The following is a 115343-nucleotide window of genomic DNA, read 5'->3' as shown; positions in this document are numbered from 1 at the left end:
TCCGGAACCCCGCTATATTTCAAACTATACCGTGGATGGAAAACCTCTCGATTTGTTTGTCAAAATGATCAATAACTTTCAGGTCAATTATAAATCGATAACGCATGAGTTTAATGCCGGATTTGACTGGCAAATGAGTAAAAACTGGGGCAAAGGACAAGTATTTGACATCTACAGACCTATTGATCCCAAGGCAACATTCAGACCGCGTGCTTACCGTGATGTTCCTGCTTATATGACTTCTGCATTGTTTCTGGAGTCTGTCAATTCATTACAAGCAGGTAAGCACAAACTTACACTGGCATTAGGACTAAGAGGCAATACGATGATGAATCTGCCTTCTCATTTCAAAATGAACGGAAAATTGTATGCAGACCCCAGAGCCAACTTTCAATGGGAACTTCCTTCTTTTGACTGGATGCATAAAAAAGCAACCATAGCTTTAACATTAGGATATGGTAAGCAGAGTCTGTTCCCGGATCTTAATCTCCTGTATCCGGAACTTATTTACAAAGACATCCAGCAGTTGAATTATTTTCATAATAATCCAAACTATAGAAGAGTCAATTATAAAACACTGGTTTACAATCCACAGAATCCGGACATAGAACCCGCTGTGAATGAAAAATTTGAAGCAAGAATAGATTTCAGCCTGGGAGCACATCAGCTATCGGTTACTATTTTTAAAGAAAATATGCGCAATGCATTCCGTTCTATGAATGAATATGCCTTATATCAGTACAAAAAATATGATACTTCAGGAATGAATCATGATGCCATCACTTCCCCGCCGGATGTGAGCACACTTCCCTATCAGACAGTGAATGAGAACTTTCTTTATACAACTCAGAAAAACGGCAGCAAAGTAGACAAAGAAGGGGTGGAATTTCAATATTCCTCCAATAGAATCCCTGTAATCAACACTAGGTTTACTGTAAATGGAGCATGGTTCCGAACGAAATATGGCAACAGCCTTCCGGTATACAGAGGAAGAGATTTGTTGATCGATGGAAGACCTTATCCTTATCTGGGATTATATGACGGAATGGAACCCAACTCTGTAAATGAAGTATTGAATACCAACCTGATGATGGACACTTATATTCCCCGTCTGGATCTTGTTTTTTCTTCATCATTCCAGTTTTCATGGTATTCTATGAGAAAACTTCTTCCCATGAGCGGAATCCCAAGTCATTATGTGGATCAGAATGGCACTGTGCTTCCTTATAATCCGGATTCCGTAAAAGGAACAATTCTGGAAAGCCTGATTATCGCTCAGAATGAAGATCTCTACAACACCTCCAGAAGACCTATGGAAATGAACGTCAATCTGAAAGTAACGAAAAGTTTCAGAAACAAGGCGGTTGTTGTCTCCATGTTTGCCAACCGGTTATTCAGCTATTACACACCTTACAACATCAACGGATTTACCATCAACAGAAAAGGAGCTTATGATCCTTACTTCGGAATGGAAATCAATTTCAATTTATAAACAATTTCAATTCAATAAAGTTATGTTAAAACATGTATTAAGAACACTGCTCGTATTGTGTGCAGCAATCGCTATTACAGCCTGTTCTTCAGACTCCAATGATGCTTCGGAAGCAAAGACCTCATTAAAACTGGAACTCAAGGTAGTTCCTGACAATATTCAGGTTAAAGAATATAAACATCTTACAATAAGTTTCAAAGAACTTAATTCTGGATTTACGATTACTCAGGAGCTTACAAATACCAATACTCTGCAGGTTGTTCTTCCTTCAGGGACCTATAACATCATTGCAGAAGGAAGCATCATGTATGCTGACAGTTCCGGGCCGACAGAAGCTAAAGTTGCCGGCGTACAAAACGGAATAGTCATTAGCGGAAGCGAAACAAGCAAGACGCTGGATTTGTCCTTAAAATCAGGAAGCAGCAATGATCTTATCCTGGAAGAGGTTTTCTTTACCGGAACCAAAACACCACAGGGAGCCATGTATTTCGGTGATCAGTATTTTAAAATCACCAATAATACGGACAAGACATTGTATGCCGATGGTATGTTATTGATACAATCCAGTTTTATGACCAATGAGAAACAGGACTACAGTCCCAACATCATGGGAACTACGCTGTCTGCCGGTGCTATTATCAGAATTCCAGGAAACGGAACAATGTATCCTGTAAAAGCTGGAGAATCCATTATTATTGCAGAAGATGCCATTAATCATAAAGATTTTAATCCTTCGTCCATTAATCTTTCCAATGCTAATTTCCAGATTTTCAAAGAAGATTCAGATGATATCGACAATCCTGCGGTTCCGAAAATGGTAAACGTTTTTGAAAAAATGGTGATTCATACACAGGGATATTATGCCTATGCTTTGGCGCGTATGCCACAAGGGATGACGAATCAGGCTCTGATTGGTCAAAACTCATATACTTATACCTACAACCTTACGATAGGCGGTGATGTATATCCTATGGATGGCACTGCTGTCAAAATTCCAAATGAATGGATCATAGATGCTGTGAATCTAAGTGTACAGGATTCATTCCAATGGCTGGTAACTTCTCCTTCTTTGGATATGGGATGGACTTCTGTAACCACTTTTGATGGAGATAAAAATCGTTTTGGTAAAGCTGTTCGCAGAAAAGTGACAGGAAAAACAATAGACGGCAAAAATATTCTTAAAGATACCAACAACTCTACAGCAGATTTTGAACATGGTGTAAAACCATCTTTATTTAATTAAAAAATGAAACATTTTCTTTCCATATCCATTCTGCTGATCGCCTTTTCAGGTATAAAAATCCAGGCTCAGATCAATGATACCATCATAGAAAAAGTACGTGAAGAGTACAGTTATGAAAGGCTTATTAAAAACAGTATTACCATCAACCCAGCCAGCCATGCGGGTGCGAGAAAATACAGTATTACGACTTTCAATGTATTTACTGAAAACAGCAAGACTCCCAATCAACTTCAACAGAAAGGAAAAGGTAAAAACTTATGGGGTGCAAAAGTTTACAGCTTACAAAAACTAGATGATCAAACATCAGTCTGGGGCAATGCTTCCTACACACAGGGGAAAAACAAGCAGGTGGTATGGAACGAAAATGCAGATTATGAGCGTATCTATCCTTACGTAGCCGCCGATAGTGTAGGTGGTGATATGAAGTTTGAAAATTATAGCTTTTCAGGAGGATATTCCAAAAAGATCAATACCTACACCCTGGGGATTACCGGAAGTTATCAGGCTACGTTAAGCTACAGAGATGTAGATCCACGCCCTAAAAATACGGCAGCCCAGTTTTCCTTAGCCATAGGGGCCAATAAACTGATGTTTCAGAAGTTCAGAATCGGAGCTTATCTGAATGCTGAAAAATATACTCAAAAGCATTATCTGAGCTTTGTGAGCAATCAGGGATATCCTATGATCTATAATATGAGCGGGCTGGGAAATTACAATGAACTGCTTTCCGGAAAACTCCGCCAGGCGTATTATGAAGGCTGGTCTTATGGAGGAGGTTTACAGATCTTTGAAGCAGACAACAGAAGCTGGTACCTGAATATGGGGCTAAAAAAGTTTAATCTTGATAAGCTATTGACAGAATATGCAGATCTCAACGCTTCCAAAATTGATGAACGCCAGTTTACCTTTTCAGCGGGAAAATTCTTTGATTCCGGAAAAATAATCTGGGGAGTTTCTGCCGAAGGAAACAGTACGGAACGCAAAGGTACCGAGAACCTGTTCCTGAATGAAAATTCAAGAAACTACATACAGATAGGAAGTGTGGAAAAATATAACCACATGATTAATAGTCTTGTTTTTAAAGGACTTGTGCAACTGGGGAATGAAAAAGCCACCTCATCTCTGTCTCCTTTCTTTGGATGGGCTCAGGAAAAGGAAAAATACAGCAGCCCGGCATCAAAAATAGAATTGAGCAAGATGATGTATGGGGCAGATTATCAGTGGCTGAAAACTTTCAGTCATCAGCAGGTATTATCTGTAATCGTAGGACTTTCTGCAACCAATGTCTATCAAAAGGATGCTCTTTTCAACAATTCCGGAAAGCCGTCCATCAATACTATGCTTCAGGAAAATTTTGCTTTTCAGTCTTCAGATTTCTGGCAGGCAAAGCTTGATATTAACTTTCATTTCAGCTTCCCTGTTATCAAGACTGCTTTTGTAGGGGGTAAGATGATGTACAGCAATTTTAAAAGTAATAGCAACACGCTATTTTCAGTCAGTATAGGAAGTATTTTTTAAACACATTATGATAAAATTTTCAGATCTTAAATTAGTCGCAGTCCTTGGAGGAGTTTCATTATTCTGTATGCAGCATACCCTTCAAAAATACAGGGTAGATTATGGAGAAGCTGTGGAACAATATAAAAAACCTTCACAATACTGGCCTAAACCGTCAGTGGATGCAGGTGTCAACTGGAAGGAATTTGAGGCTATAGAATGGGATTCCAATTATTATGACACGCAGGAAATTCCTGAAGTAATGTTGGGGAAAAAGCTGTTTTTTGATCCAAAGCTCTCCTCATCCAGTCAGATATCCTGCAGCAGCTGCCACAATCCGGAGCTAGGCTGGGGAGACGGTCAGGAAGTCGGATTGGGAACGGATCACTTACAGGGAAAAAGAAATACACCGTCTCTTTTTAATATTGCAGACCGTCTTTCTTATTTTTGGGACGGAAGAGCCAAAACACTGGAAGAGCAACTTGTAGGTCCTATCTCCGCGCACAATGAGATGAACATGAAACCGGAAAAACTCGCCGGAAAACTGTCTAAATTGAAAGAATACAGACAGCTTTTTAAAGAAGTCTACCAGAGCGACAAGATTACATTTGATAAAATCGCCAGAGCGTTATCAACTTTCCAAAGAACGATCAGAAGCCAGCCAAGCAAACTGGACAAGTTTATGAAAGGAGATTATAAAGCCATGAGTGATAAAGAAATCTACGGCATGCATTTATTCCGGACTAAGGCAAGGTGTATGAACTGTCATTATGGGAAATATCTGACAGACGAATCTTTTCACAATATAGGACTTACCTATTACAAAAGGGAGTATGAGGACCTTGGACTGTATCATATCACTAAAAATTCAGATGATACAGGAAAGTTCAAAACCCCTTCTCTGAGAGATCTCGACTATACGGCTCCATGGATGCATAATGGACTAATGGATGATATGCATGGGATTGTCAGCCTATACAACAGCGGTATGCAGATGATAAATCCTACTCCCGAAGAAAAGAAAGCTGATCCTAATTTTCCTGTTACCGACCATTTGATACAACCTTTACATCTGAATGAGCAGGAAATAGATGCTATAGTTTCATTTTTAAAAAGTATGTCCGGAAGTTATTATAAAATGCCAAGACCGGAAATCCCAAGAAAATAGATTAATTAATTGATACCATTAGCAGTAATCCTTTTATCTAAAGTAATTATTTAGATGAAAGGATTTTTTTATACCTTTTAAATTAATACAAATTATTCCTTAAAACTTAAAGCCCACACTGAAATAGATCCTTGAAAAATCAAGCTGGCTGTTTCTGGAAACATTCAAACTGATAGGTCCGATAAGAGATTCATACCCAAGATTCACTCCATACCCAAACATATCGAAACTATTATTAAAAGGTGAAAGCTCTTCACTCACTTTCCCATAGCTGAAAGAAGGCGTAAGATAGAGTTTTTTCATAATCCTGTACTGAAGGGATATTGCCGCCTTAGCCACCGAAGTCATAGGAAGCTCTTTCTGACGGAGACCATTGAATTCAGGGCTTAGCAGATCATAATTATACTCACTGCCTCCCAGGTTATATTTCTGATTCAGGAATAGATACGGAACCTGATCTTCCCTCATTGATCCAAAACTTGCCCCCAAGAATACGTTTGCTTTTACGGTCAGCCTTCTTGTGATTGGATGATAAAAATTTTCATTTAAAGTAAAAGAAATAAGATTCTTAGGTTCGTAATAATAAGCGTCTTTTGGATTCAATATTTCATACAGAAAGGGTTGTACTGTTTCCAGATCGTAAAGTTGATATCTGTCGCCGTAATAAAATCTTGTACTCACCTGAAGATGATTCCCTCTTGTTGTAAAGTATCTTTTATTGAGATTGTTCTGTTCAAACTTAAGGAATGTATTGAAATTGCTGTGATTATATAGTTTTTTACTGTAATTATCTACTTTTGACTGGTCTACTTTATCCAGTAAACTGTACATTCTTTCTGTACTGAACTCCGTTCCCAGTGACAGATAGGCATTTGGAGTAATATTATAATTCAGGGCAATCTTACCGGTTATATTACGGTACATATGGTTGGGAAAACGGTCGCCGCCATCTTCATTTACGTCATATAGTCTAAAGTTAAGATCATTACTTTTAAGATTAACCATTTTAGCCTCCAGATCCAGCCATAAACGCTCGCCGTTGTCTAAGAACTGCTGATAAGCAACTTTAGCCTTGAAACGTTCTGAAATATCTACCGTTGCCAAAAATCTTGATCTGTTCAAAAGGATATTCCTGTAAGTATAGTTGATGATAATCCCTACAGACTGTTCCGTATCATAGTGCAGAGCCAGTTTAAAAGCTCCTTTTTTCGCTCTTTTTACAAAAACATTCATCACCAGTCCATCGTTTTCATTGGTATACGTATAATACACCTTTACGTACTGGCGCATTCCAAATACTCTGTCTATTGCTTCATTGATGGTTTTAACATCGTAATACTTCCCTTCTGTAAGCCCCATTTGCCTTTTAAGCACTTCAATCTCTGCCGGGTCTTTAATAGGGGTACCATCTTCTTCATTGTACGTAAATTTCGTTGTTGGCAATTTTACTTCTTCAATCATTTCATGCTCATACTTGATGCCTAACTTTCGTTGGGCTTCTGCCAAAGCGACAAACTCAGGAAGGTGCTTTCTCGCTTCCACTTCCCCTATTTTAATGATTCTTCTGAATTGGGCAAAATCCTTCGTTGTAATATCTCCTAACGGGTCTACAAAGTCTACCAGGATATTAGACAGCTCCTTCTGATGTTTGAAATCCTCCACCGAACGAATGGCGTGAGTCTGATAAATCATCTTCATAGGATTCTCAATCTCTTTTTTGGTAAAAAGCCTGAAACCGGTATAGCCTCCGATCACAAAGTCAGCTCCCATTTCACGGACTTCATTGGCGGGATAATTACGATCTAATCCTCCATCTACCAAAAGTTTCCCATCGATATAAACCGGTGCAAAAGCTGCTGGGATTGCCAATGTAGCACGGATAGCCAAGGGCAAAGATCCTTCTTTCTGCATCACAAGACCCCCATTCACAATATCGGAAGATGTAAGCTGTACAGGGATTCTTAATTTGCTGAAATCGTTAATATGTTTTGCATTAAAAGTAAGATTATTAAGCACTTCCCCCATATATTGTCCTTCAATATAAGAACTTGGAAGAGTCGGAATTCCTTTTACTACCGGAAACTCCAGAATATACTTATCATATTCGTCTTTCTCACTGATATTGACTTTATTGTACGGCATTTTATTGCTCAGAATTCTGCCCCAATCCATTTTGTAGACCGTATGTTTCAACTGGTCAGCATTATACCCCATTGCATATAAGCCTCCCAGAATTCCTCCCATACTGGTTCCTGTAATGTAATCTACCTTGATTCCCAATGAGTCGATCATCTTTAGAATTCCGATATGAGCAAACCCTTTTGCTCCGCCACCACTGAGAGCAAGACCGAATTTAGTGTCTTTGGTCACATTCTGAAGGGCAATATTCAGAGAATCATTCTTCTGCTGAGACTTGATAATAAGAGAGAAAGCGATGGCAAAAAATATCAGGATTTTTTTCATTGGTCGTGCTTAATGTATCTGATTTAAACTTTAAAAGTTTTTAATAAGTAGTAAAGATACACAAAAAGTTACCTGCTTTATCAGAGCAATCCGTCAATAAAATAAATGTATTTACAGCATCATAAATAAACAAAACATTGATTTACAGGTAAATACATTCTTTATTTGTAATTAAATATTTTTAATACGTTTTTATAGTTTCCACAAAATTAACATCTGGATTCAGGATTTCAAGAATAAGGTTTTTGACAGATTTCATGGCATCATCAATGTTTCCTTTGTCAAACTGCAGAGAAACCATTCCTTTTTTAGCATCTGCAAAACTCCAGATTCCTGTTTCTATCGGAAAACCCCAAAACTCAGGAAGATGCTGTACTACATAATGATAAATACAAAGCTGAAGTGCCTGTTTTCTATCGCTGTTATGAAAATATTCAGCTACATTATCCTCATCAATTTTCACACTGAGATTTTTGATCTTGGCTGTTTTATAATCGATAATCCTCAGCGTTCCGTTCAGCTTATCAATTCTATCAATATATCCTAAGAAGGAAATTTTATCATTTCCATCAAGAGGAAAATCGATGTTTTCAAACTTTCTTTCGATGTCAATAATCTCCAGTTTATTGCCCTGTTTTATCAGTTCAAGATCATGATTAAGGACATTTTCAATCACCTTTTTAGCAATTGCTTTATGGATATAGTTCATCCCCTTTTCATAGAATTCCGGCTGGTGTTTCAGCTTTTCAATGGCAATATTAATATAGTGATCTATTGCTTTAACTGAATTCCTTAAATCACTTTCTTTTAAAACCTTACCCTTTAATACCTCATATACTTCTTGAAGTGAATAATGGACTAGATTTCCGTAATTTTTCACAGACAATTCCTCTTCAATTTCATCTGTTTCCGAGGTATTCAAAATCTTGGAAAGATAAAAATCGATCGGATTATAAAGGTAACTTGTAAGGTGGGATGCAGATACTTTTTTCTTCCAATTCTCAAGACGGTCCAGCACAATCTGTGTCTTGGAAATTTCTATCGGTTTGGTAGCGATAGGCTCCGAAGAATTTTCAATAATCACGTGTTCGATATCATGTGAGCTTTCCATTTCGATCTGCGTAATGAAACGGCTTTTCTCTCCTGTATTCACTCCGGAACTTAATGCATTGTACAGCAAATGTACATTCTGTGCATCCTGAATCAATCTGTAAAAGTGATAGGCATAAATACTGTCATTTTCCAGGAAAGTATGAAGATCAAAGAACCTTCGGATATCAAATGGAATATAGGTATTCTGAGAATTTCCCAAGGGTAGTTTCCCTTCGTTCACAGAAAGTAAAATGACATTCTCAAAGTTCAGGAGACGGGTTTCCAGCAGTCCCATGATCTGTAATCCTCTCAACGGCTCTCCCTGAAAATCTATACTTTCAGAGTTGATGTGCTGGTTGATCAGAATTTCCAGCGTTTCCATTTTGATCTCGATATTGTAAGGAGTCAGCTGATTTTTGATGATTCTGAATGCATTTTCAAAGTGCGAAACATTCTCGTACTGAATATCATCTATTTCGAGCCATTTTACCTTCTGGCAGAAGTCGATAAGCATATCCAGATATACATTGGTTCCTTCCGCTTTCTGAAGGAGTCCAAAGTAAGACAGCCCGCTGAGCAGCTCGTACAAAAGCTTTTTGGAGATATAAACAATATTCCTCTCTTCTACTTTGATTCTAAAATCATTGATAACCTGTTCATCTTCAACAGATTTAGGAAGTTCCTCCAGGATTGGAAAAACATCTCTGTAATAGTAAGAGGATTTATTTTTTTCCAGCTGTTTCTGCAGATAGAAAAGACGTTTTACAGCATTAGAAAAAGATAAGTTTTTCAATGGGAATCCCATCGTAATATTCAAATTATCAACACCATGCATCACATCAAGGCTTGCAGGAAGAAGGTTTTCATCCAGCAATACTACAGCGGTATTGGAATAGGTTTTATTATTGATCTCTTTAAAGATCTCAGGCAGCACTTTGGTCTGGGTTACATTCCCGGAGACTTCGTATACCTTAATTTTTTTAGGTTGATTAAAATCGTCTTCAATCCATTGGAAAGCCCTGTTATCATCAAATTCTTTCCATGTTTTATGATTTCTCAGAAATTTTCCGGCTTCCTGTCTCTCATCATCAAAATAATAACGGTCTCCCTGAAAGAAGCACTGTGCTTTGTTCCACTGCAAAAGACTTCTTACCAGCTTTTCCTCTACCGGAGTAAAGGCATTGAACCCGCAAAAAACAAACTGTTCTTTGGTACTTTTAGCAAAATCAACAATCTTAGCTTTCGCTGCCTCATGAATCATTCCGGAAGTAGCCCAGTTTTTTTCCTGCAGTCTTTCCTTTAGAGCAGGGAGAAAAACGCTCATATTCTGCCAGAAATTAAGAAACTTCTTCCTTGGGACATCATCGTCCTCACCAAGGTTTTGAGCCCATTCCTTGATCCTTTCCTCATCAAACATATACTGCAGAACCGCCAGATCACTGTCTGAAAACTTTAGAATATCATCCCAGTCTTTCTGCAAGGTAGGAAACCACTTCAGAAAGTCCGAAAAATCATCTCTTGGGATAAGATTCATACTTCTGTATACATCAAATGAAAAAAGCCATAACGGAATTCCCTGAATCGGCTGTTGATCAGCAATCGTATTGATGAGTTCCTCTATAGTAAAAAAGTTGGGCAGGAGTCCTGAATAATTATTTTCCTCCAGAATCTGCCTGATAAATACAATGGGACGCTTTCCGGGCAGAATGATATTAAACGCAGAAAGATCCGTGTTTTGCGTCAGCAGTTCGTGAATGATCTTATTGAGGAATTTCAAGGGCTTGGTAGCTTTTTAAGTTGTCTAGTTCTTTAGAAATCGCAGTATTATATTCTGCCTGTTTTTCTTTATCTATTCCATGGCGGGTATCTCTGTCATAGGCCATCTGGAAGTTTTTATAACCCATTGATATTTCATCATAAAGTGCTTTGAAATATTGGCTGTAATCACCTGATGTCTTTATTTTTTCAGCGACTACCTTTCTGAATTTTCTCACAAATAATTCTGCAATATCAAAATGTTTCTGCTCATGCAGTAGAATGTAATCATCCATTTTTTTGACATCCTTCCAGGATTTATCTTCGTTAAATATTGTCTTGATGGTAATCGTAACCGGCGATTTTGGATTAGAGGATTTTATGGCAGAATACTCCCAGCCACAGTGGGTATATGCTGCTACATCAGGATTATTTTTCTTATTGACCGGGCTTCTAAAATTATCCCACGTCAGTTTTTTACCTTCCTGCCAGGTAATTACCTGTCCGAATAAAGTCTGAGCGGCCAGCAAACACAATACAAAAGTCAATCTCATTATTCCACTACAATTGTTTTCGTAATCCAGTTATTTCCGCCGTTCCAGAATTTAAAAGTATAGGTTCCTTTTCTTTGCGGGCTGAAATTGATCTGGTTGGCCCCTACATAATTTCCCTGCGTACAAGGTCCGTTGGTAATATATTTATAGGAAGTAACCGTTCTCTCAAGATTATTGTTGTAAATATAATCGTATCCGTAAAAACCTTCGCAGTGAGACGGATAAGTGGAATAAGTTTTTATGCTCTGAATCGCAAAAACGTCCATCGTATCATTGACAATTTTTACGCTGTCTATTTTGATCTTATCGATAGATTCAACCGTATGGTAATCGTCATCATTACACGAAACCAGAAGCCCGCCAAACACTAATACCGAAAATCCAATGTTTAAAAGTTTTTTCATAACCTTCAATTTTCTGATTATTAATAAATATTTAGCAAAAATTATTCCCCAATTATGTAAAATCAGGAACTAAAATTACCTTTTGATACATAAACCACTTTTTTAGTATCAAAAAATTCTCCATCAAAATAGTGTTTAAGATCGAAGATTTCACATCGAAGTCCGGCTAGCTCTTCTGCAAGATCACCGCCTTTCAAATATAAAATCCCGTTATGTTTAGGGTTAAACTGTTCTTTTTCAAACTTTCCTTTCAGCCATCTTAAAAATTCAGGCATCTGGGTTACCGCTCTGCTCACTACAAAGTGGAATTTCTCTTTCAGTTTCTCTGCTCTCCCGTGAATAGCCGTAACATTCGTTAATCCTATTCCTTCTGATACCGCCTGTACCACACTGATTTTCTTACCGATAGAATCGATCAAGGTAAACTGTGTTTCAGGAAATAAGATGGCCAGAGGAATTCCTGGGAAACCACCTCCGGTTCCGATATCCAATACTTTGGTTCCTGGTGCAAATTCCATCACTTTTGCAATTCCCAAAGAGTGCAGGATGTGCTTTTCGTATAGCGACTCCATATCTTTTCTGGAAATTACGTTGATCTTTTCATTCCATTCATTATACAGTTTTTCCAATTGTGTAAACTGTTCTACCTGTTTTTCAGTAAGATCCGGGAAATATTTTAATAGTAACGATGCAGACATGTGAATTATTATAAACAGCAAAAATAAGTTTTATTTCTCTTGTATTCAAATCTACTTTTTCAGACCAAACTCTGAGACCCGTTTTCAACAAGGGCATTATTTTGCAACACCCGGAATTACAGGTATGTTCAGGTTCCCGGACTTGCTGACTGTTTGTACGGCAAAAATATAATTGTCTTTCGAAAGCGGGACTTTAATGGAAAGTCCTGTTGTAAATATTTTTTTCTGCCATACCGGACTGTCTGTTTCCCTTGCCAATACGTAATATCCTGCTGGTGTTCCCGATTTTGGCTTTTCCCAATGAAGGGTTGTAGAATTGGTCAATTCTTTAACATCCATTTCTACTTTCTCGGGTTTTGCGGTAGATTTTGCAAGACTTGCCAGCACGGCAACATTAGCGGCGACATTCCTTTTCAAATATTTAAAATCTATGAATTCCGGCAGATCACCATATTGCTTATTGTTCTCTATCCGGATGTCCTGATGCTGATGATCATAGTTTTCATAATATTCGGTAAGTCTTACCGATGGAAATCCATTATTGACAAAACTGGTATGATCTCCTCCTCGCAAGAACCTGTCATTTCTATAGATCAGTTTTACTTCAAGTCTTTTGACATATTGTTCTGCAATCTCTTTGATATATCGCGCTAACTGTCTGGATTCACTGTCATTTTCAAAACCCAGATTCCTGATAGCCATCGCCTTTTTGTCCAGATCTTTGTAAGGCAGCCCTTCACTGAATACACGAAGTATACGGGTATTAATCTCCCCAGTTTCTCCTGCTTTAGGATTCCCGATCATATCATTGTTCAGGACACCTTCAAGCTGTAAATTTTCTTTTTTTATTTTTTCGGCAAGGACTTTCGATCCCAGCAAGGATTGTTCTTCCCCTGAAAATGCGACAAAGATGATGGAAGCGGGAAATGAAGATCTGCTCAGTATCCGCGAGGCTTCTATAACAGCGCTTACTCCACTGCCGTCATCATTGGCTCCGGGCGCCGCGGAAGTTCTGTTCATCACATCTGTCACCCTAGAATCAAGATGTCCTCCAATCAGGAAGACTCTTTTATCATTAGGATCAGTGCCTTTCAGAAAAGCAACCGCATTTCCAAGATTGACGACTTTATCGATTCTTTTTCCATCAGGCTGGATATCTTCCTGCTGAAGGTACACCTCCATTCTGCCACCAGAATTTTTCGCGTAATCCTTGAATTTTTTAATAACCCAGTTTCTTGCTGCTCCTATTCCCCGTTTGGGGTCATCTATGGAGCTTAAAGTATGTCTGGTCTCAAAACTTACCAGGGTATTTATGTATGATTTTAATGAGTCTTCATTGACCTGCAAAACATATTTCTTCACTTCATCATCTTTATCTTTTGATCGTCCCTGAGAAAAAACAGTACAGGAAATCAGCAATAAAAAAACGGAATATTTCATAGGATAATTCTTAAATCGATTAAAGATACAAAACCCCGAGCTTCACAAATAATTTTTATTTTCCATACAATTTCCCGTTTAATCTCTTTATTGATTGTTATTTTACTGAAACAGGAATCAATTTGTTGATATCTATCAAATAATCAGAATGATTCCCTTCCAAAAAATGATAAAAACCTGACAAAAATCTTTAAAGCAATCCCACTTTTATTATCTCTGCAACACGTTTTTATTATATATTTGTTAAAATTCAAAAAAATTCATGGATAAACTTTCAGATAGAGTAAAAAGACTAGGATACTCACAGACATTTGTCATGTCAAACAAAGCCAGAGAAATGAAAGCCAGCGGAATAGATGTGATCAGCTTAACTCTTGGCGAGCCGGATTTCGATGTTCCGGACAACATCAAACAGGCAGCCTTCGATGCCATCAACCAAAACTACAGCCACTACTCTCCTGTTCCGGGATTTCTGGAACTGCGTGAGGCTATTGCATATAAATTAAAAAGAGATAATAACCTGGAATACAAACCTACCCAGATTTGTGTTTCCAATGGTGCCAAACAAGCTATTTTGAATGTATTGGCATCTGTTATCAATGATGGAGATGAAGTTCTTCTTCCTGCACCTTACTGGGTAAGTTATGATGAAATGGTAAAAATGATGGGAGGAAATTCTGTGATGCTTCCTACATCTTATGTTACAGATTTCAAAGTCACTGCAGAACAGCTTGAAGAAGCTATTACAGAAAAAACCAAAGCAGTCCTTTTCAGCTCACCATGTAACCCGTCAGGAGGATATTATACCTATGACGAGCTAAAATCTATCGCTAAAGTTATTGCTAAATATCCTCAGGTGACTATCATTTCTGATGAGATCTATGAATACATCAATTATGAAACAAGTACGACTTCTATTGCCCAGTTTCCTGAAGTATATGAGCAGACAGCCGTAATCAACGGAATGTCAAAAGCATTTGCCATGACAGGATGGAGAATAGGATATTCTGCATGTCCGGAATGGCTGGCAAAAGCTTGTGAAAAAGTACAGGGACAAATGACCAGCGGAGCCAATACTATGGCACAGAGAGCATCCATTACGGCATTGAAAACAGATCCTTCCGAATACAGATACATGATTGATGCCTTCAAAAAGAGAAGAGATCTTGTGTATGAACTGATTCAGGAAATCCCAGGGTTTAAAGTATTGCTTCCAAAAGCAGCATTTTATTTCTTCCCGGACATTTCGCACTATATCGGAAAAACGCTGAACGGAACTGAAATCAAAAACTCAGACGACTTTGCCATGTTCCTTCTGGAAAACGCTCATGTAGGATGTGTGGGAGGCTTTTCTTTCGGAAGCCCGGAATGTATCAGATTCTCTTACGCTGCTTCAGAGGAAGATTTGAGAGAAGCTATGAAACGAATCAAAACCTTATTGGAACCATTCAATTAATCAACTAACCATCAAAAATAAAACACAACAGCAATGAATCTGTTAAAAAAACTAACTATTGCAACAAGTATTGCCGCTGCAAGTTTCGCAGGGTATGCTTTTGGCCAGGATTTTCAATGGAAAGAAGGGACTTCCAGTGGATACAAGTATAAGTACGTAACCAACGACCCAACGTCAGCAAGGTACTACACCTTAAAAAACGGGTTAACAGTAATTTTGAGTCCAACAAATAAGGATCCGAGAATACAAACTTATATTGCAACAAAAGCAGGTAGTAAAACCGACCCTGCAGACCACACAGGTCTTGCACATTATCTTGAGCACATGCTTTTCAAAGGGACCAATCAGTTTGGTTCTAAGGACTGGACAAAAGAGAAACCTCTTTTAGACCAGATTGACGCTCTTTACGAGAAGTACAACCAGACGAAAGACGAAGCTAAGAGAAAAGAGATCTACAAAGAGATTGACAGGGTTTCCGGAGAAGCTGCCAAGTATGCAATTGCCAACGAATACGACAAAATGATGGCTGGTATGGGAGCTGACGGAACCAATGCCTTTACTTCATTTGAGCAAACAGTATACACAGAAGATGTACCTTCCAATGTTCTTGACAAATTCCTCGCTGTACAGGCTGAAAGATTCAGAGAGCCAGTTCTGAGATTGTTCCATACAGAGCTTGAAGCTGTATATGAAGAAAAAAACAGATCCCTGGATGATGATGGAGATAAAGTTTTCGACACCATGTTTGCCAACCTTTTCCCTAACAACAATTATGGAAAACAAACAACCATCGGAACGATTGAGCACTTGAAAAACCCATCTCTGCATGCTATCAGAGAATATTTCAATAACTATTACGTTCCCAACAATATGGGTATCATCATGTCCGGAGACTTTAATCCGGATGAAGTCATTGCAAAGATTGACAAGGCTTTCTCTTACATGAAACCTAAAGCAATTCCTGAATATAAAGTAGGACAGGAAAAAGCGATTACCGCTCCTGTTGTAAAAGAAGTCGTGGGACCCAATCCTGAGAATGTAATGCTTGGGTTCAGGTTTCCGGGAGCTTCTACGAAAGATGCAAGAATGCTGAACCTTGTTGGAAATATGCTTACCAACGGACAGGCAGGATTGATTGACCTTGATCTGGTAAAAAAACAAAAATTACTGGGGGCTTACGCCGGTTCTTATGCTTTAAAGGATTATTCAGTGTTACTTTTACAAGGGAAGCCTACTGAAGGACAATCTCTGGATGAAGTAAAAAATCTTCTTCTTCAGGAAATTGATAAGTTAAGAAAAGGAGAATTTTCTGATGATTTGATTCAGTCTATCGTGAACAACGAAAAGAAAAGCATTATTCAGAAGGATGAAAAATATTCGTCAAGAGCAAGCATCCTGATGGATGAATTCACTTCGGATATTGACCACAAAGCATCGTTAGAATATGTTGACGAAATTTCAAAGCTTACAAAGAAAGATATCATGGATTTCGTATCCAAATATCTTCAGAATAACAACTACGTTGCAGTTTATAAAAGAAAAGGAGAAGACAAGAGTATCGTAAAGGTTGACAAACCAACCATTACTCCGGTTTCCGTTAACAGAGAAGATCAGTCTCCTTTCCTTAAGAAGATTGATGAAATGCCTGAAAACCCTATCGCTCCGGTATGGTTAAACTACGATAAAGACATTGCTAAAAACAAATTAGCTGATGTAGATGTACTTTCTGTAAAAAATACCGACAATGCGCTGTTCAGAATGTATTATCATTTTGATTCAGGAAAATGGAACAACAAAGTTCTTCCATTGGCAGCAGAATACCTTCAATATTTAGGAACTAAAGATAAATCTTCTGAAGTGATCAGTAAGGAATTCTACAAACTTGCTTCAAGCTTCAATGTGAGTGCAGGAAATGAAGAAACTTATGTATCATTGGAAGGTTTGAATGAAAACTTCGATAAAACAATCGCTTTATTTGAAGATTTGATTAAAAACAGCCAGGCGGACCAGGGAGCTCTTGATGCTTACAAAACAAGATTGAAGAAAGCCAGAGCAAATGCAAAACAGAATAAAGGGACCATCATGGCCGGATTGAGAAGTTATGCACAATATGGCGCACAGAACCCATTCAACAATGTATTGAGTGATGCTGAACTTGACGCCTTAAAAGCAGAAGATCTGATTAATGTTCTTCATGACCTGTTTAATTTCAAACATAAGGTATTGTATTACGGTCCGAAATCAGGAAATGAAGTAGTGGCATCTTTAAAACCAATTCACAAACTTCCTGCAACCCTGAAAGACCTTCCTAAGTCTAAAACCTTCGCTCAGATCCCGACTGATAAAAACAAAGTATTATTCGCTCATTATGATATGGTACAGGCTGAGGTCTTCTGGGTAAGAAATTCTGACCAGTACAATGCTACCATCACTCCTACCGTAAATTTATTCAACAACTATTTCGGAGGCGGAATGGGATCTATCGTTTTCCAGACGATCAGAGAATCTAAGGCACTGGCCTACTCTACTTATTCATATTTTGCTCTTCCTAGCAAGAAAACAGACAAAGATATGATTATGGCGTATGTAGGAACGCAGGCAGATAAATTCAATGAGTCTACAACGGCAATGAATGAGCTTTTGACCACCCTTCCAAAATCTGAACAGTTATTCGAAACAGCGAAAAGCGGATTGAAAAAATCAATTGCTTCTGAAAGAATTACTCAGGACGGAATCATCTTCTCTTATCTGAAATCCCAAAAGCTTGGAAACAATTTCGATATGAGAAAGAACGTCTACGAACAGGCACCAAAACTGTCTTTTGCAGACATCAATGCATTCCATGATAAGGAAATGAAAAACAAAAACTACACCTACTGTCTTGTTGCTTCTCAAGACAAAGTAAATGAGGCCGATATGAAGAAATTAGGCGAGGTAAAAAAACTTAATTTAACTGAAATATTTGGTTATTAAAATCAACAAAAAGCCCTGAGAACAGGGCTTTTTTATTTAACAGCACCCTAAAACAATTATAGATTTTATTTATCGATATTTGTTTGTTCGATAGATAGATCTTTTATATATTTGCATTAGAAATTTAAATATAAAACAAAAAAATTATGTCTTTAGTAGGAAAAAAATTCCCAAATTTAACAATCGACGCAATGTCTGAGATGGGTGACGATCTTAAAATCAACATCCTTGATGAAGCAGTAAACAACCAGCAAAAAGTTCTTTTATTCTGGTACCCTAAAGATTTCACTTTTGTATGTCCTACAGAGCTTCACGCTTTTCAGGAGGCTTTAGGTGAATTCGAAAAAAGAAACACTAAAGTAATTGGTGCATCTTGTGATACTAACGAAGTACACTTCGCATGGTTGAACACACCTAAAGATAACGGAGGAATCGAAGGAGTAACTTACCCACTTTTAGCTGATACTCACAGACAATTGGCAAACACGTTGGGAATCGTTGATCAGGATTTCGAATATGATGAAGATGGAAACGAAGTTTTCACAGGTTCTAACGTAACTTACAGAGCAACTTACCTTATCGACGAAACTGGAAAAATCTTCCACGAAGCGGTAAACGATATGCCTCTAGGAAGAAATGTAAAAGAATTCTTAAGATTAATCGATGCTTACACGCACGTTCAAAAACATGGTGAAGTATGTCCTGCAAACTGGGAAGAAGGAAAAGATGCAATGAAAGCTGACAGAACTTCTACTGCAGAATACTTAGCTAAGAACTAATATAATGTGTTAATTTGAAAATGAGATAATTGGAGAATTATCAAAAATTATCTCATTTTCTTCTTTACAAAGCATTAGCGCATTTTCAATTAATAAATTTTCAAATTACGATCATGTATACAGAATTAACCGAAGATACATTACAAAATATAGTTAGCGACAACGAAAAAGTAGTTGTTCAATATGGCGCAACATGGTGCGGAAACTGCAGAATCATGAAGCCAAAATTCAAAAAATTAGCGTCTGAGAATGATTCTATTCCATTTTTATACGTAGATGCTGAAAAGCTTCCTGAAAGCAGAAAACTAGCAAAAGTAGACAACTTACCTACCTTCGCTATCTTTAAAAACGGAGAACTGGTGAACCAGGTTCAGTCTAACCAGGCAGAAAGTTTAATTAACCTTTTTAACGAATTAGCATAATGAAATTACCCGTAATCAGACAGTTTTATCAGAATCAGACTCCTGAAAACCTTGAAAAAACATTAGAAGTACTGGAAAGTTTCTGCGAATTCAGAGGAACAAGTGAAGAGGATTTAAATGTTGCAGGAGAATTGATCACGAATATCTGTGGAGCTTTAGAAGTTCACTCCAATGTACAGAACGGAATGAGCGAAAAAGATGCTTTAAACTCTTTTGCTCAGAAGGTTTTAGGATCAATTGACAAATAACATTTTTCGATTATTTTAATCAAAAGATTGTAAAAACACAAAATGCCTGAGGTTTTTCCTCATTCCTATATTTTTTTTCTTATTCTTTAAGAACACTTTTATTTTAACTGTAAAATTCACTTCAAAGCACTTTAACCGGTGATATGAAGCTGGCAGTTGTATGAAAATTTTTAAAGAATATCCAATAAAAATCCCGGTGATATTTTCATCAGGATTTTTTGGGCTTACGGTTTATAACACGAGTAGCACAAATATTTTTCACAAATTCCACAAATAAATACACCCAATCATCCGTGTCAATCCGTGAAATCCGTGGTTAAAAAATACTGCTTTAAAATCCTATTATAAGTTTCAGCTAAAGCCATTGGAAGATATCCGTAATGATAAAACAAGCTCCTTCGACCAGGCTCAGGATAATAACGCTCCTATTGATATTATTGAATTCGTGTTATTTGTGAAATCATTAGTGACGTTTGTGTTTAAGCATTATTTGTGTTAAAAAAAGAAATCCCGATGAAAATATCACCGGGACTATTATTTTAAAAGATAAAATCAACTTATCAATTAGTTTCTTCTGCTCATTAAAATACTCAAAATGTACCAGAACAAAAGCATGATAGAAGCAAAAAGCTGCAACGCCGCTCCTACATACTGGTTCGTTCCATATGAATCCTTTAGCTTACTTGTCTGATATAAAATAGTAGCTGAAGCTAAAATTACCATTCCAACTGAAAACCACAATCCAAGATTAAAACCAAAGATCATTCCCGCTACAATCAGTCCGATTGCAATAAACCCACCGATTACAATAATATTTCTTAAAAAAGAAAAATCTCTCTTAGAAGTAAATGCAACGGCAGAAATACCTGCAAACATCGCAATAGTCAAAGTAGCAGCCTGGAAGATTACATTCGCCCCCCCTGTCATATTGGTTGCAATGAAAAGCAACGGCATAAAGATAATCGCTTCCAACAGGATATAAAATCCTAATCCTAAATACTGGGTAGATTTACTTTGTGAAAGTGACCATTTGGAGGCTAAAAAAGAAGCCAACCAGAAAACTCCGATAATCAGCAACCAGATATATCTCTGACCAAACATCATGGCGATAAGTTCTGCCGGAACAGTTTTCAATAATATCGTTTCAACTCCAATAAATGCAAGAATAGATAATGCAACATGCAAATAGGTCTTCTTGTAAAAACTCGCTTTCTCCACGTCCGAAGAATGAGCGACTAAAACATCTGTCATCATAGTTAATATTTTTTTAATTAATCGAAAATAAATTTTTATCTATTTCGCAGGTAATACTCCCAATATTTTACCATCATCCTCAAATACAGCTGTAATGGCTTCTTTAGAAGATGATTCTCCTGCATATTTGTATTTAATACTCGGATGATTGGTACCATCCATTGTTTTATAATATCCTGCTTTTAAGATTTCAAGCTTTTTATTGGGTATAATACCATCCTTAACATTTTTAAGAACAGCATCTGTTACAATTTCTTTTACCTTCTCAGAAAGCAGTCCATCAATAGTGGCACGGTCAGAAGCCTGTAAAGCATCTACAAACTTAAGGAAGTTATCATTATACAAACTGACTTTCTCCTTACTTATAGCAGCCGGCTGTTCTTTTTTCTGGCCATTCTCAACCTTTACACCTGCCACCTTCTGCGCAAACACTAACTGTCCACCCACAAGTGCAAGTCCCAGCAATAATTTTTTCATAGTATTCATTTTTATCTGGTGAAATAAGTGATGGAAGATACGAAAATCAGACCAGTTCTAAAAATTTCATTGTATCTACATTATCGGCATAGGTATCAAGCCCCGGATTCTGTGCTTCCCCAAACGGAATTGCATTCAAACCTAGCTCCTCTCTACCCACTACACACTGTATATTTTCCTCATTTTCAGCAATAAAGCTTTTTACATCCTCCAAAGATTCATATCTGCTGAAGTTGATCACAGAAAGCGGACTGAACAGTTTATCATCTTCCTTCAGCATCACAAAATTATTATCCCAGAATTTGTCCTGGTTTAAAAGATAAACGGCTCTGTTATAATCATAATTGTTAGCATATTTATTATGGTTGATAATATCCTGATATGCCAGGAAGTTTTCAAACAACCTGTCAATAAGAAAATCCTGCGGAATAAAAACTCTCGTCACATTTCTGCATCCCAGCCCAAAATATTGGAAAATATCTTTTGCCAGCAATTGCAGCTCTTCTTCCGTTTCATCACCTTTCAGCAAAGCAACAGAAGTTCTGTTCTTACGGATAATACTTGAATGATTCTTGAAATAATATTCCAGATATCTTGCTGTATTGTTACTTCCTGTAGCGATAACCGCATCAAAATTCTCTAATTTCTCTACAAATTCAAAAGCTACGTTTCCATCAGAAAACTCATTCCATTTCTTTAATAAAAACGGAATCATGCGTTTATCTTTTGAAGACAGCTTAATAACAGGTATATGATTGCTCAAAACGACGGACATTACATCATGAAATCCTACCAAAGGAATATTTCCTGCCAAAATAAGCCCTACTCTTTTTGAAATTTTAGAGATGGAATAATTTCCAAGCCAGTTTTTGATATTCTCTTCAGTAAGAAGATCTGCCCATTGCTGTAAAGCAAATTTCTGATTATCAATGGTAAACCACGGATTCTCTATTTCAGACCTTTTTAATAATAATTCAATATCAGCATCATCTTCATTATGATGTTCTGGTTTCTTCGCTAGAAACGCTTTTATATAATCACTTAATTTAATAAGTCCTAAAACTTGATTTTCGGTATTCATAATTACTTTAAAATTGGGGAATATTTTGTAATTTTGTGCAAATTTAAAAAAAATTAGCGATGGCTATCAAAATAACTGATGAATGCATTAATTGTGGGGCTTGCGAACCGGAATGCCCAAACAATGCAATATATGAAGGAGCTGTAGATTGGAAAGCTTCTGAAGGTACGGCTCTTCAAGGTACCATTACAATGCCGTCGGGACTTACTGTAGATGCAGAAGCACCACAAGAGCCTGTAAGTGATGATGTCTATTTTATTGTAACAGATAAATGTACAGAATGTAAAGGATTCCACGAAGAACCTCAGTGTGCAGCGGTATGCCCTGTAGACTGCTGTGTTCCAGATGAGGATCACGTAGAATCTGAAGAAGCACTGCTTAATAAAAAAGCATTCTTACACGGTGAATAAAAATAATTCCGTCTCATCATGTATGGGGCGGCTTTTTTTGATCAAAAATCCAACTTAACCAAAAAATAAGCGACAGGAGTTTAAATTCCGGAAGCAACCAAAAAATAAAAATATGAACAAAAAGCACAACTTCAGCGCAGGGCCATGTATTTTACCACAAGAAGTATTTGAAAAATCAGCACAGGCTATCCTGGACTTTAACGGTATCGGATTGTCTCTTCTTGAAATTTCCCACAGAAGCAAGGATTTCGTTGCGGTAATGGACGAAGCGCGTGCAATTGTAAAAAGATTGATGAATCTTGGTGATGATTATGAAGTTCTTTATTTAGGAGGAGGCGCCAGCATGCAGTTTGCAATGGTACCTTACAACCTGATGAAAGTAGGTGGAAAAGCAGCTTACCTGGACACAGGAACATGGGCAGCCGGAGCCATCAAAGAAGCTAAAAAAGTAGGAACAGTAGACGTATTAGGTTCTTCAAAAGAAGAAAACTACACTTTTATTCCTAAAGATTATACGGTTGGTTCAGAATACGATTATTTCCACTGTACTTCCAACAACACTATTTATGGAACTCAAATGAAATCTTTTCCTGAAGTGGACACGCTGATGGTTTGTGATATGAGTTCTGATATTTTCTCAAGACAACTGGATTTTTCTAAATTTGATCTGATCTATGCCGGTGCTCAGAAAAACATGGGACCTGCAGGAGTTACTTTAGTGGTAATAAAAAAAGAAATCCTGGGTAAAACAGGAAGAGAAAACATGTTTTCTATATTGGATTACTCTCAACATATTGCTAAAGAATCCATGTACAATACCCCGCCGGTATTCCCTGTATATGCATCTTTACTTACCCTTCAGTATCTTGAAAGAAACGGAGGAATTGCTGCTGCAGAAAAAAGAAATGAAGCTAAAGCCAAGCTTTTATATGATGAAATCGACAGCAATCCGTTATTTGAAGCATTCTGCGTAAAAGAAGACCGTTCACTGATGAATGTTTCGTTCAACATCACAGACGAAAGTAAGAAAGAAGAATTTGACAATGCATGGAAAGCAGCAGGAATCAGCGGACTGAACGGACACAGAAGCTTAGGCGGATACAGAGCAAGTTTATACAACGCATTACCTATCGAAAGTGTACAGGTTTTGGTGGATGTAATGAAATCGATCAAATAATTTAATCATTAAAAAAATTCAAAGATTGAAAGACTGAAGAGCAGTTAATTTAAATTCATTAATTTGCACCCTAGTTTTAAAATTTTGAAATATGTATATCTTTCAATCTTTAAATCAAATAACTCATGAAAGTTTTAGCAAACGACGGAATTTCAAAAGCAGGAGAAAACGCTCTAAAAGAAGCCGGAATTGAAATTCTGGACAATAGAGTGGCTCAGGATCACGTTATTAATTTTATCAACGATAATAATGTGGACGTTCTTCTGGTAAGAAGTGCAACGAAAGTGAGGCAAGACCTTATCGATGCCTGTCCCGGCCTTAAAATAATTGGAAGAGGCGGTATCGGAATGGATAACATTGATGTTGAATATGCCAAAAGCAAAGGCATTAAAGTAATCAACACGCCTACAGCATCTTCAAAATCAGTGGCAGAATTGGTTTTCGGACATTTCATTTCTCTGGCAAGATTCCTTCACGAATCTAACAGACTAATGCCTCTGGAAGGAGATACTCATTTCAATGCTATGAAAAAGTCATTCGGTAATGCGTATGAACTTTCAGGAAAAACATTAGGAGTAATCGGCTTTGGAAGTATTGGACAGGAAGTCGTAAAAATAGGAATTGCTTTAGGAATGAAAGTAACCGTTCTGACGAAAAGCCCTAAAACAGAAGTTCTTACCCTGAATTTCTTTGACGGACAATCGGTAGACTTTGAAATCACTTCCACCAATGATATGGACGCATTTCTTAAAGATGCAGATTTCATCAGTATCAATACGCCGAAAACAAATGAGTATATTATAGATACCCCTCAGTTTGAAAAAATGAAAGACGGAGTCTATATTGTAAATACTGCAAGAGGCGGTGTCATCAATGAAGTGACACTGATTGATTTTATTGAGTCAGGAAAAATAGCCGGAGCGGCATTGGATGTTTTTGAAAATGAACCGAGCCCCGAACTGCCTTTACTGATGAACCCCGCATTGTCACTTTCTCCTCACGTAGGAGGAAATACAGTAGACGCGCAAGAGAAAATCGGTATCGAACTTGCAGAACAAATTATTAAGCTACAAAAAGAAACTATAAGATAAATATGCCTGTTTTTAAACCTTTCCGTGGAATTAGACCTCATAGAGACTTTGAGAGTACTTTCCCTACACATCCACTGGATAATTTCACCCAGGAAGAGATTGCAGAGAAAGCTCAAGTTGAAAATACTTACATCAATATGATTAAACCCTATGTTGTAAGTAAATCTAAAGATATTGACCGGAATCTTCGAAAGATCCGATCTACATTTGAAGAACTTCTGGACGAGAAGAAATTGGTCCAGGACAATTCAGCCTATTATCTTTATGAGCAGATCTACCCCAACAAGCAAGTGTTCAGGGGACTTCTCGGATTGGCTAGTATTGAAGATTTCTGGAGTGGAAAAATCAAAAGACACGAAAGCACCATTCCTCAGAAAAAGGAAAAACTGGCTCACTATCTTGAGAAAGTAAGTCTGCAGGCAGAACCTGTACTTCTTACCTACCCTGCCAACTCAAAAATTGAGCTGCTGATGAATCATGAGGAAAAAAATGTCCCTATCTTCAATCACATAGACTCTATTGGCATCAGACATAAAATCTGGAGAATAGACAACCGTCTGAAACTGCAGCAATTTAAAGAAGTAATTGATCAGATCGATTCATTTTACATTGCTGACGGACACCACAGAATCGGTTCTACAGCATTGAATGCAAAGTATCATAAAGAGAAAAACAAAAGACATAACGGCACAGAACTTTACAACTTTGTGTTCAGTTTTATTGTTTCCAATCAATCTATTAAAATTCATGACTACAACAGAATTTTACATGATCTGAACGGCATTTCTCCTGAGGATTTCCTAAAAGAGCTTGAGCATTATTTCCTTATTCATGAAAAAGGAGAAACATCATACTACCCTTCTCAGAAATTCCATATTTCAATGTATCTGGACGGGAAATTTTATTCTCTTCACGTAAAGCATGACCTTCGTTCTAAAGAAATGTCTCTGGACAATCTGGACCACCATCTTTTAGACAAATATATTTTCAAAAATATCCTGAAAATTGAAGATCCGGACAGCTCTGAGCTGATCTCTTATGTAAAAGGAACCTCTAACATCAACGGAATCAATATTTTAAAAGAAAAGATAGACAGTGGTGAAGGTAAGGTCGGTTTTGGAATCTATCCTGTAAGTTTTAATGATATGATTAAAATTTCAGATCTAAAACTAAGCATGCCTCCGAAATGTACATTTATTGAACCAAAACTGATTACAGCCCTGTTAATGTATGACATGAAACCTTAATAAATTCCTATTTTTTTCCTACTTTTATCAATGGAAAAAGAAAGGTAAATAAAAAATGAAAAAAATATTCATTATACTTCCACTCTTTTTGAGTGGATTTTTATTTTCTCAAAAAAAGCCACAAAAAAGTCCGGCAAAAAAAGGTACCGTTGCCAAATTCAATTATCATGATGAATTTAGAAAGATTTCAGATGAAATTATGACCAATGGTACTGCCTATAATAATCTCGGAGAACTCACCAAAGGTATCGGTCCTCGTTTCAGTGCCACTCCCGGCTATGCAAAAGCAGTAGAATGGGCAGAAAAAAAATTCAAGGAAATGGGTATTGAAATGATCTGGAGACAAGAGGCCAAAGCTCCTGTCTGGATCAGAGGAAAAGAATCTTTACAGATAAAAGCCGGAAACGGAGATTGGAAAAATATCAGAATGCTTTCTTTTGGAAACTCTGAAGGAACAGGCGGAAAAGATCTGGTAGGTGAAATTGTTTTAATCAATTCCACTTCAGAGCTCAATGCAATGTCGATAGGCCAGTTAAAAGATAAAATAGTTTTCGTGAATCTTCCAATGGATCCGAAAATTATTAATACAAGTGATTCCTATTTGCAGACTGCAAAGTCAAAATTAGTTTCCGCTTCCATCATTGCTAAAACAGGTGCAAAAGCATTAATTATAAGATCATTAACAACAGCTAATGATGATACTCCTCATGCCAAAATGATTTATTATGAGCCAGAGGATAAAATAAAAATTCCGGCTTTATCCATTGGAGTAAGATCCGCGGATGAGTTGGAAAAAATAGTAAAAAAACAAAAAGTTACTGCCAAAATCAACATGACTGCTGAATCAAAAGGGGACACGACGAATCCAAATATCATTGCTGAAATTCAGGGCAAAAAAGATTCTAAAGTGATTGTTTTAGGCGCTCAGCTTGATTCGTGGGATTTTGGTGAAGGTGCTATTGATGATGGAACAGGAGTTGTGCAGTGTATCGAAGTTTTAAGAACACTGAAGGCGCTTGGATATGAAAACAACCACACCATCCGGGTAGTCTTGTACGCAAATAGCGAAAACGGAGGACAAGGCCGGGAGATGTACGCTGCTTATGTAAAAAAGAGAGATGAAAAGCACATATTTGCCTTAGGAACAGACGCTGGAGGGTATTCTCCACGAGGATTTTCTTTGGATATGTCACCTCAAAGAAGAAGGCTGGTTTATCCATGGAAAGAATATTTTCTTCCTTATGGAGTGTATGATTTTGACCAAACAGAAGCAATTCAGGATATTTCTCCTTTAAAAAAACTGGATATTCCTTTAGCAGAGCTTGTTGTAGACACACAAAGATATTTTGATTATCACCATTCCGAACAAGATACTTTCGACAAAGTGAATAAAAGAGAACTTCTTCTCGGAGCAGTTGCGATAACACAGATGATTTTTATGGTTGATAAAAACTGGTAACAATGAAAAAGATAGTAGGAACTTCATTATTGCTTTTTGGAATGGCGGTTTTTGGCCAGACTAAAGAAGATTCCATCCAGTTCAAAAGGATTTCCACCGAAATCCTGAACAATGGCAAAGGATATACTGAGCTGAGAGAGCTTACCAAAAATATAGGACACCGTTTAAGCGGATCTGAAGCGTATGAAAAATCGGTACAATGGGCTGCACAGAAACTCCGTGATGCCGGAGCTGATAAAGTATGGCTTCAGGAAGTGATGATCCCGGTATGGGTAAGAGGAAAAGAATCCCTGCACATCCAAGCTTCCAACGGAAAATGGAAAAGTATTACAATGCTTTCTCTTGGAAACTCTGAAGGTACGAATGGAAAAGATGTTTCCGGAGAAATCATCATGGTAAAATCTATGGAAGAATATGACAAGCTTCCTGCTGAAAAGGTGAAGGATAAAATTGTTTTCTTCAACTACCCTTTTAATCAGGGAAATATACAGACTTTTATTTCTTACCGTGAAGCAGGAGCCTATAGACGCACTGCAGCTTCTTTAACGGCTAAAAAAGGAGGGAAATTTGCCATTATCCGGTCACTTTCTTCAGCTTTTGATGACGTTCCTCATACAGGAAACATGCGCTATGAAGAAAATATTCCCAAAGTACCAGCCGTAACGATCGGAAATACATCAGCTGATGACCTGGAAGCATTATTGAAAAATCAAAAAGTTACCGCTAAACTCAATTCCAACTGTGGCATGAAAGGTGAAAAGCTCTCCCACTCTGTGATTGGTGAAATTACAGGCAAGAAAGACCAAAGCGTAATTGTCGTAGGAGGTCATCTGGATTCCTGGGATGTGGGTGAAGGGGCACATGATGACGGAGCAGGAATTGTACAGAGTATTGAGGTACTGAGAACTTTTAAGAAATTAGGAATACAAAATAGCCATACCATCCGTGCCGTTTGTTTTGCCAACGAAGAAAACGGAACAAAAGGCGGAAAACAATATGGTAAAATTGCCAAAGAAAACAACGAAAAACATCTTTTCGCCATAGAAACAGATGCCGGAGGTTTTTCACCCAGAGGAATTTCTCTGGAGATGGATGAGCCTCAAAGAAACCAGATCAAAAGCTGGGTCAATCTGTTTTTACCATATGGCGTTTACAATTTTGACGGAAAATATTCAGGATCAGATATTGCTCCCCTTCACGAAATGGGAGTTCCCACCGCTGAGCTGGTTCCTGATCCGCAGCGTTATTTTGATATTCACCATACAGCAGAAGACACTTTTGAAAAAGTCAACCGTAGAGAACTGTTACTCGGTTCTGCGGTGATGACACAACTTATTTATATGATCGATAAAAATTGGTAACCATGAAAAAGATACTAGGAACTTCATTATTACTTTTTGGAATGGCTGCTTTTGGCCAGTCTAAAGATGATTCTATTCAGTTTAAAAAAATCTCTACGGAAATACTGAACAATGGAAAAGGATATACTGAGCTGAGAGAGCTTACAAAAAATATAGGACACCGTTTAAGCGGTTCGGAAGCCTATGAGAAATCAGTACAATGGGCTGCACAGAAACTCCGTGATGCCGGAGCTGATAAAGTATGGCTTCAGGAAGTGATGATCCCTGTCTGGGTAAGAGGAAAAGAATCCCTCTACATCCAAGCTTCCAACGGAAAATGGAAAAGCCTTAAAATGCTTTCCCTTGGAAATTCTGAGGGAACCGGAGGAAAAGATATTTCCGGAGAAATCATCATGGTAAAATCTATGGAAGAATATGACAAGCTTCCTGCTGAAAAAGTAAAAGATAAAATTGTTTTTTTCAACTACCCTTTCAGCCAGTCATTCATAGAGACATTCAAAGGATATGGAGATGCTGCAAAATACAGAACTACAGCCGCTTCTTTAACCGCTAAAAAAGGAGGTAAATTTGCAATCATCCGGTCTTTATCTTCAGCTTTTGATGATGTTCCCCATACCGGAGCAATGCGTTATGAAGATAAAGTAATCAAAATACCAGCTGTAGCCATCGGAAGCACTACAGCAGATGAACTGGAAGCCTTGTTGAAAAGCCAGAAAATCACTGCTAAACTTAACTCCAACTGTGGGATGAAAGGAGAAAAACTCTCCCATTCTGTTATTGGAGAAATTACAGGCAAGAAAGACCAAAGCGTAATCGTTGTAGGCGGACACCTTGATTCCTGGGATGTGGGCGAAGGCGCACATGATGACGGAGCCGGAATTGTTCAGAGCATTGAGGTCTTGAGAACCTTTAAAAAACTAGGAATGCAAAACAATCACACCATCAGAGTAGTCTGCTTTGCGAATGAAGAAAACGGAGTAAAAGGCGGAATTCAATATGGTAAAACGGTAAAAGAGAAGAATGAAAAACATCTTTTCGCGATAGAAACAGATGCCGGAGGTTTTGCACCAAGAGGTATTGCCCTGGATATGGATGATGCGAAAAGAAATCAGATCAAAAGCTGGTCAAACCTATTTCTTCCTTATGGAGTTTACAATTTCGAAGAGAGATTTTCAGGAACAGACCTTTATCCACTCCACGACCTGGGAATTCCAGCGGCTGAATTGATGCCGGATTCTCAGCGCTATTTCGATATCCACCATACGGAAGAAGATACCTTTGAAAAGGTGAACCGTAGAGAGCTCTTATTGGGCGCTACCACTTTGACACAGATTATTTATATGATAGATAAAAACTGGTAATACATATGAAACCGTCTTTAGAGACGGTTTTCTTTTTTTTAAACATTGATACTACGATTTAGTTCAATAGGAACTTTAGCCCGTTTATCTTTATGGATGTTTTCCAATGGCTTCAGCCGAAATTTATAATCATTTTAAAACCCTATTTGTAACTACAGATTGTTACAAATAATTGCGTCCTTTTAAGTATGAATTCCCCCTCCTTTATTGGTGAAATTCGTGCAACAACATTTGTGTTATCTGTGTTTTTTTCCTTTAATTTTACGCTTATACAAAAAGTTCCGCCACCAAAAAATTTTCCATGCATGATCCATCCCTCCACCTGATTCCCAATTGACATCAAACTTTCCTCCCTCCCATGCATATACCGGCATTGCAATTTTTGAATGAAACATTGGCGGATTATATTTTACTAAAGCAAAGTAATCAGCATCAAAATTGGATTTCCTGTAATATTGAATTTCTACAATAGTTTCATATTTATTTCCTTGAAAAATATACAGAGTGACATCGTAAAGGTCATAAAACTCTTTATGCAAAATTTCCAGTGCCCAATCTAAAGTCAATAGTGTTTTTGAATTATTTATTCTGGTCCTGGATTTCATCTTCTCAGATAAATTGGATCCTTCAAATTCATCAAAATCAGATAGAATAAAAAACAACTGAGGGGAAATTGTATTCCAGCAGTGAACCTTTGCCAAATTCAAGAGGTTAGCTATACAGAACTCAATATTATTTTTTAAACTTTCCTGATTCATTTTTAAAACTTTTCTACAAATATTTTAAATGGTATAAAAATATGATCAAACTGTAATATTTTCTTTGTTTCAAATTATTAAACCTTAAAAATAGAAAATTTTTCTTTGTTTAAGGAAATAACAGATGAAAATACGTTCTAACACGAGCCTTATCAACCTCTTAAAACAAAGTGTTAATCGAGAAAGTAATATTTTGGCATGATATTGGCATTTAGAATAATGAGAAAAAATTAAAAAAGCACTAAGGATGAGAAAAAAGGTTTTCTGTGGATTTTCAGTTTTTCCACTGATTCAAGTTCATATCTAGCATATGAATCCTTTTTTTTCTACGATGCCGTAAAAGATACGGGCTCGTGATTAACTAACCCCCGTTAGTTAATCACAGCAGTTTTGCACCCCGTATCTAACTGGTATCATCAATAACCAAGAATCTTTATTGATTCAAAAAAACAAAAATATCCCGGACTTTTAGCCCGGTATTACGATATAAATAAATGGCAAAGTCATCGTGAATCTTAGCCCAGTAAAGGAATTTATTCTTTTTACCGTGATGAGTGCGCCTTTATTCTTTAATTAATGTATAACCCTTAAAATGTTAGTAATGATGAGAGCCTTTTTTGAAATGATTTTTAAGAGAAATGAAGATGCTGCAAAATTGAATATATGGAGCCTATTGCTGGTGATGAGTTTTGCTGCGTTTTCTGTTTTGGTATACGCCTTAAAACCAAGCTTAAACAGCTTAATAATATATCTGACGGCATTTGCCGCTTATATCGGCTTTGGCCTTGTATTCATTAGTTCCCTGGCTGGAACGGGTATGAAGAAAAGATAACAGAACATATAACTTTCAATTAATTTTTACTGAAAAAACCGTCCTTTTGGGGGCGGTTTTTTTGTTTTACAATTTACTGTTCATTACTTATATTGATAGTAAGGTTAAAAATGGACAACAAAAAAAGCCACCCCATCAGGAGCAGCTCTGCGATAACAACAAAGTTATCTTAACATTGTAAAAACTTATTCTTTAAAAAGATCCTTCATCATTTTATCGAGAATCGTTTTTGTCTCTTCCTCGATCATTCTGCCGGATTTTTCGACCATTTTCTCCCTGAAAGGTTCACAACAGGCTTTTATTCCAAAACCTTCATCTGTTTTAACGAGTTCCGGATGCAGACCGTGTTCTTCACACATTTCTGACTCAATTTCTTTTTTTATCAGGTCGTAATTCAGATCAAACATATTTTCTATTTTGTTTCTTATAAGTGATGGATAAAGATAGAAGTATTAATCCCTTACTGAAATCCGTATTTCTACGGTATTTTACAGGAAACAAAAAAACCGCCCCTTTTGGGACGGCTTTATATCTTAAAAAGATTCAATTATTTTACTTTTACAAGCTCAACATCGAACACTAACCAAGAGTTTGGCGGGATCACTCCTCCTGCACCTCTTTCTCCGTAAGCCATTGCCGGCGGGATCAATAATGTAGCAGTTTCACCTTCTTTCAACAATAGGATACCTTCATCCCATCCTTTGATTACTCTTCCCATTCCAATTGGAATATCGATAGGCTCATTTCTTTTGAATGAAGAATCAAACTCAGTTCCGTCTACCAATTTACCTGCATAGTGTACAGATACATTATCACCAACTTTTGGAGCTTTACCATCAGCTGTTTTTGTGATTTTATAATAAAGACCTGATTCAGTTTTTTGCATACCAGCTTTTAGGTTTTCAACCAATTTTTCCTGATTAGCTTTGAATTCTTCTTCTTTTTTCTTTTTTTCAGCTTCTTCCTTAGCAGCAAAAGCTTTATTATTTTCTGCGATTTTAGCTTTTCCTTCGTTGAAAGTTTTAGCTGCATCGTAGTGCTTGTATTCGTCACCTTTACTGAAAACAGAAACTTTTTCTAAAACGATATCTGTTTTAGGCTTATCCTGAGCTCCTTTTTCAACGTTAGCAATTACATCAATTACATCAGTACCTTTTACTACTTTTCCGAAGATTGTGTGTCTTCCGTCTAGCCAAGGAGTTGCCACTTCAGTGATGAAGAACTGAGAACCGTTTGTATTTGGTCCAGAATTCGCCATAGAAAGAATACCTTTTCCTGTGTGTTTAAGGTCGTTTCTTTCGTCCTCGAATTTATATCCCGGATCACCTGCTCCAGTTCCTTTAGGGTCTCCCCCTTGGATCATGAAATCTTTGATCACTCTGTGGAAAATAGTTCCGTCATAATAAGGAACTCCCTTAGCCTTAGCTTTGTTGTCGATTTTCCCTTCTGCAAGACCGATAAAGTTGGCTACAGTTACTGGTGCTTTCTTGTCTTCAAGCTTCACAATCAAATTACCTTTTGTGGTTTGAAGATTGGCATAAAGCCCGTCATTAAGACCTTCGTAAGTTTCTTTGTCTACGTTCATTTTTTTATAAATTGGGGTACAACTCATCAGCGAAATACTTGCCGCTGCCAGAATTATATTCTTGTTAAACAATTTCATGTATTATTGGGCTTTTAATTTTATGATTAATGGAATGTCGTTATCTATTTTCTTTTCGTCTCCGAAAGTTCCGTAAGCCAAAGAAGACGGCACCAAAAGCGTTACTTCCTCTCCATCATGTATAAAACGCAAAGCGTTTTCCACTGCTCTCAGTTCATCAAAGTGCCCGAATCTGGCATCTCTTCTTTCAAAAGACTTCTCATAGATTTTAGTCTGGTCAAAATCGTACAGATCATAAGAGTAAGAAATCAAAGATTCATCTTTTCTTCTTTCTCTCTGATCATAGCCTTCTGCCGTCACCCAGTAATTAAGCTGCGTAGGATAATACTTCACAGACTGGCCATTGATCCAATCCTGAATCTGGCCTCTTTCTATGGTATTGAGATTTTTCATCCTGTTTTTAGAAACATCCAGATCTTTTTGGCTCAAAACACCACCTACAGGTGGATGGGCCGTCTGTGCATTTCTGTTGCAGCTCAACAGGCTTATGGCTGATATGAAGAGTAATTTTCTCATAAACTTTTGCGAAAATACACATTTCGCGAATCAATTACAAAACTTGATGAAGAAATATGTGAATGTAATAATGTATCTATCTGCTAATAGAACCAGACTGTTAAATTTAATCCTATAGTTAAAGGACGTTCATCCACGTTATATTTATATGAATGCATACATACAAAAAAACCGGGAAATTCCCGGTTTCTGTATATTATTTTGTTCAGTTAAGATTAAACTGTTTCCAGAGCATGATCTACGATAACTCTCCATCCGAATGGATCTTCAGTCAAGTTATTTTGTAGGTCTACCAAGTCTTTCTTAAGGAGAGCTGCATAGCTTTCATCATCAGATAATCTTGGAAGTTCCAATTTCTCACCCTGGTATCCTAAAGCCTGGAACTGAGTGGTAACCACTGCCGTACCTACTCCCCATACTTCTTTAAGAGCACCTTCCTTCAAAGCTTCAATAACTGTTTTCACAGGGATTGGCTCTACTTTCACTTCAATTCCTCTTTTCTTAGCCAATTGGATGAAGCTGTCTCTTGTTACCCCATCAAGAATTTTTTCAGAAGTCGGAGGTGTATAGATTGTATCGTTGATTCTTACAAATACATTCATCGTACCACTTTCTTCGAAATATTCATGAGTAGCATCATCGGTCCAGATAATCTGCTCATATCCTTCTTCGATAGCCAATTGTGTAGGATAGAAAGAAGCAGCATAGTTACCTGCAGCTTTTGCAGAACCTACTCCTCCGTTTGCAGCTCTTGAATAGTGATCAGAGATTTTTACTGATACCGGTTCTGAATAATAGCTCTTCGCTGGTGTTGCAACGATAGCAAACATATATTTATTAGATACTCTAGCTTTCAAAGCTTCTTCTGTAGCAAAAATCAACGGTCTGATATATAGTGACATTCCTTCCCCCTGTGGAATCCACTCTCTGTCGATATCTACTAATGCTTTTAATCCGTCTAAAAACATTTCTTCAGTCACCTCTGGCATAGCAAGACGTTTTGCTGACTTATTGATACGTTCAAAATTCTTTTCCGGCCTGAAAAGTAAAACCTGCCCGTCTTTGTCTTTATAGGCTTTCATACCTTCAAAACAAGCTTGTCCATAGTTTACTCCCATCATAGCAGGTGTAAAAGGTATCGGACCGTAAGGAACTAATTTCACATCACCCCATTTTCCATCTTCATACTCACAAATAATCATATGATCAATGAAAGTACCACCAAATGAAAAATTGTTAGGGTCAAATGTAGAAATTCTGGAGTTTTCAGTTTTTTGAATTATCATTTTTTAAAATTTTTACGATGTTCTACAAATTTAACATAATTTTCTAAATATAAAAATTTTAGAGTAAATTTGACAAAAAAATAGCTTGAAAAGAGAGATTAAGACCACAAACGACGGTAGTAAAACATTGTTTATCAATGAATTAAATGAAAACTACCATTCTCATCATGGAGCACTTCAAGAAGCAGAACATGTGTTTATCAAAAACGGATTAAATCTGATAAATGATTGCGAAATTAATATTCTAGAACTCGGTTTTGGAACAGGTTTGAATGTTTTAGTAACAATTAATGAATATTTAAAAACTGACAAAAATCATGTCATTAATTATTTTTCGCTCGAAAAATATCCAATAAATGAATCTGAAGTTAAGGATTTGGCTTACTTCGAGCTTTTTGACAACCCTGAGTTTAAAAATATTTATCAGAAAATTCATCTGGCAGATTGGGGAAAGTCAGTAGAAATCATTAATGGATTCAACTTAAACAAGATAGAATGTGATTTTTTTGACCTAAAGGACATTGATCTGCCCAAAATCAATCTTGTTTACTTCGATTGCTTTGGAGCCAGAGTACAGCCTGATCTATGGGAAAAACCATTATTTGAACTGGTTTCTGACAAAATGGCCATTAACGGATTATTAACGACCTACTCTTCCAAAGGCAGCGTAAGAAGAATCCTTCAGGAACTGAATTTTCAAGTAGAGAAAAAACAGGGTCCTCCAGGAAAGAGAGAGATGATTAATGCTGTGAAGCTGTAAAATAGTAAAAGGACGAAATTATTAACAAGGAAATTTGCTAGTATTTTGCCCTTTTACCTTTATATGACTCATAAAAATTCCTTACATTAGCTATACAAATATTATACATTATATATATATGATAGATAAGATCAACATTAGAGTGTATGGATGTGCAGTAAAAGATAAACAAGTTCTGACCTTATTTGAGGAATATGCCGGTGAAGCTTTAATGAAATTTCCAGGTGGCGGATTAGAATATGGTGAAGGTGTATTGGAGTGTCTGCATCGTGAGTTTGATGAAGAGCTTAATGTAAAGGTAAATGTTCTGGAACATTTTTATACTCAGGAAAACTTTCTGGTTTCCCGTTTCAAAGAAAATGAGCAGCTTCTTACCATATATTATATAGTAGACATTGCCAATGAAGAGGATTTCCTTATTATGGATCCCTGCATTGAAAAAACAGAATGGATTGATATCGACAGACCAGACAATCCTTTTCCTCTCCCAATAGATAAAATAGTCTTCGATAAACTAAAAGAAAAATTCCTGTAAGTGTTCTTACAGGAATTTATATTATTTTTTGACTTTAAAATCACTTGCCCCCGGATAAGGCTGCAGATAACCAGAATTCCAATTGGACTGAAGCAATGATTCTACAAATTCATCCGTTCTGTTGTTATGGGGATCATAGCGGTCTTTCAGATCAATATCAGCCATTTTTCCTTTTACATTCCACCAGAAAGCGCTCCATCCTCCTCTCAGCTCTTTGATAATCTCAAATACATTTTTTCCGGTAGCCCTGTTCATCAGTTTTGCAAAAACCTGCCCTTCGGTAGTGGTAAGATCTCTCAGTTGTTTTTCATACTGATCGGCAAGCATATTCTGTCTTTCTCTTACAAACTTTCTTTTGGCCTTGCTATCCATATCGTTCATATCCTTCTGAATATCTCTGTACTGCTGAAGTGCCGTTACAAATAAAGGATATACTCTGTACAGTTTTTTATTCAGAAAATAATAGTAATTTCTGTCAAGCTGATTATTAAATCTTGGTTTATTAACCAAAATCAATTCATCTAATACGACTACAGGCTCGCCATTGATTTCATAAATCTTGACCTTTTGCTGTTCATCATAATAATATTTATTTCCAAATTCATCTGTTTTCAATGATTCAGCCGGATATTGATTGAGTGGTTTTGCCACTACACCATCCTTTTGGCCAAAAACACTGACTCCAAAAAAGAAAATAAAAAGGCAGATAATCTTACTAAAATTCATTATTTTTACACTTATAAGAACAAAAATTAAACGCAAAAATCATTCCTTTTTATGAAATTTGAAAAGAAATCTTTGAAATTTTTAGAAAAATATTTAAACACATCATCACCAACAGGTTATGAACACAAAGGACAAGAAGTCTGGATGGACTATATCCGACCTTATGTAGACAAAATAGAAGTAGATCATTATGGAACCTGTTATGGGATCATCAATCCGGAAGCTGAATTTAAAGTAGTGATTGAAGCACATGCAGATGAGATTTCCTGGTATGTGAATTATATTACGGATGACGGATTGATCTATGTGATCAGAAATGGAGGCTCAGATCAAACAATTGCTCCATCAAAGGTTGTCCATATTCACGGAGAAAATGGAATCATAAAAGGCGTATTCGGGTGGCCAGCCATTCATACGAGAACAAATCAGAATGAGCCTACTCCTAAAATCGAAAACATTTTTATAGACTGTGGGGCTACTTCCAAAAAAGAAGTGGAAGAAATGGGAATTTTTGTGGGATGCATGATTACTTACCCTGACGAGTTCTTTGAAATGAACGACAGATATTTTGTCTGCAGAGCACTCGATAACAGAATCGGTGGTTTTATGATTGCTGAAGTAGCCAGACTTTTAAAAGAAAATAAAAAATCTATTCCATTCGGGCTGTATATTACGAATTCTGTACAGGAAGAAGTAGGTTTATATGGAGCAGATATGATTGCTGACACTATTAAGCCCAATATCGCTATCGTTACCGATGTTACCCATGATACCACCACTCCGATGATTGAAAAGAAAAAAGAAGGAGATCAGAAATGTGGTGAAGGACCTGTAGTGTTTTTTGCTCCGAGTGTTCATCATATAATCAGAGAATTAATCATTGACACGGCGAAAACTAAAAAAATTCCTTTCCAAAGAGCAGCAGCAAGCAGAGCTACAGGAACTGACACAGACGCCTTTGCCCATTCTAATGGCGGAGTACCAAGTGCATTAATTTCCTTACCTTTGCGTTATATGCATACTACAGTAGAAATGGTATCTAAAGAAGATGTAGGCAATGTGATTAAACTTATCTACGAAACCATTCTTAAGATCAAGCCGGAAATGAAACTGAAGTATCATTAATAAAAATGAAAAACGTCTTTTATCATCTATTTAAAAACCCGACTTTCATCTCTATTATAACCATTATAATAGTCACACTTGGAATTCCTTTGATTATTTATCAATCATTTACATTCCACCCAAGTGAGAGTTTGGGAATCACAGTAGAGGTAATTTTCCTTGTCATTTTATTTGTACTGCTTATAATTGACAGGTTTTTACTCTTAAGCATAAACAATAAAAAGTTATCTGTCATAGAAGTGATTTTAATAACAGGGTATCTAACCAATTATTATTTTACCCATGACCGCTCATTTTCAATAGGATAATAAAAGTATAAAAAGTAAAAATGAAAACGAAGCTTATTGCTCCATCCCTTTTATCTGCAGACTTTGGGAATCTGCAAAGAGACATTGAAATGTTGAATAACTCTCAGGCCGACTGGTTCCACATTGATGTAATGGACGGCAGATTTGTTCCTAATATTTCATTTGGTTTTCCGGTGATGAAAACCGTTCAGCAGCATGCTAAAAAATTTGTAGATGTTCACTTGATGATCGTAGAGCCGGATAAGTATGTTGACGAATTCATCAATCATGGTGCAGACCTTATTTCTGTACATTATGAAGCTTGTACACATCTTCACAGAACGATTCACCACATTCAGAGCAAAGGGGTAAAAGCAGGGGTTGTTTTAAATCCTTCCACGCCGGTATTAATGCTTGAGGATATTATTGCAGATGTAGATCTTGTATTATTAATGAGTGTAAATCCAGGTTTTGGAGGTCAGAAGTTCATTGAAAATACTTATAAAAAGATTGCAGAAACCAAAGACCTTATCTTAAGCAATAATTCTACCGCACTTATCGAGATAGACGGCGGTGTGAATCTTGACAATGCTTCTAAATTATTTGAAGCCGGAGCTGATGTTCTTGTTGCAGGAAATGCTGTTTTCTCAGCTGAAAGCCCTGAAAAAATGATCGAGCTATTGAAGATCTAACAGATCATATTTTATCATAAGCAAAAGGCAGCCGATGGCTGCCTTTTCCCTTGTTTGGAATTTAAGTCGTCTTGGTTATAAACTTTTTTTCAACATTTTGAAAATGTTAAATTATGTCTTGCTAACAACACAAAGATCTGAATAAAACCATACGTATGCATCCGTAGAAATACCGAATCTTTGGGCTCCGTATTTTCACTTAATTTCTCTTATCTTTTTCACACTTCCTTGTTCCAGATACAGGCACAGACAACAAAAGTTATGGAAACCACAGAAAATACAGTTCTTATATTATTCAGGAAATTCCATCTGTTTTCAAAATTTTCACGCATCTGTTTGATGGCATCTGCTGTAGAATTGGAAATATCAAACTTATCCAAAGCATCATTCATTGGAACATTCCCGGCAACCGTTACTCCAAAAACACCGATCAAATAAGCCAGTGTCGCCAGGAGAAGAAAGATAAAAACAGGCTGCTGCCCCCGGAACAAAAAGGCTGATACCGGAAGTAGAGCCGCAGTTCCCATAAAGCTCATAAAGAAAACAGGGTTCAGGATTTCCCGGTTGATGCTTTTCATAGCCTTTACATATTCCGTATCAGAGAGTTTTCCCAACCCCAGAACAACTGAACATGAATAGGCATAGAAAAGTCCTCCTATCAAAGCAGTGAGGACAGCTGAAATGATCAATACTAATGTTGTCATTTTCATATAATTTGATTTGGTTATCAGGATTGAGTTTTAATAAGGATTCCATTTTTTAATGATATTCTGGGCGGTCAAAATCATTTCGGGATCCCAGTTTTCTGTTTTAAAATAATGAAAGTCCTGATCTTTAATGACTGCCACTCCCACATTATCAAAAAGAAGCCTGGTAAGCCTCGATTGCTCTTCATACAAAACCAGATCTTCAACAGGTTTTTCTGTAGTAAGCTGTATCTCCTTTTTAGTCCAGCTATTCTCTCTTCTATTCTTCCAGTCTGAAGCTTCAATAATTGTTTTAACCTTATTAAAATCATATAAGAAATTACTTCTTTCCTCTTCCGTTTTGAGGGTATGCCCAAGCCTTTCAATAATAACATATTCGAGGTTCTGACATTGCGTCAGTACAGCAGGTAAAACAGAAAAAATATCTTCCGGAATAACATCATCATGAGTATCTCTCCTCACCGGCATTTTCCCATACACACTCTCCTGCCAGCTCCCTCCTGAAAGGTGAATTTCCTTTACTTTGTCCAAAGGATACAAATTGATTATTTCCTGCATTTCTACTCCGAAATTACAGGATTGGCAATATATATTATGAAGATCCAGAATCAAGAAACCATTGCTGTCTTCTGTCAGTTTATCAAGAAATACCCCCTGTTCTTTAACATCATCCACAGAGAATGAAAAGGCTAGATTTTCTATACCGACAGGAATATCAACAGCTTCCTGAAGTCTATACAATCGGTCTTTTCCTATCTGCAAGGTTTTAGGATGTAAAGATACCGGCAATGGGACTCCCTGATGAAAATTGTCAGTATTCATGAAACCAAAATGTTCCGTGATATGATTATACTTCCGCTGTTGGACTTCTTCTTTTAATTTTTCCAGCCATTTCTCCTGTCTTGCTGTCCATCTTGCGTCTAACAGAGAATAGTAAACACCATGTCCTATCAAACGGTCATTTTCGGCATAAAAGTTCAGCAGATTACAAAGCCAGTCCGGCTCATGAGTATAATAAAGGGTATCAAAAGACCATTCCAATATCTCAATGGAGTTATTCTGCAACAACGGCAAAATAGCAGAAACAAAGTCTGCTTCTGCCATCATGGATACTCCCAACAGTGGCTTTCTCATCTTTTATCCCATTCCACAAGCCGGGCATCCATGACCACGAGGAATTACACTGTCTTTTTTTACAATCACTGCAGATTTGCCTGGTTTAGGCTTTCCTGGTGTTTCAGTAATGGCTGTTTTCTTAATCTTTTTTGCAGGCTTTTTCTCTTTATTGGCGGGTTTTGTAGTTTGTGCAGAAACCCCTACAGCCAGTAAGCTTGCCATTAATAATGTTGGAATTTTCATAATTGTTTATTTTTTCAGATAGAATTTACAATAAACGTTCCAATATTATACATATTATATGTATTGAAACCCTTTATTCAGATCTAATATTTATTTCCCCTTTTCTTCGTATTGTTTACAGCCTTTTCTTTCAAAAATAGCTTGAAAGAAATATACAATAATAAAAGAAACGATCTCATAACATTTATTGGTAAATAATAAGAAAGTATTATATGCTGTAATATATTCTTTATTTATATTTAGTGTTAAAATAAATCTACCTATGAAAAGCAGTCTGATTAAAGCTATTTTCCTTGGATTGACACTGTCAGCATACAGTATCGATGCCCAGGTTCAAACAGCTGACAACAGCAAAAAAATGGAATGGTTTAAAAATGCCAAGCTGGGTATTTTTATTCACTGGGGAATCTATTCCGTCAACGGAATCTCCGAATCCTGGTCATTCTTCAACAATTATATCAATCACGAGAATTATTTGAAGCAGCTGAACGGTTTTTCAGCTTCAAAATATCAGCCTGAACAATGGGTAAATCTTATTAAAGAATCCGGAGCAAAATATGCTGTCATTACGACTAAACATCACGATGGGGTTTCATTATGGAACTCTAAAGCTGAAAAGGCGATCACCATTCCTCAAAATTCTCTGGCAAAAAAGGATGTTCTGAGTCCTTTTGTTGCCGCGCTGAAAAAATCAGGATTAAAAACCGGACTTTATTTTTCATTGCCGGATTGGAGCCATCCGTACTATGATATCAATACCCGGACAAAAAAGCGTTACGAAATAAAAAATGATCCTAAACGCTGGCAGGGTTTTATCAGCTATTACCAAAGCCAGCTTAATGAGCTGTCTTCTCAATATTCACCGGATCTTCTTTGGTTCGATGGGGATTGGGAACATACTTCTGAGGAATGGAAAGCTGCTCAGACCCTTGATCTTCTGAAGAAACACAATTCAGACATCATTATCAATTCCAGGCTTAATCATCATGGCGATTATGATACTCCTGAGCAGGGAGTTCCTGTCATTCCGCCACAAAATCCATACTGGGAACTTTGTTACACCATGAATGATTCGTGGGGATATCAGCCCTATGATAAAGCATACAAAACACCCAATATGATTGTCAGAACCCTGGCAGATGTGATCAGCATGGGAGGAAATCTGCTGCTTGACATCGGTCCGAAATCAGATGGCACGATTCCGGAAGAGCAAATTGAAATTCTAAAAAATCTCGGCCGCTGGACTTCTAAGAACCAACATGCCATTTATGAAACAACCCGTGGAATTCCCTTTGAAAACTATAAAGGAAAATCTGCCTTATCCACATCACAAAAGACTTTATTCCTCTATCTGGAAGAAGCCAAAAAGCTTACAAAGATCTATGGATTGGCAGCCCAACCTCTTTCAGCAAAAATTATAGGAGATCCTTCAGCCGTTATCAAAATGGATTACAGCGCTGAAAAAACGCTGACATTGAACTTCTCTAATGTAAAATTTGATCAGGATGTCACTGTGGCAGAACTCACTTTTGATACTCCCCCTGTTTTTCTTAAAGATTTTAAGAAAGAAGAGCTTTCCCTCACTGCAGTACTCCAAAATAAAAATACATTATTAGCGGCTTATGACCTGGCCAATTCATTGCATGATGGTATCAATCTATTGAATAACTCTGGATTGACCAGTGACGGACTTGATATGAAGCTCGGAAAAACACCCCCTGCCAACCCTGAAACCATCAATTGGATCGGTAAACATGCAGAAGCTTTTTTTGAAACTGAAAAAGGATTACCGGATGGACATTACTCCGGGATGAGTGCTTTATCAAAAGACAAACAGACTCTTTATCTTTTTGTGGAAGGAACACCTACAGGTCCTATTGCCCTAAAAGGAATAAAAAATGACATTTCCAGAATAAGGATTGTGGGTGAAGGCACTATGCTTCCCCATACGATTTACAATAAACTTTACTGGAGTGACAGACCGGGAATTATTTATATTGACATTCCCAAAGAAAGACTTGATAAGCAGATGACCGTTATTGCTGTTTTGCTGAATAAGCCTCTTGAACTTTACAGAGAAAATGTGGGAGCTATCGAAAACAATCTTTAATATCGTTTGACACCTACCCTTATTAAAAAACAAAATCCGGAGAAGTTTCTCCGGACTTTTTATTTTGTAAGATGATTTTCTTAGAAAATCTCTCTTCCTGAAAAATGGAATTGAGCTTCGATCAATGCATTCTCGTCAGAATCTGAACCGTGAACAGCATTTTCTCCGATGCTTCTTGCAAACATTTTTCTGATTGTACCTTCTGCTGCTTCTGCAGGATTAGTAGCACCAATTAATGTTCTGAAATCTTCAACTGCATTGTCTTTTTCTAAAACTGCAGCTACGATAGGTCCAGAACTCATGAATTCTACCAATTCACCATAAAATGGTCTTTCAGCGTGTACTTCATAGAATTTTTTCGCATCAGCAACTGTAAGCTGAGTTAATTTTAAAGCTTTGATCTTAAAACCTCCTTCAGCAATCTTACCCAATATAGCACCGATATGTCCGTCAGCAACTGCATCAGGCTTAATCATAGTGAATGTAATGTTAGACATAAATGTATATTTTTTTAATGGCGCAAAATTACAAAAAATATCTTTGATTTTTATTTTAATTTTTTTTTAACATAAAAATAACTTTTATTAAGAAATTGTGAACCAAACTTTGGCACAGTAATTGTTCATTCTATTCCGATTCTCATGTTTAATTTGAGTTTTCATGGTTATTAGTTTTTACCCAGCTTCGGCTGGGTTTTTTATTTCTCAAAAAACACCATTCTTTTTTATTAATTCCATAATTTTAAAAGCGAAATGGGGTTGTTTTTAACAACATTATTGTTTCTATAGCAATTAATCAAATAATTGAAATTTCCCAAATATCATTGTAAAGAAAATTTAAAATGTGACAAAAGTGGAGTTATCTGCCAAAATAGCTATGCCAAAAAGTAGAGTTATTTTAAAAAAGAATTTTTTTTCATTAAAAAATTAAAAAAATAAGCCATAAAAACAGATAACCAAACAGAAAAGTTAATATGATTCTTATAAAAATATATTATTGAAAATATTATTCTGGCATAAAAGCACTGAAATATGTACAGATTATCCGAATTAATCTGCATTAGGTATGATAAAATGCTGTTTCTGATTATTTTTGGGAAGCTTCTTCTGCTTCGTCCATCAATTTAATATAGGTAGAATATCGCGTATCTTGAATTTCGCCTGTTTCCAGCGCGTCAAGAACGGCACATTTGGGTTCGTTAATGTGAAGACAGTTGTGGAATTTGCACTCTTCTCTCTTTTTAAAAATTTCAGGAAAGTAATGCTGTACTTCTTCTTTTTCAATATCGATCATGGCAAATTCACGAACGCCGGGTGTATCAATAACATTCCCGCCAAAATCCCAGAAATGCATCTGAGCAAAAGTAGTGGTATGTTTTCCTTTCAGATGGGTGTCTGAAATTTCAGATGTTTTTAAATTTAATCCTGGCTGTAAAGCATTCACCAAAGTAGATTTTCCGCAACCGGAATGCCCGAAGAATACTGAAGTTTTATCTTTAAGGATGTCCTGAAGCTGATCCAGATTCAATCTGGAATATGATGAGATCTCCAATGTGTCATAGCCAATTTCCTGGTACACAAATTCGATGTCTTTTACGATTTCAATTTCTTCTTCGTGTAAAACGTCAATCTTATTAAAAAGAATCAGCGGTGTAATATTATAAGCTTCACAGCATGCCAGAAACCTGTCCAGGAAACCTAATGATGTTTCAGGATGCTTAAGGGTAAAGATAAAGCATGCCGTATCAATATTAGAAGCAATGATATGGGCTTCTTTCGAAAGGTTTACGGATTTTCTGATCAGATAATTGAAACGGGGTTCAATTTTTGTGATCCAGGCGATATCATCCTGTTCCAGTTGAAACTCAACAAAATCTCCTACAGCAAGTGGATTGGTAAGTCTGGTTTTTATTAATTTGAATTTTCCCCTGATTCTGGCCTCGAAAATTTTATTTGTTTCCAATTCCAAAACCTGGTACCAACTCCCTGTAGATTTAATGATTTTTCCTTTCATAGATAATGCTGGTGCAAATATAAGGAATTAGGGCTTAGAATTCAGGAAATAGGTTAAAAACACATGTTTCAATTCCCTAAGTCCTGATGTCTAAGCCCTAATCAATATTTTTTGCCGGAAATCTGGTAAAAGTTTTCAGTCTCTCTTACCTGTTATCTGCAATTTATCTCTTATCGATCATAATATTATTCTGAACTTCAATAGACTCCTCGTGAATCGCTTTGAAGACTTTTTCAATAAATTCCTGAGACATTCCGGTTTCTTTCGCTTTTTGTGTAGCGTATTCTGTAATTACTTTCCAACGTTCCGGCTGGAAGATCGCAATATCGTTTTCCTTTTTAAGCTTACCGATCTTTTCAGAAATTTTCATCCTTTGAGAAAGAAGTTCAATTAACTGGAAGTCAAGATCTGAAATCAAAGTTCTGTGTCTTCCCATTTCACCTTCAAAACCTGCAAGATTAGTACTTCTTACTTTCAGGTTACCAATAAGATCTGCAAGAACCTCCGGAGTAATCTGCTGTGAAGCATCACTCCAAGCTTCATCAGGATTGCAGTGCGACTCAATAATAGCACCCTGGTATCCTACGTTAAGCGCTTCCTGCGTAATGTCAGCAAGACCTGTTCTGTTTCCGCAGATGTGCGACGGGTCGATCAGCATTGGAATATTTGGAAACTGGCTCTTGAAGTCAAGGGCAATCTGCCAGTTTGGATTGTTTCTGTATTTTGTTTTCTGGTAAGTTGAAAATCCTCTGTGGATTACACCCAGGTTTTTAATATCCTGTCCTAAAAGTCTTTCCAGTGCTCCGATCCATAAAGCAAGATCCGGATTAACAGGGTTTTTCACGAATACCGGCTTATTAGTTCCTCTTAAAGCCATTGCGATTTCCTGTACTGTAAACGGATTCACTGTAGAACGCGCTCCGATCCAAAGAACATCCACATCTGCTTCTAAAGCTGCAAAAACGTGGTGTGCATTCGCAACTTCAGTTGCTGTTTTAAAACCGTACTCTTCTTTTACTTTTTTTAGCCAGTTCAAACCGATCACTCCTACTCCTTCGAAGCCATTTGGTTTGGTACGTGGTTTCCAGATTCCTGCACGGAAAACCGATACATTTGCATTGGATTCTTTAATTCTCCTCGCAGTTTCAAGCATTTGAGTTTCACTTTCCGCGCTACATGGTCCTGCAATCATTAAAGGCTGTGTAAGCCCATCGATCCACTCGTTTTTTAAATCATTTAAATTCATATTCTAAATTTTATTGTTTTTGTATAATTTTTTTAGTTGACAGCAATAGCCCTTTGGATTATAAAATTAATTTATAATTCTTTTCAAAAAATGCCGTTCAAAAATTGTTTAAAGGAATCAGGAAAATAATAGGGCTCTACTTCTCCTGTATTTTTTGGAAAGAAATTCAGTTAACAATACCAATAAAATCGGTAATAGGTTCTGAAATTTCTATAATAAGAAGCAGAAAAACTAAAATAACCGCTAAAAAAGTAATTAGCGGGTGCAAAAAAAGACTGATATGTGTTAGTCAATTTTTCCATTTTATTCTGGAAATGTCTTTGTTTTAGCGTTTCTGGTTGCAATTTGTTCTTGTTGAAAACGTATTTTCAACAGAAATATTCTACAAATATATAAAAATTATGTCAAATCAAACTTCATTAAATCATCAAGATCTTTCAAAAGTGGATTTTTTTCTATAAATTTTTCAAACATTTTTCTCTTGGTAACCACCTCAATCTTCAGGTTTTCAACGTCTCTGACGTATTCTACCTCGATAGCATGGTTCTGAATTTTTCTTTTAAAATGATTAAAAAATTCTCCGCTTATTTTATCAAATTCTACTTTAGCAGAATCTGAGGGGAATAAAACTCTGATTTTATTTTCTTCAGATTTTACCAGTTTGAAGGTTTTTACAGCATTGAATACAATGTTATTTTTTACCTGGAGATGTTTAAGCATAATTTTCCATTCCATCTGCAGATCTGTATCTGTAAAATGGTGCTGAGGAAGATTTTCAGTTTTCACAACAACATTTTCTGCTGTTTCCACTTTATCTTCTTTATTCAAAAAGGAATTGATGCTGAATCCGGAAGAGATTCCCGGTCTTGATAATGGCTTGGTTGTTTTCGTTACAGAAGTTTCCTCTATTTTTTCAGGAGCTGCAGACTGTTGTTCTGCTTTAACTTCTTTTTTCTCCGGAGCTTTTTCCGGCATCTTCACCTCCTGCTTCTCACTAAGAAACGGAGCTAGAATCAGGAACTTTTTTTTTTAGTATCACCTAAATTAGCTGTCAGTGAAGCCAGCTGCATTAATGCAATTTCAACCGTAAGTCTTGGGTTTTTGGAGTTCTTATAATTAATATCCGCATGATTGCAGATCTCAATACCATCAATCAGCTGCTGGGCGGCCCACTTCTGTCCCTGTTCTATAAATTTGGATTTTGTCTTCTCTCCTACTTCGATGAGATCAATAGTAGAAGTATTCTGTGCCATCATCAGGTCTCTGAAATGATTTCCTAGTCCGGCAATGAAAATATGAGAATCAAATCCTTTTTTTACAATCTCATTGAACGCAGAAAGCACTTCAGGAATTTTGTTTTCCTTGGCGAGGTCTACAATATTCAGATATTGGTCATAATCCAGAATATTTAAGACTTCGGCAGCTTTAGCCAGCGTAATATTTTTTTGGGAGAATGTAGAGAGCCTGTCGAAGATAGAAAGTGCATCTCTTAATGCGCCATCAGCTTTTTGAGCAATCAGGTACAATGCATCGTCTTCATACTGGATACTTTCTTTTTGGGCAATCGTTCTCAGATGGTTCTGGATATCTTCAATGACAATTCTCTTGAAGTCATAGATCTGACAGCGGGATAAAATTGTTGGAATAATTTTATGTTTCTCCGTGGTTGCCAAAATGAAAATAGCATGAGCAGGCGGCTCTTCAAGCGTTTTAAGGAAAGCGTTGAAAGCGGCAGAAGACAGCATATGAACCTCATCAATGATATATACTTTGTATTTACCAACCTGAGGGGCAAATCTTACCTGATCTATCAGTTCCCTGATATCATCTACAGAGTTATTGGATGCAGCATCCAGCTCATAGATATTATAGGCAAAGCCGTCTTCTGAAACCGAGCCATCTTTCTCATTGATCTTTCTTGCAAGAATTCTGGCACAAGTAGTTTTACCCACACCACGAGGACCACAAAAAAGTAATGCCTGAGCGAGCTGACTTTCTTCAATTGCATGTTCTAAAGTATCCGTAATATGGGATTGTCCCACAACAGTATCAAACTCCTGAGGACGATATTTTCTTGCAGATACTATAAAATTTTCCATTGGTCAAAAATAAGAAATATAGTTTTAATTTGAAAATTAAAAGTTTTCAAATATCAACAAAAATGTATTTCTGCTCAAATCGGAAAACTTTTAATGATTATTTCTTATCGTATGCAAATCCAATCAATTCAACAATAGCTTTTTCTATTTCTTTTCTTCCGTCCTCTGTTTTCAGATCTATACCGCAGAATTTACTTGCGTTATAAGCTGTATAAAGGTTGAGATAGTAAGCTCCTGAAACAATTAGGGCCATAATTGCTCTGTGTCTTGTTGCTCCTTCTCCGAAGAAAGGGTCTGATATATTTCCAAACAGCACTTCTCCTACTTCATCACGTTGGTCTACTAGTTTTCTAAGGATAGGTTTGCTTTCTGAAAGTTCCCAAAGAATAATCTTCTGAAGTTCTTTATTTTTCTTCAGATTCTCAAATTGGTTCAGAACAACCATTTTGGTAAGCTCTTGTCCTCCGTCAGAAAAATCAATATTTACATCCTGATTTACCTGACTCCAGTAATCCTGAGATTTGATATATTCGTCAATCAGCTTATCAGTACTTCCAAAGTACTCATAGATCAATTTTTTATCAAATCCTGCCACTGCGGCAATCTTACTTACTTTTAATCCGGAGTATCCTTTTACTCTTAAAATTTTACCAACTGCAGCAAGCAGTTTTTGTTTTGTTTTTTCTTTGTCCCTAATGGGGCCCTGCACTACTTTTCTAGGCATAATTTATTATTTTTTTGCAATATGCAATTTTTTATTAATATCGTCAAACGCGTTAAGCGTTTTGTCCAGATGTTCTTTTTCGTGTCTTGCCGTTACACTCATCCTTATACGCGCATCTTTTCTTGGTACAGCCGGGTAAAGAATCGGATTCGTATAGATTCCTTTTTCTATTAGTAGTTTTCCGGCTTCTCCTGTTACATAGGGATCTCCAATTTTTACGGGTATAATTGCGGAACAGGTAACTCCGGTATCCAATCCTAAATCATCAAGTCCTTTTTTGAAATAGTTGATATTGTTCCAGAGCTTTTCTCTCCAGATGGGTTCTTCATCTATTAAATCAATGGCTTTAACGATTCCTGCGGATGATGGTGGGGCTGTAGCTGAGAAGATCTGCTGGCGGGAATGGAATCTCATGAATGCTGCCAGTTTTTTGTCGGCTATAACATATCCCCCAAGGTTACCAAACGTTTTACTGAATGTTCCGGTGATGATATCCACTTTATCCAATAATCCAGCTTGTTCCAAAGTACCTCTTCCGGTTTCTCCAAGGATGCCGACACCGTGTACGTCGTCTACCATCAGAAAAGCATTGTACTTTTTCACAAGATTATAGATCTCATTAATATGAGAGGTATCACCATCCTGGGAATACACTCCATCCACAATAACGAGTTTCGTACGGTACAGATTTTCAGATACCTTCAAAATGTGTTCCAAAGATTCCAAATTATTGTGCGGAAATGTTTTTTTATTGGTAAAAGCACATCCTTCGTGTACACTGGCATGCACCGCCATGTCTAAAATAGCGAGATCTTCTTTCTGCATTAAGCATTGTAAGCTCGCACTATTAGCTGTATAACCGGTAGTAAATACTACGGCTTCGTCTTCTGTTCGTTTAAAAAAACTTGAAATTTTCTTTTCTAAAGCATTGTGATAATCAAAATAACCACCGATAAGAGGAGTAGCTCCTGTACCGGTACCATATTTCTCTATCCCTTCAATTGCAGCTTGTTTTACTTTTGGGTGCTGTGTAAATCCCAAATAATCACTTGATACAAAACTAACAAATTCTCTGTTTTGGTTTGCAATATTTACATTCAGTATTGCATTAGTTCCTGAAGTATTCTTCAGTCTGTAGTTCATATGACCATTAGACTTTACATAGTCTAAATATTCATAAAATATTTCAGCCCTTTGAGCCATATTATTATCTGGTATATTCTCAAAGTCTTTAATAGTTGCTGTTGTGAAATTGATGCTCATCCTTAATCTTGTTTGTTGTGGTTTAAAAAAACAAATATATAACTATTTAAAGGGCTTAAGCTCCCCAATTAAGATTAAATATTATTAAAGACACAATAATTTATTCTTACTCTCTGGAAACCAAACTAATTTTATACATCTGGATCTTTTAACATTTTCTTCTATTGAATTAATTAGTTTTTTCTTACCTAAATTTAATAAAAAAAGTAAACAATAAAGAAATATTAATAGATAAATAATAAAAAAAGACGGTTATTTTTTTACAACCACCTCATTTATAAAAGATTATTTTCCGGCAATTTTAACATTATAATTCACTAAACCCACTTCTGATGCTGAAATTCCAGTATAATTAAATCCCTACCCCGAGACAGAAATCATCATAAATACCCTGCTACAGCAATTTTAAAGAAATAAAACAGTCAGTTTAGAATGTATTGGATTTTCTGAATTCTCCAGGAGTAAGACCGGTCATTTTTCTGAAAAATTTTGAAAAGTTGGATGGATCGTAAGTGAAAATACGGGCAATTTCGGCTATGGATTTATCGGAAATAATAAGCATCTGTTTTGCGTGTTCAATAATTTTTTCGTCATAAAAAAAACAGGGATGCTTTCCTGCTTCTTTTTTAATTGTATCCGTAAGATGTGTGTGAGAAACAGCAAGTTCTCTGGCAATTTTATTCAGTTCCATAAATTCGGAAACCGACCCTGAAATAACATCCTGAATGTGTTTCTCCAAAAAGGCAAAATACTGACGGGTAATCTCTTCGCTTCTTTTCATCTTGTGTTGTTCTTGCTAATTTGTATTCAAGGTATAAATTTAATTATAAGATACAAAAAAAGATGGTGAACTTTTCGGATATTCAAGCTGAATGTCTAATAGAAACTATCTTTGAAGGCCTGGGTAGAGTTTTTCACTTTCAGTTTTTCCAGGATATTCTGACGGTGTCTGCTCACTGTATTGATACTTATGGAAAGCCGGTCTGCAATTTCTTTACTGGCATATCCCTCTCCTACAAATTTTAAAACTTCCAGCTCCCTTGGGCTCAGAATATTTTTATAATCAAGCTTATCTTTTACTACAACTTCTCCCTTTACTGTATTAATAATCATAAAATCAGGGACTGTGGACGTGGCCAGGGAAATATTATAAAGGCAGAGAGCCAGTCTCAGCCTGCTATTATAGGGTGAATACACATAAAACATTCGGTGTTTTACCCATCGGTACTCCTCATTTTTATCTTTCATCCTGATCTTTGACACCACACTATACTCTGCACGCTGTTCCATTTCCATAGCATCCAGTAATTTGAAAAAACGGAGTTCATGGATATATTTCTTCAGCTGGTCGTCGGGATGGATCTTTTTCAGCATTTCTTCTTCCCAGATTGTATCTATTTCTGTGGGATTTTCACCCATGCTTAAGCCAAGCTCTAATGCTGCTGCAGATTTATAGATATAACTTTTATTTGCCTGCACATCACTTAATACACATACAGCACCTTCCATTTCGGAATATGCATGAGCTCTCTGCTTATAGACGTCAATATCAAGCATGCATTTTTTGGAAGTGTTGTTCAATAATTTATGACTGAGTTGTTCCCGGATTTCCATAATGGTTATTTATCAGTATTGACACAATGTGGGTTTAATAATACTTTTGCTAAAATAATAATTTACCCTTAGAACTTATCCAAAAGAGAATGAAGAAATTGATTTTAGGCTTTTGTGCCTTGTTCCTGATTCAAAAGTTTTCTGCCCAGACTCTGGAGAAAATGACCTGGTTTAATGAACCTGAAAAATGGGAAATCAAAAACAATAGCCTGTCGATGTTTGTAACTCCACAGAGTGATTACTGGAGGATTTCACATTATGGATTTACCGTGGATGACGCCCCATTCTATTACACTACTTACGGAGGTGAATTTGAAGCAAAAGTAAAAATAACCGGCAGCTACAAAGCAAGATTTGATCAGATGGGTCTTATGCTGAGAACAGACAAAGAGCATTATATCAAAGCCGGAGTGGAGTTTGTAGACGGTAAATATAACCTCAGCACTGTTGTCACTCACAACAAAAGTGACTGGAGTGTCATTACATTAGAAAAAACGCCACCTGCAGTATGGATAAAAGCCGTAAGAAGACTGGATGCTGTGGAAATATTTTATTCTTTTGATGACAAGAGCTATATCCTAATGCGAAATGCACCTTTGCAGGACAACACCCCTGTAATGGTTGGATTAATGGCAGCCTGCCCCGACGGAAACGGATTTAATGCTGTTTTTGAGAACTTTACAGTAAAACATTTACCGGATCAACGCAGACTAGAGTGGCTCAAAACTCATCAATAACGATTGAATTACACTTCAATATACAATCAGTTTAATTTAACCTCCCATCATTTCCGGGAGGTTTTTTTATAGCTTAAAATGAAATTTTGAGAATAAAAAAACAAAAAAGAGACTGCTTTAGATGGAGACAGTCTCTTTTATTTTTTGAGATAAAACCGTTTGTGTTCTTAGAATCATTATTTAAACGATGAGTTTCTTTAATTGTTCCGAGAATATTTTTGCAAAAATATGAATATCCATAAGCTTTAGCAAAGATATCATGTAGAATTAACCTCAGATTTTTGTCAAACTTTTACTACAAAAAGCAATTAAATAAAACTTAAACCGTTAATCAATAAATTTTAAAAAAAATATAGAAGCATCAATATTTTCCATTTATAAAATCCTAAAAGAAATCACAATCACAGTACAGCATTGAGATTAATAGAAAATGTTTCAAAAGGAATCTCACATGAATTTATCACTTATTTTTGAAATATGTAAAATCTCATATGCTATACTATCGGTAAACCCGGATAAAACTTATATAAAACAGATCGTGGCATACTGATTTATCTCCATAATTTCACTATTTTTACACGATCAAAAAAAATAAAACACAAAAGACCAGAAAACTTCAATGATAAAAATTTATTTTCAATCGTTCCTACCCATTAAAAAAACTTCGACTTGTACAAATACTAATATTAACCGTCTCTTGCATTAGCAGCAGACATAGATCAGTTTTGCACATATATGAGAATTTGGGCATTTGTTTTTGCTTGCATATATTTAAACATTTATGGTCAGCACCATACTTCCACCTGGTACAATATAGACAATGGGCTTCCTCAAAGTAGTGCAAAGGCCATTGTTAAAGATAAGTATGGTTTTATCTGGATCTCTACAGAAAACGGACTTGTGCGGTATGACGGGAGCTCCTTTATTACTTTTAATAATTTCAGGGTAAATAATCTGCGTTTCGGAGAGTTTATTGGTGACCCGCTTCTGGACAGCATTACGGTTCTCAATAATTCTCAGGAAAATAAGATCATCATAAAAAAAAGGTTTCCGAAGCTTTCTAATCTTACCAGCAGTGATAAAATGGCATTTTCCAACGGTACCGGATTTGTACATAGAATTGCCAATAATATCATATCCTCAAACTTCTATAACGATGTCCAGTATTTTATTCAACTTAAAAATTCGGTTTATCATTTTACAGAAAAGAACACCATCATCTATAAGGAAGGGAAAAAGAAAATCAAAATAGTCATTCCTTTTACCAATAAGGATCTGAACTATGCTTTCGTATTGAATGATACTCTTTTTATCAATGATCTGAAAAGAAGAAAAACCTATTCCCTCTATAAAGGGCACCTTTCTGTTTCTGAAAAGCCTACTCTTTTTAATCATCCGGACACTAAAATCTATTGGCAGCAGATTACCAATCAGACTTTTATTATCAATCATGATAACATTTATATTGTAGAAGGCAGCGAAAATGAACTTCGTTTGAAATTTCTTGTAAAATTTGAAGAAATAGGAAATCATTCCTACTATTCTATGTTTTATGGTAAAGAATTCCACAAACTTTATTTGGGAACGCTCAATAACGGACTGAATGTGCTAAACCTTTCTCATTTTTATGTTTCGAAGAAAGAAGCCGATTTTTCCAATAACGTGTATTACGCTTCTCTTCCATTCAGCAAAAGCACAATCATCGCTGAAGACGGAACAGAGTTCGGAAAAAACGGCATTGTCAAAAAACACCTGTTTGGCAGTAATGAAAACTACCTTATGATGTATGACAATTCCGGAAATATTCTGATCAGAAAGAGGAACAGCATTATCAGGGTTTATAAAAATTCAGGGTATAAAAAGAAGGATTCTACTTTTATCAATAAAGGGCTTGAAAGTTTTATGAAAAGCGGGAATCTTTATGGGACCACATGTACTGGCCCTTCCGGTACCCAGCTTAATCTTTACAAAAAAGACCAGTTTACAAAATCGGACTTCACTTATCATTTTAAAAGTTCTGTCAATGTTTTTCATCAGTATAATGAAAATGAAATTCTGACAGGTAACAGTGATGGGCTGTATTCGGTACTGCTGGAAAGCAATACAATAACCCCTTTACTTAAAAATATCTATGTAAAAAGCATCATCAGGACAAAAGATAATCTAATCTGGATCACTACGAATAAAAACGGGTTCTATCTTTTCAAAAACCGCAAACTTACCAAGATGCCGAACGACAGGAACGATTACCTCCAGTCGGCACATTATATTCTTGAAGATCGAAAAGGATATTATTGGATTTCTTCGAACAACGGATTATTTAAAGTTCTTAAAAAACAGTTGCTTCAATATGCGGAAGACAGAAAAACTCCGGTTTTCTATTACCGCTTCACCAAGAAAGATGGTTTTCTGACCAATGAATTCAATGGCAGTTCGGAGCCCAATGCCCATGCTCTTGAGAGTGGAGATTTTGTATTCCCATCAATGGACGGTTTTGTATTTTTCAATCCGGACAGCATTCGGACGTATTATCCGGACAGGAAAAAAATCTATATTGAAAGAGTGAAAATCGGAAATTCTGAACCTCAGTATTTTCATCAAATTCTTGATTTAAAGAATGATTATAAAACCGCTGAAGTTTTTATTGACATTCCTTATTTTTCCAATCTGGAAAATCTTTATATCGAAGCCAGGATATCAGGAAAGGAAAACTCTGCCTGGGAAAAGATCGCAACCGGAAAGGAATTAAAATACACCATCAGTAATCTTTCTCCGGGTGAATATACGCTTAGTGTAAGAATATTGGTATCTCCTGATGGGAAGTATGAAGAAAGGTCAATCCATTTCAAAATTCAGCCTCTTTTTTATCAGACATTACTGTTCAGAGTGTCAGCTTCTATCATCATCCTGATCATTATCATCATCATTGTTCAGCTGACAACCAATTTTTTAAGAATAAAAAACAAAGCCTTAAAACAGATTGTTCATAATAAAAACTCTGAACTGAAAGAGACTTCTCTTCACCTTGAAGTAGTAAAAAGCAACCTGCAAAAAGAAACAGAATATCAGAAAAAGCTGGTGGAGACTATCAGCCACGACATTACCACTCCTATCAGGTTCATTGCGATGCTTTCCCAAAAGCTTCATGAGTCTGATGATGTGGAACTTCAGAAGAAGTATTTTGACAGTATCTATAAGTCTTCAGAGCAGCTGTATCAGTTTACGCTCAACTTAAAAGAATATACTGAGCTGTATAAGGCTGAAAATATTTTTGAAGAAAAGGAATATCCTATGAACAGAATCCTGGAGATCAAAAGCAGATTATTCTGTGAAATTGCAAAGGAAAAAGGAACTACCATCACCCATCTTGCTGATCATCAGATTTATTCTAAAGTGAATGAAAGTATTTTAACCGCCATTATACACAATATCCTTGATAATGCCGTGAAAAATACATTTGAGGGAACGATCACCCTGAATATGACAGAAAAACAACAACAATCCACAATAACCATTGCTGATACCGGAACAGGAATGTCTGAAGAGCAGATTGCTACTTATATGAACCTGTTCAGAAACCCTAAGCTGGAAACCCCAAGTTTCAAAGGAAAAGGGCTTGGTCTGCACATGGTTATCCATCTGGTGAAAAAGATCAATGCTGAGATCAATTTCGGGAAAAACCAACCCACAGGAACTATTGTGGAGATAACGCTCAATAAAAACTAATCTCTATGAATGAAAGTATTTTAATCGCTGATGATCACTATGTAGTAAGGGCAGGGACTTCTCTGGTTCTTGAAACTGCTTATCCGAGACTAAAAATAGATTTTGCAGAAAACTATGAACAGGTTAAAAAAAAGCTGGGCGACCAACGTTATGATCTTCTTATTTTAGATATTGATATGCCTGGAACACAGTATAAAAAAATGGTTCCTGAGCTTAAAAACATACAAAATGACCTCAAGATTCTCATATTTTCAGGGTATGACAAAGATGTTGCCATTCAATATATCAGAGAAGGGGCTGAAGGCTACCTGAACAAACAAAGCAGTGAAGAAGAAATTAAGAATGCCGTGAAAGCGGTCATCGAAAAAGGATATTTCTACCCTGCTGAACTCATCGGCCTTATTATTCAAAACAAAAGAAACAATCCTGTAGAAAAGTTATCTTCGAGAGAATATGAAATTTTTAAACTCCTTGCTGACGGAAACGGAAACCTGGAAATTGCCAACAGGCTGAATATCCAGATGTCTACAGTAAGCACTTACAAAAAAAGAATCTTTCAAAAGCTTGATGTCAACAATATTGCAGAACTGATCAAGGTATACGAAATGATGCATTAAAAAAACGGGGCAGGAATTTCATACTGTTCCTGCCCCAGAAAAAACACAAATCTCATTAGATTTTGAATAACCCATCTATTGATTTCGTTGATTTTTTTTATGTAGTCATTGTATTTTTAGAATCATCAAACAGCTTTACGAAAAAGCAACCCTTTAGTATAACCTTTGTACAGAAAGAAACAGCTCTCTTGTGTTATCAGAAGTATTGGAATCTGTTGTCGTGGCATCGCTGCTCCCTGCTGTAGATTTATTGTCTACACGGAATGCATAATACACTCTGTACCATCTTGGCTCCGGCTCCTGTATTGTAATATCAAATGTTACCGTCTCATTATTCGTTTGGGTAAGGTAAACACCATCATCAAACTGTCTGTAGGCTCCTGGTGATAACTTGATATTCCCGTTATCGGAATCACCGGTATGGGTAGACATTTCTGAAACCCAGATTTTCACATCTGAATTCCCCGCATTATAAAGCCTTGGATTAAAAGTTGTAGCAGCCCCTGTTCCTGCCGAGCTGTTGCTAAATTGCGCATCAAGCCTTAAGAACCCTCCCAAAACAGGAAGATCAGAAAGATAGGTACTGGCCAACGTATTAGCTCCTGAAGTACCCGCAGGTATGCTTCCATGATAGTAAATTAGATCTCCAATAGTAATGTCATCATCTTTTCCTCCAAATGCAAATTTCCAGGTCGTTCCATTGAACATATAATATCCGGATTTATCTACTTTTGCCGTTTTCACAGAAGGTGCAGTCACCGCCTGAGTTACATAGACCAATGCTCCGGTCTGTGCAGCTAAATAAACGTCATCTTTAGATTTCAGCTGATCTCCTGTCATTCTGGGAGCCATCACACCATCCGGCACGGTAGCCACATCCGGTTTTCCTTCTACATGTAATGTTACTTTAGGGGAATCCGTATTGATACCTACCTGGGAATATGCAGCTATTGAAAAACACATCATTATGCTGGCGAGAGTTAATTTTATTTTCTTCATTTTAGTATATTTGTTTAAAAAATTATTTGATTTATTTAAAAGGAGAATAAATCATGTGGGTCAATTGACAAATCATCAATCAGCCTTTATTGAGCTAGCTGGTGCAAAGTTATCCGCATTGATCAATCAACTTTATGAATAACCAATGAAAAACCGAAAACGGCTCAAAAAGACACAACCACCTAACAATCAATAATATAAAACAGTCATTTTCTGATATCTGACTGTTATTAAATAGATTGGAATGATTTAAAATTACCGATTACCACAAATGACTACCACCCAAGACAAACAAATTGAACAATATAAAAGACAGCTGGTCTATTATTACAACATTCTGATGTCTGTTATTCTTGCCATATTTGGTTTGATATTTACTTTTATCATCCCGGATAAAATAATGGCCTGGTATCTTTTTGGCGGACTTTTTTTACTGGTCTATACTTACATGATTGTGCGTAAAACGTATTCAGTCAATGTCATGGTACATTCCTACATTATTACGGCAACACTTTATAATTTTTACATCATGCTTGCTTTCTGGAATAATTCTATTGCAAGCTTTGTGTGGCTTATTCCGATTCCGCTGGCAGCCTATGTTTTCTTTCAGAGGAAATACGTTTTTATCTACAGTATGTTTGTATTACTGAATATTATTGCGGGATATTTTATTTCAAAAACATTCAGTTTTAAATTCCCAATACACAGACCTGAAGATGTGAGGGTTACCGATACCATCCTTATGATTTCCAATGTAGCTGTGATAGCCCTTCTGCTCTATTTTAAGGATAAAATAAAAAGAGTTGAAATCTACCGCGAAATTGAAAAGAAGACCCTGAGTATAGAACCCCAGCCAGCGCCTGTGATAGAAAAAGCACCTTTTGCAGACGAACTATTTGAGAAAATTGAACTTGTAATGAGGCAAAAACAACTGTATAAAGACGTTAATTTTAATATTTCAAAGCTTTCTACAGAAATGAATATCAACAGCAGCTATATTTCAAAATCAATCCGGGTAAAGGGATACCCCAATTTCAATAATTACCTGAATATGTACAGAATTGAGTGTGTAAAAAAACTGCTTAATGAAAATGATCTTGAGAAGGTAACCCTTATGTATATTTATACGGAAGCCGGATTTTCAAACCAGTCTACCTTCAACAGGGTATTCAAGCAGATGGAAAACATCACTCCTTCCGAATATATCAGCAGTTTACACATACACTGATTTGTTTCACCAATCAATATCATTGAGATAATGATTTTTTAATTCGGAAAATAATCAGGAAATTTACAGCACTTAATTTTCTGTTAAACTTCTGCATTTTAATTGCAAAAAATCATGAATTCATCTGAAAAAACCAATCAGGGAAGCCAACGTTTCCAATACATTAAACTTTGTATTTTCTTTTCAGGACTTTCTGTTTTTGCCCAGCTTTATCTTTTCCAGCCGATGCTGCCAATGGCTGCAGAACAATTTGGGGTGTCTGTAGGTGATACTTCCCTACTCGTGTCATCATCTACAATAGGAATGGCTTTAGGATTACTGTTTTTTGCTTTTAAAGCCGACAGTTATTCCAGAAAAAGCCTGATGGTCTTTTCGTTGATTTCGTCTGCCCTGCTTACCATTATTTCTACCTGGATCCCAAGCTTAAGCCTGTTAATTGCCATCGGAGTGTTGAAAGGCTTTGTTGTTTCTGGTGTTTCTGCAGTTGCTCTTGCCTATCTTACGGAAGAAGTGAATGCATTGGCGGTACCTGCGGCAATCAGCATGTATCTCAGCGGCAATACAATTGGTGGAATGAGCGGAAGAATACTCGCAACTCTTATAGCAGGAGAATTCGGATGGCGAAATGCTGTGCTTCTTATCGGGATAGAAAGCTTTATTCTGGGTATTGTATTCTGGAAACTATTTCCGGAATCGAGGTTTTTCAATCCACAGAAAACAGATTATCATCTTAAGGTAAAGCAGATGAAGTTTTTCCTGACAAATCCTTATATGCTTCGTCTATACTGCACAGCAGCTTTGCTGATGGGAGCTTTTGTGAGTGTATACAATTATCTTACATTCAGGCTGGAGGCAAAGCCTTTTTCATTAAGTCATTTTATCATTGCCTTTATCTTCCTGATGTATATTTTTGGAGTTTTCGGAACTATGATTGCAGGCCGCCTTTCCAAAAGATTTGCTATGAATGATATTCTGAAAGGTTCTATTTTGTTTATGCTTACCGGAGCTTCGTTATTATTATCAGAAAACATCTATATTCTTATTTTCGGACTTGGGCTTTTTACCCTTTCATTTTTTGCGGCTCACACAATGGCCAGTCAGATGACTGCATTATATGCCAAACGTGGAAAATCTTCAGCCACTTCTATTTACTGGCTGTTCTATTATTTTGGTTCAAGCATTCTGGGAAGTGGCACCGGGTATCTTCTTCATGCTTATTCCTGGAACATCTTCATAGGTATACTTATTATATCGGTGATTGCAGCACTTCTATTGACCACTGCGAACGCAGTTCCCAAAGAAAGAACAAAAAACTAGTACCACACACGTACCACATCTGTTTTTTCTCAAAATGCTATTATTCCCTTATGGGTGTGCTATTTTAACATATTATTAATTTTTTATAGCAAAAATTTAACCTAATCTTCACTAAAACAAGGCTTAACAATATGATGCAGGGCATACTATTTGATGTTTATCTGAGACTTTATCATCACCCTAAAAACTCAAAATATTATGAATGTAGCAGATTTAAAAATCAAGAACTTAGTTGAGTACAAAAACGAAATTTATACAATCACTGAGATCTTCCACAATGTTGAACAGGCTTATTTTGTTAAAATTGAAAATGACATTCAAAGTATTTCAGTCCCGGCAGCATCTATAAAGCCTATTAAAATAACCGAAGAATGGCTTGAAAAGTTAGGATTTTCAAGAACTTACAGTTCGGATCAGAGTATACGGTATGAAAGACCGGAAGCTTTTATAAAATATGATATAGACCTGAGTTCCAGAAAAATACTGGAAGGTCTGAAAATATACGGCAACGCCATAAAATGCAGATACATCCATGAGTTTCAGAATATTTTCTCAAGCTTATTCGGAAAAGAAACAGCTTTGCATTATGGCTATTTGAAAACAGAGTCGTAGTTAAATAATTCTTAGTGAAAGAAGACCACAATTTATTCCATAGATTGTGGTCTTCTTTTCGAATACAACAAACAGAATGTATGATTTTGTCCTCATTCAACATTAATTTCCGAAAAATTCACCATTGATACCTCATTAATTTCGTTGATATTTGTATTAATAATATAAAAAACACATCAATGATTCTAAAGATTATCAATTCTGCCCTGATTCTATTTGCAGTCTTTATGGGCTTCAAACAAGGAATCGCTATGATTTCAGGTAAACCCGAGATGACAGAAATGTTCGGAAAATGGGGGTTTGACAAAACTGGGCTTATCATCAATGGAGCATTCACTGTGCTAGCTTCTGTCATGATTTTATTTCCGAAAACATTTGTCTGGGGAAACTTTCTGATGGCAGCCGGTATCCTATTGATCATCTGCTTCCAGCTTTTGAACAAAGATCTGAAAGGCGCCATGATAGAGCTTCCTTTTCTTTGTTTGAATCTTCTGATCGTCTATCTTCAACATCCTCTTAAAAGCTAAAACGGATGAGAGCCTATAAGCTGATAACCCTATTTCTAATAAGCTTCTCCTCCATAGCCTTTGGACAAAATACGAGCAAAGAGAAATACCAATCTTCAAAAAAAACAACCCATAATGGACTTATCAAAAATAACAGATCCTTCGGTAAAACAAGCGATCGAAGCATTACAGAATGGTGATAAAAGCTGGTACAGCTTCTTCACAGAAAACCCAACGATGACCGATGACAGCCAGCAGGTAGACTTTAAATCATTTTTCTCTAACGCTCTGGGCAATGAGAAATTTCTCAGCATAGACCGTGTAGAAAATGATGGAAAAGATATTTATGGCAACTTTCAGGCTGGAAAATGGGGAACCTTTCCTGTATTTTTCAGATTCCATAAAAACGCTGAAGGAAAATTTGAAAGGCTGGATATCGGACAGAACAAATAAATTTTATTGATACCGAAAAAGTGTCATTCTGGTTTTTCATGTAAGAACATCCGGATGACACTTTTAAGAAGACTATTTTATTCTTTTGAACTCAATATTAGAGAGATTTCCTCCGGATAATAGAAATCCGGATACTATTTTATTTTTGTCATATTTAATATCAAGCCGTCCGAAGAATGACTGAGAAGAATACAGCTCTGAATTGCTTAGAAAATACAACGGAATATCAGGATTCAAAGGATGTCTGGCAATCAGCTTATTATTTTCTATAACCAACTGATATATCGTGTTGAATTCTTCATTCCTGTAAAACCCTACAAACTTGGTAAGATCTATTTTATCTTCTTTCAAAGGCTTTAAGATTACTTTTTTACAGATAAATGTAAAATCTCCGATCCTGAAAGTTACCGATCCCGGATGAAATGTAAGGCTTCCTGTCGGAATAGAAGGTATATTAAACTGGTTATCTCCCACTGTTTCCAAAGGAGTTTTACTGCCTTTAGGATACATATTTCTGCCATCTGTTGTGATATCCAGATAATTTCCAGGATTGATTTCATAAGTCCCTTCAAATGATTTCAGCTCGGCAGCGGTATAGGTTACTTTTTGGGGAGGTGGCGGAAGAATCTGCTGATCTTTAAGAAATACATCTACTACTCTGTAGGCAATCAGCAGCCCATCAAACACACTTTTATTGCCTGTCAGTACAATAGACAGATGATAAGCAGGAACATGCAGGATATAAGACCTGTAGCTGGCTGTACCTCCGCCATGAAAAACAATATCCAGACCTTTATATTTTCCGGTTTGTAATCCCAAGCCGTACTCTATCTTTTCACCATTATTTAAAAAGGTATTTTGCTGCATTTTATTATAAATCTCGCGGCTTCCAATGGAGGGTTCCTGAAAATTAATTGCCCATGTACACAAATCGTTCAGCGTAGTGAAAATATTGGAAGAACCATTTTCCATCTGTCCGAGAGGAGTTTTGATAAAACCGGAACTGCTGCCCTGATAAGATTCTGCTTTGTTAGGAGTAATTTTTGCCGGATCATCCACTACCATCGTATGATTCATGTGCAGAGGTTTGAAAATATATTCTTTAAGTATTTGCGCAAATTCTTTTTTGTAAACCCTATGAAGAATTTCTGCCAACAGCATAAATCCGGTATTGTTGTATTTATATTCGTCGCCAGGTTTGAAGTTGATGCTTTTAATGGCCAAAACGGTCTTCACAGCTTCTGCATTTGTCACCCGAACTTCATTTCCAATTCCCTGTAAGCTTTTGATGCTTGTAAAATCCGGTAATCCATGGGTGTGATTTGCCAGCTGTCTGATGGTGATTTTATAGGGTAAATGTTTCAGCTCCGGCAGATAAGTTCTGATATCATCTTCAAAAGACAATCGGCCTTCTTTTTCGGCCATAAATGCAACAAATGCGGTAAACTGCTTGGAAATGGAAGCGATATCAAAAGCGGTAGAATCTGTCACAGGAATTCTGTTTTCAAGATTCGCGAGTCCGTATGTTTTTTTATAGATTACTTTTCCGTCTTTAATAATTCCTACAGCCATTCCGGGTGAATTTAATTGGGAATAACTGCTCACTACGGAATCTGCTTTGTGGATTTTATCCTGCTGGGTCAATTGACCGAAATAAAATCCGGTGTTCAGAATTATAAAAAGGACCCATGCCAATCTGATTTGTGGTTTCATCTGTTTTAAATTTTAATGATGAAGCAAATCTGAGATTTTGCAATGATTTAAATATCCGACTACCGGAAATCGGACTATTTTTATCTGAAAAATCAGTCCGATTTAAAGTCGGACACCATTTAAACAATTGATTTTCTGTAGTCTGTAGGAGTAACCCCTGTTTCTTTTTTGAATGCTGTATAAAATGAAGATTTGGAATTGAACCCCACTTCATACAGAACTTCAAGTACGGTAAGCTGAGGCTGATCCTTAAGAATCGCTTTCGCTTTATTAATTCTGAACTCATTAATAAAGTCAAAAAAATGTTTACCCGTATGCTGGTTGATTAATCCCGACAGTTGCTTTTCCGGAATATCGATCTGTTTCGCCAGTTTCTGCAAAGTAAGCTTATCGTCCAGATATGGTTTTTCAGTTTCCATAAATTTCAGGAGATTTTTCAACTGTTCCGGTTCCTCTTTTTGAGGCTCATCAACTTTTTGTATAGGAGTCAGATCCTTATTGATCCCAGCCAAAAGATTGGGACGGTATAAAGCATTTAATACAAACCAGCTGATGATAAATAAAACAAACAGTGATGAAAATGCGTATAAATACATAAAAGTAGAAGAATCCGTCTTGATAAAACCTCTCAGCAATACAAAAAAATTCCCGATCAAAAAGAGAATAGTGGTCTGCATCAGCCATTTATATGTAAGATGATGATTGCTTGAGTAATTTTCCTGATACAGCTTCCGGAATGTCCTGAGTACAAGAAATACAGCAACGATATAAAAGTAATACTGAACTGTAGAAACGATATCAAATATCTGATTATTTTTCTCAGAAATTCCTGTTATGCTAAACCACAACAAAAAGAACAAAAATGGCAATGCATGCAAAAGATGTTTTGTACGAAGGGTAAAATTATAATAACAGGCAGCATTGACGTACAGAAAATAGAGAGGCATCTGGAGCAGAACACTACCCAGTTTGAACCCTTTAATCATTGTATTATCAGACGGCGCCAGAAAGAACCCCGAAAGATCAATCACAGAAATCAACAGAAAGGCCGCAAATAGATAATTGGGTAATTTTCTTTCTGATTTTGCTGTAATAAGGAAGGCGCTTAACAGCAGAAACAGGAAAAAAATAATTTTACCTAAATCGTTGATGAATGACATATTCTCTATTTTCATGATATTCACAAAACTACAAATAATCAGGATTCTAAAAATCATATACAGAAATTCATCATCAGAATAATTCATTCTATCCTTTGTTTTCTTTAATTCGTCATTTAACATACTGACAAACAATTAATTAAGCAAATATTAAAGTTTCTTTGTGCTTTCAAAAAAGAAATATATGAGAAAGAAATGGATTATAATAGCTGCTCTCACACAGGCAGTTTATGCTTTTGCTCAGATAGAAATCAGATCAGAATATCTGCCACAGCAAAAATACATTGATGATAATCGGGAAAAAACCGACGGAAAAAGCTCTGCTTTTACCACCTCCTTTACAGTAACCGCTCCGGTAAGTGTAAAGCCGACTGCTTACCAACAACCTAAAATATGGGCAGCAACGCTGAATGCTTCATACACTTCGTTCAGCAATGAGGGCGCTGCCACAGAGGCATTGCCTAAAGAAATAGCATCCACAGACCTTGGAGTGCTTTATATGACTCCGATACATGAGAAACTGATGTTTGTAGGAGGAGTTTCAGCAGGGGTATATTCTACCCATACCGATCTTCAGAAACTGGAAATAGATCAGGTTGTAATAAATGCCTATTCTTCATTGATATGGCAGATCCGTCCTAAGATAAAACTTGGTGTTGCCCTCATCGCAAATAATGCTTTTGATAAGCCGATGCTTATTCCCATGCCTTATTTCCAATACCATAGCGAAAAAAAACGGGGAATGGAATACCATGCTGAGTTTAGTTATACTCCCAAATTCTCTGTGGGCTACAGATTTAATGAAGCCCTGGCTTTGCGCATTGTAAACCGTCCGAAATTTTTCTTTTCTCTTGCCAAAATTGACGGACAGAAGAAATATTTTGATCATCATTTTGTAAGTCTGGGCATAGAACCTGAGTATAAAATCAACAACTGGACGTTCAGTGGCATATTTGGAGCCAACTTCGGACGTACAGACCGATACAGAGACCGGGAACCTTCCCAATTTTTGAAATGGGGAAATGCTACTTTTGATCCTTCATTTTATATTTCTGCAGGGATTAAATATAACTTTGCAGGAAAACGAAAATAACTTATTCTTGTATCACAAAAATGAACAGAACGGTTTATTATACCTTTTATCACCAACACAATATTAAATATGGATTTTGCTGAAATTTTCAAAGATCAGGAGACAAAGAACAGGAAATATGTGATTGCTCTTTATTATTTCATTGTCACTTCCATCTACACCGTATACCAGATCTTTTTCTTCAATACCATTATGCAGAGCAGTATTCTGTCTAAAATCAGCCTGTGGGATAATTTTCCGCTGCAGTTTGTGCTTATATACCCTATTGTATTGGTAATGACTTTTCTGGATTATCTGTTGATCAAATTAATCAATGGAATTACTCCCATGCATACCAGTATGTATAGACATGCTTCTTCATTATTTGTAAGTAATATTCTGCTGTGTATTTTGCTGTATTTTGCATTCAATTTTATTGTTACAGAGATCTTTGATGTAGGAATAAAGCAGTCTCTTTCTTATAAAACAGGTCTTATTCTTAATATAACTGCCAATCTGCCCATTCTGCTGGTACTCGATTTATTATTTTACTTTCAGGCAGAGCGCAAAGCCATTAAAGCTTCTGAAAAAGCAAAACACAATATGCTGATGTATCAGTATAATGCATTGCGGGCACAGGTAAATCCACATTTTCTGTTCAATTCTCTGAATGTACTGTCTTCTCTGATATATGAAAATCAGGAACAGGCCAACAAATACACCAAAGCTCTGTCACAGGTGTACAGACAGGTACTTTCTGTAAGTAAAAAACCACTGAATACTCTACAGGAAGAGATGCATTTCTTCCGCCAATACCAGTTTTTAATGGAAATAAGATTTGAGAAAGGCTTTATCATTGATATCGAAACAATGGATCAATGGCAACACCAGAAAATTGTGGCTTTCAGCTTTCAGCTCCTGTTGGAAAATGCCTTCAAGCACAATATAAGTTCAGCTGCAACTCCATTGATGATCCATATTTCTGCTGATAAGAACGCCATATCTTTCCGAAACAAAATATCTTTGCGAAATGATGCCATCAAAGGAGAAGGAATAGGTCTGTCTTTTCTGATTGCACAATACGACCGCTATCACAAAAAACTGGAAATAATAGAAGAAAAGGATGAGTTCATTGTTAAAATACCTTTCGTAGAATGAAAAAATACCTGATCATTGAAGATGAGCGTCTGGCTTTTTCTGAACTGAAAAGAATGATGGATAAACTCCGTCCGAATGATATATTGTTGGAAAGAACTCAAAGTGTGCTGGAGTCTGTAGAATTTCTCCAGGAAAATAACCCTGATTTTATTCTGATGGATATTAGCCTTTCGGACGGAAGCTGCTTCGAAATCTTCAATCATATCAAGGTGGAAGTTCCTATTATTTTTACGACAGCTTATGATGAATATGCAATTCAGGCTTTTAAAGTCAATAGTATAGATTATTTACTGAAACCTATCTCTGAAGAGGATCTGGAACGGGCACTTATAAAGCTGGAAGACCTGCATTTTGACAGAGAACAGAAAGAAACAGGCATTCGTATGGTGGAATCATCATTGATGAAAAAAGTAAAAAACAGATATTTGGTACATTCCCGTGAAGGATATCTGTATGTGGAATCTAAAAACATCGCCTATTTCTATAGTGAAGAAAAAGTAGTGATGCTGCATACTTTTGACAATAAGAGGTATATTATCAATTATACTCTGGACCAATTGGAGGATCAGCTCACTGAAGATCTTTTTTTCAGGGTTTCCCGCAACTGCATTGCTAATATTAAAGCGATCAAAGGAATTAAAAAGGTGGAAAATAGCAGACTGAATATCGAATTTGAACCAGAATGCCCCCACGAAATTATTGTAAGCAGAGTACGGGTTCAGAATTTCCTGGAATGGCTGAATGATGATTAAATAATATGCTTAATCTCCGTGTTCATTTCTTATTTTTACAGTAAACTTAATCATCCGTCATGAAAGAAGTAATCGTCTATCAAATAGATTCTTTTACCAAAGAAAAATTCAAAGGAAATCCCGCAGGAGTTGTATTAAATGCTGAAAATCTTACCTCTGAAGAAATGCAGCTGATTGCCCGGGAACTTAACAATTCTGAAACAGCATTTGTTTTCAAACCTGATGCCCGGGAAGAAAATTTTGACTATCATGTTCGTTACTTCACTCCTACCACAGAAGTTCCTTCCTGCGGTCATGCTACTATTGCCGCACTCTATGCAAAAGCTCAGGAAGACCAGCTGGATTCCTGCACCATTAAAATAAATACCCAAATCGGGGTATTACCGATTTATATTGACAGAAAAAGCAATGATTATCTTATCACAATGACACAGGGAAACTTTGAGCTGAGCCCTGTTTTTGATGCTTCAACCATTCAGAAAGTTGTGCTGGCTCTGGGACTAACAATGGATGATCTTGATGAAAAATGTCCGGTACAGATTGCTTCAACAGGGCATTCAAAAGTCATGATCGGCATTAAAAGCAGTACGACTTTAAATCAACTTACTCCTGACCTTACCGCTTTGGAAAAGCTTAGTAAAGAAATCGGCTGTAATGGATATTTCGTATTTACTTTTGATACGGATGAAAAAGATATTTTAACCAATGGAAGAATGTTTGCTCCAGCCATCGGCATTTCTGAAGATCCGGTTACCGGAAACGCTAACGGACCTTTGGGAGGTTATCTTATTCAGAACAAAATCAGAGAGGCTGCTGATGGGATTTTTGAATTCACAGGAAAACAGGGTGAAGCCCTCAACAGAATTGGTAAAGTAAAGGTACGGGTAACCGTCAAAGACAATCAACCCGACATCATAAGTATTACCGGAAATGCAGTAGGTGTTTTCAGAACAACTATGGTTCTGAAATAATTCCACCCATTATATTTACAAAAGTTGTCCCCGTTAGAGAGAGCCAATCGTCATTGACATGAATCAAAAAAATTGGGAAGTGAAGGAGATCCCATTTTCATTGCGCTTCTGCGTATCCAAAGCAAATATAATTACATTTGATAGAGCCTTTTTGATAAACCATGGTCAATCCGAATGAAATAACACCGCACTTATTCAGAACCGAATACAGCAAAATCGTTGCGGTACTTTGTAAAAGTTTTGATATTAAACATATCGAAATTGCAGAAGATATTGCCAGTGAAACCTTTCTGAAAGCTTCAGAATACTGGGCAATGAATGGGCTCCCGGATAATCCAGCAGCTTGGCTTTACACCGTGGCTAAGAATAAAGCAAAAGATTATTTCAAGCATCTTTCCGTTATTGAAAAAAACAAACAGGAAGAGGTGAAAATATTTGAAAATGAAAATCATACAATAGATTTTGACACCAAAAATATATCCGACAGCCAGCTGGAAATGATTTTTATGATCTGCAATCCTGTCAATTCCCAGGAAACCCAAATAGGTCTGGCTCTTCAGATTCTCTGTGGTTTTAGTGTTGAAGAAATTGCCAATGCCTTTCTTTCCAGAACGGAAACCATCAAAAAACGTCTGCAACGGGGGCGGGAAAAGCTCAGAACCCATCATTTTACAATAGAATCTTTAAGTGAACAGGATATTCACCAACGTTTGGAAATGGTATTGACTGCTTTATATTTACTGTTTAATGAAGGCTATTTCTCCAGAACAAATAATCTTTTCATCCGTAAAGATCTCTGCCTGGAAGCAATAAGACTCACCCTGATTCTTACTGATCATCCATTTACGAATACTCCTAAAACTAATGCATTACTGGCATTGATGTGTTTTCAGAGTTCAAGGCTGGATGCCAGAACGAATGATAAAGGGGAAGCGGTTCTCTTTGACGAGCAGGACGAAACTTTATGGGATAAAGCTTTGATTGAAAAAGGCAATTACTACCTGATAGAAGCCTGTCAGACCGACAGCACTTCCATTTCTAAATATCATCTGGAAGCAGGTATCGCTTATTGGCATACTTCTCCGGCTGGTCAAGATAAATGGCCGCATATTTTAAACCTGTACAATCAGCTTATCATTTTTGAATATTCTCCCATTACTGCTTTAAACAGAGCTTTTGCTTTTTCCAAAGTCTATGGAAATAAGAAAGCAATCACTGAGGCAGAAAAACTTAGTCTCACAGACAATGAATATTATCATGGATTATTGGGATATTTATATACTGAGCTCGATACAGATGAAGCCATTCATCATTTTGAAGAAGCCATCCGTCTGACCCAATCAAAATCAGAAAAACAGACTTTGCAGAAACAGATCAATGTTTTAAAGCAATCAAGGTAAGATGTAAATAAAAAGCCCCCAGAGCATTGATTTGGAGGCTTTATTTTAATTATTTGTCATTGATAGTATTGACAATTTATTTCCCAATAAGATAAATATTGATCAGTTTTTGTCTGTTGATCTTAACAATGTCACCGTTTTTAATCTTATATTTCTTTTGTAAAGGTTTTTCATTACAATACACCGCACCCATGTCAAGCAGCAGATTCAATGTAGATGATGAAAGACCTAAGCATGTTCGGATAACTGTTGAAGCTCTTATGTTAAAATCAAAAGGACATTGTATTTGAAACGAAATCATTTCATTGTCCATATTGATAACACCCTCTACTTTAAGGGTTTGATACAAAATTTCATATTCTACACTTTCCAAATCTGCTTCCACACTATTTTTCCGTCTTATTTCCTGTGAGAAGGCATATTTCCAGGCGATTTCCGTATTGTTTTCTGAAAATTTGTTGAATATCTCTTTACTGATGGATTCTGTTCTGATTCTTGAAAATACCGTCATGTTATAGGTGTTGCTGCATTTTACACATCTGTAAATTAACCATATATCAATATTCTTTTTTTGAGCATTCAATCTGAATTTATCGCTGCAATAAAACCTTTCGCTGTTACAATGACTGCATTTCTTTTTGAGTAAGGGAGTGTTTTTCGCTTGTACCTCCCATATATAGTGTGTACTCATTACTTATAATTGTGCTTAGTATTCTTTGTTGGATTTTTTCCATACTATTCAGGCATTACAAGAAAGTGGGTACGCATCTGGCACTTACCCCAAAGAGTATTTCTTAAGGTATAGTTTGCCATCTATTTCAGTCTTTGATCAATAGCAATTGTGAAAACCGAAATAGCAGATACGGCTGCCCTTTACAGGCAATGCAATACATAATATGATGAAATGAAAACCTGTTCGGGTAGAATTACCCAAACGAAAGAACGATCAGCCTGTGGTTACTGAGACTGATACTAAGCGATAATAAGTTTAAGAGTTGTTCTCAAAACGAGTTATTTACTTGGTTATGATAAAAATAGTCAATTTTATCGAAGAATAGGGTGTTTTTAAATTTTTATTAAAAAAACGAAATTATCAGACTGTATTTTTCAAATAAATTAATACTCTAAAATGAACCATACAACAAATAAAATTTGAGCCATACAGCAAACCTGTCTTTTCTGTTTCTGACGAACTTTGTGGTATTAAAATCATCAAAATGAAACAGATTAATACAATGTACATCAACGGTGAATTTGTTACACCGAATGGAACAGAAACATTTGACCTTATAAATCCTACAACCAATCAAAAAACCGGAGAAGTAGTTCTGGGAAATGAAGAAGATACCCGAATGGCCATCGCCGCAGCGAAGAAAGCGTTCAAAACATTTTCAAAAACAACAAAAGAAGAACGCATTAATATTCTTAAAAAGCTTCATGAAGCTGTGAGCAAACGGGAGGATGAACTGGTTTCTGCGATGGTGAATGAATATGGAGGAACATTGCAATTCTGCAGAATGAGTGTTCAAAATGCGATTTCAGCCTTCACAACAACCATTACTACACTGGAATCTTATGACTTTGAAAAAACAGTCGGACATTCTAAAGTCCGTTTTGAATCTCTGGGAGTAGTGGGAATCATTACTCCATGGAATGCCAGCAACAGTTTCATCTGCAGCAAGCTTGCCACTGCTATTGCTGCAGGATGTACCACCGTTATCAAACCAAGTGAAATGAGTGCGGCACAAACCCAGCTGATTACAGAATGTTTTCATGAAGCAGATTTACCGGAAGGCGTATTCAATATTATAAACGGATTAGGAAATGTAGTAGGAGCTGAAATTACCCAGCATCCGGACATTGCTAAAATCTCTTTCACCGGATCTACATTAACAGGAAAAGCGATTGCTAAAGGTGCTGTAGATACAATGAAAAGAGTAACATTAGAACTTGGTGGAAAATCTCCTAACATCATCCTGGAAGATGCCGATCTTGATAAAGCTATTCCTATGGCTGTTTTCGGAGCTTATATGAACAACGGGCAGGCATGTATCGCCCCTACCCGTCTGCTCGTTCCTCAAAACAGACTGAATGAAGTGAATGAACTGGCTAAAAAAGCTGCAGGACAGGTAAAAGTAGGAAATCCTAATGAAGAAGACACTCTTGTCGGGCCTATGGTAAGTACCAAGCAATTTGAAAGAGTACAAAGTTATATCCGTCTGGGACAGGAAGAAGGGGCTACGCTGCTTGCGGGAGGAGAAGGCAAACCGGAAGGCCTTGAAAGTGGAAATTTTGTAAAGGCTACCATTTTTACTAATGTCCGTAATGATATGCGTATTGCACAGGAGGAGATTTTCGGACCTGTATTGTCTATTATTCCTTATGCCAATGAAGAGGAAGCGATTGCAATTGCCAATGATACCACTTATGGTCTGGCAGCTTACATCAGCTCTGCGGATAAGGAACACGCGGAACGTGTTGCCGCACAGATTGATGCCGGAAGAATCTGTATAAATGGTTTTTCACATGATCCTTTTGCCCCTTTTGGTGGTTTTAAACAAAGCGGTATTGGCCGCGAGTTTGGGGTGTTCGGACTGGAAGCCTATCTGGAACCAAAAGCTATTCTGGTGTAATATGAAATTCTTCACAGCACAATGTTCTCAGGATCATTCTGCTGTGAAGATTCTATGATCCTAAAAAAGTTTTGTAAGTTTGAAAAAGAATCGATCAAAAAACAACCCTCTGAGCCATGAGCGAAAATAACATTCCCTTTCCTATCAATTACTCCTGCCACTTTTCAGAATTCAGAGAAGGAGAACAGTTTGCACAGATTCACAGTCTTGGGCTGGTTATTTCCGGAGAAATGGAGTTGAATGACGGTATTAACAAAACCATATTCAAGGAAGGTGAACTCTATTCTGCAAGGAAAAACAGCTTATTGAAATTTGCAAAATATCCGCCTAAAAATGGTGAAATCAAAACCGTTTCGATCTATTTTGATGATGCTATGCTGCATGACTTCAGCCGTGAATATGGATATCAGGCAGAGAAGAAAGACAATATTCCCGCCTTTATAAAACCGGATCAAAAGGCATTAACTTCTTTTATGTATTCATTACTGGCATACGAAGATCTTACTGCTTCCGAAGAAATTCTGCGTCTCAAACAGAAAGAAGCTTTACTGCTTCTGCTGAACTATGATTCAGGTCTTAAGGATATTTTATTTGATTTTTCGAAACCTTATAAAATTGACATTGAAGCGTTTATGAACAAGAATTTTCATTTCAATGTTAATGTAGAACGTTTTGCTTACTTAACAGGGAGAAGTTTGTCTTCCTTTAAAAGAGATTTTCAAAAAATATTTGGGATCCCTCCAAGGCAGTGGCTGCAGCTCAGAAGATTACGGGAGGCCCATTTTCTGCTTACCCAAAAAGGAAAATCGGTTTCTGATATCTATCTTGATCTTGGATTTGAAAATTTATCTCACTTTTCTTTTGCCTTTAAAAAACAGTTTGGATTTTCGCCAAGCTCATTACAGGCAAAATAACTTAGACTTCATCTAGAAAAATATACCTGAAAGCGAGGATGACCAGGATCATAACTGCTATTGTAATGATTTTCAATTTCATATCGCTTTTAAGATTTTCAGGAGCATAACGCAATGTTTTTTTGTCAAGATAAAAATCCGTGTAAATCTCTGCATCAATTTTCAGATCAGGGCGGAAAGTCTGTATGCCTTTCAGAAAATGCCCGATAAGATCATATCGGTTTTTAAGGGTAACTACATCCAGATTGATAAGCTTCTTTCTGGATTTTCTGTTTTCATCTTTTTCATGAACATACAGATTCTTTCTGAAGCTGCCGTATTTTCCATTGGAAGCAGCTTCAGAATAGATATCTTTTGTATAAGGATTCTGGCTTTTGACCAAATCCTGATATCTAATTTCTGAAAGAACTTTGTCATTCCTGTTAAGAAACAGAATTCCCTGATGGTTGATCAGCATACCACTGATTTTCTTGTCTTTATTTCTGGTGATTTCATAAGCCAGCCAACCTGATAGCGCCCCTGTAATAAGAAAGAGAAAAAGAAAAATCATTGTAGCAGAAGTGTCTGAAGAAGATGCTGAAACGGCCTCAATAAAAAATATGAGTAAAATAACAGCGATTACTGCAAAAAGAATGACGATGCTCCACCTCAGTCTGGCCATATATTCAGGGCTGTAGGTTTCCGATCTCATTTCAGGAAATGATTCTTTCATGGGTTTATTTATAGTTAACTGGTTATCAATTGTCAACAATTTTTAAATAAAAAATATTATTTTAAAAATGTCGAAGTGCAAAAATATACTATATAAATGAATAACCAATACCAGAGTTCATCAATGTTTTAAGGGGGGTAAAAAGACAAATCGTGCTATGAAAATCATAACACGATCTGAATTGTTGAATCTAATTATTTGAAAGTTTTTTAAAGTGCATATTCCACTGATGCTTCTTTAGCGGCTGCTACCATTGCTATTAAAGCTTTTTCTGTTTCTTCCCAATGTCTGGTCTTCAGTCCGCAGTCCGGATTTACCCAAAGCTGATTGGCAGGAATTACATTCTGGGCTTTTCTCAATAGCTCAATCATTTCTTCTTTTGAAGGAACTCTTGGTGAGTGAATATCATAAACACCAGGACCAATTTCGTTTGGATATTTGAAATCTGCAAAGGCATTCAACAGTTCCATCTGAGAACGGGAACATTCTATGGTAATCACATCAGCATCCATATCGGCAATGTTTTCAATAATATCATTGAATTCAGAATAACACATATGGGTATGGATCTGTGTGGCATCTTCTACTCCGCTTGCTGAAATTCTGAAAGCTTCCACTGCCCATTTCAGATAGTTTTGCCAGTCGGTTTTTCTTAATGGCAGCCCTTCTCTTATCGCAGGTTCATCAATCTGGATAATTCTGATTCCTGCTTTTTCAAGATCTACCACCTCATCACGGATCGCCAAGGCAATCTGCTTACATGTTTCCGAACGAGGCTGATCATCCCGTACAAATGACCATTGTAAAATCGTAACAGGACCGGTAAGCATTCCTTTCACCCATTTTTCAGTCTGAGATTGCGCATATTGAGACCAATATACCGTCATAGGAGTCGGGCGGGAAACATCTCCAAAAATTACAGGAGGCTTTACACAACGGCTTCCGTAGCTCTGTGCCCATCCGTTTTTAGTAAATACAAATCCTTCCAGCTGTTCTCCGAAATATTCAACCATGTCATTGCGCTCAAATTCTCCGTGTACCAGCACATCAATTCCGATTTCTTCCTGCCAGCGAATCGTTCTTTGGGTTTCTTCTTTCAGTAGAGCATCATATTGTTCTGCTGTCAGCTCTCCTTTCTTGAACTTTGCTCTCCAGCTTCTTACTTCTGTTGTCTGAGGAAATGATCCGATTGTTGTCGTTGGGAATAAAGGAAGCTGTAATTCTTTTTGCTGTTCTTCTTTACGGATTTTGAATGTATTTATTCTTTGAGCATCCTTTTCAGTGACAGCATGGGCCCTTTGCTTCACTTTATCATTATGAATAAGAGACGACGTTCTTCTGCTTGCAATTGCTTTTTTATTGTCTTCAAATGTTGCAAGAATCTGTTCATTTTCTGTTCCGGAAGCCAGCTCTTTAAGCGTTACTACTTCTTCTACTTTCTGTTTGGCGAAAGCCAGCCAGTTTTTAATCTCAGCATTCAGATGGGTTTCAAAATCCAGATCACAAGGTGAGTGAAGCAATGAACAAGATGGAGCAATTAAAATCCTTTCAGATCCTAATTTTTCAACAGCTTTTTTGATGAAGGACAATGACTTTTCATAATCATTTTTCCAGATATTTCTTCCATCCACCACTCCTAATGAAAGACTTAAGCTTTCCGGAATACCATTCAGAATATCATCCAACTGCTCAGGATTTCTTACAAGATCGATATGCAGTACATCCACAGGAAGTGAAGCAGCAAGCGATACATTATCTTTCAATCCGTCAAAATATGCAGCAACAATAAATTTCAGTTTCGGGAAACGTTTTCTTATTTCAGAATAAACAAAATGATAAGTTTCTTTCGCTTTCTCCGTTAAATCCAACGCCAGAAAAGGTTCGTCAAACTGAATCCATTCTGCGCCCTGCTCCTGAAGCTTGGTTAAGATCTCTGTGTATACGGGAAGAAGATTTCCAGCCAGATCCAGTTTATCAAATCCTTCTTCTTTTTCTTTTCCTAAAAGAAGATAAGAAACAAGTCCGATAATAACTGGTTTTGCGTTGATTCCCGCCTGTTTTGCTCCTGCAAATTCATTGAAAATTTTATCCGAGCTTAGCTTAAACTGTTGGTTTTTATAAAATTCGGGAACGATATAGTGATAATTGGTGTCAAACCACTTGGTCATTTCCATTGCTGTGATATCCAATCCTTCTTTCTGATATCCTCTTGCCATGGCAAAATAAAGATCCAGTTCAGAATTATTCTTTTTCAGCACCACTTCATGATAACGTGCCGGGATTGCTCCTACTACAAGGCTCATGTCCAATACCTGATCATAATATGAGAAATCATTACACGGAATAAGATCAATTCCTGCTTCTTTCTGAATATTCCAGTTTTGGTTACAGATAGTTCTGCCTGTATTCAGAAGTTCTTCCAGAAGAATTTTACCTGACCAATATTGCTCGCAGGCTTTTTTGAGTTCTCTTTTGCTACCAATACGCGGATAGCCCAGAATGTGAGTTTGCATTTTTTAAACTTTTTAATTAAACTTAATGATAAAGCCCTTTAAAATGTTTCATAATGCTTTGGGTAAAGAGTTTTTGGAAAATAGTAATATAGCGAACGGTACAATTTCTCTCACACGAAAAAATGCATTATCCGATATATCATCTGTATGACCCAAAAGCTTCAGACCGCGAAAGCATTGTCAATTCAGTAAAGGCAGGTCTCCTGACTTGTAACAGCTTCTGTCATCCTTCCCGCTTTGGCAGTGGATATGCAAGGACAGAAACCTTTGGTGTGTTACTTACAGTTGCGCGACAGCTCGTGATTCTCACACGATTCCCTATTAATTTACCTTACGTAAAACCTTTCCTGTTTGATGAAGTATCTTTAAAGAACTGTACTTTTATTGATAACAATCGCCATCAGTAAAAGTTTTTAATTTTGTGTAAAATTAATAATACAGAATAAAAACACAATCAAAGTAAATTAATTAAGCAAATTAATCTTTTGAAAAATAAAATTAAAGCATATAATTCTGTAAATTTGACTGTTTTAATACTATAAAAGAATAATATTCTGTGGAACAACTCGATGATAAGGATGTACAGCTGCTCAGGCTGCTCCAGAAAAATGCAAAACTGACCGTAAAAGAACTGGCAAAAGAAGTAAACCTTTCTACTTCGCCGGTTTTTGAAAGGGTAAAAAGACTGGAACAGGACGGATTTGTAAAAAGATATGCTGCTGTTCTTGATGCTGAAAAGCTCAACCGTGGGTTTACCGTTTTCTGTCAGATCAAACTAAAAATTCACGACAGGTCTGTAGGCTATGATTTTGTAAAAGAAATTTTAGAAATTGAGGAAGTTGCTGAGTGCTATAATATTTCCGGAGATTTTGACTTTCTTCTGAAAGTACAGGTCAGAGATATGAAGCATTATCAGGATTTTGTATTTAACAAGTTAGGCTCTGTAGATTCCATCGGAAGTACTCACAGCACTTTTGTCATGGCTGAGGTGAAAAACAATCACGGACTGACCATATGATTTGATGGGGAGTTAAAAATTATTGATTCTAAAAAGATTCCATCCCTTATTCTTCTATCCACTTTCTGAAGGAAGAGGTATTGCTTTGGCTGGTAATAAGATGGTCTTTGTATCCTTTTATTTTGATGGAGAGGGTGTTTTTGTTATAACGTTCTATTCTTTCAATATGCTTTTTTTGAACAAGTTCACTTCTGTTGATCCTGAAAAAGGCTAAAGGATCCAGCTGTTTTTCAATTTCTTTTAATGTTGATTCATTCAGCAGGTTTTTCTTTCCAGCAGTGTCAACGGCAAAAACAATTCCTTCTTCTGCTTCAAAGAAAGCAATATCTTCAGTATTTATAAAATAAATTCCCTGATGTGAGCTGATTGTAAATCTCTTTTTATAGTTTTTCCCGGGATGGTTATTATTAAGCATTTGCTGAAGTTTTACGAACACATCCTGCTGCTCAGATGCAGTACTTTTCAGTAACAGAAATTTATTCCAGGCTTTTTGGAAACGATCCTGTGAAAATGGTTTTAAAAGATATTCTATTCCATTACTCTCAAAGGCATTCATCAAGAACTGATCATAGGCCGTAGTAAAGATAATCGGGCTGGAAATATCCACCTGATTATAGATTTCAAAGGCATTTCCATCCAATAATTCAATATCAGAAAAGATCAGATCAACATTTGAATTTTTAAAAAAAGCGATGGCTTCTTCTACTTTGTCAATTTCTGCAACAATTTCAACGGATTCATCGAGCTCACTGATGAAACGTTTCAATTTGTTTCTGGCCGGGATTTCGTCTTCGATGATTACAACTTTTATCATACTTGTTATACTGGAATTATAGGAATGATTACTGAAAATTCATTTTCTGTTTTTAAAATCTCTACCTGCTGATCTGTTAGCAGCGCATATTGTTCGATAAGATTATTCAATGCTCTTCCGGAAGTTTTCTTACTGTTTCGCTTGGGAAGCCTGTTATTAGAAACTGTTATTTTATGATTCAGATCTATTACAATCAAAACAGGATTGGCAAAGGTCCCAATATTATGCTGAACTGCATTTTCCAGCAGCAACTGCAGTGAAAGCGGAATAATATTTCCTGACGCTCCACTATGATTCACTTTCAAAGAATAAACATTTCCATATTTGTACTGTATCAGTTTAAAATATTTTTCTGCAAAAGCCAGTTCTTCTTCCACTGAAATTATTTTTTTATCAGAAACATCCAGAACATAGCGGTATATTTCAGCAAATTCGTTCAAAAAATCAGAAGCTTTTTGTTTATCTTCTTCAATGAGCTGGTCCAGAATATTAAGATTATTAAACAAAAAATGGGGATTAAGCTGTGCTTTCAGCTGATTAATTTTACTGTCAGACAATGCCTGATGATAAAGAGCCAGCTGTTTCTGATAGGCTGTATTCTTTTTGTAATAGCGGTAAGCCAGGAAAAAACTCCCGTATATAAAACCACCAATGAGGTCCGAAAAAGTAGAGAGGGTGACTACTTCCTTGTTGAAATTTTTCTCAATGGTCCCAAAGGCCAATGAAATCATAAAACCTATTATTTTTATAACCAACAGATAGGTCAAAAGTGAAGAGCTGAATATTTTAAGAATATCCTCAATACTGAATGTTGATGATTTTTTCCAATTCTTAATGAAAAAATCCATTACAAAAAAAAGAATACATGCACTGATAAAAGTGGCAACAGCAGCTTCCGGAGTAAAGACATATGCATCTAATGTCCTTCTTATAATTATACGGATATGAATAGATTGCAGATAGGCAAACAAAAGTACAAACAGAAGGAAATATCTGTTCTGATTAACCTGTTTTAAAATAGTTTTCATCAGCTTTATGAGTGGTCATTTTTTCACAAAAATAGCCCTATATTTTTACAGAGCTATTTCTTTGTATTATTATTTTTTCTTTTCGGGAAATGAGGCAGTAACATTCCCTTTATCATCTAAGAAATCCAGCTTGGCTTCATTATTTTTATCCACACAAAATCTGGCTCTTGGCTGTCCTTTGCTGTCAAATAAAAACAGTCCGTTATTTTCATCTTTAGTTTTCCCAAGCAGCATGCGCGGGGCCCCTCCAATCAGTCCCTGCTGTTCATACTCTTTATATTTTTTCTGTATCGCTTCCTGGTCTTTCAGCAGATCCAGCTCTGCCATGATCTCTCCGGTTTTGGTTTGTGATTCTTTTGAGGGACGATCATTGAAATAAAGCCCGCTGGATACTATTCTTTTATCTCCTTTTCTGTAATCCTGAGTCAGCAGCTGCATCACCTGATCTCCATCATACTGATCATAGGTAAGCGATAGTCCGGAACTGTGCCCGTTCTTATTTTTCTGCCCGTCATAGATAAAACCACCACATTCAATTCCATCTTCATTGAAGAAAAGCATCCCTGACCGTTTCTTTCTTGTTTTATTGGTAGGACTTCCATTGATCCTGTCTTCTCCGTTAGGGAATTTCCCGACATTGGTAATAATCATTTTTACAGTACCGTCTTTTTCAACAATATTGATTCTTTCGACATCTATTTCAGTAAATTTCTGATGCCCGTCTGTTTTGAATGCAGAAGCTGTTAAAAAGACAATTCCAATGACTGCTGCAAAAGCAAATGTTCTTAAAAAAATTAATTCCCTGTTCATCTATTATAGTATTAACTGTTTCTATTTTGATAGGTCAAAACTATTAGAACCATGGCTCTTATTCAAACCGAAAACAATGGACTAAGGAAATAAAGAAATAAACGGAAGATTTTTACAGATGAATATACTGTGACTTTCTTTCTGTCACCAGGATCAGTTCACCCAATAAAAAAATCCGCCACTTTATATGACGGATTTTCTATTATTTTTTAAGCTTTTTTAGACTCATTAATTCGCAGCCGGATCAATAAGCTCTGTTGTAAGCCCTAATGATTTTAAGAGATTTTTACTGTCGAACAGTAAAGTCGCATAATGTTTTCCTTTCTTAAAAATCAGTTTTGAACCGCCGGGAAATTCACTGCCGGCATCAAGCTTCTGAGTCTTTGGATTGTATTTACTCAATTTAACTTTACTATCCTGCAATGTACTTTTGTTCATGGTAAGACCAAAAGGCAGTCCTTCTACGATCAAATGCTTATTGTCTGAAATCGTGAAAAACATTTCATTCACCGTATTATCTTTTCCAAGACTGCAATAAAGCTCCAATCCTGTTTTTGTGGGCCATTTCGCATACTTTTCTTCATTGGCATCTTCATAAAACACCGTTTTTACATTCAATGCTTTTGAAATTTTATCGGTGGTCTGCGGGAAAATAAATTCAGAATTTTTGTCTAATAATGAGTTTAGAGCCGCTGATTTCTGTGAAAAAGCAGTTATACTTATTAGTTGAAAAAAGATTGCCAGAATTAAAGTGAATGGTTTGGTCTGCATAGGACTATTTTAATAATTGTAATGATTGGATGGCTAAAGGTATTAAAATTACATTATTTGCCTCTATAAAATTTTTATTAATCTTTTTCATTTTTGCAGAACCAGAATAAAATCTCAGCTTCCTACTATGCTTTTTGTTGTTTCAAAAAATATAATTCAATGCATAAATTCCTTCAATTGAAGATCTGATTCTTATTCCCTTTCCTGTACATTGAATACCGTACCTGCCGGATCTGTAATCCAATGCATATTTTCAGGAAGTTTTTCAATTTCATCACAGGTTTCTATGCCATTTGACTGCAAATATTGTGTTGCTTCTTCTATATCAGGAACTGTAAGCTGTAACCAGGTTTCGGAATGGGTGTAATTGTCGACGCAATCTAACCAAAGGATATTATTCCCGAATTTCACTTCATGTGTTCTGGAAATCGTGGGATTATTAATCGGTTTTTCCTCAACTTCAAACTTTAAAATATCTCTGTAAAAAGCAACTGTTTTTTCATATTTATTTTTAGGAATTTTTATAGCGATATTCATTCCCGCTTCAAATTTTGCATTCATAATACTATTTATTTATGAGGCTATTTTAAAAATCCATTCAGATAATTCAGAATCGTTGTGGTCTGCATCATCAGGCTGACATGGCTTTGACCAGGAACAACGGCCAACTGAGATTTAGGCATAGCGCCCATATCAGCAGCAATGCCTCCGCCTAATAATTTATAGGTTTTTGTAAGCTCTATTTTATCCAGTCCGTCATTGTCTCCGGATATAATTAAAACAGGGGCTGAAATTTTAGAAATATTAGAATCTCCCAGATCAAAAGGCTGTCCGGCAGCAGCGATCATCTGCTCTAAGAATTTTGTCCATTTTGTCTTATCAGGGGCTACTGCCTCATATCCGGTTTGCAGAGGGCTGTTCATAAAAAAGGCAGGTTTCATTGCTTTAAAAGCATTGCTTACTTCAGGTATCCAGCCACTGCTTTTATAGGTTGCTGAAATAATCACCAGCTTATTTAGCCTTTTGGCATTCTGTATAGCAAACTGGTAGGCAATGGCTCCACCAAAACTATATCCTACGACATCTGCTTTGTCAACTTTCAGATAATCCATCACCCCTGCTACATCACTTGCTAACGTGGCGTGTGATAATTTTCGTTCTGAAAATGGGGTGTGTCCATGTCCCTGCAGTTCAATAGCGATTACTTTCCGGTTTTTTGAGAGCTCAGGAATCAATTCTCCCCAATTCATATCGATTGTCATAAAAGCACCATGCAACAATACAATGGGTGCTCCTTGTCCATACACTTCATAATACACTTTAATACCATTAACAGGGGCATAGCCACTCTCAGAAGGTTTTATTTTCTGCCCATACAACTGTGATGTTGTACACATAATGATTGCAATGATCAGTATTGTTTTCAACAGATTGTAAAATTTGAATACATTTTTCATACTATTATTGAGATTTGAGGTTAGTTAAAAACTTTTCATCAAAATTACCAAGTCATGATAAAAATTCACTTGTCACAGGACAAGATTTTATCTGGATGAGATCAATTCTTTGTGGATTCTGTTTGGACAAGTATTCCGTGCTTTACACAGATTATATTTTTACCTGATTTCAGAAGAATTACAATAAAATATCACACAAATAATTTAATTAAAGATAAATATTTTCAATATATTTTTATTTTGGTTGCTAAAAATTGATTAATTTCGAACATCACTAAACCTAAATATTATGAAAAATTTAAAAAAAATCGAAAGACAGGAATTGAAAACAATTAAGGGTGGTATTGATTGCAGAGGTGGTCAGCTATGTTTAATCAGCGGAAAATGGCAATGCATGCCATATGACGGATGCGGCGGTGGAAATCAACCTTAAATCTTAAGTCTAACCTAATTACTTCAGTATGAAAAATTCTAAAAAAATTTCAAGAGATCAGTTAAAAAGTATCAACGGCGGAGCGGTAAGCTGCTCGGAAGCCTGCTGTCCTCCTCCGGGAATAAAAAGATGTCCGTGGGTGATTTGTATAGCACCCTGTGAGATATTAAGCTAGAACGTTGTATTTTACAAAAACACAAACCTGTAATTCGTATGAGTTGCGGGTTTCTTTGTTTTTAAATTCCTCCATTTATTCTTGAGTCAGCTTTTTTATCCCTAAAAATTCACTAAATGGGGTTCAATCACCATTTCTGCTTTATAAAAAATAAGGGGAAAAATGTGGGAAAGAAAACTTCAATAAAAAACAAAACCTACTGATGATCAGTAGGTTTATATTTTATACTCGCGGAGAGAGAGGGATTTTGTACCCATTTCTCATCGCTTTATGGATAAGATTTTCGCTGTAGCATCTCTGTGAATGGCCTCAAATAGGACATTTGCAAAAAAGTGGTAAAATCCTAATTTAAATTTTACGAAGTAAAACTATAAATTTCTGCTCAAATCTGCAAGTAAAAAGATTAAAAAATTGAACAGATTTTTTGAATTCAAATCAAGAATTAATCCTTCTCTTTTCCGCTTAAATTTTCAGTTGAAATATTTCTAAAAGAAAACGAAGAAAAAACCGGAAAAAAAGAAAAAAAGAAAGCCTTTTGAAAATGAGCGTGGCTTTCTGTCAAGGTTTTTTGGAAAAAGTTTTTGCGTAGATTTTTTATACGGAAAAAGTTTTTCTGAAAATCCTGGGACTTGACCTTGAGAGAATTTAGCAGATAGACTAGGGAGCGAAGTATCTTTGGCTTGCTTATTAATTTTTTGTTTAGTTATAACCAATGTCAATAAATATATTAATATAAAATACTTTTTATAAATCAAAATTTTTTTCATTCTCAATAGTCTTAAAAATACTATCAGCAGTAAGACACTCTTTATTTGTAAGTTGTTTATTCGTTTCAATCTTTCGAATGATTTTCCATATAGCGTTTGATTCCAGTAAATTAAATCGTCCGGTTGCCTTTCCCCACTGATCAATTTTAATCCATCTATCCACACCCATTTCTTTTACCTTATTTTCAATAAGATTCTTTTGTATTGAATCCATAGAAGATCCCTCATATCTATCCTTTATTTCTGAATCGTTATATAATTCCGTATTTATGGAAGTAACATCTAAATCAATATCGTAATCCTTAAGTATTTTCCAGCAATCTTCTTTTTTTGCCCACTCTCCAATCAAGCCTCCCGGAGCAGTATCTCTCATGAATTTATCTATTTTAAAAAGTACATCAGAAATCAAACTTTCCAGTTCTGATGATAGACCCTGATTTTTCCAAATTTTGTAAAGATTGATTTTATTATCAGTTATAAGCCTTAGGAATGATATTGTATATGGAACAACTATATATCTTAAATCTCCTATTGCTTTTGCACCTGTCCCATACAAACGCTCTGCACTTCTGAAAATAATAGACTTCGCAATGAGATCTTCATAAAAAATCTGATTGGTATCAATAGAGTCTACATTCTCCATAAATTCACTGAAATTTTTCTGTCTGCCACGTACTACCCACCAAGGTGTCATTTCCCAACTTACAAAAAATCTTGAAAGATCTTCTTTTGCAAATTTCTGGTCTTTAGGATTTCTATCAACCCATTTCTTTTGCTGAGCAGCAGAATCAATCTGGGACAATTCATCGTTATATTGTCCTCTGGCTCTTTCATAAAACCACCTCGTCTGATTCTTTCCTGTACTTGCAGGAGTCCATATTTTTCTGGATAAATGCTCTACTTCAATGTGAAAAGAATGATTAGAAGAAAGATCTGCATCGGATACTTTGTTTTGAGTATTAGCATACTTCGATATCAGAGATACTATTTCTCCTTTTTTAAGGGGATCGTTAATTACTGTAAGCTTTATTTGTACACATACTGCACTGATATCTGCTGTTTTATATTTTCTCCTTGTCTGGAATATAGAAGCTGTGGTCTGTCCTCCGTTAACTATCTGAAAATCTTTTACAGTAATAATTTTTTTGCCATCAGGAGTAAGTGTTATGGACTCGGCTGTTGCAGAAATACCATTATTATATGCCAGAAACATATGTGGCTCTTTAAGAATAGTATCTCTTATTTTTTTATTAATATTACCTCTGAACTGTAAAAATGTACGAACATTTTGCTCTAACAATCTGGCTCCATGGTCTTTGTATATGTCGGCCAACATACAGGCAGGCATTATGGAAAGATAAGATTCATAATCAGCATTTTTTTCAGGCATTGCCAAACAAGGAAGTGATGTGCCAAACGACTTGTCAAAATCAATCAGTATAGATTGTTTTCCTGAGCCAGAGGTATGTATACGATACAGATACTCAATATCTCTTATATGGTAAAGCAGGGGTATTTCTCCAATTTCTGTCTGATCCGGTGGTTCAATCGGGACAAGCATATCTGTCAGGATATACACATTTATCCTGACGATTTCATTAATGATATTATGGATTGTATTTACAAAATCAAAAACCGGTGCTGTTTCTTCTATTCCTTCTATTTTTCCGGTCAGGAGATTCTGTAAAAAACGTGTAGAAAGACTTACTGCTGTTTTGACATCATCTGCATAAAGACGACCAATATCAGTACTCCCTTTGAATACAGTGATAAAAATATCTATAGTCTCATAACCTTCACTAATAGCATAAGCATTGATTTTGTGTATGCGATTGCCTATACTGTTTTCTCTGATTTCTCGACAGGGTACAGCTCCTTCAGTATCTCCAGCTTCTTCCAGATATTCTAAAACAAATTCTGTAAATTTCTCCTCTCTTATACCACCTGTATTATCTTTGTCTATAACATCTGTAATATCCTGCAGTAATTGTGTCCGGAAATGAAATAGTTCATTTTGTTCCATAATTAAGTGAATAATTGATTCATTGGAGTTCCGTTTTTTAATTCAAAATCGCTAAATGGATTTTCAGATTTTTCGATAGCTAAAGAATAACATAATCTTTCATAAACTTCTTCAAATCTTCCTCCAAAGCTTATTTTTTCTTTTTTCTGATCACCTTCTTTTTGGGTTATGGGTAAAATATTGAACTTCGTAAATCGTATCTCATGACCATGCTCAATCCTACGGACCGGTGTGGTTAATTGACAGACATATTCTCTTATCAATCCAGTCTTAGGGTTTACTTTTTTCATTATTATTTCTTTTCCTGAATCCAGAAGTATTGTATTCTTTAACTTTCTAAGTTCATCAATGATTTCAAAAACCAACAGAAGCTCTCTTCTATAAACCGGACTATCAAAATCATCGTGGGACAAAGGGTTCATAACAACTTTTAAGCAGTTTTTCAACTTAATAAAAGGAGTAAAGCTTAAATCATTTTCCTTTAGATAAACCCGTAATTTTGTTATGAATGTATCTAACTTATTTATAGGAACAATATCTCCATTAGGTAAAGCATCATACTTTTTATTATCTGGTAAGAATTGTTTTATAAGGGTTTCACAAATTTTTCTCTGATAATTGGCACAGGCAGGATATTGTTTCATCCTAAAATAATACAGAGCTTTTTCAAAATCATCTTCTCCCGGCAATATGGCAGGGTGATCAAACCCTTTTGAATGCCGGTCTATATACATCTCCTGAAAACTCCATTTACTATTACCCAGATGATTTTTTGCCAGTTCATACCATTGTCTGTCATAAGTAGTAAGAAATATCTGATGATCAGTAAATGTTTTTGATTTTGTTCCATGAATAATGTGATCCGTTAATATATCCAGTAAAGGAATTCTGTTGGAATTATCAAGTCCTGTAAAGATATCATCCAGAAAAAGAACCTTGTATTCGGGTGAGGGTACGGAAAGGTGTGCAGCCAGAAATATACATACCGCCAAAGCAGACAGACGTGCTTCATTCAGAAAATGGTGGTATTGTTCTCTTTGCTGATTTAGGTCTATCCCAAAATATAATACATTTATTTTTATCTCTGGCTGTCCTCCAGTCAAAGACTCTTCTGTAAGTTGAGAAAAAGAGACCGTCATCGAATGATCAAAGTAGCGAAGCAGGTGATTCAATGTTTCATTCAGATCGCTTAGTATCTGATTGGCACCTTGCGTAAAATCCCTGAGATTGATTTCATCTGGATTTGTCCGGACGATTTCAAGCAGGGTATTCATTTTCAGATTCGTTTCAGGTCTGGAATAAACTGGAGTAGTAAGATCTGCCAAAATCCCATCCGGTCCAAATAAAAAATCGAATAGATTTACTTGAGGATCCTGAATAAAATGAACACGTAATAATTCCCGGTAAGTCATAAAGCTTCTGCCCCGGGCTACAGACCGAAGTAGTTCATCATTTACACTTGTACGATGTAAATCCTTAGAAAAGGAAAACGTTTTTTCTTCTTTATTTCTCTTAAAATCAACTTCTATAAATGGTTGTTCATCCAATTCAAGTTCTCTTGAAAATACATTTTCAGTGAAATGATAACCTACTTCAACTGAAGATCTGAACAGATCATTTAATGCTTTGTAAAAGGAACTTTTCCCACTTCCGTTTTCACCATAAATCAGTAGATTCTTTCCCTCTTTAAGGTTGATGGCGTATTTAGAACGGGATTCTTCCCTTTCATTGTAGAAAGCTCTGTAATTATTAATAGTGATTCTGCTAATTTTCATAATGGTACTACTGAATAAAGATGGCCTTTATCTTTTTCACTTTTTCGTGACTATCAAGGTAATATACAGTTTTACGTACAGGGTGATCTCTGTCATAAAGCACTTTAAACAATTCTTCAGCCAGAGCTGCTCTCTTTTCTTTTACTGGTAAGTCTTTCGGAATAACAGATTCAAGCGAATCATATAACAGTTTCTTTTCCTGTTGCATGGATTCAGGAAAATATGTACAGAAAATCAAAGCATCAAGTATAGAAGCAAAATAAGATCGGATTGTGCCCGTACCAAGAGCCTGTTCATCACGTCCTGCTGAAACCAGTAATTCATACAGGTTATCATATACCCATAACTGATTTTCTTCAGGATAAACAAGTGGAAACTTATAAAGAACTTCATTTTTAATGAAATAAATATCTTTCTTCTGCTCTCCATTCACTCTTACCCAAGCTCCGAAAAGAGTTGAATTGAACAGTGTTGACAGAAATCGTGCTTTTACCGGTTCTGAGCGTATTACCCAGCAACTATCAGGAAAAGCAGCAGGTTGCTCATGGTAGCAGAATGTAACATATTTTGAACGCTTCAGACCGACAATATAGTGCTCATTTTCTGTAAATTCCTGCTCTGTTTTAACAGCAACCATAGTAGGTTGATTCAAATAAAACTGCTGAATTTCTTTCTCTGCATAAAATGGTACAGAAGTTAATCCTGATGCTTTTTCAGCAGTTAATATCACATTTGTATGCGACTTAAGCACCTCACTCAATTCATCTGTTCCAGGATAGTATGGAACTAAACCGCTTTGAAAATCAGTTTCTTTCAAAACATTCTGATAACTATTTTCAATTAAACTTCTGAATGTTTTTTCATTCAGTAAACTTTTCCTGTTTGAGTTATTCTTTTCCGAATCGTCTTCATCAGGATCAATATCGTCCATATCCAGCTCTTCAGGATAGCCGTATAATTGTTCCTGAAAAACTTCATTTACGGCATAAAGAACCTTTTCTTCGTTTTCCATATATGGAAAGCTGATCGCAAGACCAATAATCGGAACATTGCTGTATGCAGGCTCTTCTGTGCGAGGTTTAGGGTTTAAAGGATAAATCAATAACAAAGCATTAGTTTCGTTCCTGTTTTTCCGGATACGTAAAGGACTAGGATGTTCGGTGGGCGTTTCTTTTCCACTTTCAACTTTATCACTTATAGTTTCCTCCAATGCCTTACTAAGCTGGTCGTCATTGAGATCAATGTATTCGTGAAAGTTACCAATGATATGCGCCTTCGTCAGTTCATAGTAAGAAGATGTTTCTTCAGCATCATCTTTCCGGAAAGAAAAACCGACCTTTAGGTCACCATATAAGACCTCATTCTCGTCATTGGCACTGCTATTTGTAATCAAAGCAATTGTCCAGTTAATAAGTTTATTGTTCTTAGTCTGTTTTTCTATATATTCCCGGAGTAATCCGGTATGGAAAGACGGTTGTGATGATTGATATACAGTAAGATACTCGATCACGTCTTTGAAATTATTTTGACCCTTCCAGACAAAAGATTGCTTTCTGAGATGTTTACTTTCATTCGCAGCACCATCCGGAGTTCCAAGTTTTTCTATAAATTGTTGAGTGATCAGATGATTCTTTTCGAAAAAGTCCTTTCGGGTTTTATCAAACTGCCAGGTTTCTTCCAGATCGCCGGAGAAACCAAAGTACATCATCTTCTTATAACGGAATTTGTTAGATGCAGTGATCGTTAAGATCCCTGTATGAGCCCTTACTTTCAAACCATAATCGCGAGGCTTCTTTTTTAAGAGCCACATACGATCAAATTCTGCACGCATTTCTTCTGTCGCTGCTGTAATGTGCTTATAGTGACTTACCAGATCGCCTGTTGTGAATAAGCGACATAAGTCCAGGTAGCCTGGTCGATATCCAAACCAACGGCCCATCTGCATCAGCGTATCATACATTTTGGAAGCCCGCAGGTAGTAACTTACAGTCAATCCTTCTAATGTGAGTCCACGTGATAGTTTGTTTCCTCCCACAGCAATTACCGAAAGCCCCTTTTTCTGATTTTCATAATAATCAAGTGGTTGTATATTCTCCTGCTCCAAACCTCCAAGCAATTTCGATCCGTGGACAGCCCTTACTCTGATCTTTGTTACGGCAGGAAGTAACTCCTGTTCCAGTTCATCCCAATTGATTAATGTCATTCCTAAATCAGTAAACCCAGAAAGTGATTTCATTATTGTTTCTGTTTTATCAATAAATTCATCCTCCCACAATGCTTTTAGTTCAGCAAGAAAGCCAGGGTTTCTGAACTCAATTCTGTTCTTAAAACGAAAAAGTTCTTCTTCAACTTTTAAAGCAATGTGATTCTGCCAATCGACAAAACGCGTAACGTGTACCAGCATGGAATTATGCACATTAACTTGTCCTCTTACACGGCGGGCTGCACACGCCAGGATAAAATACTGAATAGCTTTTTTTAAAGATTCAGGCAATTCCTTTGGTTTGGCATCGTCTTTTTTATGTCCGTCCGGAATATAATTGAAATTGGTTTTCCGGATACTTTCTCTGGTTATTTCACTATCGTAGTAATCTTTTGGCTGATGATCGTTAATTGGTTCGTATAGATGAACCGGGAGTGGATTTTGAATAATTTCATCTTCTTCATCTGTTGCATTTTCATATTTCTGATCTTCGCTAACGATACCGAAAAATTTCTCCGGACCTATATAGTTGGAAGGTGGAGGAATATTAACAATAAAATCCCGTGGGAACAAATCTTCTCCGACCGGATAATCTTTATTTTTGACAACAATTTTCAATCCTTTTCCAGGTTCTTTATCATCCTCAGGAAGTGGAATAAATACATTGGCATAAGGTGTTGCCGTATATCCCACATAAGCACTTTTCCGGAATAAACACAACAATGCACGGATAGAACCATTAATTGAAGAAACACTACTTTTACTGATATTGATTGAGGCATTGTCCGCCTCATCATCAATGAGTAACATCGGAAGATCATTGATTATTTTCTGATCCGTTCCATGAATATTTTCTCCAACCTTAGCAGATAACCACTCGATAAGATTCTTTAATACAGAATTATTTTTCTTGATTACCACAATAACCGGATCAGTTCCTTTAAGATACAAATTAGTTGTATCAGCCACATTTTTCCGGAAGTCTCCATTTAATGCGCTACTTGTGAGTGAATGAGCAGGAACCCCAGGATCCAACCGACCTACACCTATGCGGTTATTGGATTGTATAAAGCTTCTGCTTGTTTCAGTGTCATAACCCAGAAATCCTTCGTCGATCCGCAATTGTGTCTGGCTTCTCAGTGAACTGTGAATACCAGCAAGTACTATAATCAACTTATAACCAGCATCTGCTGCTTTTGTAATCAATCCGACATAATTGGATGTTTTTCCGGATTGAACGTGCCCCACTACCAATCCTCGTTTATCAAATTCATCATGGGCATCCGGATCCGCCAGACGATCCAGAATATTATCTGTTAATTCATCTAAACGCGAGATAACTTTAGGAGCAATCTTTTTCTCATCTTCCAGATAAGTCTGGTAGCGTCTCCAGAATCTTCTTGACGAAACATTTTGTGACCATTTTTCTTTAACCCATGGTTCAATCCTTTCATTATCAAGAATTCGGGGAGCATCCTGAGATATTCCTGTAACTTCGACCAATCTCAAAAAAAGTAATTCTTTGTCACTATCACCTAATAAAAGTAACTGACTGACTTTTTCTATAGCTTCATTAATTTTTTCAATGGTTTCTGGTGGATCAAGATCCAGAAGATTTCTACAGATTTTCTGTGCCTGTTCCAATAATTTCTGATCACTCATAGTGCAATGTTTCTATTAGTTGCTGATAGTCACTAAATGGTTCTGTCATAAGTAGTCTGTGTTTAATTAGTTTCTCACTCATTCCCTGTTGTTTCCATCCGGACCGAAGGTCTTTCATCATCGAAAGGATTTCTGTTTCTGCTGTTTTTTCAAATGGCTTAAGCATATTATCTGGCAATTCATTTTCTTTAGCAATGATGACAGGACCAGGAACTGTTTCTTCAATAATCCTGAGTAGTTTCAAAATTTCTTTTTTCTTATCAGGGAACTTTGCTATCTGTGCTGAGATAAAAGGGTGCTCCTGGTTGATTCTGAAAAAATACCGACCATCTTTTACCATTTCTTTCCAGACAAATGAGAAATCACCAGTCAAGGATCGTTGAACTTGTCTGCCCCTATGTCTAAATATCTGTTCTGCCTGGGATATTGCAGCCACAGCAATTGATTTCAGATTCTGTCTCAATGATAATGGAGGGCGAGCTCTCGATTTTTTTATATCAATCTGCCAGTCCTGATCAAGATGATTAGGAAGATCAATCATTATCCTGGCTAATTTATAGTTTGATTTTTTACGGGTTATACCAAACCAATCAGCAGCAAGAAGCAACCTCTCATTTCTGTAAATATAAAAACCCTGTAATGCATCCCAGCCACCTCTTTTTTCATTCTCAATCCAGATATCTTCTTCAAGCTTTGACCTGTGAGGAAGTATATAAGCTTTTACTTTTACAGCGCCGTTTTCCAACAATTCTTCAGGAAATGGTTGGGTAGCAATTTCACCTTTTAAAAATGGATCCCATCCTTGAACCTGTATTCCATTAAATTGTATTTTTAATTTTCCTGTTTCTAGATATCTATGAAAAATCATTTCTATGTGTCTCTTGACTTTTTCGGCAATAATATAAAACTCATCTTCACCTATTTCCAGTTTATGAGTTTCAATAATTCTGTCTAGATTCTGCCATATAACAATTGATCCCTGTTCCATATTTTGGGAAAGCTGAATATCCTCTTCATCTGCAATATTAAGAATAGTCCATCCTTCAGTGTCAGGAGCTGTAGCATAATCAAGATCCCATCGCCAATAGGTAACCGGAGTATTTTTCTTCCTGGAAAGTACCGTAAACACTCTGCACTGTGAAAATGAGGCAGTTTTAAGACCCAAACCGAAACGCCCCAGATCATTAACTTCCCTCTGAACGGAGGGACTTTGACTCCCCGGACGCATTGCCTGAATTAGTTCATCTTCATTCATACCTGTACCATCATCACGGAAACTTATTTTTGAAAGTTTTCCATTCCATATAAAATCAATCCAGATGTTTCTGGCTTTTGCAAAGATAGCATTGTCAATTATGTCCGCTACAGCTGTTTCCGGTGAATAACCAAGATCCCGCAAACTCTCCATCATAGAACCTGCAGGGGGAATTGCTTCATGCGTTTTTATATTTTCATACTTATGTGGGATCATACTGTGATACAGTTTTTATTTTTAGCTTCAGTTCTTCAACTGTAAGAGTAATTCCTTTTTTTCTGTGTACCATTCTGTGACAATTTGCACAAAGGACAACAAGATCTTTTTCAGGATTTGTAATCCTTTCATTAATTATATTGCCTGCTAACGGAATCAAGTGATGTACCTCGATGAATCCCTCTCCCCAGATTCCGTAACTTTTACCAAAGTTAAAACCACATGCCATACATGTTGTTCCATGTAGTTTAATTGCCCTTTTGCGTAGGCTTAAATTTCGTTCTGCCTTACGTGATATATATACTTTTTGTCCTCCTTCAGTCTCACTTTCTTCATCTTTATCTGTCAGATTCTCATCTGATAAATAATCTGGCTGAACAAAGCTTAAATAACTCTGATAAACATTTCTTAAATCTTGCTTTCTCTTACTATCCCCTTCTCGATGCAATAGTTTTTCTATTCTTAATAATTCGTCATGATTATTAATTTCAAATAAACCCAAACCATTCAGATCAATGGAAAATTCTTTAAGAATACTTTTTTCAATATGTGTAGCGTAAGCGATAGTTGTACTTGGACTATTATATGATGAATTATCGGGCTTTCCCCTTCTTTCGAGCCAATCAATAAAAGAATTTTTCCTGTCATTGATAATGTTTTTTTTTAGTTTAGCAGCAGTTTTCTGTAAAAGACTTTTATTGTTGTAAAATTCTTTCCAAATTACTTCTTCAAGTTGCCCGCCACCAGTCATTCCTTTTCCTTCAAAATCCGGATCTATTCTTTTGAAATTTGCCAGTTTCAAAGATACGCTTCCCTCGCTTCTCTGAAATCCCTTATCCTCATTAAACATAGATAATAGATTACTAAGCTCTCTAACTCTAGGATTTGTACCATGCATTTGTCCGTATTCAATTTTAAAATACAGGTCAAGTGCCAGTATCAGCTCTTCTCTGGTCCAATGAGGATTTTTCATTTAAAAGTTCTGAATTTTACACTTTACAAAAAGATAATGCAGTAATGCATATCCCGTGTTAACACTCAGTGCATTTCCGGCCTGTTTATAAAGCTGGTGTTCACTTACTTTAAAATTTATTGCGTTGTCATAAAACTCTTTATCAAAGCCTTGTAATTTCAATGCCTCCCACGGAGTAAGTTTTCTGACGGGTTTTTTATAAAGAATTTCTTTTGAAGTATCTTTATGCGAAAGATTCTTTAAGATGAAATCATCAGAATAATAGTTATCCTGACAGGCTCTATGCATTTTTACCATTGTAGCTGTGAGTGTTCTGGCAATAGTCAAGTCTATCTGAGAATTGCTTTTAAAGTTTTTAGAACCATCTGCCAGAATTGTATGCTTAATCTTTTCCGACAGGTAATACTTTTTGTCTACCTTTTTGTCAAGTATTTCCAGGACATCTTTATATGTATTTAAAGAGTGTTTTTTAATCGAATTAAAATTTTTGATAATGGCCTCTTCACTCAAATTAATATCCAGATGCTTTTTACTACACACAAAAAATACTCTTGTTCTTTTTTGTGGTAATCCAAAATTCTGCGTATCAAGAAGAACATGGTTAACATATTTATACCCATGGCTTTTGAAGAAGTCAAGTATTTTATTCAGTGTTTCTCCCTTGTCATGTGTAAGAATGTTTCTTACATTTTCCAATACGATGAAATCAGGATTTTTACCTGCAAGTAGTTCATGGATACTAAATAATATTTTCCCTCTTTCATCCTCCAGACCTAGCTGTTTTCCCAACAGACTGAATGCCTGACAAGGGAATCCTCCCAGAAGCAATCTGAAATCATCCAGTTGTTCAATCTTATCCTTTTCAGAAGCAAATTCAACAATATTATTCATACGTGTCTCTCCGTTCAAATGATAGTTACTTTCATAAGTTTTCAAAGCATAATTGTCTATTTCAGAAAAAGCAATACAGTCAAGGCTAACATCTGTATCTTCTGATATTAATTCTGCAGCTCTTCTAAAACCTCCGATTCCGGAAAACAATTCTATATATTTCATTCTATGTAATATTTTATTTCACTGGCTATAATCTCAGCCAACTTTACAGGTACTGCATTACCAATCTGTTTATACCAGCTATTTAAACTTCCTCTAAAAACATAATCATCCGGAAATGTCTGTATTCTCGCTGCTTCTCTAGGGCTTAATCCACGTGGCTGATCAGGATGAATATACATATGACAATCATACTTCATGTGTGAGGTAATCGTCTTTGACACCTCGCTTTTTTTTAATTTATAATATTTATCTTTAAATATATGCTTTCTATTTTTATATACAAGAATATCCTGAATACTTTCATGTAGGGAATTTTCGCCTTCTGGAAGGCGACTAAAAATCTCCAGATCATTTTCATTGTTATAACGAGATCTGTGATTCCATAAATAATTTATTGTGCGGCGGTTATTTATCGTATGTAAAAAATCATTCTGCTGAAGCAACTTTTTGCTTAAATTATATCCATTCTGTTCACTTTCGTAGCTTGTATTTAGTTTTATCGGATTGGTACCTATAGGAGGAAGTCCAAATAGTGCATCTTCAAGCTTATACCTATTCTCTTTATCCTGCTTTGCTATAAGTCTGACCCGGATCTGTTCAATATTTAAAAAATTTTTTCCTCCTATAAGAATATACCTTATACGACTCTGAGGAATGCCAAAATACTGCGCATCTAAAATCAAAGGATTAAAAAAATATTCTTCGGCTGTTACATTATTAATATCTTCTTCAATCTGGCGCTCAACCTTTTTCATTCCTCTGACATTTTCCATTATGAAGAAATCAGGCTTAATTATTCCCAGCAGACTAACGAAATGCTTATATAATATATTTCTATCATCTTCAATAAATCGTTTTTCTTTACTTTCTTTATCAATTTCAAAGTTTTGCCGGTTAGCGGTTGAGAAACCCTGGCACGGTGGCCCCCCGGCTATAAGCTTTATGCCTTTAAAAAAATGTCTATAATCATCAATATTATTAATCAGATCAGCTATATCTCCATGATAAAATCTATTTAATGTGAGATCATGATTAAAATAATATGTTTCAAGAGCGTCTATATAATTATCATTAACAAAAGCCGGTGTAAAACCTGCATTAATTAAACCCTGGCTTAGCCCCCCTGCGCCACTGAAAAAATCTGCAAAAAGCATCCCTGCAGCAGGTTCCTTTTTTAATTCAGGGAGATACTTCTTGAGTAACGGATGATTTTGTGCCTTATTTTTACGAAGAGTATAGTATACATTGTTAAGATTTTCAAATAAATCCGGTTCTAAAAGTTCCTTGTATTCTTCCGATATTGAAACATTTTCAGACTCTGTTATGGGAATTTTTTCTTCTTTAAGTATTTTATGAAGTTCATCAAAAAGATTCTGAGATTTCTTCCTGAAATTTTTCTGATGATATTTATAGTAGAACTCTAACATTATAGTTTAATTTGTTTAATAATATTGTCAAGATGAATGTCTCTAACAGAAGCTTTCAATTCGCACTCCCAGATCTCTATGACTTTCCAACCTGTATTTGTTAATATTATTTTATTTTCTTTATCTTTTTCGATATTTCGGTTAATCTTATCAAGCCACCATTCTGTTCTTGTTTTAGGAACAACAAAATATTTACATCCCTCATGTCCGTGCCAGAAGCATCCATTTACAAATATTACTGTTTTATATTTTGGTAAAATGATGTCTGGTTTGCCTGGTAACTTTTTATCATGAAGACGATAACGAAATCCTTGTGAAAAAAGAAATTTTCTAACGAGCAGTTCAGGTTTTGTGTTTTTACCTTTAATCTTACTCATATTAAAACTTCTAATTTCTTTAGAATGCACATCTGCCATTTTCTAAATTTTTTCAAAAGTTAGTTTATATATTTGCAATATATTCAAATAGTTAAAGATTAAATAACCAAAGTATAGTTCGCTTATTTTTTTTGGATATTTTATTAAATTACAATATATATAGGTTTTATTTAAACCAATAAAAGTACATTTTTTTATGACAAAGAAAAAATGTCTGGAGTAGATATTTTCTTGTAATCTATATTATTCATAGTATAAACTAAACCAAATAGAATAATATGATAAAGAAACTATGGGGTGTCATTTATTTATTGGCAATGTAGTGATAAAATTCTCAAGAATATATATCTTAAACTTCAGCCCTTTTAGTCAAGATTTCTTTAAAACTGGTTTTTGAAAATTTGATTATTTTACTTGCACCTTTTTAACACCAATCTTCAACTCCCCACCAAAATCCACCATCACCACCTGGCTTCCCTGAAACGGATTATATGACGGCTGATAATCAATATAGCCCGAAGAATGCAGATTCTTCAAGCATTTATGATAGGTGGCTTTTGAGCGGATTTTACTGATGCGCATCACCTCATCACGAGAAATACTAACTGGATTTCGGAAACGGCTGAAATTCCAGAACTGGAATAAGGCTAAATAGAGGCTGATGTGTGATGGATTAAGTGTTTTATCCTGAGCCACCTTTTCATAGAAAACTGTAAGATGTTTGATATAATTCATTGGTTTCGGTATTGTGAAATATCATTACTTCTTCTTCAACATTTCTTCGATGTCTCTGTAATTGTAATATAATGTCCCACCGACACGGGTGTAAGATAAAGTTCCATTGATGCGTAGCTTCTGCAATGTTCCAGAGGAGATTTTCAGAAGTGCTTTGACCTCTGACGAACGCAGCCATAATTTCTGCTGGGAAATCTTGATCTGAAATAGGTTTTGTAGGTCTTCCAGCAATTCGGTTCTAAATTCCTGAAGGTCTTCTTTGGTGATTAGGTTTACGATCATAGCTTATCGTTTTTGACTAAATTTTCTTCTGCAAATTTGAAACATTAAAACCTTGAAAACAATAGTGTTAATGGTAGCTGGGCTAAATAAGACAAATTTAGATGATTCTGGAATCTTGGAAGATTAAAAAAGAATAAATTGGATAAGTTTGGAATCTTAAACCTGATTTCAAGGAAAACAAAAAACAAGTTCCGCAGTTTTTTCCCCTTTTTGCAAAAAAGGCAAGAGAGTTTTTGGATGTACAACTTGAAAAGTTTGTATATACAAAGACACATCTTGCCGTTAAAAATGGATGTTATTTTTCAGAGTTCTAAAAATCGGAAAAAGAAATTACAGTAAAAGCGTAATTGATTGAAAATCAATATTTATTTTTTGTAAGCTTATTTTTCAGAGCTCTAAAATGAGAAAAAGTAAAGCTGTCATTTTTACCCGGTTGTCAATATGTATCTTTTTTACGCAGGTTTTGGATTTACCTGTATCCTTTTTACGCAGGTCGGCGTATAACCTGTATCTATTTTACGCATCTACCCGTGAAATGTGCGTAAAACAAGCACAGGTCAGAAGAAAACGTGTGTTATTTTACTCAACGTTGTTGGATGTTTTACATATTTTGAATTAAGGCTTGAATCAGAATGCTTATTTTTTGAACATACATTTAAATATCCGGCTCAATTTTTACGCAGGATTGGTGTTGAGTTGCTTGATTTTTGAGCCGGTTTTAAGCTGACCTGTGCACATTTTACGCAGGTTTCCAGTTAACCTATATTTAATGATTATATTTGAATTACTTTGAAGTTTTTAAATGAATAATTTTTGTAAAGAAGCCCGATGAATTACCAAACATTTGAACCGAGTCACGACTTGACAGCATTTATCAAATGTTATTGGACATTGGAAAGCCCCAAAGAAGAAACGCCTAAAAAACAAACCATCGTCCCTGACGGATGTATGGAGATGATCTTTCATTATGGCGATCTGTACAAACAATACCTGGATAATGGGAACAGCATTATCCAGCCCAGATGTTTTGTCATAGGACAACTGACACGGCCGCTGGAAATCGAGCCAACCGGCAAGACAGGAATTTTCTCCGTTCGCTTTCAGCCGGAAGGATTCTTGCCTTTTATCACTACTCCAATAAAAGAGATGGAAAATACCGCCGTTTCATTGGAAAGGCTGTTCGGAAATAACGGACAGGAAATTGGGCAACAGGTTTTAAATGCCAATTCTACTTCTGAGAGGATAAAACTTATTGAAATATTTTTACTTAATCGGCTGACCGACATCGAAACCATTGACCGCATTGTAAAATCAATTGTCGAAACTATTATAACAGCCAATGGGCAACTGTCAATTGATGAACTGTCCAGACAAACTAATCTTAACCGAAGACAATTGTTACGCAAATTTTCTTCAGCCATTGGCCTAAGTCCCAAACAACTATCCAGAATCATTCGATTGCAGGCTGCGCTTAAAATGTTGCTGAACAATCAGTTTTCCAACCTCGCAGATCTAGCTTATGAAAACGAGTATTACGATCAGGCGCACTTTATCAAAGAGTTTAAAGAATTTACCGGATCTACGCCCAAAGAATTTTACGGTGGTCACCTTACGATGTCCTCTCTTTTTTACGGCACGGATTAGACTTGTCCCATTTTTACAATTTTAGGTTTAAAAAACATTGCAACTTTGCCGTCTAAATTTTCGACAAAGAAGCCATTACGTCTTTGGAAATTAAATAAAATGACAATTATTCAATCAGCTAAAATTATGAAAACAGGAGCAAAATTTTTTATCACAGTCGTTGGTTTGGTCATTCTCTATGCCTGGACAATAAAACAGGCAAACTACATTCAAAAAGCGGAATGGCTGATCGGTACCTGGGAAAACAAAACCCAGAAAGGCAGCATCTATGAAACTTGGACAAAATTAGGAGACAACGAATTTTCAGGGAAAAGTTATAGTGTCAAAGACAAAGACACGATCGTTTTTGGAAATATCCGGCTCGTGCAGGAAAATAAAAAGTTGTTTTACATTCCGACTGTTAACAACCAAAATGATGGTCAGCCTGTTCGTTTTGCCGCCAAAACCATTTCAGAGAATCAATTGGTCTTTGAAAATCCACAACACGACTTTCCGCAGATCATCGCTTACACAAAAATCACTTCCGATTCATTGATAGCCGAAATTTCAGGAACAAAAAACGGACAGAAACGCAAACAGACCTTTCCAATGAAAAGAGTGAAAAGGTAATAATGTAGATAAACTTTGGTTAATTCAATAAATTCAAGTATATAATTGCAAAAATCCTACAGATCACCCCCTCCCTGACTGTCAGGGATATCAAGATCCTCTAAAGAACTTTTGCCGCCTATAGTATCCGATTTTTTGATGACACTGATCTCTCCATTAAGCTCGATGACAACTGCCAAAACATCATCTAACCTTTCAATTCCTTCCTGACGAACTACAGCGTTGATCTCATCAACCGTTATGGCCTCGGTGCTCATATTGTCTTTGAGGTATTTGCCTTTATAGAACAGTAAGCGTGGAGAGGAATTGATTAGGTGTTCCATCTTATCGGATGTACTGGCCAATTTCGCGAACAGATATTGTAAAGCTATTATCAGAAATAACACCATTACACCTTCTGCTAATGGAACCATCGCAAGCATCATATAGGCCAATGTGGAACCCAGAGCGACCGTCACCACAAAATCAAAGGCGTTGAACTTAGCCAAGGTTCTTTTTCCCGAGATCCTGATGAAAAGGAATAGAATGACAAAAGAGGCAATGGTCATCAATGCGACCTGTCCAAGTTTTTCCCAATTTTCAAACAACAAATCTTTCATTTACTATTTTTACCATTAGTGTTGATAAAATAATGCCAGAAATGACCTGGAATGAAAATGATCTTTACACAATTTTTACGGTGCAATCTCTTCCGTCAAAGTTGTTTTTCCGGCTCTATATGAAACCTGTAAAAGCTATTCGCATAATTATATTGTAGAACTTTTATTTAATGTTTTTCCAAAAGTTATTAAATTATTATCGGGGTTATTTGTCATTTGCAGCAAACTTCTCTCTGCACTGATGTTGATACTCTTGCAGCGACATTCCATAGATTTCTGAAAACAGTTTTAGAAAGTTGGAGCGCGAGGCAATTCCGCATAACTTGGCAAGAACTTCTGTTTTCTGATGAGCTGATATAGGATCTTCTGCAATCAATTCGGCAATATACTGGATGCGCAACTCACTTAGGTAACGGTTAAAATGCATTCCTTTCTCTGTGTTAATGTAGGCAGATAGATAATTAGGGTTCGTCCCTACTCTTATGGCAATTTTTTTCAAACTCAGGTTCGGTTTCAAAAACTCTTTTTCATCTTCAAATTTCTGTAGATTCTTCCTAATTCTGTTGCGAATCTCTGCACTCAATGTCCATTTTGATGGTGAGACATCGGGTTCCAGTTCATTAATATCCACACCTGCTAAGACCATACCGTACTTTTTCTCAGGCTTCTTTTCCAGATAAGTGTTGACCGTGAACACAAATAAGAGCATAGAGACAGCTACAACGCCAGCGAGGATGTTCCTGTAACGTTGTGCGATACTGGAATATTCAATAGTTATCTCTTCCAATTCAAACCTCGTAGAAAGGTAATGTCTGTCTTCTATGTTTATTTTTTCAATTTCGTGGAGGGTATCAGCAAAAGATAAAGTCTCATCTATATTTGATTTTTTACGGGCATTCTCCAGTAAAATCTTATAGTTTTCCGTAAGCTCAGGAAAGAAAAAATGGTGTTTCTGATAAATAGAATCTACTTTTTTAAAAAAACTAAAGGATTCTTGTTGCTGGTGCTGAGCCAATTTATTCTTTCCTATATAAAAGTAGATCATCGATATCCAGGCAAAGTCATTTACACTGACCAGTTCCGGAAGTGCACGATTGAGATCAGCAATACTTTGCTCGTAATTTCCTTTACGGAATTCAGAAATGCCTTTAGATTTAAAAAAATAGCTCCTTAACTGGACGAAATCTAAATCTTTGGGTATTTCCCTCATTCCTACGTCAATTAAGCGGTCGGCACTATCATCATCTCCCATTTGTTGGTAGCAATAGATAAGCTGATGTAAACTTTCATAATAGCCTTTGCGCATATTGTACAGGATATCTGGGGAATTATTTTTCAAAATCTCCTGTCTAAAGAAAGCAGAACAATCCTCAAATTGACTGACCGCCTCATCATAATATCCCAGATAACTCTGCATTACACCCAGATGATATAATATATTATACTTTACATATTGGCTAGTGCTATATCTGGCGTAGGATAACGCTTTTATATAATCATCCAATGCAGGTTGGTAGTCTTTAAAATTAAAGTAAGACACAATTCCCCTTCCTAGATAAGCAGAGGCAATAAGATCGTTATTACAACTATGCTGAGCGGAAGTTATTGCACTGTCTGCATACATCATTTTGCAGTATCCTGATGGCTCAAAATTCAGGGCATCTTGGTATGCATATGTTAATTCAGAATAATTTTTTTCTTTTTTCGTGAGGGCGATTAAAAGGTCAACGTAAGAAAGTGCTGTACTATCATTAACCTTGTGGTGATCATACTTTTTTCTGATCTGATGATAGGCCACATTGTCTTTGCTCTGCGCAACCCATAATTCCGCAGTGGAAACCAAAAGCAATATAAATAACCTGAACATCTGCACGTTACCTTCATTTTATTAAAACGTTTTATAAAATTACGTTATTTTTTATGGAATATCCAAGTGTTTTGTAAACTACATAACCAAAATGCTATCGATCACGGTTCTTATTCACACAAAATAACATTTGATGTGATGAATAAGCATCATTTGTCTTTTTGAACACAATATCTAAATCCAACTTATAATCACTTTTATGAAAAAAACTACAGTCTACATCTTTGCCGCTCTGGGATTTTGATACAGAGAATCAGTTTATAAACTGGCATCAGACATAGTAAACAAGGCATTGTAAATCATTTTATTTGTTGAATTTCTGTTTTACATTTGATCAGTAATTGTTTGAAAAACAGATATATACTTTACACGGAAATACTATCAACAATAAACTAATGTCATGAAATATTTAAAAAAAATAATACCATTTGCGGTAAGCATTTACTTTGTTATTCTCTTCTGCTATGCAGCTATCAGTAAGGTATTTGATTTTGAAAATTTTCAGCATCAGATTTCAGCATCACCTTTGTTAAATGGCTTCTCGCAATTCCTGCCTTACACGATAATCATTGTTGAATTTTTTATTGCAGGATTATTATGTTACCGCAAAACCAGAACTACAGGACTGATAGGAAGCTTGGTTTTGATGCTCATCTTCACCGGATATATTGCTTTACTATTAATTACTAGCGATAATTTACCTTGTTCCTGTGGCGGAATTTTGGAGAAGATGAGCTGGCATCAGCATCTCTATTTCAATATGGGCTGTGTCATTCTTTCCATAATGGCTTTAGGTTTAAATCTAAGATACAGCAGGCCTGCTGAATGAGTATGTTACCGTAATATTTACGGACAATTATGACTGAATTTGCTATTAATGTTCAACCTTAAAATTAGGCAGCCGAAAGCTGTTTAACAACCCGAAACTCTAAAATGATTTATTAACAACAATTTGTCAGGAAATACGAAAATGCAGTGTGTGGTACGGCAAGTTTTTAAAACTATGGGTACAATGAGTAATTTTTACCGGTTCATTCGTAATTCCCAGACAGGTTTCTAAAGTTTTTATGGTAATCTTTTTTGATATACAAAAAGACCGTAATTATGAAAATTAATCAAATTTTAAAAGTCAATGCAGTAGCCATTGCTGCTGTGATATTCTCAGGGGCTGTGATGTCCTTCAAAGTAATGGAGAAAAAAGCGGTCGACCAAACATTTTACTACATTAGTGAAGATATGAACGAAGGCGCTTTCCATAACACCGCCAACTGGACCAATTCGGCAAGTGGAAGCGTAGGATGCGTGACATCAGGTGACAGACCTTGTAAGGTAATTGTACCTGAAGGAAGTTCACTGAGTTCGGTATTGGGATCCAAGACCAATTCGCAGGTTTTAGGAATTGCCGTTCAAAGAAAACTGGCGCCTTAAATCTTTTGATTTTATAAGTGAGGGCTGTCCGTTTGGACAGCCCTTATTTTATCTTGGATTTTGTGGCATTCCGGTCTGTTTTATAATATCCTCGGGTATAGCTATGGCATACCGCAGGTCATTGGGAGCTAGAGTGTAAGTCTGTCCTGCAATCGTTCTGCTAAGACTGATATTGGCACCGTCGCGATTATAGCGTTTCAGGTCTGCCCATCGTAGCCCTCGTAAAAGCAATTCCTTTCTTCTTTCTTTTCGTATCAGCTCAAGAGCTGTTGATTTATCATACACTGTAAAATTAGTAAATGTTCCGCTTTCCCACCTTTTCACCAATAGTCCGTTGAGTCTTTCCATCGCTTTGTCAAGCTCATTCAGCTGTGCGGCACTTTCCGCAGCAATCAGATATAATTCATCCTTCGCCAATACCGATGAACGCTGGGAAGTTCCGGAATAATTGCCTTTAAAAAGAATGAAGCCATCTGAATTAGTTCTGAAGAAAATAGTCTTTCTTAAATCATTATTATCATAGGAATCATAAAAGGCTTGTTCGATTTTGGCATTATTTCCGGACAATATGGGCGAGTAGGCAATTGTTGTGGGAAGAAGAACTTCCACGTTCATTTCTTTGATCGGATAAGAGTCGCTGCTATTCAGAGAATTAAAATCCAACAGCTCACCGTCAATTGCCAACGCCTGATCGGTATATTGTAATGCATTGGCGTAGTCGCCCATATACAGATAGGTCCTGGCAAGCAGGCCTAAAGCCGTAGCCTTTGAAGCCCTGGTAACCGATACCTGCTTATCGGGAAGAAGGGAGACCGCCATATGAAGGTCTGTCAATATCTGGTCATAGGTCTGCAATAATGAAGACCGTACCGAAGGCTGGTTGACATCGGGGTCCAGCCGAAGAGGCAGTCCAAGGTTGTTGCTGGCACTACTCTTACTGTATGCCAAACACCAGATCTGTGAAGCTTCCAGATAGATGGACGCACGAATCGCCAAGGCTTGTCCTTCTACATTTCCTGAATTACCTATGTGATACTGTTGAAGATTATTCAGAACTGTATTGCAGATGTTGATTCTGTAAAAGCAGCTTTCCCAATCGTTACCGCTTGACCTTGATACCAAATTAGGCTGCCAGGTGTATAACCGTTTATCAGGCTCGTAGCTGATGCCACTATAATCACTGTCTGTAATATATAGGTCATCAGACGAGATTTCTGCACTGATACTGTTACCGCCCAGCAGATTTGAGATACGGTCTAAAAGTGCCTGATTGTCCTCCAGGGTTTCAGGCGTAACCAGTCTACTGTCCGATTTCTCTTCCAGAAAATCTGAGCATCCGATGGCGGATGATAAGCATAAGATCGAAAGAACGATTATAATTGTCTTGTTTTTCATAATATTTAATTTGTTTTTGCTAATGCTTGCTTAATGCTGTTTTAAAATTGGACCCGCAATCCCAGTGAATATGTTGTGACAGGCTTCAATGAATAGGTTCCCCAGTTATAGTCGGGGTCAATTCCTGCCTTATTCGCCTTCCAGAGAATCCCAAGATTGCTCACCGAACAATAAAGGTTCAGGCTTTTTAAAGGAAATCCCCTCAGCTCGGATGCATTGAACTGATATCCGAAATTGACATATTGCAAGCGTATGTGGTCTCCTTTCTCTACCAAAACGGATGAGCCGCTGTAAAAGGTATCTCTGGCAGAATTAGCGGTATAGGTATTGGAAGGGATATCAGTGAAAAGTTCATCACCGGGTTTTTGCCATCTTTGGGAATAATCACTATGCCCGTCCCGGCTGCTCATCAGACTGGTATAGTTGATGGAACTCCGTCTGAACCAATACCCGAGCTTATAGGTGATCCCAACATCTAGGCTGAATTGTTTATAACCGAATGAATTAATGAATGAACCGAAGCTTGTCGGAATGGCGGAACCAAAATACTGAAGATCCTCGATGCCTTTGTCCGAAGCGATGATCTCGGCATAGTCTTTACTGACCTCACCGTTCAGATAACCTCTGGGGTCTCCTGTCTGCGGGTCGAGTCCTGCCCATTTGTAAGCAAAGACCGAATAGACCGGCAGACCAAAGACTCCTGAAACCGGAGCTGTAGAACCCGCTTGGGTCACAAAGTCACCGGCAAAAGTTGTCGGAAGGTAATAGTCGGTCACTTTATTCTTGTAAGTGCTGAAATTGATGGTGTTGTTCCATTTAAATTGCCTGTCCACAATTTTTGTATGGAGCACCACATCCATTCCGTTTCCTTTCATTCCCGCCACATTCCAAAGCATAGTCGTGATGCCGGTGGTATAATCGATAGGTGCCTGTCCGAACAGATTACTTCCTTTTTTGGTATAAAACTCTACCGAGCCGGAGATCTGGTCATTCTTTGTGGAAAAATCCAGACCTAGATTGATCATCCTCATCATTTCCCATCGTAGCTTAGGATTGAAGTACTGGTCGATTCTTGCTGTCGGTTCTCCTGTATATACGGAAACTTCGGGATCGTAGGCGATCGTGGTCACTGCTACCATAGCAGAATCGATATTGCCGTTGAATCCGTAAGAACCTCTTAGTTTGATGTTGGGAAGCCAGTTCACCCTGTAAAATTTTTCGTTTGATACATTCCAGGCTAAGCCTGCTGACCAGAACGGATTCCATTGTTCATTGGTCTTGAGACCAAACAGGTTGCTAGCATCCCTGCGGATACTCCCGGAGACCACATAGCGTTTATCAAAAGTATAGGCAGCGTTGGCATAAAGGGACAGAAAATTGAGCGTGGTTCTCCTCAAAGACCTGTTATTTTCAATGAAGTTATTTTCTCCCGTGATAAAATGCGGATATTGGTGGGTAAGGTCGACCACCCCGAAAGACATATCATTTGGGTTGTAGCCATAATAACGGTTCGTTTCATAATTGGTAATGGTCTCCCGTACCTCGCCGCCGGCTATCGCTGAGATATTATGCCTGCCGAATGTCCTGTCATAATTGAGCTGTCCACGGAGATTATTGATCGCCGCCTGGGTGTTACCCTTGTTCAGGATACCGCCTTTGGGAATAATGAACTTGATGCTCCCGTCAGGATCTTTCTGCGCAAAGCTGTTGATCAGGTATCTTGCTTCGTAGCTGTCTTTATCCCAAAGGTTTGAGCTTTGCCCGTTCACGCGCTGGTATTGATATTTGACATCCGCATCAAGCCCCTTGATGATCTTGTAGTTGATCCCGGCGTTGATGATGATCTCATTGGTGTCATTTCGTGTGACATTATGCTGCCAGTCGGTGAGCGGATAGTAATTCCAGTCCAGTAGACCTCTCCCTTGAAGGCTATTCTTATAGTTCTGGTCAAAGATGGAATTGACCACCAAAGGATTCCCCTGGGCATCTGCGAATTCCATATAAGGAATCTTCCAGTTTCCTTTCATCGTAATGGTATTATAGGCACTTCGCCCGCTTGTAAATCGGGTGTCGGTATAATATACGCCCGTGGTCAGCGTCAGTTTGTCTGTGGGTTTCCATACATTCTGAAATTTTGTGTTAAGCCTTTGATACTTCTCACCCAGATTTCCGGAATTGTCATCATAGCCTATAAAAGATGTCCAGGATAATCTTTGGGCACTTCCTGAAAGATTCAGGGCATATTGCCTGTTTTCCATCGGCTGATACATATATTTACGGTATTGGTCACGCACATCGATATTACGCAGCCTGTCTATCTGTTTCATTGCCTCATCGTGGAGGAGCAATCCCTGCTGTTCCTTATTGAGGATATCCACAACAGGGGTAAGCACCGGGTGACCGGGTGAACTGATATAGTTGTTATAATAACCATTTTTGAAAAGCTGCATTTCGACATCAATAAAATCTGAGCTTGACATCTGCCTGCTATAGCTAAGATCCGGTTTGGAACTTAGGGTGGTATTGGTTGTAAATTCAACAGAGAGGGGCTGATTGAATTTTGATCCCTTCGTGGTGATCACGATAACACCGTTGGCGGCCCTTGCTCCCCAGATGCTTGATGCAGCAGCATCTTTCAGTACAGTAATGCTTTCGACCATATTCGGGTTGATGCGGCCAAGGTCTCCCTCGTAGGGAAAATTGTCGAGAATGATTAAAGGATTTTTTGGTCCCTGAAAGGTGCTAAGCCCACGAACCATCAACTGACCACTTTCAGATAAGCCTGTGCTAACACTCAGACCACTCAGTATGGCTGGCAAACGGTCTATGATATTGGTGGTGATCTGCTGTTGTAGGAGTTTGTTATCCGCTGAGGAGAAGGAGCCTGTACTTCTCTCTTTAGGGATCTTCTGATAGCCGGTTGAAATGACCACCTGCTGTATGTCGGTCACTTTGGTTGAAAGCTCGATGGTCAGCGATTTCTGCAAAGGGAGGGCGAGTTTCAGTTCCCGGCTCTGGAAACCTTTTCCGGAAAATGTTATGGTCACCGTATGTGAAGCCCCATTTTCCACCATCAGCTTGAATTGTCCTTCTTTATCTGTGACCGTTGTTGTTTTTGCATCAGCAATACTTACCTTGATACCTGGAATCGGTTTTAAGGTTGTAGTGTCGGTCACGACGCCCTGAATCTGCTGCTGCGCCATCGCACAAATACTGAAGCACAACAGGGGAAAGATTAAAGTTTTCTTCATAACATTTTATATTTAAGGTTGTTTGTCTTTGATGATAAACATCAGGAGGGAACGTTCCGATTCTTCCAGTGTCAGACCATATCCGGCCAGTTCTTTTTGAAAGCCTGGGAAGTCACTTTTCTTGGAAAACCGCAGGTCCACTTTTCCCTTGTAGCCGGTCTCATCGATTACGGGAAGCAGAGTTAAATCGCTATTGGCATTAAGTGCGGAGATCAGATATTCCAAAGGGGAATTGTTCAGCTCTGAAGGCTGTCCGAAAAAGTTATCCCGGAAAACTCCGCCTTTACTGCCCATCTTGTCGGTGTCGGAAATACGTTTGAGTACAAGGCATCTGGTCATTCTCGTTTCAAGGGATGCGCTGTAAGCGGTATTATCATTGATGAAACTGAGCATTCTGTCATACAGGGAATCGGCCTGTGTCTTAGGGACTATAAAATCGATACTATATAATTTGGAATCGCTTTCTGCTCCGGGAACTGTGGTCTTGAAATCGATCTCTTCAGGTTTTCGAATCCTGTTGACGATCCTTTTGGTACTGAAATGTTCTCCCCGAAGTTCAAACAGTTCATCGCCTAATGCACTGTAAATTTCCATCAGAGAAAGATTGGTAAACTGCCTGCCGAAGGTTTTACCTTTGTTCCTGTGAAAGTAGGTACCATAATCCAGAGACCGAATTCTGCCTTTTGATAAAAAAGAATAGGCTGATAATTCCGTGTTCTTTTCTGCATCATAGCTTTCAGAAAGCATCAGTGGACGGGTCTTATCGATCTGGACGACCGTCTGAAGAGATGATTGTTGATTTCCTAAAATTTCGCTGATCGTCTTTTCCGTCACCTGCTCGGCATCGGTGGTGTTGAGTACCTTGCCATCTTTGATCCATACAATATAAGGCACACCTTTGTGTGGGAAAAGCTGGTGGAGGAATTGATCACCTGTTACAGAAGGCATCCCGGCGTACCGCTTTCCATTGGTGGAGGAAAAGAACTTTTCCAGCACAGCACGGTTCTGGTCGGTAACGGCCACAATGGAGATCCGGTCGGCGAACTGCTGTTGCAGGGCTTCCATTTTCGGGAAATTGGCCAGGCAGCTGCTGCACCAGGTCGCCCAGAAGTCGATGAGGATGAGTTTATTTCTTTCTTTTGAAAAGCTGAGGGAGTTCTGTGGTATGTTAACAGCCTCGAATGGTTTTGTATAGAAACTTTCCGGAACGACGCTGCCTTTTTTCAGGGGTTTATTCTGTGCAAAGGTATATCCATATACCACTATAACAAGGCATAAGATTCCCCTGCAAAAGATATTTTTCATACTTTTGAATAGGTTTTTAATAATTATTAATAACTGATATGCTCTTTCCTGTGGTCTGCAAACTGAGGGAAAGGGCTTTCTTATTTTAGTGGGGTAATTCTAGGTACTGTTTTCCATTCTCTGAATTTTACTTTTAATGATTATTGATTCTTTTGGATTCTTCTTTCGAGGATAAGGTGTGCTGCATCCAGCATTTTAATAAGATGGATGTAGGGTGCAAAAATTTTGCTCTCGGCTGCATGAGCATAAATGCCCATTGAAAAATAGACCGCAACTGCAATGTAGTAGTCGAAATCCTTGATGTTGTATTCTGCAAAAGCATTTTGAAATACCAGGGTTGGAGTAAGATATTCCTCATCTGAAAGAGAGGCTTGTATCAATGGAGAATGATTTTCAGGACTACCATTCATTTCCCAAGTCGTTTTCTTCAACCTGATTGCATAGCACGCCCGCACGAAGGATCGCAAGGCCTGATGAAAATGGAAAATCGCCGAAGAATCCTTATTGATCGCAGCTTTCTTTTTCCCGGCATAGATCATAATGTTGTTGAGCATCTGTTTGGCGGTAACCAAGTCATTGAACTGGAAAAAGGTCTCAATAAGCCTTAATTTGGAATGTTTCCTGTTGCCGGACCAAAATCGGGCGTCAAAGTCTATCCTTTTATTTTTCAATCGTTTTGTTTTGTTTAATGACCGCATAGGAGGAAGCCTTGGAGTCTTTCTTACAAAGCTCCCCGCCCCATACAAGCCAAAAATTAATATGAATGAAATTGTGTCCCATGAAAGCTATAAAGCCGCAATGGTTGCGCTGCCATTGTATCTGTCCTAATACTGTATTTTGTAAAAGCAGCTTAGAGAATTGTAGAGATAGCGGACTGCATAGGAAATAAAACGGCGTGGAACTCTACAATATCCGTACTAGAGGTACTGGTATACCTTACACACAGATAAGAGAGAAACACACGCCTAGGTCGTGGGCTTCCTGCTTATCGTCTTGTGTGTTTAAAAATTACCAGTTTTCTAGTACAAGATTCTAAGCAATAGCTTCTAATATTCGTTGAAGTATCGCAAAATTACATCTTAGGTGTAATTTTCACAAATATATCGATTATTATTATTCGATACAAATTTGTATCGAATAATTTATTGATTTTTTCCAAATTTTACTAAATGCAAAGTTATGATGACAAGGAAATAGATATTCTCGCATTGCAAATCGGGTGCTTGATTAAATTTAAAAGATTAGAGAAAAATCTTTCGCAGGAGGATATTGGTTTGTTCATTGGTTCTAATGCGACTATGATTGGACGAGTAGAACGAGCAGAAACTTCACCCAGTTGGCAAAACTTACTGAAAATTTTTCAAGCTGTTGGATTAGATGATGAATCGATGTTTCAATTAAAATCTTTAGAAGAAAACCTGTCAATTGTGGAAAAATGTCTTAGCCTAGAAAAGAAACTTACTAAGGAAAAGCAAGACTATTATGAAGCTGTTAAGAAGCTTTTGAAAAATAAATATAAGAATCTAAACAAGAGAAAATCCTGACGAGAGTTGGGATTTGTTTATTTATGGAAAACACTGAATTTGTAATCACTATAAATCAGTGAAAATACTGAATGATGATTTCATTATTGTTTCTATTTTTGTTATTTACGGAAATCCGTAATTATATAAGATGGAAGCTACTTATCTTTACTTTTATCTACCAACCAATTATTTATTATGAATGATGATTTAAGTAAAAGAAGACCACAAGATGCAAGTAAAGTAAATGTAAACGAAACTTGGGAATTAGAATACTGGTCAAAAAAGTTTGGTGTTACCAAAGAAAAGTTAAAAGAAGCAGTTAAGGCTGTTGGAACTTCTTCTGTTACAGTACAGAAATATCTTGGAAAATAACGAGCTTTCAATTTAATTAATGAATCCTGACGAAAGTTAGGATTCATTATTGCAAAGTATACAAACCTTTTAAAAACTAAAAAAATTAATAAAAATACTGAGTGGAAACTTTGTAACGTTTTTTATTTTTGTTTTTTACGGAAAACCGTAATTATCCAATATTAAAAATATTTATTATTAATAACCAAAATTATTCACTCTCTTTTTAGATATAAAATATTTATTCAGAATTACATTTGTTTGATAAGGAATGAGAAATGTTGTAGACCAATTAAGAAAATGAAACCAAAAGGAATAATGTAAAAATATGCTAACATAGTAGTTTTGTAAAACTGTTTGAAAAGGACAAAATATGCCTAATAAAATAATATACTGTTTTGAAAAACATTATAAAATTATATTTTTATTGAAGGAAAGAAACTTTTATATATACTGAACTTGTTTAAAGTAAATTTTTGCGAGGCTAAAAAAGGATAATCTGAGGAGGTTTTTTAATTCTGAAGGGCTTTTTCCTAAAAAGTCGAGATAAAACGATCACAAATTGAATAAAATAATTAATTTCTCATCATTGAATTTTTGCTTTAAACAAGTTCATTGCATTAATAGACATTTTAAATACAACACGCCAATACAATGAAATATATAATAGACTCATTTTCTAAGTTTAAAAAAGATGTTCTTTCAAGAGTTTTCTACGATGTACTAAAATATCTCTTTGTTACATTCATTCTGGTGATAATTCTAAAATATATACCACATATAAAAGAAAAACTTGAATTAGAAATTTCAATCACTTTTTGGTCAGTTATAATTCTGTCATTGGTAATAGCACTAGCTTGTTTTACATTTTCATTTATACTTTTTAATAATAGGTTCAAATCAATACAAGCAAAAAACCAAATCGATGAATTAACTGGTCTAAAAAATTATAAAGCATTAGAAAAAGACTTAGAAAATTTAGAAAAAGGTAGAGAAAGTAAAGAAGAACCAATTTCTATTATTCTGTTTGATATAGATGATTTTAAAAAATTTAATGATAAGAACAGCTATGAGGTAGCTGACAAAATTCTAACAAAACTTGGAGATCTTTTAGCAAAGGATAGTCGAATAACAGATGAAACGTATAGATACTTTATGCGGGGCGATGAATTTTTAATTATTGCAAGACAAACATCATTATATAATGCTCAAGTTGCAGCAGATAGAAAGAGAAAACTTATTGCTAATTCTTCATTTGATATAGATGAAAATCATTTTAAGCTTACTGTTTCTTGTGGCGTAACTGAATTTAATAAGGGGGAATTGAAAGTTGATGTATTAAATAGAGTTAATAAAGCTTTGCAAAATGCTAAGAAAAAACAAAATAAAAATTGCACAGAAATAATAGTTTAAGATATGGCAAAATATTCCGAAGATACATTAACTAGTTGGACTAAACCACCAAGTGAAACAGAACAGACAAAGCTTGAGAACTCAGAAAGAATGGTTCGAGAAGCTATTAATGATGACCCAAAACTTAAAACAAAATCTACTGAAACTTTCGGCCAGGGTTCTTATGCGAATGATACTAATGTAAAGCTTAATAGTGACATTGATATTAATGTTAGATATACTGGTGGGTTTTACTTCGAATTACCAGAAAACACAACAGAAACAGACATTGGTTTAGATAAACTTGGTTCTGCTGCATATACTTTCAAAGAGTTTAAGGATGATGTTGAAAATGCCTTAGTAAGAAAATTTGGAAGAAGCGAAGTGGTCAGAAATGACAAATGCATAACAATTAAAGAAAATACTTACAGAATACAGACTGATGTTGTTCCAACATGGAATTATAGACGCTATAATAAAAATGGAACCTTTGTTCTCGGAGCTAAATTTTTTCCTGACAATTCAGCTTGGGGAATTGTTAATTTTCCAAAGCAACATATTCAAAATGCGATAAATAAAAATTCAAATACTTCTAGAAGATTTAAACTA

103 protein-coding genes and 1 riboswitch (2 of these 104 cut by a window edge) are annotated in these 115343 nt (G+C 36.6%); of the genes, 48 read left to right on the top strand and 55 right to left on the bottom strand.

Features of this window, described 5'->3' with window-relative positions:
- The 4 genes in view from DBR39_RS04690 to DBR39_RS04675 are tightly spaced (at most 22 nt apart) and all read left to right on the top strand, a layout consistent with a single transcriptional unit that may run on beyond the window.
- A protein-coding gene (locus DBR39_RS04690) for a TonB-dependent receptor (RefSeq protein ID WP_124531066.1) crosses the window boundary here: on the top strand, nt 1-1492 show its 3' portion. Its footprint begins 1304 nt before the window's first position; only the last 1492 of its 2796 coding nucleotides appear in the window; its start codon lies off the left edge, out of view; its stop codon occupies nt 1490-1492.
- Between the two features lie 22 nt (nt 1493-1514).
- Nucleotides 1515-2735 carry a DUF4876 domain-containing protein gene (locus tag DBR39_RS04685; RefSeq protein ID WP_124531065.1) on the top strand — a complete coding sequence of 407 codons (1221 nt, stop codon included), beginning with the start codon at nt 1515-1517 and terminating at the stop codon, nt 2733-2735.
- Nucleotides 2736-2738: 3 nt separating this feature from the next.
- A complete protein-coding gene (locus tag DBR39_RS04680; RefSeq protein ID WP_124531064.1) occupies nt 2739-4253 on the top strand; it encodes a DUF6850 family outer membrane beta-barrel protein in 1515 nt (504 codons plus the stop codon).
- 7 nt (nt 4254-4260) lie between these two features.
- Nucleotides 4261-5400, top strand: coding sequence for a cytochrome-c peroxidase (locus DBR39_RS04675; RefSeq protein ID WP_124531063.1), 1140 nt, complete (start codon nt 4261-4263; stop codon nt 5398-5400).
- Between the two features lie 99 nt (nt 5401-5499).
- On the opposite strand, the gene DBR39_RS04670 is transcribed toward DBR39_RS04675, so the two are convergent.
- The 6 genes from DBR39_RS04670 to DBR39_RS04645 all read right to left on the bottom strand — a co-directional run bounded on the left by DBR39_RS04670 (nt 5500) and on the right by DBR39_RS04645 (nt 13806).
- The gene (locus DBR39_RS04670) at nt 5500-7863 is read right to left on the bottom strand and encodes a patatin-like phospholipase family protein (RefSeq protein WP_124531062.1); all 2364 of its coding nucleotides are present in this window, start codon (nt 7861-7863) and stop codon (nt 5500-5502) included.
- A gap of 181 nt (nt 7864-8044) precedes the next feature.
- A complete protein-coding gene (locus tag DBR39_RS04665) occupies nt 8045-10732 on the bottom strand; it encodes a PD-(D/E)XK nuclease family protein (RefSeq protein ID WP_124531061.1) in 2688 nt (895 codons plus the stop codon).
- Nucleotides 10716-11264, bottom strand: a complete 549-nt coding sequence (locus DBR39_RS04660; protein ID WP_124531060.1) for a DUF922 domain-containing protein — start codon at nt 11262-11264, stop codon at nt 10716-10718. The genes DBR39_RS04665 and DBR39_RS04660 overlap by 17 nt, the downstream gene beginning before the upstream one ends.
- On the bottom strand, nt 11264-11668 hold the full coding sequence (locus DBR39_RS04655; protein ID WP_124531059.1) for a hypothetical protein: 405 nt from the start codon (nt 11666-11668) through the stop codon (nt 11264-11266). The genes DBR39_RS04660 and DBR39_RS04655 overlap by 1 nt, the downstream gene beginning before the upstream one ends.
- A gap of 62 nt (nt 11669-11730) precedes the next feature.
- Nucleotides 11731-12366, bottom strand: a complete 636-nt coding sequence (rsmG, locus tag DBR39_RS04650) for a 16S rRNA (guanine(527)-N(7))-methyltransferase RsmG (protein ID WP_124531058.1) — start codon at nt 12364-12366, stop codon at nt 11731-11733.
- A gap of 96 nt (nt 12367-12462) precedes the next feature.
- Nucleotides 12463-13806, bottom strand: coding sequence for a M20/M25/M40 family metallo-hydrolase (locus DBR39_RS04645; RefSeq protein ID WP_124531057.1), 1344 nt, complete (start codon nt 13804-13806; stop codon nt 12463-12465).
- 262 nt (nt 13807-14068) lie between these two features.
- Here DBR39_RS04645 and DBR39_RS04640 point away from each other — a divergent pair, with 262 nt between their 5' ends.
- From DBR39_RS04640 to DBR39_RS04620, 5 genes are all read left to right on the top strand, one after another.
- Nucleotides 14069-15262 carry a pyridoxal phosphate-dependent aminotransferase gene (locus tag DBR39_RS04640; protein ID WP_124531056.1) on the top strand — a complete coding sequence of 398 codons (1194 nt, stop codon included), beginning with the start codon at nt 14069-14071 and terminating at the stop codon, nt 15260-15262.
- Nucleotides 15263-15295: 33 nt separating this feature from the next.
- Nucleotides 15296-18235: a M16 family metallopeptidase gene (locus tag DBR39_RS04635; RefSeq protein ID WP_124531055.1), complete on the top strand. Its 2940-nt coding sequence runs from the start codon at nt 15296-15298 to the stop codon at nt 18233-18235.
- A gap of 146 nt (nt 18236-18381) precedes the next feature.
- A complete protein-coding gene (locus DBR39_RS04630; RefSeq protein ID WP_103235396.1) occupies nt 18382-19014 on the top strand; it encodes a peroxiredoxin in 633 nt (210 codons plus the stop codon).
- Nucleotides 19015-19127: 113 nt separating this feature from the next.
- A complete protein-coding gene (locus DBR39_RS04625; RefSeq protein WP_124531054.1) occupies nt 19128-19436 on the top strand; it encodes a thioredoxin family protein in 309 nt (102 codons plus the stop codon).
- Complete coding sequence (locus DBR39_RS04620) at nt 19436-19684, top strand: DUF6952 family protein (protein ID WP_047495508.1); 249 nt, start codon at nt 19436-19438, stop codon at nt 19682-19684. The genes DBR39_RS04625 and DBR39_RS04620 overlap by 1 nt, the downstream gene beginning before the upstream one ends.
- Before the next feature lie 564 nt (nt 19685-20248).
- Here the strand turns inward: DBR39_RS04620 and DBR39_RS04615 are convergent.
- Genes DBR39_RS04615 through DBR39_RS04605 form a run of 3 tightly spaced genes read right to left on the bottom strand, consistent with a single transcriptional unit; the run spans nt 20249 to nt 22496 of the window.
- On the bottom strand, nt 20249-20938 hold the full coding sequence (locus DBR39_RS04615; RefSeq protein WP_124531053.1) for a Bax inhibitor-1 family protein: 690 nt from the start codon (nt 20936-20938) through the stop codon (nt 20249-20251).
- A gap of 39 nt (nt 20939-20977) precedes the next feature.
- Nucleotides 20978-21415 carry a peptidylprolyl isomerase gene (locus DBR39_RS04610; protein ID WP_228447766.1) on the bottom strand — a complete coding sequence of 146 codons (438 nt, stop codon included), beginning with the start codon at nt 21413-21415 and terminating at the stop codon, nt 20978-20980.
- Nucleotides 21416-21461: 46 nt separating this feature from the next.
- The gene (locus DBR39_RS04605; protein ID WP_124531051.1) at nt 21462-22496 is read right to left on the bottom strand and encodes an acyl-CoA reductase; all 1035 of its coding nucleotides are present in this window, start codon (nt 22494-22496) and stop codon (nt 21462-21464) included.
- A gap of 59 nt (nt 22497-22555) precedes the next feature.
- On the opposite strand from DBR39_RS04605, the gene DBR39_RS04600 reads away from it, so the two are divergent.
- The 7 genes from DBR39_RS04600 to DBR39_RS04570 all read left to right on the top strand — a co-directional run bounded on the left by DBR39_RS04600 (nt 22556) and on the right by DBR39_RS04570 (nt 30602).
- Nucleotides 22556-22906 (top strand): 4Fe-4S binding protein, encoded by a 351-nt coding sequence (locus tag DBR39_RS04600; RefSeq protein ID WP_103233725.1) that lies wholly within the window; start codon nt 22556-22558, stop codon nt 22904-22906.
- A gap of 112 nt (nt 22907-23018) precedes the next feature.
- Nucleotides 23019-24083, top strand: a complete 1065-nt coding sequence (gene serC, locus DBR39_RS04595; RefSeq protein WP_124531050.1) for a 3-phosphoserine/phosphohydroxythreonine transaminase — start codon at nt 23019-23021, stop codon at nt 24081-24083.
- Nucleotides 24084-24208: 125 nt separating this feature from the next.
- Nucleotides 24209-25174, top strand: a complete 966-nt coding sequence (locus DBR39_RS04590; RefSeq protein WP_124531049.1) for a D-2-hydroxyacid dehydrogenase — start codon at nt 24209-24211, stop codon at nt 25172-25174.
- A 2-nt stretch (nt 25175-25176) separates the two neighbouring features.
- On the top strand, nt 25177-26421 hold the full coding sequence (locus tag DBR39_RS04585; protein WP_124531048.1) for a DUF1015 domain-containing protein: 1245 nt from the start codon (nt 25177-25179) through the stop codon (nt 26419-26421).
- 55 nt (nt 26422-26476) lie between these two features.
- Nucleotides 26477-27880, top strand: coding sequence for a M28 family peptidase (locus DBR39_RS04580; protein ID WP_124531047.1), 1404 nt, complete (start codon nt 26477-26479; stop codon nt 27878-27880).
- Nucleotides 27881-27882: 2 nt separating this feature from the next.
- Nucleotides 27883-29241 (top strand): M28 family peptidase, encoded by a 1359-nt coding sequence (locus tag DBR39_RS04575; RefSeq protein ID WP_124531046.1) that lies wholly within the window; start codon nt 27883-27885, stop codon nt 29239-29241.
- A gap of 2 nt (nt 29242-29243) precedes the next feature.
- Nucleotides 29244-30602 carry a M20/M25/M40 family metallo-hydrolase gene (locus DBR39_RS04570; protein WP_124531045.1) on the top strand — a complete coding sequence of 453 codons (1359 nt, stop codon included), beginning with the start codon at nt 29244-29246 and terminating at the stop codon, nt 30600-30602.
- A gap of 236 nt (nt 30603-30838) precedes the next feature.
- Here the strand turns inward: DBR39_RS04570 and DBR39_RS04565 are convergent, their stop codons facing one another.
- Entirely contained in the window at nt 30839-31360 is a 522-nt protein-coding gene (locus DBR39_RS04565; protein ID WP_124531044.1) for a hypothetical protein, read from the bottom strand.
- 601 nt (nt 31361-31961) lie between these two features.
- Here DBR39_RS04565 and DBR39_RS04560 point away from each other — a divergent pair.
- The gene (locus DBR39_RS04560; protein ID WP_124531043.1) at nt 31962-32192 is read left to right on the top strand and encodes a hypothetical protein; all 231 of its coding nucleotides are present in this window, start codon (nt 31962-31964) and stop codon (nt 32190-32192) included.
- Between the two features lie 185 nt (nt 32193-32377).
- On the opposite strand, the gene DBR39_RS04555 is transcribed toward DBR39_RS04560, so the two are convergent.
- From DBR39_RS04555 to DBR39_RS04540, 4 genes are all read right to left on the bottom strand, one after another.
- Nucleotides 32378-32599, bottom strand: a complete 222-nt coding sequence (locus tag DBR39_RS04555; protein ID WP_124531042.1) for a hypothetical protein — start codon at nt 32597-32599, stop codon at nt 32378-32380.
- Between the two features lie 140 nt (nt 32600-32739).
- A complete protein-coding gene (locus DBR39_RS04550) occupies nt 32740-33777 on the bottom strand; it encodes a peptidylprolyl isomerase (protein WP_228447790.1) in 1038 nt (345 codons plus the stop codon).
- An 81-nt stretch (nt 33778-33858) separates the two neighbouring features.
- Nucleotides 33859-34371 carry an FKBP-type peptidyl-prolyl cis-trans isomerase gene (locus tag DBR39_RS04545; protein ID WP_124531041.1) on the bottom strand — a complete coding sequence of 171 codons (513 nt, stop codon included), beginning with the start codon at nt 34369-34371 and terminating at the stop codon, nt 33859-33861.
- 215 nt (nt 34372-34586) lie between these two features.
- Complete coding sequence (locus DBR39_RS04540; protein WP_109738246.1) at nt 34587-35657, bottom strand: branched-chain amino acid aminotransferase; 1071 nt, start codon at nt 35655-35657, stop codon at nt 34587-34589.
- A gap of 85 nt (nt 35658-35742) precedes the next feature.
- Here DBR39_RS04540 and mnmD point away from each other — a divergent pair, with 85 nt between their 5' ends.
- Together mnmD and DBR39_RS04530 are read left to right on the top strand one after the other, a co-directional pair.
- Nucleotides 35743-36417 (top strand): tRNA (5-methylaminomethyl-2-thiouridine)(34)-methyltransferase MnmD, encoded by a 675-nt coding sequence (gene mnmD, locus DBR39_RS04535; protein ID WP_124531040.1) that lies wholly within the window; start codon nt 35743-35745, stop codon nt 36415-36417.
- Nucleotides 36418-36535: 118 nt separating this feature from the next.
- Nucleotides 36536-36952, top strand: coding sequence for an NUDIX hydrolase (locus DBR39_RS04530; RefSeq protein ID WP_124531039.1), 417 nt, complete (start codon nt 36536-36538; stop codon nt 36950-36952).
- A 21-nt stretch (nt 36953-36973) separates the two neighbouring features.
- Here DBR39_RS04530 and DBR39_RS04525 read toward each other — a convergent pair whose 3' ends face one another.
- Complete coding sequence (locus tag DBR39_RS04525; protein ID WP_124531038.1) at nt 36974-37678, bottom strand: DUF4294 domain-containing protein; 705 nt, start codon at nt 37676-37678, stop codon at nt 36974-36976.
- Between the two features lie 51 nt (nt 37679-37729).
- On the opposite strand from DBR39_RS04525, the gene DBR39_RS04520 reads away from it, so the two are divergent.
- Together DBR39_RS04520 and rpe are read left to right on the top strand one after the other, a co-directional pair.
- Nucleotides 37730-38803, top strand: a complete 1074-nt coding sequence (locus DBR39_RS04520) for a M42 family peptidase (protein WP_103235058.1) — start codon at nt 37730-37732, stop codon at nt 38801-38803.
- A gap of 328 nt (nt 38804-39131) precedes the next feature.
- Entirely contained in the window at nt 39132-39782 is a 651-nt protein-coding gene (gene rpe / locus DBR39_RS04515) for a ribulose-phosphate 3-epimerase (protein ID WP_103235059.1), read from the top strand.
- 218 nt (nt 39783-40000) lie between these two features.
- On the opposite strand, the gene DBR39_RS04510 is transcribed toward rpe, so the two are convergent.
- The 3 genes from DBR39_RS04510 to DBR39_RS04500 are packed head-to-tail and all read right to left on the bottom strand — an operon-like array spanning nt 40001 to nt 41848.
- On the bottom strand, nt 40001-40486 hold the full coding sequence (locus DBR39_RS04510; protein WP_228447765.1) for a DUF1772 domain-containing protein: 486 nt from the start codon (nt 40484-40486) through the stop codon (nt 40001-40003).
- 36 nt (nt 40487-40522) lie between these two features.
- On the bottom strand, nt 40523-41623 hold the full coding sequence (locus tag DBR39_RS04505) for a DUF692 family multinuclear iron-containing protein (protein ID WP_124531036.1): 1101 nt from the start codon (nt 41621-41623) through the stop codon (nt 40523-40525).
- Nucleotides 41624-41626: 3 nt separating this feature from the next.
- The gene (locus DBR39_RS04500) at nt 41627-41848 is read right to left on the bottom strand and encodes a hypothetical protein (RefSeq protein WP_124531035.1); all 222 of its coding nucleotides are present in this window, start codon (nt 41846-41848) and stop codon (nt 41627-41629) included.
- Between the two features lie 262 nt (nt 41849-42110).
- On the opposite strand from DBR39_RS04500, the gene DBR39_RS04495 reads away from it, so the two are divergent.
- Complete coding sequence (locus tag DBR39_RS04495) at nt 42111-43958, top strand: alpha-L-fucosidase (RefSeq protein ID WP_124531034.1); 1848 nt, start codon at nt 42111-42113, stop codon at nt 43956-43958.
- A gap of 80 nt (nt 43959-44038) precedes the next feature.
- Here the strand turns inward: DBR39_RS04495 and DBR39_RS04490 are convergent, their stop codons facing one another.
- The 9 genes from DBR39_RS04490 to DBR39_RS04450 form a co-directional block, all read right to left on the bottom strand.
- Nucleotides 44039-44455: a nucleoside-diphosphate kinase gene (locus tag DBR39_RS04490; protein WP_034687444.1), complete on the bottom strand. Its 417-nt coding sequence runs from the start codon at nt 44453-44455 to the stop codon at nt 44039-44041.
- Between the two features lie 589 nt (nt 44456-45044).
- On the bottom strand, nt 45045-45971 hold the full coding sequence (gene rsgA, locus DBR39_RS04485) for a ribosome small subunit-dependent GTPase A (RefSeq protein ID WP_109738243.1): 927 nt from the start codon (nt 45969-45971) through the stop codon (nt 45045-45047).
- A gap of 163 nt (nt 45972-46134) precedes the next feature.
- Nucleotides 46135-47217, bottom strand: a complete 1083-nt coding sequence (locus tag DBR39_RS04480; RefSeq protein WP_124531033.1) for a chorismate mutase — start codon at nt 47215-47217, stop codon at nt 46135-46137.
- Between the two features lie 399 nt (nt 47218-47616).
- The gene (locus tag DBR39_RS24445; RefSeq protein ID WP_228447764.1) at nt 47617-48192 is read right to left on the bottom strand and encodes a hypothetical protein; all 576 of its coding nucleotides are present in this window, start codon (nt 48190-48192) and stop codon (nt 47617-47619) included.
- A gap of 38 nt (nt 48193-48230) precedes the next feature.
- On the bottom strand, nt 48231-49316 hold the full coding sequence (gene dnaX, locus DBR39_RS04470) for a DNA polymerase III subunit gamma/tau (RefSeq protein WP_124531032.1): 1086 nt from the start codon (nt 49314-49316) through the stop codon (nt 48231-48233).
- Between the two features lie 97 nt (nt 49317-49413).
- Nucleotides 49414-50040, bottom strand: a complete 627-nt coding sequence (locus tag DBR39_RS04465) for a TetR/AcrR family transcriptional regulator (protein WP_124531031.1) — start codon at nt 50038-50040, stop codon at nt 49414-49416.
- Between the two features lie 6 nt (nt 50041-50046).
- Nucleotides 50047-51303, bottom strand: coding sequence for an aminotransferase class I/II-fold pyridoxal phosphate-dependent enzyme (locus DBR39_RS04460; protein WP_103231504.1), 1257 nt, complete (start codon nt 51301-51303; stop codon nt 50047-50049).
- Nucleotides 51304-51730: 427 nt separating this feature from the next.
- On the bottom strand, nt 51731-52084 hold the full coding sequence (locus DBR39_RS04455) for a helix-turn-helix domain-containing protein (RefSeq protein WP_124531030.1): 354 nt from the start codon (nt 52082-52084) through the stop codon (nt 51731-51733).
- Between the two features lie 95 nt (nt 52085-52179).
- Complete coding sequence (locus DBR39_RS04450) at nt 52180-52917, bottom strand: response regulator transcription factor (protein WP_124531029.1); 738 nt, start codon at nt 52915-52917, stop codon at nt 52180-52182.
- An 89-nt stretch (nt 52918-53006) separates the two neighbouring features.
- On the opposite strand from DBR39_RS04450, the gene DBR39_RS04445 reads away from it, so the two are divergent.
- The 3 genes from DBR39_RS04445 to DBR39_RS04435 all read left to right on the top strand — a co-directional run bounded on the left by DBR39_RS04445 (nt 53007) and on the right by DBR39_RS04435 (nt 57997).
- A complete protein-coding gene (locus tag DBR39_RS04445; protein WP_124531028.1) occupies nt 53007-53654 on the top strand; it encodes a DUF1349 domain-containing protein in 648 nt (215 codons plus the stop codon).
- A gap of 735 nt (nt 53655-54389) precedes the next feature.
- Nucleotides 54390-57380, top strand: a complete 2991-nt coding sequence (locus tag DBR39_RS04440; RefSeq protein WP_124531027.1) for a sensor histidine kinase — start codon at nt 54390-54392, stop codon at nt 57378-57380.
- Between the two features lie 5 nt (nt 57381-57385).
- Nucleotides 57386-57997 (top strand): response regulator, encoded by a 612-nt coding sequence (locus DBR39_RS04435; RefSeq protein WP_124531026.1) that lies wholly within the window; start codon nt 57386-57388, stop codon nt 57995-57997.
- Nucleotides 57998-58150: 153 nt separating this feature from the next.
- Here DBR39_RS04435 and DBR39_RS04430 read toward each other — a convergent pair whose 3' ends face one another.
- The gene (locus DBR39_RS04430; protein ID WP_124531025.1) at nt 58151-58996 is read right to left on the bottom strand and encodes a hypothetical protein; all 846 of its coding nucleotides are present in this window, start codon (nt 58994-58996) and stop codon (nt 58151-58153) included.
- Between the two features lie 271 nt (nt 58997-59267).
- Between DBR39_RS04430 and DBR39_RS04425 the strand changes: the two genes are divergently transcribed.
- The 5 genes from DBR39_RS04425 (at nt 59268) to DBR39_RS04405 (ending at nt 63112) form a co-directional block, all read left to right on the top strand.
- Nucleotides 59268-60224, top strand: a complete 957-nt coding sequence (locus DBR39_RS04425; RefSeq protein ID WP_124531024.1) for a helix-turn-helix domain-containing protein — start codon at nt 59268-59270, stop codon at nt 60222-60224.
- Between the two features lie 114 nt (nt 60225-60338).
- A complete protein-coding gene (locus DBR39_RS04420; protein WP_124531023.1) occupies nt 60339-61541 on the top strand; it encodes an MFS transporter in 1203 nt (400 codons plus the stop codon).
- Nucleotides 61542-61739: 198 nt separating this feature from the next.
- Entirely contained in the window at nt 61740-62153 is a 414-nt protein-coding gene (locus DBR39_RS04415; protein ID WP_124531022.1) for a hypothetical protein, read from the top strand.
- Between the two features lie 179 nt (nt 62154-62332).
- Complete coding sequence (locus DBR39_RS04410; RefSeq protein WP_124531021.1) at nt 62333-62680, top strand: DoxX family protein; 348 nt, start codon at nt 62333-62335, stop codon at nt 62678-62680.
- A 114-nt stretch (nt 62681-62794) separates the two neighbouring features.
- A complete protein-coding gene (locus DBR39_RS04405; RefSeq protein WP_124531020.1) occupies nt 62795-63112 on the top strand; it encodes a hypothetical protein in 318 nt (105 codons plus the stop codon).
- Nucleotides 63113-63184: 72 nt separating this feature from the next.
- Here the strand turns inward: DBR39_RS04405 and DBR39_RS04400 are convergent, their stop codons facing one another.
- Together DBR39_RS04400 and DBR39_RS04395 are read right to left on the bottom strand one after the other, a co-directional pair.
- The gene (locus DBR39_RS04400; protein ID WP_124531019.1) at nt 63185-64825 is read right to left on the bottom strand and encodes a serine hydrolase domain-containing protein; all 1641 of its coding nucleotides are present in this window, start codon (nt 64823-64825) and stop codon (nt 63185-63187) included.
- A gap of 119 nt (nt 64826-64944) precedes the next feature.
- Complete coding sequence (locus tag DBR39_RS04395) at nt 64945-66108, bottom strand: helix-turn-helix domain-containing protein (protein ID WP_124531018.1); 1164 nt, start codon at nt 66106-66108, stop codon at nt 64945-64947.
- Between the two features lie 61 nt (nt 66109-66169).
- Here DBR39_RS04395 and DBR39_RS04390 point away from each other — a divergent pair, with 61 nt between their 5' ends.
- From DBR39_RS04390 to DBR39_RS04370, 5 genes are all read left to right on the top strand, one after another.
- Nucleotides 66170-67078 (top strand): DUF6268 family outer membrane beta-barrel protein, encoded by a 909-nt coding sequence (locus DBR39_RS04390; protein WP_124531017.1) that lies wholly within the window; start codon nt 66170-66172, stop codon nt 67076-67078.
- A gap of 69 nt (nt 67079-67147) precedes the next feature.
- A complete protein-coding gene (locus DBR39_RS04385) occupies nt 67148-68215 on the top strand; it encodes a sensor histidine kinase (protein ID WP_124531016.1) in 1068 nt (355 codons plus the stop codon).
- Nucleotides 68212-68967, top strand: coding sequence for a LytR/AlgR family response regulator transcription factor (locus DBR39_RS04380; RefSeq protein ID WP_124531015.1), 756 nt, complete (start codon nt 68212-68214; stop codon nt 68965-68967). The genes DBR39_RS04385 and DBR39_RS04380 overlap by 4 nt, the downstream gene beginning before the upstream one ends.
- Before the next feature lie 59 nt (nt 68968-69026).
- Nucleotides 69027-69938 carry a PhzF family isomerase gene (locus tag DBR39_RS04375; protein WP_124531014.1) on the top strand — a complete coding sequence of 304 codons (912 nt, stop codon included), beginning with the start codon at nt 69027-69029 and terminating at the stop codon, nt 69936-69938.
- A gap of 161 nt (nt 69939-70099) precedes the next feature.
- Entirely contained in the window at nt 70100-71338 is a 1239-nt protein-coding gene (locus DBR39_RS04370) for an RNA polymerase sigma factor (RefSeq protein WP_124531013.1), read from the top strand.
- A 76-nt stretch (nt 71339-71414) separates the two neighbouring features.
- On the opposite strand, the gene DBR39_RS04365 is transcribed toward DBR39_RS04370, so the two are convergent.
- Nucleotides 71415-72029 (bottom strand): DUF1062 domain-containing protein, encoded by a 615-nt coding sequence (locus tag DBR39_RS04365; protein ID WP_124531012.1) that lies wholly within the window; start codon nt 72027-72029, stop codon nt 71415-71417.
- 526 nt (nt 72030-72555) lie between these two features.
- Here DBR39_RS04365 and DBR39_RS04360 point away from each other — a divergent pair.
- Nucleotides 72556-73971 carry an aldehyde dehydrogenase family protein gene (locus tag DBR39_RS04360; protein ID WP_124531011.1) on the top strand — a complete coding sequence of 472 codons (1416 nt, stop codon included), beginning with the start codon at nt 72556-72558 and terminating at the stop codon, nt 73969-73971.
- 116 nt (nt 73972-74087) lie between these two features.
- Entirely contained in the window at nt 74088-74885 is a 798-nt protein-coding gene (locus DBR39_RS04355) for a helix-turn-helix domain-containing protein (RefSeq protein WP_124531010.1), read from the top strand.
- A gap of 1 nt (nt 74886) precedes the next feature.
- Here the strand turns inward: DBR39_RS04355 and DBR39_RS04350 are convergent, their stop codons facing one another.
- Both DBR39_RS04350 and metE read right to left on the bottom strand, forming a co-directional pair.
- Nucleotides 74887-75597 (bottom strand): hypothetical protein, encoded by a 711-nt coding sequence (locus tag DBR39_RS04350; RefSeq protein WP_124531009.1) that lies wholly within the window; start codon nt 75595-75597, stop codon nt 74887-74889.
- A 209-nt stretch (nt 75598-75806) separates the two neighbouring features.
- A complete protein-coding gene (gene metE, locus DBR39_RS04345; protein ID WP_124531008.1) occupies nt 75807-78110 on the bottom strand; it encodes a 5-methyltetrahydropteroyltriglutamate--homocysteine S-methyltransferase in 2304 nt (767 codons plus the stop codon).
- Between the two features lie 175 nt (nt 78111-78285).
- Nucleotides 78286-78471, bottom strand: a riboswitch (cobalamin riboswitch).
- Between the two features lie 195 nt (nt 78472-78666).
- Here metE and DBR39_RS04340 point away from each other — a divergent pair.
- On the top strand, nt 78667-79128 hold the full coding sequence (locus DBR39_RS04340; protein WP_089690995.1) for an Lrp/AsnC family transcriptional regulator: 462 nt from the start codon (nt 78667-78669) through the stop codon (nt 79126-79128).
- Nucleotides 79129-79174: 46 nt separating this feature from the next.
- On the opposite strand, the gene DBR39_RS04335 is transcribed toward DBR39_RS04340, so the two are convergent.
- The 6 genes from DBR39_RS04335 to DBR39_RS04310 form a co-directional block, all read right to left on the bottom strand.
- Complete coding sequence (locus DBR39_RS04335) at nt 79175-79942, bottom strand: LytR/AlgR family response regulator transcription factor (protein WP_124531007.1); 768 nt, start codon at nt 79940-79942, stop codon at nt 79175-79177.
- 5 nt (nt 79943-79947) lie between these two features.
- Nucleotides 79948-80970 (bottom strand): sensor histidine kinase, encoded by a 1023-nt coding sequence (locus DBR39_RS04330; RefSeq protein ID WP_124531006.1) that lies wholly within the window; start codon nt 80968-80970, stop codon nt 79948-79950.
- Nucleotides 80971-81039: 69 nt separating this feature from the next.
- The gene (locus DBR39_RS04325) at nt 81040-81780 is read right to left on the bottom strand and encodes a hypothetical protein (protein ID WP_124531005.1); all 741 of its coding nucleotides are present in this window, start codon (nt 81778-81780) and stop codon (nt 81040-81042) included.
- A gap of 228 nt (nt 81781-82008) precedes the next feature.
- A complete protein-coding gene (locus tag DBR39_RS04320; protein ID WP_124531004.1) occupies nt 82009-82551 on the bottom strand; it encodes a hypothetical protein in 543 nt (180 codons plus the stop codon).
- 192 nt (nt 82552-82743) lie between these two features.
- On the bottom strand, nt 82744-83112 hold the full coding sequence (locus tag DBR39_RS04315) for a VOC family protein (protein ID WP_124531003.1): 369 nt from the start codon (nt 83110-83112) through the stop codon (nt 82744-82746).
- Nucleotides 83113-83132: 20 nt separating this feature from the next.
- Nucleotides 83133-84008 carry an alpha/beta fold hydrolase gene (locus DBR39_RS04310; protein WP_124531002.1) on the bottom strand — a complete coding sequence of 292 codons (876 nt, stop codon included), beginning with the start codon at nt 84006-84008 and terminating at the stop codon, nt 83133-83135.
- Between the two features lie 289 nt (nt 84009-84297).
- On the opposite strand from DBR39_RS04310, the gene DBR39_RS24175 reads away from it, so the two are divergent.
- The gene (locus DBR39_RS24175; protein ID WP_153816340.1) at nt 84298-84441 is read left to right on the top strand and encodes a bacteriocin-like protein; all 144 of its coding nucleotides are present in this window, start codon (nt 84298-84300) and stop codon (nt 84439-84441) included.
- Nucleotides 84442-84469: 28 nt separating this feature from the next.
- A complete protein-coding gene (locus DBR39_RS24170) occupies nt 84470-84616 on the top strand; it encodes a bacteriocin-like protein (RefSeq protein ID WP_165835290.1) in 147 nt (48 codons plus the stop codon).
- Nucleotides 84617-85360: 744 nt separating this feature from the next.
- Here DBR39_RS24170 and DBR39_RS04305 read toward each other — a convergent pair.
- The 10 genes from DBR39_RS04305 to DBR39_RS04260 all read right to left on the bottom strand — a co-directional run bounded on the left by DBR39_RS04305 (nt 85361) and on the right by DBR39_RS04260 (nt 99367).
- Nucleotides 85361-87406, bottom strand: a complete 2046-nt coding sequence (locus DBR39_RS04305; protein WP_124531001.1) for an AIPR family protein — start codon at nt 87404-87406, stop codon at nt 85361-85363.
- A gap of 2 nt (nt 87407-87408) precedes the next feature.
- Nucleotides 87409-89181, bottom strand: coding sequence for an AAA family ATPase (locus DBR39_RS04300; protein ID WP_124531000.1), 1773 nt, complete (start codon nt 89179-89181; stop codon nt 87409-87411).
- A 7-nt stretch (nt 89182-89188) separates the two neighbouring features.
- Nucleotides 89189-93046 (bottom strand): Z1 domain-containing protein, encoded by a 3858-nt coding sequence (locus DBR39_RS04295; protein WP_124530999.1) that lies wholly within the window; start codon nt 93044-93046, stop codon nt 89189-89191.
- Nucleotides 93039-94517 (bottom strand): ATP-binding protein, encoded by a 1479-nt coding sequence (locus DBR39_RS04290; RefSeq protein ID WP_124530998.1) that lies wholly within the window; start codon nt 94515-94517, stop codon nt 93039-93041. The genes DBR39_RS04295 and DBR39_RS04290 overlap by 8 nt, the downstream gene beginning before the upstream one ends.
- Nucleotides 94504-95490: an HNH endonuclease gene (locus tag DBR39_RS04285; protein WP_124530997.1), complete on the bottom strand. Its 987-nt coding sequence runs from the start codon at nt 95488-95490 to the stop codon at nt 94504-94506. Before DBR39_RS04285 ends, DBR39_RS04290 begins: the two co-directional genes overlap by 14 nt.
- Nucleotides 95491-96546, bottom strand: coding sequence for a DNA cytosine methyltransferase (locus DBR39_RS04280; protein ID WP_124530996.1), 1056 nt, complete (start codon nt 96544-96546; stop codon nt 95491-95493).
- Nucleotides 96543-97973, bottom strand: coding sequence for a DNA cytosine methyltransferase (locus tag DBR39_RS04275; RefSeq protein WP_228447763.1), 1431 nt, complete (start codon nt 97971-97973; stop codon nt 96543-96545). Before DBR39_RS04275 ends, DBR39_RS04280 begins: the two co-directional genes overlap by 4 nt.
- Nucleotides 97973-98389 (bottom strand): very short patch repair endonuclease, encoded by a 417-nt coding sequence (locus DBR39_RS04270; RefSeq protein WP_124530995.1) that lies wholly within the window; start codon nt 98387-98389, stop codon nt 97973-97975. The genes DBR39_RS04275 and DBR39_RS04270 overlap by 1 nt, the downstream gene beginning before the upstream one ends.
- A gap of 366 nt (nt 98390-98755) precedes the next feature.
- Nucleotides 98756-99085, bottom strand: a complete 330-nt coding sequence (locus DBR39_RS04265) for a hypothetical protein (RefSeq protein ID WP_228447762.1) — start codon at nt 99083-99085, stop codon at nt 98756-98758.
- Between the two features lie 24 nt (nt 99086-99109).
- A complete protein-coding gene (locus tag DBR39_RS04260; RefSeq protein ID WP_124530994.1) occupies nt 99110-99367 on the bottom strand; it encodes a helix-turn-helix domain-containing protein in 258 nt (85 codons plus the stop codon).
- A gap of 828 nt (nt 99368-100195) precedes the next feature.
- Here DBR39_RS04260 and DBR39_RS04255 point away from each other — a divergent pair.
- Both DBR39_RS04255 and DBR39_RS04250 read left to right on the top strand, forming a co-directional pair.
- Nucleotides 100196-101011 (top strand): helix-turn-helix transcriptional regulator, encoded by an 816-nt coding sequence (locus DBR39_RS04255; RefSeq protein WP_124530993.1) that lies wholly within the window; start codon nt 100196-100198, stop codon nt 101009-101011.
- Nucleotides 101012-101137: 126 nt separating this feature from the next.
- On the top strand, nt 101138-101620 hold the full coding sequence (locus DBR39_RS04250) for a DUF6265 family protein (RefSeq protein ID WP_124530992.1): 483 nt from the start codon (nt 101138-101140) through the stop codon (nt 101618-101620).
- A gap of 56 nt (nt 101621-101676) precedes the next feature.
- On the opposite strand, the gene DBR39_RS04245 is transcribed toward DBR39_RS04250, so the two are convergent.
- Together DBR39_RS04245 and DBR39_RS04240 are read right to left on the bottom strand one after the other, a co-directional pair.
- Nucleotides 101677-102219 (bottom strand): DUF421 domain-containing protein, encoded by a 543-nt coding sequence (locus DBR39_RS04245; protein WP_124530991.1) that lies wholly within the window; start codon nt 102217-102219, stop codon nt 101677-101679.
- Between the two features lie 205 nt (nt 102220-102424).
- A complete protein-coding gene (locus tag DBR39_RS04240) occupies nt 102425-104086 on the bottom strand; it encodes a helix-turn-helix domain-containing protein (RefSeq protein WP_124530990.1) in 1662 nt (553 codons plus the stop codon).
- A 400-nt stretch (nt 104087-104486) separates the two neighbouring features.
- Here DBR39_RS04240 and DBR39_RS04235 point away from each other — a divergent pair, with 400 nt between their 5' ends.
- Together DBR39_RS04235 and DBR39_RS04230 are read left to right on the top strand one after the other, a co-directional pair.
- Nucleotides 104487-104915 carry a MauE/DoxX family redox-associated membrane protein gene (locus DBR39_RS04235; protein WP_124530989.1) on the top strand — a complete coding sequence of 143 codons (429 nt, stop codon included), beginning with the start codon at nt 104487-104489 and terminating at the stop codon, nt 104913-104915.
- Between the two features lie 275 nt (nt 104916-105190).
- On the top strand, nt 105191-105514 hold the full coding sequence (locus DBR39_RS04230) for a hypothetical protein (RefSeq protein WP_124530988.1): 324 nt from the start codon (nt 105191-105193) through the stop codon (nt 105512-105514).
- A gap of 48 nt (nt 105515-105562) precedes the next feature.
- Here the strand turns inward: DBR39_RS04230 and DBR39_RS04225 are convergent, their stop codons facing one another.
- The 4 genes from DBR39_RS04225 to DBR39_RS04210 all read right to left on the bottom strand — a co-directional run bounded on the left by DBR39_RS04225 (nt 105563) and on the right by DBR39_RS04210 (nt 112136).
- Entirely contained in the window at nt 105563-106909 is a 1347-nt protein-coding gene (locus DBR39_RS04225; protein ID WP_124530987.1) for a RagB/SusD family nutrient uptake outer membrane protein, read from the bottom strand.
- Between the two features lie 41 nt (nt 106910-106950).
- Nucleotides 106951-110160 (bottom strand): SusC/RagA family TonB-linked outer membrane protein, encoded by a 3210-nt coding sequence (locus DBR39_RS04220; protein ID WP_124530986.1) that lies wholly within the window; start codon nt 110158-110160, stop codon nt 106951-106953.
- 12 nt (nt 110161-110172) lie between these two features.
- Nucleotides 110173-111465, bottom strand: coding sequence for a TlpA family protein disulfide reductase (locus tag DBR39_RS04215; RefSeq protein WP_124530985.1), 1293 nt, complete (start codon nt 111463-111465; stop codon nt 110173-110175).
- Nucleotides 111466-111605: 140 nt separating this feature from the next.
- The gene (locus DBR39_RS04210; RefSeq protein WP_124530984.1) at nt 111606-112136 is read right to left on the bottom strand and encodes a hypothetical protein; all 531 of its coding nucleotides are present in this window, start codon (nt 112134-112136) and stop codon (nt 111606-111608) included.
- A 498-nt stretch (nt 112137-112634) separates the two neighbouring features.
- Here DBR39_RS04210 and DBR39_RS04205 point away from each other — a divergent pair, with 498 nt between their 5' ends.
- The 4 genes from DBR39_RS04205 to DBR39_RS04190 form a co-directional block, all read left to right on the top strand.
- Nucleotides 112635-113009, top strand: coding sequence for a helix-turn-helix transcriptional regulator (locus DBR39_RS04205; RefSeq protein WP_124530983.1), 375 nt, complete (start codon nt 112635-112637; stop codon nt 113007-113009).
- Nucleotides 113010-113186: 177 nt separating this feature from the next.
- Entirely contained in the window at nt 113187-113363 is a 177-nt protein-coding gene (locus DBR39_RS04200) for a DUF3606 domain-containing protein (protein ID WP_124530982.1), read from the top strand.
- A 633-nt stretch (nt 113364-113996) separates the two neighbouring features.
- Nucleotides 113997-114755: a GGDEF domain-containing protein gene (locus DBR39_RS04195; RefSeq protein ID WP_124530981.1), complete on the top strand. Its 759-nt coding sequence runs from the start codon at nt 113997-113999 to the stop codon at nt 114753-114755.
- Nucleotides 114756-114758: 3 nt separating this feature from the next.
- Nucleotides 114759-115343, top strand: the 5' portion of a protein-coding gene (locus DBR39_RS04190) for a nucleotidyltransferase (protein ID WP_124530980.1). Its footprint extends 315 nt past the window's final position; only the first 585 of its 900 coding nucleotides appear in the window; it begins with the start codon at nt 114759-114761; its stop codon lies off the right edge, out of view.

This window comes from Chryseobacterium sp. KBW03 (genome assembly GCF_003852415.1).
GTDB lineage: Bacteria > Bacteroidota > Bacteroidia > Flavobacteriales > Weeksellaceae > Chryseobacterium > Chryseobacterium viscerum.
Note: the sequence above shows the minus strand (reverse complement) of the source record. Positions and strands in the feature narration are given on the sequence as shown.

Excerpts from the sequence above, each read along its gene's own strand:
- DBR39_RS04440 (WP_124531027.1), top strand. The coding sequence starts at position 54,390 with ATGAGAATTTGGGCATTTGTTTTTGCTTGCATATATTTAAACATTTAT.
- DBR39_RS04225 (WP_124530987.1), bottom strand. The coding sequence starts at position 106,909 with ATGAAAAACAAGACAATTATAATCGTTCTTTCGATCTTATGCTTATCA.
- DBR39_RS04230 (WP_124530988.1), top strand. The coding sequence starts at position 105,191 with ATGAAAATTAATCAAATTTTAAAAGTCAATGCAGTAGCCATTGCTGCT.
- DBR39_RS04505 (WP_124531036.1), bottom strand. The coding sequence starts at position 41,623 with ATGAGAAAGCCACTGTTGGGAGTATCCATGATGGCAGAAGCAGACTTT.
- DBR39_RS04590 (WP_124531049.1), top strand. The coding sequence starts at position 24,209 with ATGAAAGTTTTAGCAAACGACGGAATTTCAAAAGCAGGAGAAAACGCT.
- DBR39_RS04260 (WP_124530994.1), bottom strand. The coding sequence starts at position 99,367 with ATGATCGTAAACCTAATCACCAAAGAAGACCTTCAGGAATTTAGAACC.
- DBR39_RS04545 (WP_124531041.1), bottom strand. The coding sequence starts at position 34,371 with ATGAGAAAATTACTCTTCATATCAGCCATAAGCCTGTTGAGCTGCAAC.
- DBR39_RS24175 (WP_153816340.1), top strand. The coding sequence starts at position 84,298 with ATGAAAAATTTAAAAAAAATCGAAAGACAGGAATTGAAAACAATTAAG.
- rpe (WP_103235059.1), top strand. The coding sequence starts at position 39,132 with ATGAAAACGAAGCTTATTGCTCCATCCCTTTTATCTGCAGACTTTGGG.
- DBR39_RS04660 (WP_124531060.1), bottom strand. The coding sequence starts at position 11,264 with ATGAGATTGACTTTTGTATTGTGTTTGCTGGCCGCTCAGACTTTATTC.
- metE (WP_124531008.1), bottom strand. The coding sequence starts at position 78,110 with ATGCAAACTCACATTCTGGGCTATCCGCGTATTGGTAGCAAAAGAGAA.
- DBR39_RS04565 (WP_124531044.1), bottom strand. The coding sequence starts at position 31,360 with ATGAATCAGGAAAGTTTAAAAAATAATATTGAGTTCTGTATAGCTAAC.
- DBR39_RS04600 (WP_103233725.1), top strand. The coding sequence starts at position 22,556 with ATGGCTATCAAAATAACTGATGAATGCATTAATTGTGGGGCTTGCGAA.
- DBR39_RS04425 (WP_124531024.1), top strand. The coding sequence starts at position 59,268 with ATGACTACCACCCAAGACAAACAAATTGAACAATATAAAAGACAGCTG.
- DBR39_RS04540 (WP_109738246.1), bottom strand. The coding sequence starts at position 35,657 with ATGATAATTCAAAAAACTGAAAACTCCAGAATTTCTACATTTGACCCT.
- DBR39_RS04490 (WP_034687444.1), bottom strand. The coding sequence starts at position 44,455 with ATGTCTAACATTACATTCACTATGATTAAGCCTGATGCAGTTGCTGAC.
- DBR39_RS04320 (WP_124531004.1), bottom strand. The coding sequence starts at position 82,551 with ATGCAGACCAAACCATTCACTTTAATTCTGGCAATCTTTTTTCAACTA.
- DBR39_RS04610 (WP_228447766.1), bottom strand. The coding sequence starts at position 21,415 with ATGAAAAAATTATTGCTGGGACTTGCACTTGTGGGTGGACAGTTAGTG.
- DBR39_RS04315 (WP_124531003.1), bottom strand. The coding sequence starts at position 83,112 with ATGAATGCAAAATTTGAAGCGGGAATGAATATCGCTATAAAAATTCCT.
- DBR39_RS04585 (WP_124531048.1), top strand. The coding sequence starts at position 25,177 with ATGCCTGTTTTTAAACCTTTCCGTGGAATTAGACCTCATAGAGACTTT.
- DBR39_RS04215 (WP_124530985.1), bottom strand. The coding sequence starts at position 111,465 with ATGAAAAATATCTTTTGCAGGGGAATCTTATGCCTTGTTATAGTGGTA.
- DBR39_RS04500 (WP_124531035.1), bottom strand. The coding sequence starts at position 41,848 with ATGAAAATTCCAACATTATTAATGGCAAGCTTACTGGCTGTAGGGGTT.
- DBR39_RS04450 (WP_124531029.1), bottom strand. The coding sequence starts at position 52,917 with ATGGAAATCCGGGAACAACTCAGTCATAAATTATTGAACAACACTTCC.
- DBR39_RS04385 (WP_124531016.1), top strand. The coding sequence starts at position 67,148 with ATGGATTTTGCTGAAATTTTCAAAGATCAGGAGACAAAGAACAGGAAA.
- DBR39_RS04640 (WP_124531056.1), top strand. The coding sequence starts at position 14,069 with ATGGATAAACTTTCAGATAGAGTAAAAAGACTAGGATACTCACAGACA.
- DBR39_RS04300 (WP_124531000.1), bottom strand. The coding sequence starts at position 89,181 with ATGAAAATTAGCAGAATCACTATTAATAATTACAGAGCTTTCTACAAT.
- DBR39_RS04290 (WP_124530998.1), bottom strand. The coding sequence starts at position 94,517 with ATGATCCCACATAAGTATGAAAATATAAAAACGCATGAAGCAATTCCC.
- DBR39_RS04350 (WP_124531009.1), bottom strand. The coding sequence starts at position 75,597 with ATGAAAGAATCATTTCCTGAAATGAGATCGGAAACCTACAGCCCTGAA.
- DBR39_RS04435 (WP_124531026.1), top strand. The coding sequence starts at position 57,386 with ATGAATGAAAGTATTTTAATCGCTGATGATCACTATGTAGTAAGGGCA.
- DBR39_RS04325 (WP_124531005.1), bottom strand. The coding sequence starts at position 81,780 with ATGAACAGGGAATTAATTTTTTTAAGAACATTTGCTTTTGCAGCAGTC.
- DBR39_RS04670 (WP_124531062.1), bottom strand. The coding sequence starts at position 7,863 with ATGAAAAAAATCCTGATATTTTTTGCCATCGCTTTCTCTCTTATTATC.
- DBR39_RS04415 (WP_124531022.1), top strand. The coding sequence starts at position 61,740 with ATGAATGTAGCAGATTTAAAAATCAAGAACTTAGTTGAGTACAAAAAC.
- DBR39_RS04265 (WP_228447762.1), bottom strand. The coding sequence starts at position 99,085 with ATGAATTATATCAAACATCTTACAGTTTTCTATGAAAAGGTGGCTCAG.
- DBR39_RS24445 (WP_228447764.1), bottom strand. The coding sequence starts at position 48,192 with ATGCCGGAAAAAGCTCCGGAGAAAAAAGAAGTTAAAGCAGAACAACAG.
- DBR39_RS04480 (WP_124531033.1), bottom strand. The coding sequence starts at position 47,217 with ATGAATTTAAATGATTTAAAAAACGAGTGGATCGATGGGCTTACACAG.
- rsgA (WP_109738243.1), bottom strand. The coding sequence starts at position 45,971 with ATGAAAGGAAAAATCATTAAATCTACAGGGAGTTGGTACCAGGTTTTG.
- DBR39_RS04395 (WP_124531018.1), bottom strand. The coding sequence starts at position 66,108 with ATGTTAAATGACGAATTAAAGAAAACAAAGGATAGAATGAATTATTCT.
- DBR39_RS04375 (WP_124531014.1), top strand. The coding sequence starts at position 69,027 with ATGAAAGAAGTAATCGTCTATCAAATAGATTCTTTTACCAAAGAAAAA.
- DBR39_RS04310 (WP_124531002.1), bottom strand. The coding sequence starts at position 84,008 with ATGAAAAATGTATTCAAATTTTACAATCTGTTGAAAACAATACTGATC.
- serC (WP_124531050.1), top strand. The coding sequence starts at position 23,019 with ATGAACAAAAAGCACAACTTCAGCGCAGGGCCATGTATTTTACCACAA.
- DBR39_RS04370 (WP_124531013.1), top strand. The coding sequence starts at position 70,100 with ATGGTCAATCCGAATGAAATAACACCGCACTTATTCAGAACCGAATAC.
- DBR39_RS24170 (WP_165835290.1), top strand. The coding sequence starts at position 84,470 with ATGAAAAATTCTAAAAAAATTTCAAGAGATCAGTTAAAAAGTATCAAC.
- DBR39_RS04605 (WP_124531051.1), bottom strand. The coding sequence starts at position 22,496 with ATGAATACCGAAAATCAAGTTTTAGGACTTATTAAATTAAGTGATTAT.
- DBR39_RS04655 (WP_124531059.1), bottom strand. The coding sequence starts at position 11,668 with ATGAAAAAACTTTTAAACATTGGATTTTCGGTATTAGTGTTTGGCGGG.
- DBR39_RS04285 (WP_124530997.1), bottom strand. The coding sequence starts at position 95,490 with ATGAAAAATCCTCATTGGACCAGAGAAGAGCTGATACTGGCACTTGAC.
- DBR39_RS04430 (WP_124531025.1), bottom strand. The coding sequence starts at position 58,996 with ATGAAGAAAATAAAATTAACTCTCGCCAGCATAATGATGTGTTTTTCA.
- DBR39_RS04220 (WP_124530986.1), bottom strand. The coding sequence starts at position 110,160 with ATGAAGAAAACTTTAATCTTTCCCCTGTTGTGCTTCAGTATTTGTGCG.
- DBR39_RS04420 (WP_124531023.1), top strand. The coding sequence starts at position 60,339 with ATGAATTCATCTGAAAAAACCAATCAGGGAAGCCAACGTTTCCAATAC.
- DBR39_RS04275 (WP_228447763.1), bottom strand. The coding sequence starts at position 97,973 with ATGTTAGAGTTCTACTATAAATATCATCAGAAAAATTTCAGGAAGAAA.
- DBR39_RS04575 (WP_124531046.1), top strand. The coding sequence starts at position 27,883 with ATGAAAAAGATAGTAGGAACTTCATTATTGCTTTTTGGAATGGCGGTT.
- DBR39_RS04570 (WP_124531045.1), top strand. The coding sequence starts at position 29,244 with ATGAAAAAGATACTAGGAACTTCATTATTACTTTTTGGAATGGCTGCT.
- DBR39_RS04240 (WP_124530990.1), bottom strand. The coding sequence starts at position 104,086 with ATGTTCAGGTTATTTATATTGCTTTTGGTTTCCACTGCGGAATTATGG.
- DBR39_RS04620 (WP_047495508.1), top strand. The coding sequence starts at position 19,436 with ATGAAATTACCCGTAATCAGACAGTTTTATCAGAATCAGACTCCTGAA.
- DBR39_RS04405 (WP_124531020.1), top strand. The coding sequence starts at position 62,795 with ATGGACTTATCAAAAATAACAGATCCTTCGGTAAAACAAGCGATCGAA.
- DBR39_RS04195 (WP_124530981.1), top strand. The coding sequence starts at position 113,997 with ATGAAATATATAATAGACTCATTTTCTAAGTTTAAAAAAGATGTTCTT.
- DBR39_RS04410 (WP_124531021.1), top strand. The coding sequence starts at position 62,333 with ATGATTCTAAAGATTATCAATTCTGCCCTGATTCTATTTGCAGTCTTT.
- DBR39_RS04330 (WP_124531006.1), bottom strand. The coding sequence starts at position 80,970 with ATGAAAACTATTTTAAAACAGGTTAATCAGAACAGATATTTCCTTCTG.
- DBR39_RS04645 (WP_124531057.1), bottom strand. The coding sequence starts at position 13,806 with ATGAAATATTCCGTTTTTTTATTGCTGATTTCCTGTACTGTTTTTTCT.
- DBR39_RS04455 (WP_124531030.1), bottom strand. The coding sequence starts at position 52,084 with ATGAAAAGAAGCGAAGAGATTACCCGTCAGTATTTTGCCTTTTTGGAG.
- DBR39_RS04520 (WP_103235058.1), top strand. The coding sequence starts at position 37,730 with ATGAAATTTGAAAAGAAATCTTTGAAATTTTTAGAAAAATATTTAAAC.
- DBR39_RS04465 (WP_124531031.1), bottom strand. The coding sequence starts at position 50,040 with ATGCCTAGAAAAGTAGTGCAGGGCCCCATTAGGGACAAAGAAAAAACA.
- DBR39_RS04445 (WP_124531028.1), top strand. The coding sequence starts at position 53,007 with ATGAAGAAATTGATTTTAGGCTTTTGTGCCTTGTTCCTGATTCAAAAG.
- dnaX (WP_124531032.1), bottom strand. The coding sequence starts at position 49,316 with ATGGAAAATTTTATAGTATCTGCAAGAAAATATCGTCCTCAGGAGTTT.
- DBR39_RS04625 (WP_124531054.1), top strand. The coding sequence starts at position 19,128 with ATGTATACAGAATTAACCGAAGATACATTACAAAATATAGTTAGCGAC.
- DBR39_RS04510 (WP_228447765.1), bottom strand. The coding sequence starts at position 40,486 with ATGACAACATTAGTATTGATCATTTCAGCTGTCCTCACTGCTTTGATA.
- DBR39_RS04555 (WP_124531042.1), bottom strand. The coding sequence starts at position 32,599 with ATGTTTGATCTGAATTACGACCTGATAAAAAAAGAAATTGAGTCAGAA.
- DBR39_RS04355 (WP_124531010.1), top strand. The coding sequence starts at position 74,088 with ATGAGCGAAAATAACATTCCCTTTCCTATCAATTACTCCTGCCACTTT.
- DBR39_RS04560 (WP_124531043.1), top strand. The coding sequence starts at position 31,962 with ATGATGAGAGCCTTTTTTGAAATGATTTTTAAGAGAAATGAAGATGCT.
- DBR39_RS04630 (WP_103235396.1), top strand. The coding sequence starts at position 18,382 with ATGTCTTTAGTAGGAAAAAAATTCCCAAATTTAACAATCGACGCAATG.
- DBR39_RS04380 (WP_124531015.1), top strand. The coding sequence starts at position 68,212 with ATGAAAAAATACCTGATCATTGAAGATGAGCGTCTGGCTTTTTCTGAA.
- DBR39_RS04530 (WP_124531039.1), top strand. The coding sequence starts at position 36,536 with ATGATAGATAAGATCAACATTAGAGTGTATGGATGTGCAGTAAAAGAT.
- DBR39_RS04200 (WP_124530982.1), top strand. The coding sequence starts at position 113,187 with ATGAATGATGATTTAAGTAAAAGAAGACCACAAGATGCAAGTAAAGTA.
- DBR39_RS04390 (WP_124531017.1), top strand. The coding sequence starts at position 66,170 with ATGAGAAAGAAATGGATTATAATAGCTGCTCTCACACAGGCAGTTTAT.
- DBR39_RS04280 (WP_124530996.1), bottom strand. The coding sequence starts at position 96,546 with ATGAAATATATAGAATTGTTTTCCGGAATCGGAGGTTTTAGAAGAGCT.
- DBR39_RS04615 (WP_124531053.1), bottom strand. The coding sequence starts at position 20,938 with ATGATGACAGATGTTTTAGTCGCTCATTCTTCGGACGTGGAGAAAGCG.
- DBR39_RS04550 (WP_228447790.1), bottom strand. The coding sequence starts at position 33,777 with ATGAACGTAGACAAAGAAACTTACGAAGGTCTTAATGACGGGCTTTAT.
- DBR39_RS04400 (WP_124531019.1), bottom strand. The coding sequence starts at position 64,825 with ATGAAACCACAAATCAGATTGGCATGGGTCCTTTTTATAATTCTGAAC.
- DBR39_RS04250 (WP_124530992.1), top strand. The coding sequence starts at position 101,138 with ATGAAAACAGGAGCAAAATTTTTTATCACAGTCGTTGGTTTGGTCATT.
- DBR39_RS04685 (WP_124531065.1), top strand. The coding sequence starts at position 1,515 with ATGTTAAAACATGTATTAAGAACACTGCTCGTATTGTGTGCAGCAATC.
- DBR39_RS04235 (WP_124530989.1), top strand. The coding sequence starts at position 104,487 with ATGAAATATTTAAAAAAAATAATACCATTTGCGGTAAGCATTTACTTT.
- DBR39_RS04255 (WP_124530993.1), top strand. The coding sequence starts at position 100,196 with ATGAATTACCAAACATTTGAACCGAGTCACGACTTGACAGCATTTATC.
- DBR39_RS04675 (WP_124531063.1), top strand. The coding sequence starts at position 4,261 with ATGATAAAATTTTCAGATCTTAAATTAGTCGCAGTCCTTGGAGGAGTT.
- DBR39_RS04525 (WP_124531038.1), bottom strand. The coding sequence starts at position 37,678 with ATGAATTTTAGTAAGATTATCTGCCTTTTTATTTTCTTTTTTGGAGTC.
- DBR39_RS04205 (WP_124530983.1), top strand. The coding sequence starts at position 112,635 with ATGCAAAGTTATGATGACAAGGAAATAGATATTCTCGCATTGCAAATC.
- DBR39_RS04360 (WP_124531011.1), top strand. The coding sequence starts at position 72,556 with ATGAAACAGATTAATACAATGTACATCAACGGTGAATTTGTTACACCG.
- DBR39_RS04295 (WP_124530999.1), bottom strand. The coding sequence starts at position 93,046 with ATGAGTGATCAGAAATTATTGGAACAGGCACAGAAAATCTGTAGAAAT.
- DBR39_RS04635 (WP_124531055.1), top strand. The coding sequence starts at position 15,296 with ATGAATCTGTTAAAAAAACTAACTATTGCAACAAGTATTGCCGCTGCA.
- DBR39_RS04335 (WP_124531007.1), bottom strand. The coding sequence starts at position 79,942 with ATGATAAAAGTTGTAATCATCGAAGACGAAATCCCGGCCAGAAACAAA.
- DBR39_RS04270 (WP_124530995.1), bottom strand. The coding sequence starts at position 98,389 with ATGGCAGATGTGCATTCTAAAGAAATTAGAAGTTTTAATATGAGTAAG.
- DBR39_RS04365 (WP_124531012.1), bottom strand. The coding sequence starts at position 72,029 with ATGAGTACACACTATATATGGGAGGTACAAGCGAAAAACACTCCCTTA.
- DBR39_RS04495 (WP_124531034.1), top strand. The coding sequence starts at position 42,111 with ATGAAAAGCAGTCTGATTAAAGCTATTTTCCTTGGATTGACACTGTCA.
- DBR39_RS04245 (WP_124530991.1), bottom strand. The coding sequence starts at position 102,219 with ATGAAAGATTTGTTGTTTGAAAATTGGGAAAAACTTGGACAGGTCGCA.
- DBR39_RS04460 (WP_103231504.1), bottom strand. The coding sequence starts at position 51,303 with ATGAGCATCAATTTCACAACAGCAACTATTAAAGACTTTGAGAATATA.
- DBR39_RS04580 (WP_124531047.1), top strand. The coding sequence starts at position 26,477 with ATGAAAAAAATATTCATTATACTTCCACTCTTTTTGAGTGGATTTTTA.
- rsmG (WP_124531058.1), bottom strand. The coding sequence starts at position 12,366 with ATGTCTGCATCGTTACTATTAAAATATTTCCCGGATCTTACTGAAAAA.
- DBR39_RS04305 (WP_124531001.1), bottom strand. The coding sequence starts at position 87,406 with ATGGAACAAAATGAACTATTTCATTTCCGGACACAATTACTGCAGGAT.
- DBR39_RS04680 (WP_124531064.1), top strand. The coding sequence starts at position 2,739 with ATGAAACATTTTCTTTCCATATCCATTCTGCTGATCGCCTTTTCAGGT.